General features: G+C 53.2%; 74 protein-coding genes, 2 tRNA genes and 1 other RNA gene. 32 read left to right on the top strand and 45 right to left on the bottom strand.

The genetic code is table 11. The features are described from left to right. Positions 1–320: 320 nt before the first annotated feature. From thpR to pgsA, 4 genes are read right to left on the bottom strand one after another with little or no spacing between them, the layout of a single operon-like run. A complete protein-coding gene (gene thpR, locus OEV49_12860; protein MDH3891964.1) occupies positions 321–896 on the bottom strand; it encodes an RNA 2',3'-cyclic phosphodiesterase in 576 nt (191 codons plus the stop codon). After that, the gene (locus tag OEV49_12855; GenBank protein MDH3891963.1) at positions 893–2,134 is read right to left on the bottom strand and encodes a competence/damage-inducible protein A; all 1,242 of its coding nucleotides are present in this window, start codon (positions 2,132–2,134) and stop codon (positions 893–895) included. The genes thpR and OEV49_12855 overlap by 4 nt, the downstream gene beginning before the upstream one ends. A 13-nt stretch (positions 2,135–2,147) precedes the next feature. Then, positions 2,148–2,612 (bottom strand): phosphatidylglycerophosphatase A, encoded by a 465-nt coding sequence (locus OEV49_12850; protein ID MDH3891962.1) that lies wholly within the window; start codon positions 2,610–2,612, stop codon positions 2,148–2,150. Between the two features lie 7 nt (positions 2,613–2,619). Next, the gene (pgsA, locus tag OEV49_12845) at positions 2,620–3,201 is read right to left on the bottom strand and encodes a CDP-diacylglycerol--glycerol-3-phosphate 3-phosphatidyltransferase (GenBank protein MDH3891961.1); all 582 of its coding nucleotides are present in this window, start codon (positions 3,199–3,201) and stop codon (positions 2,620–2,622) included. A 518-nt stretch (positions 3,202–3,719) separates the two neighbouring features. Here pgsA and mutM point away from each other — a divergent pair. Continuing rightward, positions 3,720–4,571, top strand: a complete 852-nt coding sequence (gene mutM / locus OEV49_12840) for a bifunctional DNA-formamidopyrimidine glycosylase/DNA-(apurinic or apyrimidinic site) lyase (GenBank protein MDH3891960.1) — start codon at positions 3,720–3,722, stop codon at positions 4,569–4,571. 32 nt (positions 4,572–4,603) lie between these two features. Here mutM and OEV49_12835 read toward each other — a convergent pair whose 3' ends face one another. From OEV49_12835 to manB, 7 genes are all read right to left on the bottom strand, one after another. After that, a complete protein-coding gene (locus OEV49_12835; protein MDH3891959.1) occupies positions 4,604–4,984 on the bottom strand; it encodes a CoA-binding protein in 381 nt (126 codons plus the stop codon). A gap of 109 nt (positions 4,985–5,093) precedes the next feature. Then, positions 5,094–5,846 carry an FAD-binding oxidoreductase gene (locus OEV49_12830; protein ID MDH3891958.1) on the bottom strand — a complete coding sequence of 251 codons (753 nt, stop codon included), beginning with the start codon at positions 5,844–5,846 and terminating at the stop codon, positions 5,094–5,096. A 432-nt stretch (positions 5,847–6,278) separates the two neighbouring features. Then, positions 6,279–10,235 (bottom strand): hypothetical protein, encoded by a 3,957-nt coding sequence (locus tag OEV49_12825; protein ID MDH3891957.1) that lies wholly within the window; start codon positions 10,233–10,235, stop codon positions 6,279–6,281. 2 nt (positions 10,236–10,237) lie between these two features. After that, positions 10,238–10,621, bottom strand: a complete 384-nt coding sequence (locus OEV49_12820; GenBank protein MDH3891956.1) for a BlaI/MecI/CopY family transcriptional regulator — start codon at positions 10,619–10,621, stop codon at positions 10,238–10,240. Between the two features lie 229 nt (positions 10,622–10,850). Next, positions 10,851–11,897 carry a glycosyltransferase family 4 protein gene (locus tag OEV49_12815; protein ID MDH3891955.1) on the bottom strand — a complete coding sequence of 349 codons (1,047 nt, stop codon included), beginning with the start codon at positions 11,895–11,897 and terminating at the stop codon, positions 10,851–10,853. A 33-nt stretch (positions 11,898–11,930) separates the two neighbouring features. Beyond that, on the bottom strand, positions 11,931–12,695 hold the full coding sequence (locus tag OEV49_12810; protein MDH3891954.1) for a response regulator: 765 nt from the start codon (positions 12,693–12,695) through the stop codon (positions 11,931–11,933). Between the two features lie 4 nt (positions 12,696–12,699). Further along, positions 12,700–14,046 carry a phosphomannomutase/phosphoglucomutase gene (manB, locus tag OEV49_12805; protein MDH3891953.1) on the bottom strand — a complete coding sequence of 449 codons (1,347 nt, stop codon included), beginning with the start codon at positions 14,044–14,046 and terminating at the stop codon, positions 12,700–12,702. 285 nt (positions 14,047–14,331) lie between these two features. Between manB and OEV49_12800 the strand changes: the two genes are divergently transcribed. From OEV49_12800 to OEV49_12770, 7 genes are all read left to right on the top strand, one after another. Then, complete coding sequence (locus OEV49_12800; GenBank protein ID MDH3891952.1) at positions 14,332–20,157, top strand: right-handed parallel beta-helix repeat-containing protein; 5,826 nt, start codon at positions 14,332–14,334, stop codon at positions 20,155–20,157. Positions 20,158–20,422: 265 nt separating this feature from the next. Then, entirely contained in the window at positions 20,423–21,475 is a 1,053-nt protein-coding gene (locus OEV49_12795; GenBank protein MDH3891951.1) for a YchF family ATPase, read from the top strand. Positions 21,476–21,769: 294 nt separating this feature from the next. Beyond that, positions 21,770–24,163, top strand: a complete 2,394-nt coding sequence (gene lon, locus OEV49_12790) for an endopeptidase La (GenBank protein MDH3891950.1) — start codon at positions 21,770–21,772, stop codon at positions 24,161–24,163. 17 nt (positions 24,164–24,180) lie between these two features. Beyond that, positions 24,181–25,728 carry an NAD(P)H-hydrate dehydratase gene (locus tag OEV49_12785; protein MDH3891949.1) on the top strand — a complete coding sequence of 516 codons (1,548 nt, stop codon included), beginning with the start codon at positions 24,181–24,183 and terminating at the stop codon, positions 25,726–25,728. A 1-nt stretch (position 25,729) separates the two neighbouring features. Next, a complete protein-coding gene (locus OEV49_12780; GenBank protein MDH3891948.1) occupies positions 25,730–26,173 on the top strand; it encodes a zf-TFIIB domain-containing protein in 444 nt (147 codons plus the stop codon). A 124-nt stretch (positions 26,174–26,297) separates the two neighbouring features. After that, entirely contained in the window at positions 26,298–26,684 is a 387-nt protein-coding gene (locus tag OEV49_12775; GenBank protein MDH3891947.1) for a response regulator, read from the top strand. Between the two features lie 58 nt (positions 26,685–26,742). Beyond that, a complete protein-coding gene (locus OEV49_12770; GenBank protein MDH3891946.1) occupies positions 26,743–27,615 on the top strand; it encodes a chemotaxis protein CheX in 873 nt (290 codons plus the stop codon). Positions 27,616–27,651: 36 nt separating this feature from the next. On the opposite strand, the gene meaB is transcribed toward OEV49_12770, so the two are convergent. From meaB to OEV49_12735, 7 genes are all read right to left on the bottom strand, one after another. After that, a complete protein-coding gene (gene meaB, locus OEV49_12765; GenBank protein MDH3891945.1) occupies positions 27,652–28,605 on the bottom strand; it encodes a methylmalonyl Co-A mutase-associated GTPase MeaB in 954 nt (317 codons plus the stop codon). Positions 28,606–28,607: 2 nt separating this feature from the next. Next, complete coding sequence (gene recJ / locus OEV49_12760) at positions 28,608–30,356, bottom strand: single-stranded-DNA-specific exonuclease RecJ (protein ID MDH3891944.1); 1,749 nt, start codon at positions 30,354–30,356, stop codon at positions 28,608–28,610. A 23-nt stretch (positions 30,357–30,379) separates the two neighbouring features. Next, positions 30,380–30,749: RNase P RNA component class A (gene rnpB / locus OEV49_12755), an RNA gene on the bottom strand. A gap of 58 nt (positions 30,750–30,807) precedes the next feature. Continuing rightward, positions 30,808–32,274 (bottom strand): IMP dehydrogenase, encoded by a 1,467-nt coding sequence (gene guaB, locus OEV49_12750; GenBank protein MDH3891943.1) that lies wholly within the window; start codon positions 32,272–32,274, stop codon positions 30,808–30,810. Between the two features lie 45 nt (positions 32,275–32,319). Beyond that, a complete protein-coding gene (locus OEV49_12745; GenBank protein ID MDH3891942.1) occupies positions 32,320–33,069 on the bottom strand; it encodes a C4-type zinc ribbon domain-containing protein in 750 nt (249 codons plus the stop codon). Positions 33,070–33,224: 155 nt separating this feature from the next. Continuing rightward, positions 33,225–33,298 (bottom strand) — tRNA-Val (locus OEV49_12740). 23 nt (positions 33,299–33,321) lie between these two features. Further along, positions 33,322–33,395 (bottom strand) — tRNA-Ile (locus OEV49_12735). Positions 33,396–33,845: 450 nt separating this feature from the next. On the opposite strand from OEV49_12735, the gene OEV49_12730 reads away from it, so the two are divergent. Then, entirely contained in the window at positions 33,846–35,039 is a 1,194-nt protein-coding gene (locus OEV49_12730) for a hypothetical protein (protein ID MDH3891941.1), read from the top strand. 676 nt (positions 35,040–35,715) lie between these two features. On the opposite strand, the gene rpsA is transcribed toward OEV49_12730, so the two are convergent. The 4 genes from rpsA to OEV49_12710 all read right to left on the bottom strand — a co-directional run bounded on the left by rpsA (position 35,716) and on the right by OEV49_12710 (position 41,669). After that, complete coding sequence (gene rpsA, locus OEV49_12725) at positions 35,716–37,905, bottom strand: 30S ribosomal protein S1 (GenBank protein MDH3891940.1); 2,190 nt, start codon at positions 37,903–37,905, stop codon at positions 35,716–35,718. 154 nt (positions 37,906–38,059) lie between these two features. After that, entirely contained in the window at positions 38,060–38,704 is a 645-nt protein-coding gene (locus OEV49_12720) for a 1-acyl-sn-glycerol-3-phosphate acyltransferase (GenBank protein MDH3891939.1), read from the bottom strand. A 2-nt stretch (positions 38,705–38,706) separates the two neighbouring features. Further along, positions 38,707–39,408: a (d)CMP kinase gene (gene cmk / locus OEV49_12715; protein MDH3891938.1), complete on the bottom strand. Its 702-nt coding sequence runs from the start codon at positions 39,406–39,408 to the stop codon at positions 38,707–38,709. A gap of 68 nt (positions 39,409–39,476) precedes the next feature. Next, positions 39,477–41,669: a DUF2723 domain-containing protein gene (locus OEV49_12710; protein MDH3891937.1), complete on the bottom strand. Its 2,193-nt coding sequence runs from the start codon at positions 41,667–41,669 to the stop codon at positions 39,477–39,479. A gap of 264 nt (positions 41,670–41,933) precedes the next feature. Here OEV49_12710 and OEV49_12705 point away from each other — a divergent pair, with 264 nt between their 5' ends. Together OEV49_12705 and OEV49_12700 are read left to right on the top strand one after the other, a co-directional pair. After that, a complete protein-coding gene (locus OEV49_12705) occupies positions 41,934–42,089 on the top strand; it encodes a hypothetical protein (protein ID MDH3891936.1) in 156 nt (51 codons plus the stop codon). 80 nt (positions 42,090–42,169) lie between these two features. Beyond that, on the top strand, positions 42,170–43,045 hold the full coding sequence (locus tag OEV49_12700; protein MDH3891935.1) for a DMT family transporter: 876 nt from the start codon (positions 42,170–42,172) through the stop codon (positions 43,043–43,045). Between the two features lie 141 nt (positions 43,046–43,186). Here the strand turns inward: OEV49_12700 and OEV49_12695 are convergent, their stop codons facing one another. Both OEV49_12695 and recA read right to left on the bottom strand, forming a co-directional pair. Continuing rightward, on the bottom strand, positions 43,187–44,119 hold the full coding sequence (locus tag OEV49_12695; protein MDH3891934.1) for a hypothetical protein: 933 nt from the start codon (positions 44,117–44,119) through the stop codon (positions 43,187–43,189). Between the two features lie 392 nt (positions 44,120–44,511). After that, complete coding sequence (gene recA, locus OEV49_12690; GenBank protein MDH3891933.1) at positions 44,512–45,579, bottom strand: recombinase RecA; 1,068 nt, start codon at positions 45,577–45,579, stop codon at positions 44,512–44,514. A gap of 801 nt (positions 45,580–46,380) precedes the next feature. Between recA and OEV49_12685 the strand changes: the two genes are divergently transcribed. The 18 genes from OEV49_12685 (at position 46,381) to OEV49_12600 (ending at position 64,507) form a co-directional block, all read left to right on the top strand. Next, on the top strand, positions 46,381–47,025 hold the full coding sequence (locus OEV49_12685) for a choice-of-anchor N protein (GenBank protein MDH3891932.1): 645 nt from the start codon (positions 46,381–46,383) through the stop codon (positions 47,023–47,025). 245 nt (positions 47,026–47,270) lie between these two features. Beyond that, positions 47,271–50,714, top strand: a complete 3,444-nt coding sequence (locus tag OEV49_12680) for a DNA polymerase III subunit alpha (protein MDH3891931.1) — start codon at positions 47,271–47,273, stop codon at positions 50,712–50,714. 34 nt (positions 50,715–50,748) lie between these two features. After that, positions 50,749–51,279, top strand: coding sequence for a DUF255 domain-containing protein (locus tag OEV49_12675; protein ID MDH3891930.1), 531 nt, complete (start codon positions 50,749–50,751; stop codon positions 51,277–51,279). Positions 51,280–51,307: 28 nt separating this feature from the next. Further along, entirely contained in the window at positions 51,308–51,925 is a 618-nt protein-coding gene (locus OEV49_12670) for a TlpA family protein disulfide reductase (GenBank protein ID MDH3891929.1), read from the top strand. Positions 51,926–52,476: 551 nt separating this feature from the next. Next, positions 52,477–53,097 (top strand): TetR/AcrR family transcriptional regulator, encoded by a 621-nt coding sequence (locus OEV49_12665; protein MDH3891928.1) that lies wholly within the window; start codon positions 52,477–52,479, stop codon positions 53,095–53,097. Between the two features lie 13 nt (positions 53,098–53,110). Further along, positions 53,111–54,349, top strand: a complete 1,239-nt coding sequence (locus OEV49_12660; GenBank protein MDH3891927.1) for a PDZ domain-containing protein — start codon at positions 53,111–53,113, stop codon at positions 54,347–54,349. 176 nt (positions 54,350–54,525) lie between these two features. Further along, entirely contained in the window at positions 54,526–54,852 is a 327-nt protein-coding gene (locus OEV49_12655; protein ID MDH3891926.1) for a metalloregulator ArsR/SmtB family transcription factor, read from the top strand. A gap of 179 nt (positions 54,853–55,031) precedes the next feature. After that, positions 55,032–55,214, top strand: a complete 183-nt coding sequence (locus OEV49_12650; protein MDH3891925.1) for a hypothetical protein — start codon at positions 55,032–55,034, stop codon at positions 55,212–55,214. Positions 55,215–55,437: 223 nt separating this feature from the next. Next, on the top strand, positions 55,438–56,277 hold the full coding sequence (locus tag OEV49_12645) for an arsenite methyltransferase (protein MDH3891924.1): 840 nt from the start codon (positions 55,438–55,440) through the stop codon (positions 56,275–56,277). Positions 56,278–56,310: 33 nt separating this feature from the next. Next, entirely contained in the window at positions 56,311–56,616 is a 306-nt protein-coding gene (locus tag OEV49_12640) for a metalloregulator ArsR/SmtB family transcription factor (GenBank protein MDH3891923.1), read from the top strand. A gap of 86 nt (positions 56,617–56,702) precedes the next feature. Beyond that, positions 56,703–56,897 (top strand): hypothetical protein, encoded by a 195-nt coding sequence (locus tag OEV49_12635; protein MDH3891922.1) that lies wholly within the window; start codon positions 56,703–56,705, stop codon positions 56,895–56,897. Between the two features lie 47 nt (positions 56,898–56,944). Beyond that, positions 56,945–59,332: an efflux RND transporter permease subunit gene (locus OEV49_12630; GenBank protein ID MDH3891921.1), complete on the top strand. Its 2,388-nt coding sequence runs from the start codon at positions 56,945–56,947 to the stop codon at positions 59,330–59,332. Beyond that, a complete protein-coding gene (locus OEV49_12625; protein ID MDH3891920.1) occupies positions 59,271–60,056 on the top strand; it encodes an outer membrane lipoprotein-sorting protein in 786 nt (261 codons plus the stop codon). Before OEV49_12630 ends, OEV49_12625 begins: the two co-directional genes overlap by 62 nt. Positions 60,057–60,058: 2 nt before the next feature. Continuing rightward, positions 60,059–61,294, top strand: a complete 1,236-nt coding sequence (locus OEV49_12620; protein ID MDH3891919.1) for a hypothetical protein — start codon at positions 60,059–60,061, stop codon at positions 61,292–61,294. 211 nt (positions 61,295–61,505) lie between these two features. Continuing rightward, positions 61,506–61,982, top strand: coding sequence for a hypothetical protein (locus OEV49_12615; GenBank protein MDH3891918.1), 477 nt, complete (start codon positions 61,506–61,508; stop codon positions 61,980–61,982). 86 nt (positions 61,983–62,068) lie between these two features. Further along, a complete protein-coding gene (locus OEV49_12610; protein MDH3891917.1) occupies positions 62,069–62,485 on the top strand; it encodes a hypothetical protein in 417 nt (138 codons plus the stop codon). 171 nt (positions 62,486–62,656) lie between these two features. After that, a complete protein-coding gene (locus OEV49_12605) occupies positions 62,657–63,622 on the top strand; it encodes a PEGA domain-containing protein (protein MDH3891916.1) in 966 nt (321 codons plus the stop codon). A 315-nt stretch (positions 63,623–63,937) separates the two neighbouring features. Continuing rightward, a complete protein-coding gene (locus OEV49_12600) occupies positions 63,938–64,507 on the top strand; it encodes a hypothetical protein (protein MDH3891915.1) in 570 nt (189 codons plus the stop codon). Here OEV49_12600 and OEV49_12595 read toward each other — a convergent pair whose 3' ends face one another. The 8 genes from OEV49_12595 to OEV49_12560 form a co-directional block, all read right to left on the bottom strand. After that, positions 64,508–65,965, bottom strand: coding sequence for a radical SAM protein (locus OEV49_12595; GenBank protein MDH3891914.1), 1,458 nt, complete (start codon positions 65,963–65,965; stop codon positions 64,508–64,510). After that, on the bottom strand, positions 65,946–66,317 hold the full coding sequence (locus OEV49_12590) for a hypothetical protein (GenBank protein ID MDH3891913.1): 372 nt from the start codon (positions 66,315–66,317) through the stop codon (positions 65,946–65,948). The genes OEV49_12595 and OEV49_12590 overlap by 20 nt, the downstream gene beginning before the upstream one ends. Then, positions 66,314–67,273 (bottom strand): hypothetical protein, encoded by a 960-nt coding sequence (locus tag OEV49_12585; GenBank protein ID MDH3891912.1) that lies wholly within the window; start codon positions 67,271–67,273, stop codon positions 66,314–66,316. Before OEV49_12585 ends, OEV49_12590 begins: the two co-directional genes overlap by 4 nt. Positions 67,274–67,303: 30 nt before the next feature. Continuing rightward, positions 67,304–68,050, bottom strand: a complete 747-nt coding sequence (ccsA, locus tag OEV49_12580) for a cytochrome c biogenesis protein CcsA (protein MDH3891911.1) — start codon at positions 68,048–68,050, stop codon at positions 67,304–67,306. Positions 68,051–68,123: 73 nt separating this feature from the next. Continuing rightward, complete coding sequence (locus tag OEV49_12575) at positions 68,124–69,185, bottom strand: cytochrome c biogenesis protein ResB (protein MDH3891910.1); 1,062 nt, start codon at positions 69,183–69,185, stop codon at positions 68,124–68,126. Positions 69,186–69,202: 17 nt separating this feature from the next. Beyond that, entirely contained in the window at positions 69,203–77,344 is an 8,142-nt protein-coding gene (locus OEV49_12570; protein MDH3891909.1) for a hypothetical protein, read from the bottom strand. Between the two features lie 18 nt (positions 77,345–77,362). Then, a complete protein-coding gene (locus tag OEV49_12565) occupies positions 77,363–78,070 on the bottom strand; it encodes a cytochrome c3 family protein (protein ID MDH3891908.1) in 708 nt (235 codons plus the stop codon). 10 nt (positions 78,071–78,080) lie between these two features. After that, the gene (locus OEV49_12560; GenBank protein MDH3891907.1) at positions 78,081–79,619 is read right to left on the bottom strand and encodes a T9SS type A sorting domain-containing protein; all 1,539 of its coding nucleotides are present in this window, start codon (positions 79,617–79,619) and stop codon (positions 78,081–78,083) included. Positions 79,620–80,444: 825 nt separating this feature from the next. Here OEV49_12560 and OEV49_12555 point away from each other — a divergent pair. Continuing rightward, the gene (locus tag OEV49_12555; protein MDH3891906.1) at positions 80,445–81,008 is read left to right on the top strand and encodes a hypothetical protein; all 564 of its coding nucleotides are present in this window, start codon (positions 80,445–80,447) and stop codon (positions 81,006–81,008) included. Positions 81,009–81,227: 219 nt separating this feature from the next. On the opposite strand, the gene OEV49_12550 is transcribed toward OEV49_12555, so the two are convergent. From OEV49_12550 to OEV49_12490, 13 genes are all read right to left on the bottom strand, one after another. After that, positions 81,228–82,292 (bottom strand): hypothetical protein, encoded by a 1,065-nt coding sequence (locus OEV49_12550; GenBank protein ID MDH3891905.1) that lies wholly within the window; start codon positions 82,290–82,292, stop codon positions 81,228–81,230. A 658-nt stretch (positions 82,293–82,950) separates the two neighbouring features. Further along, positions 82,951–83,946 carry a hypothetical protein gene (locus OEV49_12545; protein MDH3891904.1) on the bottom strand — a complete coding sequence of 332 codons (996 nt, stop codon included), beginning with the start codon at positions 83,944–83,946 and terminating at the stop codon, positions 82,951–82,953. A gap of 9 nt (positions 83,947–83,955) precedes the next feature. Next, positions 83,956–86,097, bottom strand: coding sequence for a hypothetical protein (locus OEV49_12540; protein ID MDH3891903.1), 2,142 nt, complete (start codon positions 86,095–86,097; stop codon positions 83,956–83,958). An 11-nt stretch (positions 86,098–86,108) separates the two neighbouring features. Further along, positions 86,109–86,783, bottom strand: a complete 675-nt coding sequence (locus OEV49_12535; protein MDH3891902.1) for a cytochrome c3 family protein — start codon at positions 86,781–86,783, stop codon at positions 86,109–86,111. Positions 86,784–86,793: 10 nt separating this feature from the next. Beyond that, positions 86,794–87,825 (bottom strand): 6-bladed beta-propeller, encoded by a 1,032-nt coding sequence (locus OEV49_12530; protein ID MDH3891901.1) that lies wholly within the window; start codon positions 87,823–87,825, stop codon positions 86,794–86,796. Further along, positions 87,822–88,916 (bottom strand): cytochrome c3 family protein, encoded by a 1,095-nt coding sequence (locus OEV49_12525; GenBank protein ID MDH3891900.1) that lies wholly within the window; start codon positions 88,914–88,916, stop codon positions 87,822–87,824. The genes OEV49_12530 and OEV49_12525 overlap by 4 nt, the downstream gene beginning before the upstream one ends. Before the next feature lie 109 nt (positions 88,917–89,025). Continuing rightward, the gene (locus tag OEV49_12520) at positions 89,026–90,228 is read right to left on the bottom strand and encodes a hypothetical protein (protein ID MDH3891899.1); all 1,203 of its coding nucleotides are present in this window, start codon (positions 90,226–90,228) and stop codon (positions 89,026–89,028) included. Between the two features lie 79 nt (positions 90,229–90,307). Then, complete coding sequence (locus OEV49_12515; GenBank protein MDH3891898.1) at positions 90,308–91,909, bottom strand: hypothetical protein; 1,602 nt, start codon at positions 91,907–91,909, stop codon at positions 90,308–90,310. Between the two features lie 832 nt (positions 91,910–92,741). Next, positions 92,742–94,025, bottom strand: a complete 1,284-nt coding sequence (locus tag OEV49_12510) for a hypothetical protein (GenBank protein ID MDH3891897.1) — start codon at positions 94,023–94,025, stop codon at positions 92,742–92,744. Positions 94,026–94,056: 31 nt separating this feature from the next. Then, positions 94,057–94,992, bottom strand: coding sequence for a hypothetical protein (locus OEV49_12505; protein ID MDH3891896.1), 936 nt, complete (start codon positions 94,990–94,992; stop codon positions 94,057–94,059). Between the two features lie 18 nt (positions 94,993–95,010). Continuing rightward, on the bottom strand, positions 95,011–96,084 hold the full coding sequence (locus OEV49_12500) for a redoxin domain-containing protein (GenBank protein ID MDH3891895.1): 1,074 nt from the start codon (positions 96,082–96,084) through the stop codon (positions 95,011–95,013). A gap of 44 nt (positions 96,085–96,128) precedes the next feature. After that, positions 96,129–96,668 carry a tetratricopeptide repeat protein gene (locus tag OEV49_12495; GenBank protein ID MDH3891894.1) on the bottom strand — a complete coding sequence of 180 codons (540 nt, stop codon included), beginning with the start codon at positions 96,666–96,668 and terminating at the stop codon, positions 96,129–96,131. Then, positions 96,668–97,927, bottom strand: a complete 1,260-nt coding sequence (locus OEV49_12490; protein ID MDH3891893.1) for a cytochrome c3 family protein — start codon at positions 97,925–97,927, stop codon at positions 96,668–96,670. Before OEV49_12490 ends, OEV49_12495 begins: the two co-directional genes overlap by 1 nt. Before the next feature lie 429 nt (positions 97,928–98,356). On the opposite strand from OEV49_12490, the gene OEV49_12485 reads away from it, so the two are divergent. Further along, complete coding sequence (locus OEV49_12485) at positions 98,357–99,136, top strand: hypothetical protein (GenBank protein ID MDH3891892.1); 780 nt, start codon at positions 98,357–98,359, stop codon at positions 99,134–99,136. 124 nt (positions 99,137–99,260) lie between these two features. Further along, positions 99,261–99,842, top strand: a complete 582-nt coding sequence (locus OEV49_12480) for a hypothetical protein (protein ID MDH3891891.1) — start codon at positions 99,261–99,263, stop codon at positions 99,840–99,842. Positions 99,843–100,018 lie beyond the last annotated feature (176 nt).

Raw genomic sequence — 100,018 nt, 5'->3', positions numbered from 1 at the left:
AAACTGATTGACTCATTTAGAGATGAAAAAAGCTGTGAAAGAATAATCTTTACTCAAGTCAAGGAACTTAACCGAAAACTCAAACCAAACCCTAATTCACAATTTACACAATAATCCTTGCACTACCATTCAACGATCTACACAACATAGCTTACATTGCCACGACCGATGACTCCCTAAGCGAGCGTGTCGTTTTTCTCTTGAGAAGAACTTAGCCGCAGGTTCCGCCAGCAAAGCCGAAGACATCCGTCGGGCACAAGGAACCTTCGTCTGAACTCAAGATGACATAAGCAACGCGCCTTGCGCAAAACAGTTGTTTATCACCCGCCGAACCGCTCCTGCCCCAACATTGCCTGGTGCAAACGTTCGTAGATCGGTCCTTTTGGTGTTAGCGTCGATTTGAACAATACAATGCGATCCAGCGTGAGCGGCAACGGCTCCAAAGTGTATGACTCCATCCGTTCGACCAGTTGATCCAACCCCTGCGGCTTGCGAATTCGTCCAAGCGTCAGATGCGGCTTGAAACCTTTTGACTCTTTTTCAAAGCGCAACTTGCGCACACCCAGTTCAACCTGACGAGCCAGCTTCTCAAGCATCTCGACGTTTCTGTCAAGCCCGACCCACAGCACCCGCGGCCGCCTCAGATTTGGAAAGGCGCCAAGGCGACCTGTAGAGGTCTCAAATATACCCTGTCCTGAAACAACCTTGTCGAGAAGTTCCTGAATCTTAGGCAGGCGTTGTTCCTCGGTGTCACCCAGGAATCTGAGCGTCAGATGAACATTCTCGGGCGCCACCCACTTGACGGCATCGGCATAAGGCTTAAGATCATCAATGATCGAGCCAAGATACCTCCGGGCATCCTCCCCCAGCGGCAAGGCTATAAACAATCGCATCATTTGATATCGAGAATCTCGCGCCTGAGCAATTCCAGCGCGGCATAGGTTGCCCGTGAGCGTCCGGTATCCCGCTTTGTTCCGAAGTTGAATTTGCGGGCAAACGAAGTATGAGCCGAGGCCAGCCCGATAAACGTGGTGCCGACCGGCTTTTCTTCGCTGCCACCGGCCGGTCCGGACACACCGGTAACGGAGAGAGCGTAATCGCTCCCAAGCAATTTGCGACACCCGACAGCCATGGCCACGGCACATGGCTCGGACACCGCGCCATGTTTCTCCAGGATGTCTTCATCCACGCCCAACTGTTCTTGCTTTACCTGGTTGGCGTAGGCGATGACACCTCCAAGAAAGTAACCGGATGATCCGCTGACAGATGTTATTAACTGACCCAACTGGCCACCGGTGCAAGACTCGGCGACAGACAACGTTTTATCGTTATCGATCAACAACTGCCCGATGACACCTTCAAGCGTGTCATCGTCGCGTCCATAGATGTATCGTCCGCACGACTCTTCGAGATGGCGCACGAGTCGATGGGCCTTGTCGGTGGCATCCTGCCGATCATCAGATGCGGCCAGAACTCGCAGGTCGACCCCGCCAAATGACGGCAGATAGGCCAGCCGCACGCCGCTATCCAGCTTGAGATCATGTCCGATTCGTTCCGCCAGTTTCGACTCAAAGATGCCGGTGGTGCGCAGTTTGATCGTCTTGGTGGCCCTGTTGACCTGGAGACCCTTCAGATAGGGCACCACTTCATCAATGAGGATCTGTTCGGCTTCCGAGGGTACGCCGGGCAGCGCGATAAAGATGCGTCCCTCCTCGGCGATACAGATGCCGACGGCCGAACCATATTTGTTGGCGAACAGCGATGCCCCCTGGGGCAGTAACGCCTGGTTTTGGTTAATAGCCGGCATTTCAAGTCCGCGCCGGGCAAAACGGGCGCGAATGTCGTCAAGGATTTCCTGATGGAAGATCAGGTTGCGTTTGAACAGTCTCACGATAGCTTTGCGCGTGATGTCATCTTGGGTGGGACCCAGCCCGCCGGTCGTGATCACCAGGCGAGCCCGGTTAAGAGCCAGCCGAAAGGCCTCCTCCATGGAGTCAAGCGAGTCTCCGATCGATGTACGGTATTTGACTGAGAAACCGATGTCGGTCAGATGCCGCGCGATCAAGGCAGCGTTGGTGTCGACCGTGTGCCCGGTGATCAGTTCGTCGCCGATTGTTATGATCTCAGTAATCATCGAAACACAATACTCACAAGATTTGGAACTTGTCAAGACCGTAGATAATCAGATGAGTGGCGGCGCATGCCTGTACGCCGGCCACGATGTCATCCATCGTCACACCCCAGCCACCGGGTAGTTTTTCTGCATTGCGAGCCGGTGGTATCTTTACCACATCAAAACCACGGAACATCACAAACGCAATCACATAGTTTTGAAACGAAACCGGTACAAACAGAAACGTCACGAACATCCCGGCCCATTCATCAATCACGATCTTGCGGGCATCGTGTCCGAACATCTTCTCGGCCTCACCGGCCGCCCAGACCGACAGCACGAACGAGACGACCACGGCGCCGATCAACAACCGCTGGTCGCCGCCGATTAAAAAATAACCGATAAGCCAGGCCGGTCCGGTGCCCCATGTTCCGGGGTAGGGTCGACCATATCCCGAGTACAATCCGGTAGCGACGAGTCTGACTATGTGATCTTTCATTATACTCCTATTTCAGCACCGACTTGATCATGGAGAAGTATTTTACAATGTAGTCGATACCGGTCCACACAGTAATCACGGCCGCCGCCCAGAGCAAGAGATTGAAATAAAAATAGTGATCGAATTCAAACATGGAAAGGGCGCTGCTTTCAAAATGTACGAGCGATGTTATCAGGCTGATGTAACCGATTAACAGTCCGACCACGGTCAGTTGCAAAAACGTCTTCACTTTCGCCCACCAGGTGGGTGGTATCACCACGCCCGAGTATGCAGCCAACAGTCGCAGGCCGGTTATGGCGAACTCGCGTCCAATAATCAACATCACCGGCAACGGTGAAACATATTTGAGGGCGATAAACGAAACCAGCGCGCACGAGACCAGTATCTTGTCGGCTAAGGGGTCCATGAATCGACCAAAGCCGGTAACAATACCGTATTTGCGGGCGTAGTGTCCGTCGGCCAAATCGGTCAGGGCGGCGATTACAAACAGCACCAGGCCGGTCATGCGCATCCAGAAGCTGTCGATCAGGAAAAAGTACATGAAGATCGGCGCAATTATGATCCGCAGCAGGGTGAGTTTGTTCGGCATATTCATGAGACCGCTAATTTAGGCCGGGCCTCTCCCACTGTCAACCGGAAAGGCCCCTTCTGTCATTCCGGCGAAGGCGAAAATCCAGTCTTCTCTTGTCGCGCCGGGCGCGGCTGTTCCATCATCGCTAGCGACCCCCGCCGCAGGCGGGGCGGAAAGGCGCGGCAAGCTCATTTCCATGTAATCAGAGCGCCGCCATAGGGTGCACTCATACGCGAAGGTCAAGAAACCCATTTATGGGTGTCATTCCGGCGAAGGCGAAAATCCAGTCTTCTCTTCCTCTGTCATGCCGGACCGTGATCCGGCATCCATCTGCTCTTTCAGACAAACCTGCCCTACAAGACTTGCCGTTTTTGCGTTACTGCCTTAGTTTGGCCGTAACTATGGAAGAGTAGGGCGGGTCAGTCTGCGCCTGCGCGCCGCGGCGTGAACCCGCCATTTGTGTCAGGAGCACAAGGCTCCTGACCTACCAGAGTTGATTTGACGGTAACGTTAAAATAGGCAATCATAGGAGTCCTATGCCGGAACTGCCGGAAGTAGAAACTGTCGTCCGAGGATTGCGCGAAACGATCCTGGACAAGACAATCACACGAGTGCATGTTCAGGCACCGCCCGCGTCAATCGTCGTGAGCCGCACGCTGGCCCCGAAGACTTTCGCATCGTTGCTCGCCGGACGAAAAATCCAGAGCATTACACGGCGCGGTAAGAACATTCTGATGCATCTTTCAGGCGAACTCACGCTGTGGGTGCATCTCAAAATGACCGGCCATTTTTTCTATCTGCCGCACACCCATCCGGTACACAAACATGACTTGGTGCTGATTGATTTCAAGTCGACCAAGGGCGGTGACAACGGATGTCATCTTCGTTTTAACGACTACCGACGGTTTGGTCGCTTGCGACTGTTCCCAAGTGACGAACTGGACCAACAACCCGGTCTGGCCAAGCTGGGACCGGAACCGTCAGAGATTACCTCGGATGATTTCGTTAAGCTCTGCAAGCGTCGTCCGCGCATGTTCAAACCGGCGTTGCTGGATCAGACATTCATCGCCGGTCTGGGCAACATCTATGCCGACGAATCTTTGTATCACGCTCGTATCCATCCCAGACGGATGACCAACTCACCGTCGCCGAAAAAACTGATCGAACTACATGGTCATATTCAACGCTTGCTGGCCAAAGCAATTCGGCTGATGGGCAGTTCGGTCGACAGTTATGTCGGTGTCAACGGCTCCAGCGGGTCGTTCCAGAAGTATCTGCGCGCCTACAATAACGAAGGCCGGCCGTGCGGACGTTGCGGTGGCAGGATCGTACGTGAAAAAATCGGTTCACGCTCGGCCCACTACTGCCCGCGCTGCCAGCGATTGTGATTGATCCGACGTAGGATCGACTGGGATCGGATTCAGAACTGCCCGCTTTGCAGCATCACCAGGGTGCATGCCTCGACCACTTCAAAACCGGCATCTCGCAACTTGTCGGCCAGTTCCGGATTCTCAGCCCCCGGATTGAACACGACACGGCGTGGCTTGAGATTCAGAATATTATCGAACTCGCCGCCTGATATCTTCGCGTTCACATAGATGGTCAGAGTGTCGATCCCATCGCCGGCCTCCGTGAGCACTTTGACCGCCGTGATGCCGTCGACTACATGGCCGGCCGGATGAACCGGGATAGGATTGTGGCCGTATTCCTTCAGCATCCTGACCGCTTTGAATGAAAACCGTTCCTCGTTGGTCGAGGCGCCGAGAACCGCTACGGTTGAGTTTGGATTAGCATTTGTCACGACTCACTCCTTGCCGTTATCGTGTGTACTGGCCTTGCGTCGGTGTCTGTCTTTATCAACAAGTTTGAGGCCGGCGAGTTTCCCGTCGCGAAAGGTGAGCGCGATAAAATCAAACCAACGGCAGGACGTTGTTGGGATCAAACTTGGTTTTGATCTTCCGTGAGTAGATCGCATCCGGATCAGTATTGCTCTCATCAAGGTCCTTGATCAGACCGGCCCGGTCCACCGAATTCTGTTGCATGGTGGCATAATCTTCACGGCCTGTATCCGGCATTACCCGAAGCGACGCACTGACAATAAACCCCAGCAGTCCCCATGAGCCAGAGTAGATTTTCACGATGTCATATCCCGAGACCGACTTGAAACAGACTGATCCGGGCGTAATGATCTCGCCTTCCGGAGTTACGATTTCGGCTTTCAGAAAATAACGACTCAGCGGCACCTCGTGTCCATGCATCTCAGCCGTTAACCCCACGGCCAGCGCACCACCGACCGAGCCGACATACGGCAGGTCCGAATGGGGCACGAAAAGATTGTGCTCCGTCAAATGGCGGTTGATTTCGCGCAACGGGTATCCGCTCCCGACCGTGACGAACAAATCCTTTCCGTTTATCTCGATCAGATTGTTCAGGCGGTCACTCTTGATGGCGACGAACTCATCAAAAGACGGTCCCTCCGGCGTGATGATGTTGCTGAAACCGACGATGAACAGTCGTTGCCGATGCTGATTGGCCAGGGCCATGAACCGAGCGGCTTCTTGAGCCGTCTCAGGATGAAAGGTAGGTATCTGTTTCTGCCAGGTCAGCCTGTCGTAATCAAACTCGGATTGTGCTATGGACACAAATTCGCGCAACTCTGTCATGGCGGCAAAATAGGAAAGTCTGCCCAGTTGTCAACTTCGGAGTTCGGTTTGTTCGCAGTATGAGATTGCCGCGTCGGTCACAGCGTTCCCTCCTGGCAATGACGAGAAGCGGCGGTTCAACGCGCGTGAAGCGCAAAAAACCCCGCGTGGCGCGGGGTGTCATTCCCGCGCCCCCCTGTCATTCCCGCGAAGGCGGGAATCCATCTGTATTTGTTTGCCGTAGTGTACGTCCTCGTGCCTCACGGTGTAAGATGGGTAGGTCCCGCTGAGTCTTCAGACTCGGCGGGATTATGTTCGCAAAAGAAAGTGGCCGAGTCTGAAGACTCGACCACCACAAGTAATGTGACGCAGCGCGAAGCGCAAATTACCCATTTATGGGCGGCTTGACCGTGTGACTCACGGCTTGACCGTGTCACTCACGGCTTGACCGTGCTAATTGCTCCGGTCGCTTCCCGAGCGTCCGTGGCGACGGTACAACCGGCTGTAAGCGCGGTCGATCTCAAAATCTGAATCCATGGTCTCGACGACATCGGTGTAAGCTTCTTCGAGAAAGTCGTTGCCGCGACAGTACGGCGCCAACTCGGTGAGCAGTTCAACTTTCTCAAAGTCGGATTCCATATCTTCAATAACGACCAGCACACCGACAATCATGGCCGAGTCCGGCTCATCAGATTCATCGATCAGCTCCGTCAACACTCTCTTGCGCTCGTAATCGCTGTCGAGATTGTCAGCCGCTCTCAGATACGAGTCGCGAAACTTCTCGTGGATGGCGGCACACTCGGCCAGGTCCAGGAGCACTTCAGCGGTTTCATAATCGGAGTCAAGCCCTTCGACAATTTCAAGCATCCCCTCAGTCAAATCCGGCTGCGATTCACAGTCCAGTCTCAGCGATGAGAGAACACGACGGGACTCGTAGTCGCTGTCCAGAGTAGCCGCCGACTGCATCATTGTGGCCAACAACTCGGCGTCATCCTCGCACAGTTCGGACAGCTCGATCAAAAGTTCAGCTTTTTCATAGTCCGAATCCATCTCCTCAGCCATGTGCAGCAGGTCCTCGACCGCTTCGCTGTCGAGATCCCGTTTGTTGCTCAAAGCTGAAATGATGCGGCGCGTTTCGTAGTCGGAGTCCGTGTTTCGGATAGCGCTTACATAGGCGTCACGAGCCAGTGCATATTGGCTGGAATATGGCGCCATTTCTATCAACAACTCCGCCTTCTCATAATCTGAGTCCATCATGCGGGCGATACGCAGCACTACCAGAACGACCTCTTCGTCGACATCATCGTCAAAAGCCAGTTCAGACAGCACCCGGCGTGTTTCGTAGTCGGAGTCGATAGACTCCACCGCGTCCACGTAAGACCTAAGGAGGACCGAATCCGATGTTACCACCGGCGCCAATTCGATCATCAGTTCCGCTTTTTCGTAATCGGAGTCGATCTCGTCGGCCACGGCCAGAACCGTCATAATCAGTTCGGGGTCGGCCTCTTCGCCGAAAGTCAGTTCAGAGAGTATCCGGCGCTTTTCATAGTCGGAGTCGATAGTTCCAACGGCATCGACAAACAGCATCTTCAGGGCCGGGTTCTCTTTGAGTTGGTCAACCAGGCTGATAAGGAACTCCGCTTTTTCATAATCGGAATCCATCTGATCGCCCGCCTCGGTTATAATCTGACCGTACTCTCGTTCGGTCAGACCGTCGATAGCAGCCAGTTCCTGAAAGTAGATGCCTCGTACATAGTCACTCTCAATGTCGAGCATCTCTTCAAAGACACCATCCACGCCACCTTCGGCATAATATCGTTGCACCCGCTCGGTGGCACCGACGGCCGAGTTTCTGATGATTTCCAAAATAATCTCAGCCAGCCATTCCTTGGCATCGGTATCGAAATCGTGGTCCCGCCCGTTCAGTTCGTAGATGTAGTCCAGGCTGCCGTCGGCGTTTGGCTCGATTTCAATCTCACGCCGTTTGGAACCACGCTTCTCCAGAATAGCGATGTAACCGCGACGAGAGATACTCTTGATACCGCGATCATCATCGGTGAATTCGATCTCGCCGTCCAACTCCACCAGTATCCGGGAGCGACCATCGTTCCACCGAATCTGATGATGATCCTCGTCGATTATGTGGCTGGTGCCGCGGCTTAATTCATCAAAAGCATCACCTGCCCAGTCCCATGCCTGGCCTACCAGACCACGATCACCGCGGCGCTTGCTGCCTGAGGCGGCATACACCTTGGGTTCGGAATCATCGGATACGCCATAAACATAAGCGCCGTAATCACTGAAGTTCAAAGGCGTCACTTCCACACCGCCGGTTTCGCCATCGCCGTCGGCGATCACGTATCCCGAAGCATCCCCCGAACCGAGACCTACCACCTGAGGCACGGACCCGTCGTCGCCCGGCGTGTAGACATAGCCGACGGATCGATCCGAGCGGCTGGACGAGCTTGAAGAACTGGAGGAGTGGGATGAACTGGAAGAACTGGATGAACTGGAAGAGCGGGATGAACTCGAAGAGCTCGGAGCAGGTGGTACCGGCGGGACGTGATCGTGCGAGCCTCCACCGGTCAGGCTGCGAAGAGTGGGGATAGCTTGTCTGAGGACCCAGCGCTTCCACTTGCGAATGCCATTGTCCTCCTCAATGGGGCGCCCGTTGTGATAATACTGTAGGCTCGGCTTGCCGCCTTTGCCCCGAGTGATGTCAAGCTCCCACCAGTCCGTTTCGGAGTCATCGTCCAACCACCTGATAGCAACGAAACCACCTTTGGGGATGCTCCTGATGGCCCGATTCTCAGAATCAAAACGCACTTTACCCTGCAAAGCTACACGGCTCTTCCGGTCATCGCTTGTCCACACCACGGTTGACGGCTTTCCCTTTTCGCCGTGAATGACACCGGATATCGGCATATCGAACATCTTGTTCGACCAGTTCACCACCCGTACATAGGTGTCTTTCTCCTCGGTGTCGGACCGATTCGTCTCTGCACGGTCTTTGCTTTCGCTCTCACCTGTGTCTTCGGATTGCTCATCAAGCGAAGCCAACATCAGCGGCTGGGCACCAAATTGAATGTAGGCGATTCCCAGTGACTGTTCAGCGGTCTCCGCCTGGGCCTCTTCGACCACGGGCTTTGCTTCTGCTTCTGCCTCAGCCTCGGGCATCAAAGCCCGAACTGTTTGGCTGAGTTCATCGAGCGTGACAGCTCTGCCCGGCACCGCGATGACCGGCGCCGCCTGCACCATTAGGAACAATGCGGCCAGGACAGAAACTATGAAGGCGGTGATGCGGATTCGACTATACTTGCGGTGGTGGCCCGATCTGTTGAGCAGGCTGCCGATCCGTTTGAAAATCTGTTTGCGGCCGTTGAGCGCGCCGGGGACCAACGACGTGGTCGATCCATTTGTCAACTGAGCCAATCTGGTGAGACATTGAGCATAGGCCGTGGGGTCGCCGGTCTGTTGCACCACCAGTTCATCACAGGCCATTTCGCGCTCCAGGTCCAACTGACGGCCGATCCAACGCACAGCAGGATGAAAAAACGCAATCGCTTCAAGAACCTTCTGGGCCAATTTGGTCCAGTCATCCCAGCGTCTTATGTGGGCCAGTTCATGCCGAACAATCGCTTCGAATTCCGGTTGAGTCAGCTCATCGATGAGGTGATCGGGCATCAGGATAACCGGATGGCCCAGCCCAGCAGCCACCGGCAGGTCGATTTCGGCTGAGCATCGGATGCTTACCGCGCGCTCACCGGTCTCGTTTTTCAGTAGTACGGCCAACTGAGGCCAGTAGCTGAGATCCAAAGGACGACTCGACCGTTTGATGCTCACCATGCGTCGGTGAGACGACAGCAAGCGCATCAGCAGCAAACCCGAGATACCAAACCAGGTCAAAAAGAGAGTCATCGGCAACAGACCCAACAGTACCGAACCTACCGATAGCTCGGATTCGGACTTGGTCTCGACCGAACCCATAACCTGGGCACGATTCGTGCGGTTGGGTTCAACTGTCGTCTTGGACCTCAGCGCAGTCTGTTCTTGCGGTCGGTCTGTCATTGTCCGGGAGCGGTCGGGTTTACTTGTCTGCCCAATCGAAGCTCCTGTCGCAGCCTGTGCCGGTCTTTGATGTGGCTCGATCGGCGCGCTGCTGATCTCTTCTACCGATGCCTCGCCGTTGAAGATTTGACCGGCCGTGCCGTTCACCAAAAAGGGCAGGGCAATCACGATAGTCAACACCGACCACCATGCGGCGTAACGGATGCCCGCTTCGTTCGGTCGAGCAAATCGCCACACCAGACCAACCACGACAGTGAGGGCCAGCCCCAGCCATACCATATTCAAGGCCAGGTGAGCTGAGTCCAGCGACAAGCTGCTGATATAGTCGAATAAGGTTTCCATAGTTATGCCTGCTTGTTTGATGCTATCATTTGCTGAAGCCTCGCGATTTCAGCGGGACTCAGTTTCTCATTCTCAAGAATACTCAACAGAAGCTGCTCCGGAGAATTATCGAAAAAACTCGCTACTATGTGCCGCACCGCCTTGCTGCGAGCCTGGTTTTGCGACACGATGGGACGATACACATGGGCGCGGCCTTCTTTGACATGGCGCAGGTAGCCCTTGGTTTCGAGGATTCGCATGATGGTCAACACGGTGTTGTAGGCCGGCCGTTTTTCTTTGGGCATTGCCTGGATCACGCCGGACACTGTTGCCTCTCCCTGTTCCCAGACCAGACTCATTATCTTGAGTTCTGCTTCGGTCAGGGTGGGCGCCTTTTTTCGAGCCATATTGGATTGACCTTTCGTTTACTCTTAAAGAATTAAGACATCTAAGAATAGTATACGGGAGTTTGGCGGAAAGTTCAACTAATTAATTAGTTTTTCGCCGGTTTTTTGGTGGGAGGTGCCCGTGTTGTCATACGTGGTGGTCGAGTCTTCAGACTCGGCCACCGGTGAAGCAGACAATGCCTGCCCGCGCGATCTGAAGGCAGACGTCCTCATCTGCCTCGGGTCCGCCCTACAAGATCGACTCATACACCTCAACCACCCGCTCGAAGTAAAGCACCCATGTGAACCCAGCAGCCCGTTCGCGCCCAGCGGCAATCAGCATCGAGCGGAACTCGGAGTCATCGAGCATGCGGATGATCGCATCACGGCTGGCCGCCGGGTCGGTCGGGTCGACCAATACCGCGGCTTGTCCGGCCACTTCCGCCGAGGCGGATCGGTCGCATGTTATCACCGGCGACCCATGACTCATCGCTTCCAAAATCGGCAGCCCGAACCCCTCCTCCCACGACGGTAACAGCGTCGCGACGGCGTTCGAATATAGATCGGCCATCTGCACATCAGATATTTGGTCGAACAGGTGTAACCGATCACTGTCCATTTGGGCAAGATGCATCTTTACTTCGTCGTAGCCAAAACCGGGTTCCCCGACCAGCACGAGATGCATCGACGGCATCTCGCGCACCGCCTCAATCACGTGCGGCAGGTTCTTGCGATATTCCAGCCGTCCAACAAAGAGTACATACCGGTCGCCTATCGCTTCTGTAATGTCTGTGTCCGGGTGGATACCTACCTCCGTTGCGGGCATAGTGACACCGAGATGCGAGACATGGACCTTCTCCGGTAGTACCAAATCGAGGTTGAGCAAATTGTCGCGTGTCGTTTCACTGTCGGTGATGATGCAATCGGCGGCGATCAATTCACGCCGCATGCGAGGACCTATCTTCTTCTGGAATCCTGCGCTTTGGTACTTGTTGGGATACAAACTCCAGACGTCGTGAAGAGTGTACACGGTGCGACCACCGCGCAGCCGCGGCAGACGATGACAGAGACCATGCACAATGTCAAACGGTTTCACTCGCCAGCCGGTGGTTAGCCCCAACTTACGCAGGGGCACTTCCTCCTTGAGGTTCTCGGCCGGTCGATTAGCTCGATAGAAACCATCGGCTGCTATGTCGGGATGTTGGTCGGCGGCCAGGAGTGTTTGATAGCACACCTGCGCGATCCCACCGTGCAGCGAGTCGCCCAGGGCGGTGACATCGTAAGCGGCGCGGATCATAACACGGTGAATGCAGCAGGCCGCATCTTTTGCCTACCCGGTGCTGCCGGTAGTTGCGGTGGAGAGTTCGTTGAGCAGTTTGATGATCTTCTCGACTTTGAACGGCTTCTGCAAAAAACCGTCGGGCGTGGACGACAGAGAGTCGGCGCCCGGCTCAAGGGTCGACATAAATCCCGTGATGAGAATCACCGGCATCTCCGGATTCTTCTGTTTGATCTTCTGCATCAGTGTGATACCGTCGGTGTCCGGCATTCTGATATCGGAAATCACGGCGTCGACATCCCCGTTGTCCAGTTCCTTAAGCGCATCGGCGGCGCTGGAGGCCGAGACGGGGATGTAGTCGTGCGCGCGCAGCATCGAGGTGAGGGTTTCTCTGAAAGTGTCGTCGTCATCGACCACCAGGATACGCTTGAGGGGGGTAGCTATCTTCTCCAGCTTGCCTGAGAGCGTGTCTTCGATCAGCTCTTCGATATGTGATATCCTGAACGGTTTGGCCAGGAAGCCGTCAGCCGAAGCGCGCCCGATCATCTCGGCGGTAGCGAAGCCGGTGATGAACAAGACCGGCAAGCGGGGGTAGTAGCGACGGACCTTTTTGAGCAGACCGAGCCCGTCCAGGCCGGGCATCTTGATATCCGAAATCATCAGGTCAAACGTCTCAGCTTTCAGTTTTTCCAACGCCTGGATACCCCCCGGAACGCCGGTGGCCTGATAGCCGATGCCGACCAGTGTGTCGACCAACAGATCGAGCAAATGCGTGTCATCATCGACGATAAGAATGTTGGCGCGGGCATCGTTCATTATATTACACCCTGATGATTTCGAGGAGCTTGGTGGTGGTCTCTTCGAGTAGTTTCCGGTTGTCGGCCTCTATGTTCAATCTCAACAGCGGCTCGGTGTTGGAGGGGCGAAGGTTGAACCAGAAATCATCGTACTGAACGGTCAGTCCGTCTTCGTGGTCCGCTTCACCCTCCGAAAAAGCCAGAGCCACCGCTTCGAGTTTGTCCGGGATCGACTGGACCCGGCTGTTGATTTCACCGGAACGAAAATAGGGATCGATCTCCTTGACCATTTCATGCAGGGGCCGGTCTTCTTTTGAAATCAACTCCAGACAAACCAAGAACGCAATCAGCCCGGAATCCGCAAACCAGTTATCGCGGAAATAAAAGTGACCTGAATGTTCACCACCAAAAATGGCGTTGTGTTGTTTCATCAGGGGTTTGATAAAAGCATGCCCTACCCTCGTGCGAACAGGTGCGCCGCCCAGCCGCGTGACCAGCTCAGGCACCGCCCGAGAACAGATCAGATTGTACAGAATGGTCTCATCGGGTGTCCTGGACAGAAGTGACTTGGCCACCAGAGCGGTAACAACATCACCACCGAGTGGCGTACCGAATTTGTCTATAAGAAACACACGGTCGGCGTCGCCGTCGAAGGCGACTCCGAAATCGGCATCAACCTGGGCGACTTTTTTCTGCAAATCGGCAAGGTTTTCAACCTCGATAGGCGAAGCGGGATGGTTTGGAAAACTGCCGTCGAGATCGAAGTACATTGGCACGACATCGATGACCGGCAGTTGATCCAACACCGGCGGCAGGGTTGCACCGGCCATGCCGTTGCCGGCGTCGATCACGATTCGATACGGTTTCAGTACCGATGGATCGATGAACGACAGACAGTGCTCGGCGTACTCCTCGCCGATCTCCCGGCGCACCATCATCCCCCGCGACGGTGACCGTTTGAATTCATCGGTCGTCTGGATGATTTTTAGAATCTGTTGCAGACCTTCCTGTCCGGAGAGTGGTTCCGCATTCTTGCGACATATCTTGAGGCCGTTATACTCTTTCGGATTGTGGCTGGCCGTGATCATCACGCCGGCGTCGTAGCCGAACTTACCGACGGCGAAATAGAGCCCATCGGTGGAGCAAAGACCCAGATCGACCACGTCCACTCCGGCATCGTTGATGCCTCGTGTGAAGTGTTCGAATATCTCATCGGACGAGAGGCGCATGTCACGCCCCACGGCGATACTCTTCGGTTTCAGAAAACCGGCCAGAGCGCTCCCGATGTGTCCGGCATCTTCAGGGTTCAACTGGTCCGGAACGGTGCCTCGAATGTCGTAGGCTTTGAATATAGATGGATCGATATGCACAACTCAACTCCTTCAGTACCAAACTACAGCCGTTTCGGAACGCCGTCAATTAAAACTGGCACGGTCAGGGCTTTGGGGAAATTCCCACCAACCGCCTCCAGTATCGGCAGCCAAACGTGGTGTCTGCTTGACATGTTTTGAATACAGCGTATATTGACCACAGGTACACGAAGATACTCCAATGGTGATCAAGGCCATAAACGAAAATACCAGGAGAAACGGGATTCTCTCCAGAGTTAAGTGCGGAAAGCTCTCCGCACTTCAGCAAGCAGGAGGATTGGACGGATGAGGTGTCACCGACTTGTTATAGGACTAATCGCAGTAACCTGCATGGGGGCCGGCGCTCTTGCCAACACCATCAATGTTCCGGGCGACTCAGCAACAATTCAGGCGGGTATCGACGGAACGGCCGACTTCGACACAGTCCTAGTCGCCCCCGGGACCTATGCCGGAGTGGGCAACCGCGATCTTGATTTCGACGGCAAACTGATTGTCCTGCGCTCCAGCGGGGGACCGGCGGTCACCACTATCGACTGCGGTGGATCGGTGTCGGAGCCGCATCAGGCTATCCGCTTTCACAACGGCGAGGATTCACTGGCCCGTGTACACGGGTTTACCATGACCAACGGCTGGTGGTACGACGATCCCTGGCCGGATGACGGCGGGATCGTGCAGTGTAGTTCTTCCGCCCCGGCTATCGTCAACTGTGTGATCACCGGCAACACCGGAAACGGGATTTATGCCTACCACAATATGGACGGACAGTACGGCTCCGGTGTGCAGATAGATAGCTGTGTTGTTTCCAACAACGACGGCAACGGCGTGGTATCTGCTCAGGGCCGCGCGAAACTCTCTCGGTGTGAGGTGTCCGACAACGACTCAAGCGGCATCGTGCTGATGTGGCAGGGAACCTTGAACGTTTCGCAATCGGTGGTATATCGCAACGGTGGCGGGGGATGCATAGCCAATGTGTACAGCCCCTCTGATTTCATCATTGACCGAACGACTGTGTTCGGCAACAACGGCCACGGCGTCCACTTCTTTCATGAAGCACCAAAAAACGGCGCCAGGGATAATACTTATTCGCTCAATCAGACATTGGTCGCGTTCAACAACGGTGCGGGTATTATCGCCGACGGCCTGCTCGACTTCAGTGACGTTGCGTGCTGCAATTCTTTCGGCAACTCAGGGGATGATTGGGGACAATTCTCGGCCTTCGGCCCGGAAGATGCTTTCGGAAACCTGTCGCTCGATCCGCTTTTCTGTGATACCGCCAACGACAACATCTCTATCGACCTTCTCTCGCCGTGCGCTTCAACGCACCCGCTCAACGATTGTGCCTTACAGATCGGCGCCGGCAGTCCGGTCTGTGAAAACTACACCGACAGTGACGGCGATGGTTGGGTGGATGAAATGGATAACTGCCCCGGTGACTTCAACCCCTTACAGGAAGATTACGATCAGGACGGACTTGGCGACTCCTGCGACCCGGCCGCCGTCTGGTATGTCAAAGCCGATGGTACAGGTGATGTGCCGACCATCCAGGTGGCCATTGATTCGGCTGCTGATTTCGACACAGTGTTGTGTGCAGCGGGCACCTATACCGGCAACGGCAACCGCGACCTGGATTTTCTCGGCAAGAAGATTGTGCTGACATCCGAGAGCGGACCATCGGTGACGATCATTGACTGTGAAGGGACCGGCATCGACCCACATCACGGATTTCATTTTCACAACGGCGAGGATTCACTATCACGGGTGCGTGGACTCACAATAACAAACAGCTTTTGGGATTACTCATGGTTCGGCGGCGGAGGCGCTGTTATCTGTTCTATGGCTACCCCGACCATCGTCGGTTGCGAAATAACCGGCAATACCGGCAACGGGATCAACTGCCGTTTTGGGGAATCCTCCGATCCTGATTCGTCGGTACACCTGGACAGTTGCAGTATCTATGGGAACCAGGGTCTTGGCATTGTCATGAGTGTGGCCTCGGTCAGTGTTCAGCGGTCGGTGGTTTCTCAGAACGATTCGGGCGGCATTCAGGCTTGGGGGCGCAGCTCTCTCTGGATGTCCGAGGTGCTGGTGGACAACAATGGGCAAGCGGGAATAGAACTGAACATCAGCCTGGGGGCGAATTTTCAGATCACCAACAGCACCATTGTGTCAAACGCTGGTGACGGTATCAACTTTTATGAGGATCCTCCCAAAGATGGAGAAAGCCGTGGATTGAAGATGCTCCACAACAACGTGGTAGCCTTCAACCAGGGCAGCGGTATAGAACAGGGTGGTGTGGGCATTTACTGGGGCGTCCATTGCAACAATTCGTATGGAAATACATTGGGTGATTGGCCGGCCTGGTCCACCGGACTGGGCAGTGACACGGTGGGGAATATCTCATTCGATCCTTTGTTCTGCGACACGACTTTTCTCACCTATCAACTTGATGACCTCTCTCCATGCGCCGCCGGCAGTCCGCTGAACTCATGCGGTACGCTGATCGGCGCCTACGATGTCGTGGCCGGGTGCAACTCCCCTGCCGACACTGACTCAGACGGTATCGCCGACATTATGGACAACTGTCCGGAAGTATACAATCCCGATCAAACCGATATCGACCTGGACGGCATCGGCGATCTGTGCGACACCACCCGGGTATGGTACCTCAAGCCGGATGGAAGCGGTGACTGGCCGACCATACAGGTTGCGTTGGACTCATCGCAACACTTCGACACCATTTGGTGCGCGGCGGGAACCTACACAGGGGACGGCAACCGCGACCTCGACTTCGGCGGTACAATGGTCACGCTTGTCTCCGAGGACGGTCCTGACGTAACCACAATCGACTGCGAAGGGACCGGCCCCGATCCACACCAGGCCTTCAACTTTCACAGCGGTGAGGATTCGCTGTCAATAGTAAACGGCTTCACCATCACCGGTGCATTCTCAAGCTTTAGTGTTTACGGCAGTACAGGAGCCGTCACCTGTACTCTCTCGGCCCCGGCGATAGTCAATTGCAAAATCACCGGCAACTACGGCAACGCGGTTTGGTGCAATAACAACATGTTCCCGGAACTGGGCGGCGGCCTGCGCCTGGACAGTTGTTTCATCTCAAACAACAATGGCCACGCTGTGGTCGCATACGTGGGAAATGTCAATATCACTCACTCGGAAATATCATACAACGACTCAGGTTCGGTATGGGTGATCTGGTCGGGATATCTCAGGATGTCCGAATGTAATGTCCACCACAACTGGAATTCGGGCGTGTACATCATGCTCGGTTCCCAGGGTGGTTGTGAGGTGAACAACAACACTTTTATCGCCAACAGCACCGGCATCTCATACGGCTGGGAAGCGCCCAAAGACGGCGATGAAGACAGGCTGGCATTGTTCTCCAATAACTTGTGCGCTTTCAACTACTATAGGGGGGTTGACTGTATCGGAATGCCCTTTGCCGATTTTGCCTGCAACAACTCTTTCGGAAACCCCGGCGGTGACTGGCCGGATGTCGGCTTCGGTCCCGGCGACGAGTTCGGAAACTTGTCCACCGATCCGCTGCTGTGCGACACGGCCAATCAAAACTATCTGCTCGATGCTCTGTCCCCGTGCGCGCCCGGTCATGTGCTGAACACGTGCGGCTCGCTCATCGGTGCCTTTTGGGTTCAGTGTTCCGGTGCTCTCGACAGCGACCTTGACCTGGTGGCCGATGTTAACGACAACTGTCCCGATGACTACAATCCTTTGCAGATAGATTCCGACCACGACGGCGTGGGGGATAGTTGTGATAACATTATGGCATGGTATGTCCTACCGGACGGTTCCGGCGCGGCGCCTACGATACAGGCGGCGGTCGATATTGCTTCCGAGCGGGATACTATTATCTGTGCGCCGGGCACCTTCACCGGCGACGGTAACCGTGACATTGATTTCGGCGGCAAGAACGTCGTTGTGATCTCCGAAAACGGCCCCTATGCAACCACTATTGACTGTGAGGGCAGCGTCTCGGAACCGCACCAGGCATTCTACTTCCACACCAATGAAGATTCGACTTCGGTGGTGGAGGGCTTCACGATTACGGGGGCATACACGGGTAGCTGGCCGGTGGTGGCGGCTGTTCTTTGTTATGGCGGCTCGCCGATTATTCGCGATTGTCGGATTCTCAACAACGACGGCCCCGGCTATCAGTGCGGCAACTACGGCATGGCCTACCTGACCGACTGCGAGATTTCGGGCAACGCGGGTGACGGTGTCATTGGAGGATCGATGGTCCACCCGCCGACCGAGCTGTTCATGTCGGGAACACTGGTCTACGACAATGAAGGACACGGCATCGTAGCCTACTCCGGACTCACCGGCTACATTGCCAATTGCACGGTTGTTGAAAACCTGAATGGCGGTTTCCACTTCGAGATAGACCCACCAAAAACCAATCCGAAACTCCAGGCCGACACTCTTGTCATCACCAATTGCATCACCGCTTTCAACGGTTCCTATGGTTTCTCATCGCAGTTTTGGGGTGGACTGGTGGCCTACCGATGTAACGATGCTTTCGGCAATCCTGTCCAGGATTTCAATTCGAGTGCATTCTCCGGCGACGAGAACGGCAACATCTCGTTCAACCCGCTATTCTGTGACACGACGCATATCACCTTCGAACTTGACGACCTCTCACCGTGCGCGGCATACAGCCCGCTCAATTCATGTGGGACACTGATCGGCGCATACGATGTCGTGCCTTTCTGCGACTCTCCCGCCGACACCGATTTCGACGGCATCGCCGACATCATGGACAACTGCTCGACTGTGGCCAACGCCAATCAGGCTGACTCCGACGGTGATGGTGTGGGTGATGCGTGCGACGCCAGTCGCGTGTGGTATGTCAAAGCGGACGGCAGCGGTGACGCTCCCACCATTCAGGCGGCGATTGACTCGGCCTCCATTACCGACACCGTACTGGTAGCGGCCGGAACTTACACGGGAGACGGCAACCGTGATCTGGACACTCAGGGAAAAGGGATCACAGTCATTTCAGAGGGCGGGCCGTCGGTGACGCTGATTTCCGTCGACGGTACGTTTGAAGAGCCGCACATCGGGTTCTGGCTTACCGGCGGCGAGGATTCAACCACCATTATTGACGGTTTCCGAATCGAAGGGGCTGTGGGCGATTCTGTTTCATGGTTCTTATACGGCGCCGTCTCTTGCGATTCAGCTTCCCCGACTATTCGCAACTGCGAAATCACCAACAATTACGGCCCCGGCCTGTTCACTTTTGACTGGTTCTCCAGACCTCGTCTGATAGACTGCAAGATAACCAACAACAGCGACGGAGTCTCCATCTATGGAGGCCGAGTGGAACTGATGCGTTGCGAGGTTTCAAACAACGACTCGTCCGGTATCTCGGTTCCGTACTCCGGTGAAATCCGGCTGGACAGTTGCCTGGTTCAGGGTAACGGTCGATATGGAGTGTACGCCTACACCATGTTCGATGATCTTGAGCTATATTCAAGCACCATAGTCGGCAATGAGACCGGCCTGTTTTGGATGTGGAACTTCCCAAAAGAAAGTAAACCGTCCCAGGACAAGGATCGTTACGGCAATCTCATTGTCTCCAATTGCATCTTTGCGTTCAATGAGGATAAGGGAGTCTGGGCCGACTGGAGTACGTATGACACAATTGTCTTTTGCAGCAACTCCTTCGGCAACCCCGGCGGAAACTGGGACGCCGGTCTGCCCTCGCCCGGCGACGAGTGGGGCAACATCTCAGCCGATCCATTGTTCTGCGATGCCGCCGGCGGAAACTTCAGCCTGGCCGGCGAGTCACCCTGCCTGCCGGCGGGCAATAGCTGCAACGCCCAGATGGGATTGTACGGACAGGGCTGTGGCGATTGTTGCATCACGCGCGGTGACATTAATCACGACGGCGCGCCGAATATTGACATATCGGATTTGGTCTATCTGGTCGACTACATGTTCACTGGCGGCCCGCCGCCACCTTGTATGGAAGAGGGTGATGTCAACGGCCTCGGCGCAATCGACATCAGCGACCTGGTTTACATTGTTGATTACGCCTTTACCGGTGGTCCCGCCCCCCCACCGTGCGGGAAGTAGTGGCAAGCCACTTTTTTGCTCTTCGCGGCCATAAATGGCTCTCATGCGCTACGCGGCCATAAATGGCTCTCATGCGCTACACGCTCAACAACCTCATGGTGAGCGGAGTCGAACCATGAACTCTTGTAGGTCGAAACCCCGCTTCGCGACCCCTTCGGGTCAGGGGTTTCGACCTACAGTTTTAGCTGAGACGGCCACCCATGGCTGACGGCTCCCCCCCAACATCTTCCTTGCTATCACCCACTGCTTGGTGTACTTTCCCGGCATGAAACTGGGTATCATAGGCAAACCGCAGTGCGGCAAGACAACCGTTTTCAACGCCGCCGCCGGACAGCATGAGGCGGTCGGCGATTACTCGCAAGCGTCGCACCGCGCGATCATCAAAGTACCCGATGAACGGGTCGACCGGCTGGCCGAACTGGCGCAACCGGACAAGATGACCTACGCCGAAATCGAGTTCCTTGACGCCCCGGGCTTTACCGGAGAGGGGAAAAAGGGTTCTGAGTTGAAAGTCACCAACGACCTGCGCGATGTCGATGCGCTGATTATGGTGATCGATGCTTTTTCGCCTGATGCCGACCCCGAAAAGTATATCCAAAACCTCTATGACGAGATGATGCTGGCTGATCAAGTGGTGGTGGAAAACAATCTCGCCAACAAAACCAAGAAGATGACCCTCACCGGTGACAAGACAATTCAGACGGAGCTGGACCTGTTGCAAAAGTGTCTTGATTTGTTGGAGGACGACAAAGCGCTCCTGCACCTTGAGTCAAACGACGTCGAGGCTCGGTTTCTCCGCAATTACCAATTCCTGTCGCACAAGCCGATTCTGATAATGCTCAATATCGCCGAAGAAGACCTGCCCAAACAGAATGAGATTTACAATCAGTACAAACATGTGATCGAGCCGGGCAAGCGCGAACTGGCCACGCTCTGCGGCAAACTTCAGATGGACCTGGCCACACTCCCGCCCGAAGAGCAGCAAGCCTTCTTTGAGGACATGGGCGTGACATCATCGGCCATGGATAAGGTGATACACAAATCGTATGCGCTTTTGGGTCTGATTTCGTTTCTCACCACCGGCAAACCGGATGTGCGCGCCTGGACTATCACCAAAGGTACGATTGCGCACCGGGCAGCCGGGGCTATTCATACCGACATTGAGCGTGGTTTCATTCGCGCCGAAGTAACGCCGTTCGACGACTATGTAGCGTACAAAACTCCGGCCGCACTTAAAGCGGCCGGCAAAACAAGACTGGAAGGCAAAGACTACATCGTCCAGGACGGCGATGTGATTCTGTTTCGATTCAATGTCTGAGGAGAATTCATGCTGTGATGGCATGCAAAGCGGATAAAGCCTATTCATGGGTCGGCTTGCCTGTGTCGGGCGGGGTCGCCCAACACCACGTGCGAGACCCTGCCCTGCGGGTGCTGTCAGGCGACTCGCCTGACGGCTATTCGATAGGGAGTTCGGTGTCGAACGGGGTGGCTCGACACCGCGTGCGAAAAACACAGGGAACCCGACCAACACCGCTGTGTTCAAAATCTGAGCAGACCTGCCGATATCGTACTAAAGGCACGGCAATGGCAACGAAACGAATGCGAGGCTGATTTGATAAGTGTAGTAGACAAGCCGGAGAAAGAAGCAACGGATACGCAGGTGTTATCGATCCTGCCGCTGAGAGGCACCGTCGTATATCCATACCTGGTGGTCCCGTTGATGATCCAGGATGCCGACCAGACGCGCATGCTGGACGAAACACTTATGCGCGGCGCACGCATTGGGTTGTTTTTGCAGAAAGACCTGGAACAGGAAAACCCAGGACCGGATGACCTTCATAACGTCGGAACGGCCGGTAATATTCTCAAAATGCTGCGTTTCCCCGACGGCAGCGTGCGCTTTTTGATTCAGGGTCTCTCGCGCATAAAAATCAAGAAGTTCGTTTCTTCTGAGCCTCACCTCATGGCCAAGGTGGAAGAGCTTGACGAAATCGTCGATCAGCCGGTCAAGACCGAAGCGCTTCAGCGCAACCTTCTTGAACATATCAAGAGCCTGACGGAACTGGCGCCTTATCTGACCGAAGAGTTTCATGTTTCCGCGATCAATCAAGACACGCCCTCGAAGTTGACCGACTTCGTGGCTTCCAGCTTGAACATCCCGCTGGCTGAGAAACAACGGTTGCTGTGTCAGCTGAACGTGTTCAGGCGGATGGAACGACTTTATCAGGCTCTGAACAAGGAGTTGGAAGTTCTCGCTCTGTCGCGTAAGATCCAAGCTCAAGCGGCCAACGAACTGGGCAAATCGCAGCGTGACTACATTTTGCGCGAACAACTCAAGGCGATAAAAAAGGAGCTTGGCGACGGCGATGACAAGTCGGATGTCGATGAATTCGAGATCAAAATCGCCTCGGCCGGAATGCCCGACCATGCCGAGCAGGTGGCACGCAAAGAACTTGATCGGCTCTCACACATGGCCCCGTCATCGGCTGAGTACACGGTCTCGCGCACTTACATCGACTGGCTGGTCACCTTGCCCTGGAGCAGTAGCACCGATGACAAACTCGATCTGAAAGAGGCCAAGAAAGTGCTCGATGAGGATCACCACGACCTCGAAAAAGTCAAGGATCGCATCCTGGAGCATCTGGCCGTCCGTAAACTCAAGAGTGATGTAAAAGGACCTATCCTTTGTTTCGTGGGACCGCCCGGCGTCGGCAAGACTTCCCTGGGCAAATCGATCGCTCGGTCTATGGGGCGCAAGTTCGGTCGCGTGTCGCTTGGCGGCATGCGTGATGAGGCGGAGATTCGCGGTCACCGGCGCACCTATATCGGCGCCATGCCGGGCCGTGTAATTCAGTTGATCAAACGTTGCGGCTCCAACAACCCGGTTATAATGCTCGACGAGGTCGACAAGCTGGGCTCGGATTTCCGCGGCGACCCTTCTTCGGCCTTGCTTGAGGTGTTGGACCCGGAGCAAAACGATTCGTTCTCCGATCACTATCTCGAACTGCCGTTCGATCTTTCTAAGATCATGTTCATCACCACGGCCAACTGGCTCGATCCAATCCCGGCCGTGCTTCGTGATCGCATGGAGATCATACGCCTGCCGGGCTACACCGACATTGAGAAACTGGCTATCTCGCGGATTCACCTAATTCCTAAACAACTGGACAACCACGGTCTCAGTCCCTTGCAACTGAGCATTTCCGACAAAGCGGTTCAGGCAATCATCGACGGTTACACGCGTGAGGCCGGACTTCGCAATCTGGAACGCGAAATCGCCGCTGTGTCTCGCAAGGTGGCCCGTCGGGTGGCATCCGGCTACAAGAAAAAAATCACCGTCGACGACAAAGCGATCGGCAAGCTCCTGGGACCAAAACGGTTTATCCGTGAGGCCCTGGCCCGCCAGGGAAAAATAGGGGTCGTGCCGGGGCTGGCCTATACGGCGGTCGGTGGCGAATTACTGTTCGTAGAAGCCACGTCAATGCCCGGCAAGCGAGAGATGACTCTGACCGGGCATCTCGGCGACGTCATGAAAGAGTCGGCCCACGCCGCACTGTCCTTCCTGAGGTCCAACGCGGCCATGTTTAACATTGCCGATGAACTGTTCAACACTCGGGAGATTCACATCCATGTGCCGTCGGGCGCAACCCCCAAGGACGGACCATCGGCAGGGATTGCCATGTTGGTTGCGGTGGCTTCGCTTTTCACCAATCGAGCGGTCAAGCCATGTCTGGCCATGACCGGTGAGATCACACTGCGCGGGCAACTGTTGCCGATCGGTGGACTCAAAGAAAAACTCCTGGCCGCCTATCGAGCAGGTGTCGAAACAGTACTGCTGCCGGAAGAAAACCGCAAAGATTCATCGGAGTTGCCGCCGGAAATAAAAAAGGCTGTAAAACTTAAATTCTTCGCCGAAGCATTACCGGCTGTCAAGTTTGCATTGGAAAGTGCGACTACGAAAGACTCAACTCCCGCCGCCCGGCGCAAGAAAAAGAGTCGACCATAAAGAATCAAGGATGATTCATGAAGCTCGTCACGGCCGAGCAAATGCGGTCGATTGACCGCGAAACTATCGACAATCAAGGTATCCCCGGCGATCAACTGATGGAGAACGCCGGGCGCGGTATCGCTGATAAGCTCAACAGCCTGGTGATCGATGCATCTTCCGGTGATACCGTTACCGTATTTTGCGGGAAAGGCAACAACGGCGGGGACGGCTTTGTCGTTGGTCGATGTCTCTATCAGGCGGGGGCCAAGGTTGTCGTCTATTTCCTTGGTCCGCTGGACAAGTTACCTGCAGATGCCCGCCTGAATTTTGACCGTGCGGCCGGCGTCGGAGTCGATATGCACGAGCTCAACTCAATCGATCAATTGCCTGCAGAGCTTGACACCAACTACATCATAGATGCTATCTTCGGTACCGGATTCACCGGCGCGCCGCGCGGTCAGGCGGCTGAGTTGATCGACTATATCAATATTCAACCCCAATGCACCATCGCCATCGACCTGCCTTCCGGACTCAACGCCGATAATGGACAGCACGACGGTGTCGCTGTTCGGGCCGACTATACCTGCACGCTGGCTCTTCCCAAATATGGTCTGTTTGTAACACCGGGGCGGGAGTTGGCCGGGGCGGTTATAACCGTGCCGATAGGTATCCCTGATGGAGTGGTGGATAGTCTCGATCTGAAGACGGACCTTATCACACCCGACCGGGTTGCGAGCCTGATCCCTGAACGCAAGCCGAACGGTCATAAAGGCGACTTCGGAAAACTTTTTCTGTTGGCAGGATCGGTCGGCATGACCGGTGCGGCGGCCATGGCGGCAAAGAGCGCCTTGCGCTCAGGTTGCGGTATGGCGAAGGTGGGTTGTCCCCACACCGCCCTGCCGTTGATCGCATCTTCGGTGCTGGAGGCCACCACCTGGCCGCTGCCCGATGTGGCCAGGAAAGGCGCTTTGGCTCTGCGCGGGCTGGGTGAAGTACGTAAGCTGGCCTCCCAGCATGATGCCGTTGCCGTCGGACCGGGTGTCGGCACGCATCATGAAACGTCCGAATTGATCAGGAGATTTGTTTCAAGCCTTGAACAACCACTGGTGGTCGATGCCGATGGACTCAACGCCCTCGTCGGCCATCTGGATGTTCTTGCTAAGAAAAACGTACCTCCGATACTCACGCCGCACCCGGGCGAGTTCTGTCGACTGGCCGGCCTTGACGTCTTACCCGAAGACATTCACGAAAGAATCCAAACGGGCCAACAGTTTGCAACCGAACACCGGGTGATTCTTGTCCTCAAAGGTAGCCCCACTATCGTCGCAGGTCCCAATGGCGAGAGTTTTCTCAATCCGACCGGTAACTCAGGTATGGCTACCGGCGGCTCCGGTGACGTTCTCACCGGTGTGATCGGATCGTTTCTGGCTCAGGGCGTGAGAGCTATCGAGGCTACTTTGATCGGTGTTTTTGTCCATGGTTTGGCCGGTGATCTGGCAGCCGATCAATTGACAGAGCGTTCTGTTATCGCCGGTGATCTGATTGAGTATCTAAGCGAGGCTTACGAGACCCTCGGCTGCTGAAATGTCTGAGATCGTTTGTCCAAAATGCTCCGGACCTATGAGCAATCTCGGGATAAGTGATCTTTCCGTCAAGCAATGCCACAGATGCAGCGGAACGTGGTTGGAGTTGGCCGAGATAAAGTCACAGCTTGACAAGTCAACACAGCTTTGGGCTGTTCTCGAAAAGGGTGGGGTAGCCACCGGGCTCCCGTGTCCCACCTGTCGTTACCAACATCTATCCCGAGCTAAGTATGGTAACAGCGAGATTGATTGGTGTTCGGCCTGCAAGGGGATGTTTTTTGACCCGGGCGAACTTGAGCAGATTAGATCATCTGTACAACGAAGTCACTCGGCCGACGCGTCGGGAGCCGTCGGGACCGGTGCTGATTTGGTGGTGGACGGTGTCGGACAGGTGATTATCGAGGGCGTTTGGTGGGTCGTTGAGATGATCGTGGATGCAACCTAATCGGCGGCTCCGAAGACGGACCCACCCTACTTGCTAACTCCCCGTTTCGAGCAAGCTGACCCTGCTCACTTATGCCTGAAATCTGCCGATAGTAGAGGCAAACAGAAGCTTCAAGGGAGCAACAATGAAAATACTGATTGCAGAAGACTCGGCCCTCATCCGTCGCGGCATTGCCAAAATCGTCACCGACCAGGGGTTCAAGCCTATCGAAGCAGAGAACGGCGCCGAGGCACTGGCCAAACTCAGAAAAAACGAACGTGACATAGCGCTGGTCATTCTCGACTGGAATATGCCGTTGATGGACGGCTACGAAGTACTGTGCAAAATCCGTTCGCAGAATGACTGCGCCCATATCCCCGTACTAATGGCCACCTCCGACGGTGCCGAAGAAGATGTCATTAAGGCGATCAAAGCCGGGGCGAACTCATATCTGGTCAAGCCGTTCAAGCCTGAGGACATGGCCAGACAAATCAACGAATTGACCAACTTCAAAGCTGTCCCGAAACAATAGCGCTGGTTCAAAGCTGCCATCGGATGACTCGGCGACAGCTCTGACAATCAGAGCCATCGTGAAGAAACTGGTATACATAGGCGAAAACTTAGAGCGGGCCGACCAATTGAGACGGATTCTCTCCGACGAGTACCGTTTCGAAGCAATCGAACGCAGCCAGGCGTTCGATCTTGATGACTGCGCTCTGGTGATAATCGAAAAACGGTCCGACCCCGGTTCGCACAAGAGAAACATGGTGCGGTTTAAGTCGCTGGTCGGGTATCGCGATATTCCGATTGTTATCAGCCTCGACCAGACTGATCTGGACCGTCAACATACGCCCATCGATCATAGCTGCACTATGTTGATATCGCCTTTTGATGACGATCAAGTCCGAAGGCAAATCCAACGTGCCCTGACTAAGGTGGGCGTGGAGAGTTCTCCGGATGAAGATATCCTTCAAGTCATAGCTCAGGCGACGCGATTGGTTGTGGGACAAATAGCCGGAGTCGAAATCGTTCAAACGGGAAACTATGCCAGGAAAGAGTATCATCTGTCGGGTGAGGTCTGCGCCCTCATGCCGCTATCCGGACACCTCCAAGGATGCCTCGCGGTTGGCCTGTCGACCTTGTTGGCTCGGCGGTTGTCGGCACAAATGGCTTGTTGTGACGAAGGTGCCGTCTCCGACAGAGATTTACCGGATGGTGTCGGCGAGATTATCAACCAGATATCAGGCAAGGTCAAGACAATCATGTCGGAGCAGGACAAGTCGGTTGAAATCTCTCTTCCCGAAGTATGCCGAGTAGCCACAGGTCGGATTGCCGAGAATGATACGCTGCCGGTTCAGGTACTGCTGTTTGAGTGTGGCCGTGAGGCTTTCGCTGTTTATGTCTGCCTTCGTCAATGCGCAGACAATCCCGCCATGACAGGTGCCGGTCTGTCAACTTACTAACTCTACCGACTAATCGTTAAGAAAAGAGGTCCCCGGTCACGAAGGATGTGACCGAGCGTACGTCTGATACAATTCGTCGGCCACCAGGTAGGGGTCCGAGCGCCCGCGATAGACATCATCGACGATCTGATCAAAATCTACTTGCTCAGCCAAACGGTCAATAAACTCCCGACGAAAGCGGTGACTCAGAATAGCCAGTATCTTCTTCTGAACCTGCAATCGTCGATGCCGATCAAAATGATCGTTGGCCTTTATGAACTCAAGGTGCTCTCTGATGCGTTGATGCAACTTCTCGATACCGATAGATTGATTCGCCTGAGTAGTCACCACTTTCGTCTCCCAAGCATCTTGAGTTGATGTTCTAAGATGTAGCGCGTGCTTCAGTTCGACGGCCAAACTTTCGGCACCCTGACGATCCGCCTTGTTGACCACCATTATGTCGGCCACTTCCATCAGTCCGGCTTTCATGGTCTGCACGGCATCGCCGGACTCCGGCACAACTACCACCACGACCGTGTCACAGGCATCGACAATATCAAGTTCGACCTGGCCCACGCCTACCGTCTCGATCAGGATAATGTCGAATCCAAATGCATCCAGCACCATCGACACGTTATCGGTAGCCGACGACAATCCGCCGGTGGCGCCACGTGAGGCCATCGACCGAAAATACACTCGGCCGTCTGAGGGTAGCTCGCCCATGCGGACGCGATCTCCCAACAGGGCTCCACCGGTGAAGGGCGACGATGGGTCGACGGCAACGATTCCTACTTTGGTGCCCGCACCTGAAAGCAGGGAGGTCAGACAGTAGACCAAAGTGGACTTACCTGCGCCGGGCGGTCCCGTAACGCCGATTTTTATGGCCCGGCCGGTTTTTTTCGACAGGTCGCCCAGCAGCTTGCGAAACCCCTCCCGGCGATTCTCAACCTGAGTGATCAGGCGCGACAGTGCCCGGATATCTCCGGAGAAAAATCGGTCGAGCAACTCCATAGTTAGGCAAATCCGGTGGACAGATTACCGGCCGTCAGTTTGATGTCTTTCAACCTGAGTTGTTTGCGCGTCACGTCGTTGTAAGTGTTGTATTCAATAACGTATGCTAAGTCGACCAGGCATCCTTTGTCCGAGATCAGGCTGGCCATGTGTCCGAAGCCGAAACCTATGACGTCAAAGACCGGGTCTCCCTTGCGAACTCGCATCTTGAGATGGTTCTTTCCGACAATATAGGGCTGACCCACGACCTCGCAGTTGCGCGTCAGAAAAACCGGTCGCATATTCTGAGGACCAAAGGGCGAGAACTCTTCAAAAGTCTGCATGAGATCGTCGTTGATCTCGGTGAGTTCGATCTCCAGGTCTATGTGCAGCTTGGGAGCAATGTCCTCGTTGGTGAGATGCTTGATCGAGACTTTTTTGAACGCTTCGCGGAATTCTGTAATCTGATCGTCGCGGATCGACAGTCCGGCAGCATACTTGTGACCGCCGTATTTGATCAACAGGTGTTCGCACTCTTTCAGAGCTTCGCACAAATGGAAACCGGGGATCGAGCGCGCCGAACCTTTGCCGACACCGTCGGTTACCGAGATCATGATAGTCGGCAGATGATAGCGCTCGACTATACGACTGGCGACAATTCCAATAACCCCCTGGTGCCAACCTTCACCGGACAGAATTATTGCCCGGTCGTTATCCAGATCAACTATTTCCTGGATCTGCGCCAGAGCTTCTTTGAGCGTGGTTTCATCGATAGCCTTACGCCGCTTGTTTTCTTCGTCTAATTTGCGAGCGATCTCTGCAGCCACTTGCTCATCGCGTGTCGACAGAAGACGTACCGCCTCACCAGCCGCCCCCAGACGCCCCAGCGCATTGATCCGCGGCGCCAGAATGAAAACCACCTGACCGGTGCTGATGTCTTTACCCATCAACCCTGAAACAAAAGTCAGTGACTTAAGACCAGGCTTGGTAGTACGGGCGATCTGCCGGATGCCGAACTTGGTCAGGACGCGATTCTCACCTACCAGCGGCACGATATCCGCGGCCGTGCCCATGGCAACCAGGTCGAGATGTTCTTCCAGATCGCGTTCGTCCTGACTGTGTGATTGATACAAAGCCTGGGCGAATTTGAACGCCACCCCAACCCCGGACAGTTCGTCCGGATACCTTTCACCGTCGGTCTTTGGATTGATAATGGCGACCGCATCAGGAATCTTCTCGCCCGGTTCATGGTGGTCGGTGACAATCACATCAACACCGACCGAACGTGCGTACTCCACTTCTTCGATGGCTGTGATCCCGGTGTCGACCGTGATTATCAGAGAGACACCGGCATCTTTAGCTTGATCGATACCGTCCTTTGACAAACCGTAGCCTTCCACCAATCGATTCGGCAAGTAGAAGATAACATCGCCACCCAGCTTGCTCAGTACCATGTACAGAAGAGTAGTTGCGGTAATGCCGTCAACATCGTAGTCCCCGTAGATGACCATCTTTTCATTATTGCAGAAAGCCTGGGTAACGCGGTCGATTCCCTCCCGCATACTGGTCATGTCGTATGGGTCCCGAAGGTCGACCATCTGCGGCCGCAGGAATCGTTGGATGGTCTCAGCGCTATCAATGCCTCGTTTGACCAGAACTTTGACCACCTGCCCCGGCAGGTCGCACTCCTCAATCAAACCTGCAATCAGCGCCGCATCCGGCTCATCATCCAGGACCCATTTCAAGGGTGCGATCCGTTTTGTGTAGCTCATCAGAGCCTCCATATTACTGGAGGCTTGTCAGCAGGAGGTAAGCCGAGTTCTGTAATCCCGCCATAGGCGAGACCAACAGTCATTTATCTTGATGATCGGTTGCCCGATCATTCTTTGCGGCCCACCCGGGAATCATAGCGGGGCGAATCGACCCCTGTTCCCCTATTTGGCCTTGCTCCGGGCGGGGTTTACCCACTGCCTGCATTACTGCCGACAGCCGTGGTCTCTTACACCACGTTTTCACCCTTACCCGCCAAAGACGGGCGGTATAGTTTCTGCGGCACTTTCCATCGGATCACTCCGCCCCGGTGTTACCGGGCGCCCTGATTCTGTGGAGCTCGGACTTTCCTCACTCTAAATTTTCATCTAAAGCGCGACTGTTTCTCCTACTTTAACAAGCCTTCATCTATAAACCAAAACACACTAACATCCATTTCAATCCTCCCCCCACTCAAAACATACGTCTGTAATTGGGCGCCTCTTTGGTGATAGGCACCGAATGCGGATGAGACTCCGTCACACCGGCTGATGTAATACGGACCATGGTCGACTCTTGTGCAAAACTCTCCAGGTTGGCGGCGCCGCAAATCCCCATACCGGCCCTGAGTCCACCCACCAGTTGATGCACCGACTCGGCCAACTCTCCTTTATACGGCACTCGGCCTTCGATTCCCTCCGGAACGAGCTTGCCGGCATCCTCCTCAAATTCCTGAAAATAGCGGTCCTTGCTGCCTTCTCTCATCGAGCCCAGGGAGCCCATTCCTCGGTACACCTTGAAGGAACGACCCTCAAAGAGCACGGTTTCGCCGGGAGATTCTTCGGTGCCTGCGAATAACGATCCAATCATAACCGCCTGGGCGCCACAGGCCAGCGCCTTGGCAACATCGCCGGAATATCGAACGCCACCGTCGGCCACAACCGGAGTTCCGGTTTTTTGGGCAGCTTCCACCGCATTTACAATCGCCGTGACCTGCGGCACACCGGCGCCGGTCACAATTCTCGTGGTGCATATAGAGCCGGGGCCGATACCTATTTTTATACAATCAGCACCGGCCTCGATCAGAGCTTTGGCGCCGTCACCGGTAGCAACATTACCGGCCATCACCGGTACCTCCGGATGCGCTTTTTTTAGGGCCGTGACTGACTTTATTACGCCCTCACTGTGGCCGTGTGAAGAGTCGATTACTAACAGATCCACCCCGGCTGCAACCAATACCGGCGCTCTGGCCACAAGGTCCTGACCCACTCCCACAGCCGCGCCCACACGAAGACGACCCTGCTCATCTTTGCAGGCCAAGGGGTATTGTATCTTCTTGACGATGTCCTTGACGGTGATCATCCCGGTGAGGTTCTGGTTTTCATCGACAATCAAAAGCTTCTCAATACGATGCTGGTGCAACAGGTCCTTGGCTTTATCGAGGTCGGTCCCCTGTTTGACCGTCACCAGATCCTTGCTGGTCATAACCTCGGAGATGGGGACCGAGGGATCGCGGTGGAAACGCAGGTCACGGTTGGTAAGGATACCGACCAACCGACCACTCTCGGTAATCGGGATTCCTGAAATAGAGAATCGCTTCATCACTTCCAGGGCATCGCCTATAGTCCTGTTGGGGGGGAGCGTGATCGGATCGACAATCATACCCGATTCAGATTTTTTAACTTTGTCAACCTCGCCGGCCTGCGCCTCGGGGTCGAGGTTTTTGTGGATGATGCCGATTCCACCCTGACGGGCCAGCGCAATAGCCAGCCTGGACTCGGTAACGGTATCCATAGCCGCCGACAAGAGAGGGATATTCATTTTGATGCCGGGAGCGATTGTGGTTGTAACATCGACATCACGCGGCAACACCACCGAGTGCGCCGGCACAAGAAGTACATCGTCAAAAGTGAGGGCGACTTGCTCTAGAACCTTGGCCATAAAAAGTCTTCCCTGACATGCCGTGGGTGGGATAGGTATCCCGACCTAATTGGACTCCTCACCATCCCAGAACAGGAGTCGACCACAGTTTTCACAGGTGTGAATGCGATCACCTTTCTTTATCTCCTGGACTTTTCTAGGCGTCAGCGCTTTGTGGCAGGAACCGCAGGCACGCTTTTTGACCATCACCACCGCCGTTCCACCCTTGCCCTTGCGGACCCGTTCATAGATGGAGCGGGTAGGCCGGGGAATCTCTTTAGATATCCGGTCGCGCTCGTTTTCTTTGGCGGCCATAGTGTCACCGATAGAGTCGATTTTGTTCTGGAGAATAGACAGCTGTTTGGAGTTTGTGTCCTGGGCCGACTCCGATTTTTCGTTATACTCGGCGATTTCTTTTTCCAGTTCGGCGATACGTTCTTCGGTGCCCAGAAACTCGGTTTCTTGTTTGGATATATCCTGCTTGATAGCATCAATCTGAGCCACAAGCGCGTCATACTCCTTGTTGGTCTTGATTGACATCATCTGCTGTTGATACTTTTGCAGCTCAGCTTCTTTGGATGCGATTTCCAATTCGAGGGTTTTGACTGAAACCTTCTTGGACTCGAATTCGGTGGTACAGGTTTCCAGTTTGCTTTTGGCTTCCTCGATCTCGTTGCGCAGATTATCCATCATATCGGGAAGATATTCTTTGGACCGTTCCAACTCACCAAGATCATAGTCGATAATCTGTAGTTTCAACAGCAGTTCGAGATCGTTCGGCATCACACCTCCTTCTGCCACCAGCGGCTTATTCATCGGCACCTCAAATGAAAAACGCATCCCCCTGATCTGGCAGGAGAATGCGTTCTCTTATCTTTATGTCGTCCTGTGTTGTCGCCCGTCATTCGACAGGCTCGACCACGGTCGACGCTGTGGTGTTTGTCAGGTTTGTTGATCGTCATCTTGCAAACTGGGCAATACTGGATTCGAACCAGTGACCTCTCGGATGTGAACCGAACGCTCTAACCAACTGAGCTAATTGCCCGACAACCTTCTTTCCTTCCTTCATGGGCCCTGCAGGACTCGAACCTGCGACCCGCTGATTATGAGTCAGCTGCTCTAACCAACTGAGCTAAGGGCCCAAATTTGGCCGAGTCTTATAGTTTAAGCAAAAACTATAAGACCGTCAAGCGATTTAATCAAAACCTCGTCGACCCGAAAAGGTTCCTGGCTTTCGCCTGGGTTGTCGGGTGGCCCGAAGAGTACCGGTAGGGCGGGTCCGTCTTCGCCTGCGCGCCGCGGCGTGAACCCGCCACTATCAGAAGCAAGTCGAAACCCCTGGCCCGCAGGGCTGCCGCAGGCAGGTTTCGACAACTTCATTCTAGTTCACCCTTCGGCATCGCTTAGGCTGAGGTTGCCCCTCGACTCCACTCGGGGGGACAGAAGAGACGCACAGAGTTGTTATTGCCTGGGTGGATTAGGCCTTGACAGAATAGACTAATCGGCCTATTCTACAGTGGAAGAATGCAGTCAAAGAGTAACTAGCGGGTGGATTAGTTCTCGTTTTCGGCTGCTGACCAGAGGTGATTTTAATGAAAAACACGCTATTGTCAAAAACTGCTATCCCCGTGCTGGTTCTTTATATGCTGGTTTCGTTGCCTGCATGTGGAGATAAATCGCTCGATACCGGGGATTCGGATCAGCCCAATGCCTTTCGTATCCCACGTCTTGATGAGCCTTCTCATTTCGATGCCACCGAAGAGTATATGGGTGTAGTTTCCGACAACAAGCATAGCTTCCAGTTGTTTGATCTCCAGGGGAATGTCGTGTTCTCCGAGCACTTGGATCCTGGCGGGTTTTTCATGGTGCAGATGCGTGACTACGACGGCTTTTTCATTCTCGGTCGCACCGATCGCAAGGGTTCTGAGATGTATGCGGCATACGATTATTCGGGGCAACAACTACTTGATATGTGGTGTCGGGCTTTGTTGCGGGCATTCCCGTCAGGGCAGTACTACTTCACTGAGAATGATAATACCCTAATGGAGTCGAGTCCTGGAAAGCCAACAATCTACGATTCGCAAGGCAACATGCTGGCAGAGTTCTCGATCACAACCGACTCGTGGGAGATGACGGCTGTGAACGACTCATTGTTGGTGCTGGAGCATTACGATAGAGTGCAATTGATTTCCGTACCCGACATGAGCATAATCAGCGATATCGCAGTCAACGGTGTGCGCCCCGCCGGCGCCAGTATGAAAAGGTCACTCAGTTCGGATGGGACGCACTACGCCTACCTCACGGCCAAGCACATCGTGGTTTGCGATCTCTACAATGAGTCGGTAGCTCTTGTTCCCCTGGACACGTTTGACGATATTCCTATTTCACCGGCCATCTTCCTCTCGCCGAACGGAGACTATCTGCTCATTCACCATAACCCCCTGCGAACGCAGACTATTGATGTGCTTGCAAAAGATGGGGAGAGGTACGTCAAAACAGTAGACGACTTCACGATTCCGATGGAAGCCGGTTATATTCCTCCTGTTGGAGGCACGTTTGTTTCTGAGCATATCTTCGCTGCATCTTTTGCCAGTTGGGGGTCCAACGGTCTTCAACCCAGGACGTTCCTTTACAGGTTCGACACAGCCGAAGCCGTTGCCAGTGGACTGGCTCTGGAGGGTTTCATCTGGATCAATCCCCAATCGCCGGAACGCATCAACAGGCTTACAATAGACAGCGAAGCGGGCACAGCATCGATCAGTGAGTTCAATTTGGGCGATATGTAGTAGTGGACAGCACGGCAGCCGCTCCAACGGTAACTCTACCCACTCCACACAAAACGCGGCTGCACATCCGTTAGAATAAGGACCTATCCCATGAACACAGATTGACGCAGACCAAGATCAAACAGGCTTCGCAATCACCATCGATTCTATTAGGTGTGAATAGAAAATACACCAAACGAACCCATTTGCTCAGAGGGGGGGGGTCGCCAAAGACTTTTTTTCGTAAAACAAACCCATTTCACCGGCGTGTGCAGGCCCCTCGACTCCGCTCGGGGTGACAGAAGATGGATGCCGGGTCAAAGCCCGGAATGACAGTCAGTGCTCAGCATGAGGTTGGCCCCTCGACTCCGCTCGGGGTGACAGAAGTGACGCGCGAAGCGCCAAGAGCCCATTTATGGGTGGTTTATCACCGCGAAGCGCAAAAGGCCATTTATGGCCGCGAAACGCGAGAAACAGGTTTGCCTGTCACCCCCAAAGCGGCTTTGAGGGTGCCACCCGACGTAGGGAGCGCAGCAAACTCATTTGCGAGTGGTGTTGGGCGACCCCGCCCGACACCTGCCGTGCGCCCCATCGGCGGTCAGGCGAGTCGCCTAACCGCACCAAACAAAAAAACCGGTGGCTGAATAAACAACCACCGGCGGCCATAAATGGCTTTTATGTTATAATCTAAGGGCTGCTACTCTTTTGGAGTATCCTCCTCCGATGTGTCATCAGTAGAGGCAGCAGCGGCGTCCGAGGGTGCGTCCGTTGTTTCGGCAGCAGCCTCTTCAGTCGCAGCTTCAACGGCAGGCGCTTCTTCGACAGCAGCCTCTGCTTCAGCCGGAGCTTTGGCAGCTTCAGTCTCAGGAGCGGTATCGGCCGTCGGGTCCACCGTTTCTGTTTCGGCCGGGGTTGTCTCGGCTGCCGGTTCGGGAACCGTCGCCTTCAACTCGTCCGGCATAGCATCACCCATGGCTGTTCCTTTGGGCTGGTGCTTGGCCAGAAACTCATCGTACTCCGACTGCTCACGCTTTTTGTAGTAAGCAACAACCGACAGCACCACTTTGCGCTGGTTCTTGTCGAGTTCAATCACTTGCAGGGGAATAGACTCCCCTTCGGTGAACCCGGTATCGGCCTGGTCGAGATCGCGATGACCCAGTTGTGCCATCGGGACGAATCCCTCAAGATCACCATCGAGATCAACCACGATACCGCGGTCGAGCACTTTGGCGATATTACCGAGACAATCGGTGCCAACGGCATACTTGCGGGAAATCTCCGGCCATGGGTCTTCGGTCAGTTGCTTGAAGCCAAGAGAAATCCGGCGGTTATCGTGATCGATCTTGAGGATCTTGATTTCCACCTGATCGCTCTTTTTCATGATCTCAGAAGGATGCTGAATCCGTTTGGTCCAGGACATGTCAGAGATATGCACCAGGCCGTCGATCCCTTCTTCGAGTTCGACGAAGGCACCAAAGGCCGTCAAGTTGCGCACCTTACCGGAGACAACCTTGTTGACCGGGAATTTCTCTTCGATCGTTCCCCAGGGGTCCGGCTCCATCTGCTTGATGCCGAGCGAGAGTTTCTCGTTCTCTTTATCCACCGAGAGAATCACCGCCTCGACCTGGTCGTTGACGTTGAGAATCTTGGAGGGATGCTTGATATGCTGTGTCCAGGACATCTCGGAGATATGAATCAACCCCTCGACACCTTTCTCCAGTTCGACAAAGGCGCCGAAATCTGTTATAGACACAACCCGTCCGGTGACCTTCTTGCCCAGCGGGTATTTTTGCTCGATATTTTCCCACGGATAAGGTGTCATCTGTTTCAGTCCGAGCGAGATGCGCGACGTCTTCTCGTCGAAGTCGAGAATCTTGACATCGATCTTGGCGCTCAGATTGACCATCTCGGAAGGATGACGAATCCGTCCCCACGACATATCGGTGATGTGCAACAATCCGTCGACACCACCGAGGTCGATGAAAACACCGAAGTCGGTAATATTTTTGACCACGCCCTGACGAATCTGGCCCACCGCAATCTCGCTTAAGAGCGACGAACGCATGGACTCGCGCTGCTCTTCCAGCACGACCCGGCGAGATATTACGATGTTGCGTCTGGTCTTGTTGATCTTGATGATCTTCACGCTCATCATCTGGTTGATCAGAGCGTCGAAATCAGGCACTTGTCTGAGCGCCACCTGCGAGCCGGGAAGGAATGCATCGACACCCATGATGTCAACAACGAGGCCACCCTTGATGCGGCGCATGACCCGGCCTTCGATCTGTTCACCGGCATCGTGGACTTCTCGAATCTTGTCCCAGATGCGCATGAAGTCGGCCTTCTGCTTGGACAGAATGAGTTGCCCGAAGGAGTCTTCGATCTGCTCCAGGAAGACTTCGATTTCATCGCCCACTTTGATGTTGAGCGGGGCCGGGAATTCATCGATAGGGATGATTCCCTCGCTTTTGAAACCGACATCGACGATGACATCATCGCGGGTTACACCCATGACGGTTCCGGATACGACTTCTCCTTCGCGGATGGACCGGATGGTCGAGTCGTACATGTCCACCATAGACTGGTAGTCGGCTATGTCGTAGACGACTCCGGATACGTCGGTGATTTTGACGGCCGCTACCTCGGGGATAGCTTCCGGCGCCGGCATCGACGAGCGGACTTTGGCTTTTTCCACCATACGCTGGTGGCGAGCGGTCATTACCCGTTCGGTCTTTTCCTTTTGCTTTACCTCGACCTTTTCCACTGTAGCAGTGGCGGCCTTGGTGAGCTTGGTCTTGACCTTTTTAGTCTTTTTGGCAGCGCCGAATTTGCGCTTGGAGACACTGGCGGGCGGTTTTGTGGTTGCGGAATTTTTGGCTTCGGCCATTTACGGTTAAGAACCTCCTTACATTGGCCCCAACGGTTTTGATTTTTTCCCTTGAGGGAAAACCGTCAGGACGCCGCGTTAATTTCGCGGCAGCCGCTTAAGCTAACCCGAAATCCGAAAATATCAAGGCATTTCTGAGATATTTGCGACCCCTTTAATAATCGGACGACCCGGCGGCATTGTTAACAGTATGAGCCTCGTTTCTAAGCGATCCGATCCGCTCCATTACCGCTTCCGCGATCTGGGTATAGCTCTCCTTAGTGGCGTCGAACGACTCCACCCAGTCGGCCTCAAGCGGTCGCCCGTAAGTAATGCTAAGTCTGCTTGTGCCCAGCAGACAGGCCTTCAGACGGTTGGAGCCCTGGATCAGAGCAGGCACTATCGGGCACTTGGCCCGCACTGCGACCATGCCGACACCCGGTTTGGGTGTCAGAAAGTGGCCCTCTTTGGCCCGTGTCCCTTCCGGGAAAACAGTCAATACGTTGCCGGCCTTGAGAGTCTCGACACACAAATCCAGCGCCACGCGGTCGATGGTTCCGCGCCTGAGCGGCAGGGCGTTGGTTCGTTTTATAATGCCGCCGAACAGCGGGTTCTTAAACAGCTCCTGCTTGGCCATGAAGTAGACCTGCCGGGGCACCCAACTGCCGACCAGCGGCGGGTCCCAATAGGACAGGTGATTGCTGGCCAAAATGAAGCCACCCTCAGGCGGCAGGTTCTCCTGGCCACGTACTTTGGCCCGGAGGAAAAGACCGAAGATAATCCGAGTCAGCGAACGCCCCGTATAGTACAGAATCTTCATACCTATTTGATAACCGAGCGGATGAGCGCAATAATCTGATCGACCTGGCCTTCGATTGTTAGATTCGAGGTGTCGACCGTGTAGGCATCTTTGGCTTTGGTCAAGGGCGAGTGAGCGCGCCCGGAGTCATACTTATCGCGCCGAATGATATCCGCTTCTTGTTCCTCGACCGTGGTACTGACACCCATGTGCGAGAGGTCCAGCAGCCGCCGTCGGGCACGGGTGCGGGTGTCGGCATCGAGATAGATTTTTATATCGGCCCGGGGGAACACCACGGTGGTGGTGTCGCGGCCCTCGGCTACGATGGAGCCATTCCTGGCCATCTGCCGTTGACGTGCAACCATCGCCTCACGCACTGTTTTGTGCGCGGATACTTCGGAGACATGTTTGGTGACTTCGACCGATCGAATCTCACTGGTCACATCGTGTTCACCCACGAGCACACGGTTGACTTCGTCCTCGGTCTTAAACTCAAGCGGCATCTTCTGAGCCACCTCACCGAGTTTGTCAGCGTCCGACAGTTCAATTTTTGCCTTGAGGGCAAACCAGGTGATGGCACGGTACATAGCGCCGGTATCAAGATAGGTGTACCCCAGCCGCGCGGCCAGCATCCGCGATGTTGTCGATTTGCCCGATCCGGCGGGGCCGTCGATCGCGATGATTTTCCCTTTCAGCCGGGCGAGATGCAGGACAGACTCACTCATGGTGGGCATGGTAGGGGATGGGCTGCCTGAGCGCAATGGAAAAGTCGCCGTTTAACGAAGCATTACCCTCACTCCCCCGGCCACAGGCTGTGCATCAGGGCGTCCAGCTTTTTGACTGAGGCGCTGTCACCCTGCTCTACCAGGTATCGGTTCAAGGTGAGAAGAGCCGGGCGATAGCTGTTGGTCATGTCCTGAGAGACTTGATCCAACAGAGCCTCGCCGCCAAGCCCGCGATATGAGAACTCTTCGAACACATTATGCTTTAGAGCGGTATAGTTGGTGCGCTTGGCAGAGTCCGGCACCAGCCGATAGGCGAAACCATCAAGCCTGAGAAACTGATCCAATCCCAGCGGAATGCGGCCGGTCATACCGACCGAAATATACACCGGACGACGCCAGCGATTGGTCTGGATGATGTCCAGAAAAACCTGATCGGCTACCAGCAAGAACTGATCGTTGAAGGTCGGCGCCACTATGAACTCCACCGGCAGACTGTCGCGCCCGGTCGTGTAGATTGTCACGGTGTGGCTGTCGACGGCTCGAACATTCAGGTCGAGCAGACTCTCTTCGGTAAGCGACCAGGGTATGTCCGGTTCAAACTTGAGACGGGTCCTGAGATGCCACTCGGTGTTCATGAGCGAATAGTTCAAGCAGGTAACATCGGTGCGATACCCTTCAACCAATTGCAAATACCACAATGGGAAGGTGTCTGAGTCGCCGCCGGTTATCAGGATAGCACCCGGCTCACATGTTTTCAGAAGGTTGCGGCCGAATTCAAGCGGCGTGTAGTTGCCGCTCTGGTCGTTGATCTTCCAGTTGGCAAAAAGGGCGTTCAGCGGCAGAGCGATTACGAGTAGCAATGAGACCAGCCAGACAACCAAAGCACGTTCGCCAAACAGACGAGGCAGGTATCTTATGACGGTGTAACAACCGTATCCGATCCAGACAGTGAAGATCATGTACGAAGCCATGAAGTGCCGGTCCATTTTGCGGAAGTAATTTTCGGGCACGTTCAGGTAAATGATCGCAACCACACTGACACTGAGAAACATGGCCAGGACTCTCAGCGCCTGTCGGTAATCTCTGAAAAAATGGCAGACCATACCAACCAGCCCGACAACCAGAGGTAGGCCATACATTCCATTCCATTTGACACCGAGCGTGGCGTGATCGAAGCCGACGAAGTTCCATCCGAGGTATCTCAGGTATTCATGTTTGATCTGCGTGGACCACACCGGACCATTGCGCTGCAACAGGTCAGTTCCGAACGCGGCCACCCCGGACTGCTTGAGGGCCAAATAGTCCCAAAGACCAGCCAGCGTGTCGGGGTCGGACATGTTTATCCAGGGGTCAAGCTGGGCGCGAAACATGTTGAACGATTGTAACGACAGCCCCAGCATGAAGAGCAAGACTCCACCCAGCCATAACCTTCCCGAAGTAAGCAGGCGCGGTCGACGGAGAAGCACGACGACCAGGAAGCCTGGGATGAACAGGATGTTACTGCGATGAACGCTAACATCCAGCCCCAAAACAAAAACCGCCAATAGCAGGAGATTACCGGCGCTCTCGGCATCGGGGTCTTCCCACCAACGCACCGCGAGATAGAACAAGACAGCGGCGCACAACAGACTCAGCCCATAAGGGTTGGTGAAAATCGCATGGGACCAGACACTGACAGCAAAAGCCAACGTCAAAGAGGCCAAGAGTGAGCCGGCAACAATCGCAGTTTGATCAGGTGCTTCCTTGACCGATACTGCGCGCAACATGCGCACGATCGTAAAGTAGACAACCGTCACCGCCGCGGCCGTGGCCAGCGCTATCATGACATTGAGTCGTACCGCCGGGGACGTTATAAACGTGAGGACAGAGAACAAGCGACCTATGAGTTGCAGCAGCAGCGATCCGGGCGCACTATCGACCCCCATCGTGATACTTGATGCAATGTACCCAGCACTATCCCACCAACGCGGACCCGGCCAAAGGGTCAGGCAGTAAGTAATGAGCGCTAAAGCAAACACGCCCAAACCGGCAAAACGGCTGGTCGAGACATCCTCGCCTGCGGTTGATTCGTGGTTCGGTTCCGAGCAGCGCGGCCACAAGCCGAGCGGCAGTAGCACCAGATATCCCAGCACCAGGAGCAGCGGCGCCAATGTCATGCTCCAGAACGAATCCACCGGCGGCATGCGCAAACTGATGAAGCCCAGTACCACTACGATCAAACCGAGATAGAAACTAAGCGATGGGTGCTTTATGGAATGCATCCGCTCTCCTTGCATTCTGTCAGATTCCGGACTGGGATGGTTTCTAAGTGTGATGATCGTGGACTTCGCGACTGTTGTCAAGTTGGGAGTTTCGACAGGCAAACCGCCACCCTTCGACTCCGCTCAGGGTGAGGTCATAAGGTGCGTAGCGCCAAGAAGCGACTTGTCGCCTTGGCCGGCCTGCACCTTTTGTCATTCCGGCGAAGGCCGGAATCCAGTCTTCTCTTGCGTTGTGCCCGCCGAGTCTTCAGACTCGGTGGGATTATGGCCGAGTCTGAAGACTCGACCATCACAACGCAAATGATGCTGGCCCAACCTCGTGCTGAGCGGAGTCGAAGCATAAACTTCGGGCGGGCCGGGGCGCCCAACGGCACTTTCACGTTGTGTCAGGTCTGGGCTGCGCCAAAGGCGAGGTTGTGACCTGACACAGGCAGGCCACAAAACCTCAACCTTGCCTTGGATCAAATGCTTCTGTTTATTGTCGGATGAGACTGTCGTCGTTGTTTCTGCTATTGCCGGTGTTCTTCTGGGGTATCTCGTATATCGCCATCAAAGTGGTGCTGCGTGAACTCGAACCGGTGGAGATGATCTCAGCGCGCTTCCTTCTGGCTGCCCCGACTTTGTTTATCATCATAAAGGCCAAGGGTCTCAGGATCTGGCCGGTGGAGAAAAAGTGGGGCCTTTTCGCAGCGTCGTTTTTGGTTTTTCTGCATTTCTGGGTGATGGCTACCGGCATGAAAGAGACAGCTGCCTCCAACACTGCCTGGATTCTGACAACGGCGCCGATATTCGTGGCTGCGCTGGCCTGGTTCTATCTGAAAGAACCGTTCAGCAAACACCATTGGACAGGGTTCATCTTAGCTACCCTTGGCGTTGTCGTGTTGACCGCCAACGGAAGCTGGGGAAACTTAGCCTGGATCAACTCGCGCGGTGATGTAATCGTGCTCGGTTCGTGCGTGACCTGGGGATTCTACACGGTGGCCACGCGCGACATTACCAAAAAGGTCCATCCTTTGGTGGCCACTTTTTGGATGACACTTGTGGCAGGGGCGGTGTTCATTCCATACACTCTGGCCACCAGCGGGTTCGACGTTTTCCTTGAGATGCAACCGATAACAAGCGTTAGCCTGGTTTTTCTTGGTGTGTTATGTTTAGCTGTTTCGTTTTGGTTGTGGGCGGAGGGGTTGGCGCGTTACACGGCGGCTGATGTTGGCGCGTACTTGTACATCGAACCATTGTTCACGATGGTTGCTGCATGGTTGTTGATCAATGAGTCTATTACTGTCTGGATTTTGCTTGGCGCTGCTTTGATCACCTTCGGCGTCTACGTCTCCGAACGCAAGGGTAAGGTGAAGTTAACCGAGCATGATGTGTGAGGGGGGGTAAGGGCTAGCGAGAGCGTCATTTCCGGGTGGCACCCACCAAGCCTCTATGGGGATGATTCTTGTTGCCCGCCCCAAACGAGTTTAAGGCGGGCATCCACGGTAAGTCGAGGAAATGAACATCTCTTGAACCTATCACTTCTGGCTTCTCCCGAATGCCCCGCCAGGCCAGGTTGCGATTTCATTGGCGACCGTTTGCAGGTGTTCACGTGTGGTCGCCTCACTCCGAAGGATTTCGGCAACGGCACTCTTTCGCTCGGACAGACTGTACCCATCACTTTCGAGCACCTCCAGAGGGTGGAGATCGATTTCGCTTGGCCAGGCCACGGAAACAATGACGCCAGCAGTGAAGCCTACCGCCTTGGCAACGCTCTGCTTGGAATAGTTTTCCAGGGCACTTATTATCGAAGCCTCCACGACCAAACTTGTCGCGGTGCTCTTTGAGAAGCTCTCTAGCCTGTCCATAAGTCCCGACTCGCCCTCTATGTCGTTTAGAATGTGCTTTCTAAAAAACGTATAACCTTTCATCCTGCAAAGCTCAGCCAAGTTCCTGAGGGTGACCTGCTGGACTCCCTTGTGACCGTAGGAACGCTCTTCTATGGCCTTCGAGATTGCTTCCCCAAACCAGTTTTGTGAGTACAAGTACTCCATTGGGTCTAGAGCTGTCGAGGGATCAACCAATGCCGCCATGGTGCGCATGTAATCATCGTTCTCCACAATCCATTTCAACTGTTTCTCGAAGTCGTCGCAGGAGATGCTCATACGCCCATTGCTGGCGTCATCGGTCAAGGCTTGGAAGTGAAAGCTCAGATCAATGTATCTATCGACCTCTTTTGACAATCGGTCCAGTTCCTTATCGTCAGCCCGACCGGAAGATACCAGACTAGAGATTTTCCCATTCAATTCTGTGTATTTTAGAAAGTACTCTGTTTCCAATCGTTGAAATGTGCCAGCCATTTCTATAAACCTGCCTTTGCAGCCAGTAACGTCACCGTCGGCCGCCTCAGCCCTATCGGTCCCTATGAGCAGGAACATCACAAGTACAATTACGTAACGCGCATGAAACATACTTCCTCCCTTTCGCCGGGTGGCACCCTCAAAGTCGCTTTGGGGGTGGCCCTTGTCACCCGCCCCAAACAAGGTTTGAGGCGGCCACCTGAATCGAAGACTGGATTCTGGCCTTCGCCAGAATGACTTTGTATCAACTGCCTCCAATATGTGCCGGGTCACAATCCCGCCAATGTCGGGACCAAGACACAGCACAACAGATTCTTTTCGTCGCAGCCGTCGGGCGAGTCGCCCGACAGCACCATATTCCCACAGCCCCGCCTTTGGCGGCGTGGGCCACCCAAACATCATCCACAAGGCCGGGTCCACGCCGCGGCGGACTGCCCTGCAAGATTACTGACGGCAACACGATATCCCACAGCAAGCTGTGGGGCACCCGACAGCACGTGTCGTTACTTCTCTTCTGCGGCCTTGGCGGCTTTGGCCGGCGACGCCGGTTCCGTGTCCGGTTCGATCAAGGTCCAGCCCAAAGCCTCTTTGACCTTGGCCAAAACTTCAGACGCAATCTCCTCGTGTTCAATCAGAAACTGCTTGGCGTTCTCGCGCCCCTGCCCCAAGCGATCCGCACCATAACTAAACCATGAGCCGGACTTGTCGACGATGCCATGGTTGACCGCAAAGTCCAAAAGCTCACCGTGGTAGGAGACACCCTTGCCGTATATAATGTCGAACTCCGCCTCTCTGAATGGCGGCGCAACTTTGTTTTTCACGACACGGACACGGGTGCGTGAACCGATCTGCTCCTGACCATCTTTGATCGTAGCGATCCGTCGGATGTCCAGCCGTACGGTCGAATAGAACTTCAGGGCGTTACCACCGGTGGTGGTTTCCGGATTACCGAACATGACACCGATTTTCATCCGAATCTGGTTGATAAATATCACCGCCGTCTTGCTCTTGGAGATTATCGCGGTCAGTTTGCGCAAGGCCTGTGACATCAGACGGGCCTGCAAACCCATGTGGTGGTCGCCCATCTCACCCTCGATCTCGGCGCGTGGCGTCAAGGCGGCGACCGAGTCGACTACGATAATGTCCACCGCGCCGGATCGCACCAGGGTGTCGGTGATATCCAATGCCTGCTCACCGGCGTCGGGTTGAGATACCAGCAGATCATCGGTGTTAACGCCCAGCGCCCGGGCATAGGTGGCATCAAGAGCATGCTCGGCATCGATAAAGGCGGCCACCCCGCCCAGTTTTTGAGCCTGCGCTATAATGTGCAGAGCCAGCGTGGTCTTGCCCGATGATTCCGGGCCATAGATTTCCGTTACCCGCCCCCGTGGAATCCCGCAAACACCAAGAGCATGATCCAGCCCCAGCGATCCCGAGGGAATAACCTCGATCTCAAGAACCGAATTGTCCCCCAACCGCATAATCGAGCCCTTGCCGAATGATCGTTCGATCTGAGTCAGCGCCGCTTCAAGTGCCTTGGAGCGATCACCCACAGTAGTGGTAGCAGCCATTTGTCCTTTGCCTTTCTTTATCATGATTTTCTAACTTGCCATTACATCCAAATTACAAAGTAGTAACGGCTGAATATATCACATTCTGGTCGCGATTAAAATAAAAGATAGCACTGACAGACGGCGTCAGTGAAAATGCGCTCTGGATAAGAAAACAGGGCGATTCATCAAGCCGATCCCCACCGTAGTCGATAGTGCGTCCCGCGCCGCGCGGGATTAGCGGTTCCGCCAAATGTCGATGGGTGTCACCCTCAAACCCGGTTTGGGGGTGGCTTTTGTATTATTCGTCCCAAACAAAGTTTGAGACGGCCACCCGAAACTGTGTTGCGGCAGAAACAGAAGCGGTTTTGCCCTACGTCAGTATTGACATTGGTCGAACGCACAAGGCGTCAGGGTGTGTTGAAAGTAGCCTGGTCTACGGGTGGCGTTGGGCGACCCGCCCGACGCCCGCCGTTCAACCCATTGGCTGTCAGGCGAGTCACCTGACAGCACCCAATCCCTTGAGATTGGTCGAAGATTGTCGAGGGGAAATGTCACCCGGGAAACATGTAGCATTACACTCCATATTAATGAGGTGATTCTCAACTCAGTAGATACCATGCCTTGCGAATAAGGTGAAACTGTTTGCATATTGAACAGCCTGTATTTGCACGGCCGAGACGAGGCCGTCACCCGTGAATGCCAAGCTATTGAAGGATAGATTGTTGTGATCTCGTTTATGGCCTTTTATCGAAGGGTCGCTCGGCACACCGATTGCTTGACATATAACTGACTAGTTTTAGCTCTTTGGAGAATGCAGATATGAAAAGTCTCGTTTTGACCGTTTTCGCTACCATTATTCTGGCCTCAACCAGTATGGCTGTACCAAGCTTGCAGTTGTACATTCCGGGTGGGGAGTATGATGCATCCAGCGAAACATGGTACACGACAGAGCAGGATTTTGAATTGTGGGTGGTGGCCTCCGGGTTGAATCATGGCTCTATTCAGGATATCCATCTGGTGGCATCGTTGTTGGGCCAAACCCCAACTGATGGCGCCCTGACCATTACTCCCGAAGGTGGTGTCGGCACTACTTACAGCGCCGCCGACTACGTCTACGGCACCCCGCCCACCTCCGATCCGATGCCGGGCCACGGTGTCTTCCCGACAGACTATGTGGAGCATTTTGTAGCTGCCCAGACAACTTCCGGTCCCTTTGTCAATGTTCAGGACTATGTGCCCGGTGGTGATGGTGGTGAGAACCAGTACGGTCAGGTTTTCAAGTTCGGTATCAGCACCACCTACGCCGGTGGTGTGCATTTTGACGCTTATGGATTCGATAAGAACAGAGTCTTTGCACCCTTTTCTCATGATGCCCAGACGACTATTCCCGAACCGGCGACGGTTCTTCTGTTAGGTTTAGGGCTGGCCGGTGTTGGAGTGGCGCGAAGATTTCGAAAAGCCTGACCTGACTCCCTATACGATTTCTCAAGCGGCTCTTCGGGGCCGCTTTTTTTGTGCCGACTGAGCCTGCAAAACCAGAAAGTGTTTGACCGTACCGCTCTTTTCTGCAATTATGTAAGGGGATGCCGGAGGATGCGAAACCTGCCACCTCATGGTTCCAACCTTATACGTCGGCCTGCATTTGGATCGCTGGTTCTGCCGAGGCTGCGTATCATCTGTCAAAGGCAGCAGAACCGGAGCGACTTTTTATGGCCGTGAAACATGCGAACTTCGTCCACCTGCACACGCACAGCCAGTACTCTCTTCTGGACGGCGCCTGTCGTCTTGATGCTCTGATTGCGTTAGCCAAAGAACACCGCATGCCCGCTTTGGCCGTGACCGATCACGGCAATATGTTCGGCGCGATCGAATTCTACAAAAAAGCCAACCGGGCCGGGATCAAACCGATCATAGGTATCGAAGCGTATGTGGCCGGTGGTAGTCGGCATGAAAAACAACCCTCCAAACAGTGGCCGGACGGTGGCTTTCATCTGGTGTTGCTGGCCCGCAACCTGACCGGTTACAAAAACCTGATCAAGCTGTCCACGGCCGGTTTCCTGGAAGGGTTCTACCATCGGCCACGTATCGACAAGCAACTCCTCCGCGAACACTCCGACGGTTTGATAGCCAGCAGCGCCTGCCTTAAAGGTGAGGTGAACTGGAATCTTCTGCGCGGCAACACCGAGGCGGCGGTGGCAGCAGCCCGCGAGTTACAGGATATTTTCGGACCTGAAGGGTTCTATCTCGAAGTGCAAAACCACGGGCTGGAACCGGAACAGATCCTGCTGGGCAAGATCGAGGCTATTGCCCGAGAGACCTCGATCCCGATGCTGGCCACCAACGACTGCCACTATCTCAAACAGCAGGATTACCTGGCCCACGATGCTCTGCTTTGTATCCAGACCGGCAAGTTGGTCGAGGATACCGAGCGGATGCGCTACAACACCGATCAGATCTATTTCAAAACCGAAGCTGAGATGGAACAAGCTCTGGGGGATTTCAAACCGGCTCTTGAGAACACTGTCCGCGTTGCCGAGGCCTGCAACCTGGAATTGGAACTGGGGCAGCTTAAGCTGCCTGTTTATCCCATTCCCAGTCAGTTTGTTGATCCGGATGCCTACCTCGAGCATCTCTGTCGCGAGGGTCTTAAGGAGCGTTACGAAGAACAGACCGACGAGATCGAAACACGACTGAACTACGAGCTCGGTGTTATCAAAAAGATGCACTACGCCGGGTACTTTTTGATCGTCAAGGACTTTTGCGATTACGCCCGTCGGCAGAAAATCCCGGTCGGGCCCGGTCGTGGCTCGGCAGCCGGGTCGCTGGTTTCGTATGCGCTCAGAATTACCAATGTGGACCCTATCCGGTTCGAGCTTTTGTTCGAACGATTCCTCAACCCGGAACGGATTTCGATGCCGGATATCGACATTGATTTCGCCGACCGCGGTCGCGATGAAATCATTCAATATGTCATCGAAAAATACGGTGAGAAGAATGTCTGCCAGATAATCACCTTCGGTACTATGGCCGCTCGCGCCGTGGTGCGCGATGTCGGTCGGGTGCTGGCTATTCCCTATGGCGAAGTGGATAAGATTGCCAAAATGATTCCGCTGGCTGTCGACATGACCTTAGACAAAGCACTCAAACAGTCATCGGAACTGGCCGAACTGGTCGAGAAGGATCAGCGGATCAATAAACTGATCGACTACTCACGCACTCTGGAGGGACTTGCTCGTCACTGTTCCACCCATGCGGCCGGCGTGGTGATTGCACCTTCGGCGCTGACCGACTATGTGCCGTTGTTCAAAGGTAGTAAGGACGAAATCACCACCCAGTTCGACATGAAAATGGTCGAGGAGATCGGTCTGTTGAAAATGGATTTCCTCGGCTTGCGCACGCTGACCGTCATAGATGACGCCGTCCGGATGGTGCATGAGAACTATCCTGATGTTAAGTTGGATATCGAGAACCTGCCGCTTGACGACCCCAAAGTGTTCAAACTGTTCGCGACCGGTATGACCATAGGTATCTTCCAGTTTGAGTCATCGGGGATGCGTGACTATCTGCGCAAATTGAAACCTGAGACATTCGCCGACATTACCGCCATGAACGCGCTGTACCGTCCCGGCCCCCTGGATTCCGGGATGATCGATCAATACATCGACTGCAAACGGGGCGCGGCCAATATCAAATATCTGCATCCGGACCTGGAGCGGATTCTGAAAGATACCTACGGCGTGATCGTTTTCCAGGAACAGGTGCTCAAAATCGCCAACGTGCTGGCTGGATACAGCATGGGTACGGCCGATCTGCTGCGCAAAGCAATGGGCAAGAAAGACGCCGCCTTGATGGCCGCACAAAAGAGGGAGTTCCTGAACGGCGCCGAGGCCCGCAAAGTGGATAAAAAGATAGCTACCGAGATGTTCGAGCAGATCGAAACCTTTGCCCGGTATGGCTTCAACAAAGCGCACGCCACTTGTTACGCCCTGGTGGCCTACCAGACGGCCTGGCTGAAACAATACTATCCACGGGAGTACATGGCCTCCCTGATGACTTCGGAAATCAACGACTCAGACCGCATCTACCAGCTTCTGGAGGAATGCCGTCGCATGCAGATCAAGGTTCTGCCACCCGATGTCAACGAATCGACTATCGACTTCACCGTAGTCGACTCAAATATCCGTTTCGGGCTCCAGGCGGTCAAAAATGTCGGGGTGGGTCCGGCTAAGGCGGTTGTCGATGAACGTCTGACCGAGGGACGGTTTGGCGATCTGGCCGATTTGGTCAGTCGGGTGCCGATTAAGTCGATCAACCGTCGAACCATGGAGTCTCTGATTGCCGCCGGCGCCTGCGACAGTCTCAACGGAAATCGACACCAGAAATTCGATGCCGTAGAAACTATGTTGGATTACGGCCACCGGGTGGCTGAGAATTCGGCCACTCATGATCTGTTCGCGGTCGACGGAGCCCTGGCCGATCGCGTGGCGCCGCCGCTGAAGGATTTGGCCGAATGGTCGACCAGCGACCGGCTGGCCAAAGAGAAGCAGATGCTGGGTTATTATGTCTCCGGCCATCCGTTGGACCGCTATCGTGACGAACTGGACTCCTTTGCATCGTTCAAGACAATCGATCTTCACAACGCAGCCGACGGACGCGAGGTTACGGTGGGGGGTATTATCGGTGTACTCAAGAGCATGACCGATAAGAAGGGTAACCTGATGGCTTTCGCGACGTTGGAAGATTTCTCAGGCTCGGTCGAGCTGATAATATTCTCGGATTGTTTTGAAAAACACCGCGAATCGGCCCAGGTGGACCAGATGGTTTTGGTAACCGGTCGGGTGTCCACCAGAGAGGGCGAGGCGCCAAAGATTATAGCCTCGGAGTTGATTGGTCTGTCCAAACTAACGGAACGTTTCAACTGCCAACTCGTTATAAAGATTGGTGTGGATTGCTCCGATAAGGCCATTGACGAGGCCCTTGCTATGCTCGAACAGAACAAGGGGAAAGCCCCGGTGCTACTTGCTGCTCGACAAAACGGCTCAGAAGTGTATATTAGGTCTAATAAGTATACTGTGACACCGGACGCGCAGTTAATGAACCGGCTCAAAGAACTGCTTGGTGAATCAGGCGCCTATTTGAGACCGTTGAAATAGGTGAACAACATTGCTGGATAGATTGGGTATTTCAATGAAACAGACGCAAATCACCGCTATCGTCGCTCTATTACTTCTTGCCCTGGCGCTTGGAGTTAGCGCCGGTGATGATAAGACTCCGGGATCGACCAAGCCGACCGAGATTGCATGGTTGTCCTACGATGCCGGTCTGGCCAAAGCCAAGGCTGAAGACAAACATGTTTTTGTCAATTTCACCACCAGTTGGTGTGGCTGGTGCAAGAAGATGAACAAGACTACTTTCAAAGAAGACGAGATCGTCAACATGCTCGGTAGTAACTTCGTATCGGTCAAGGTCGATGGAGATTCCAAGAACGAACTGGATATCGACGGCTACAAAATCACCGAGCAGAATCTGGCCAGGAGCGAGTTTCAGGTCAGGTCCTACCCCACCTACTATTTTCTGACCCCCGAAGGTGGCAAGCTGGGCGCTGCCCGTGGTTATCAGGCCAAAGAGCAACTCTCCAAGTATCTGACCTACGTGCACGAAAGGCAGTACGACACCACCAAGGCCCAGAATCCGGGTCAGAACAAAGGCGGCAAATAACCGGCATCAGAGACCAAGGCTTCCACCGATGATCAAAACCACACTTACTGTTTCTTTTGTGTTGATGGTTTTTCTGCTGGTTTCGTGCAGCGGAAGCAACGAGGCCAAACAGACCAATACGGCTAACAACCAAGCCAAGAAACAAACAGCCCGGTCCGGGCCGAAGGACCCTCCGCCGATTCTGGCAAAACATGCCGACCAGAAGACAACAACCACCCCCGTCGCAACCGAGTCAAAACCGCCGGTCGTTCAGTTTGCAGCTTATGACATCAAGGGCAAGCTGCACAATTCCGACGAGTGGATCGGTAAACAACCGACCGTGATCAATGTTTGGGGCACCTGGTGTCCGCCATGTCGACGTGAGATCCCTGATCTGGTGTTGCTCAACGCGGAATTTGAAAAAAAAGGTGTCGCCCTGCTGGGACTGGCCGTGCGCGACACCCCGCAGAAAGTTGAAAAGTACGCTGCACAGAATAAAATGTCGTGGCCTATGATGATGGGCGAAAACCAGCATCTGTACACGCTGGGCGTCACTACCGGTGTCCCCACCACTATTTTCTATAATCGCGAAGGGAAAGAAGTCCAAAGATTCGTGGGACCGCGCAACTACGCCACGTTCAAACAGGCCTTCGAGGCTATCTTGTAGGTTGCTATCGATATTGATAACGAGTTCACGCTCGTAAGAAAATTCCGCCGCCAGGTCAATCACCTGGCGGTTTTTTTCTACAAGTGGTGTCGGGCGACCTCGCCCGACGCTCGCCTCCCCATCCACTGACTGTCAGGCGAGTCGCCTGACAGCACCTAACCCGTCCCAAACGGGTTTGAGACGGCCACCCACACCCGCTCGACAGCACCTAACATGGTGCCCGCGTGATCTTCAGATCGCGTGGGGCCTGGTAGCCGAGTCTGAAGACTCGACCACCACAAAAACAAGTGGTGTCGGGCGACGCCGCCCGACGCTCGCCTCCCCATCCACTGACTGTCAGGCGAGTCACCTGACAGCACCTAACCCGTCCCAAACGGGTTTGAGACGGCCACCCACACCCGCTCGACAGCACCTAACCCGTCCCAAACAACGTTGGAGACGGCCACACGACCAATGGGTGCGAGAACAAACTTCTGCAACAAAGCCGTAAATTATACGTCACGTATAATATGTTATACTGGATGTATACATACCGGAAAACGAGGTAGCGCATGTCTCGCAGGCAGGTCGAAAGAGAAGCCCGCAAAAACTACATTTTGCAAAAGACCCGTAAGCTCTACGATGAGCAGGGAATCGAAAACAGTACGATGGAAGACATCGCCAGGGCCACCGAGTATACGCGAAAAACGCTGTATGCATATTTCAAAAGCCGAGAAGAAATCAGCCTGTGTTTGTTGACAGAAGACCTCAAAACACGCTGGGCTGAGCAAAAGGCGCGTCTTACCGAGGCCGGGACCGGTCTTGAGAAGATAATCATCTGGGCGGAAGCTCTGTACGACTATACCGTCCGTCACCCCAGCTCTATCCGGCTGCAACTGTACTGGGACCTGGCCGGAATCGACCGGACCCTGGTAAGCGATGAGACATTCGCATCTTTCGAGGCAATTAACAAGCAATTGGCCAAAGGGCTGCGCGAGGTTTTCGGACTGGGTGTCAAAGATGGTTCGCTACGTCCCGACCTCAAAATCGACATGACTATCAGCCATTTTCTCTACTCTATTAGGACCGTTATCAACAGGGCTCTTTCGCCGAACTACTCATTCGCACGCTTTAAGGCCGATGCCTACTTCGAAACCTACATGGACACTTTTGCCCGTGGAGTTAGACAGTGAGGATACAGATGTTATGAAAACTCAATTGATCACATTACTCTTGGCGACGTTTTTTTGTCTGCCTGCCCGGACGGCCTTTTGCGATGATACGGCCAACGCCGGCCAATTGCCCGGCAGCTACAAAATGACGGCAGCAGATAACAAAGTTGAGATTCCATTTGAGATATACCGAGGCGACATTCGATTCATCTGTGAGGTCAATGGACAACAGGTGCACATGCTGTTGGACGACGGGTTCATGTGGGACCAGTTGCTCTTTTGGGGCAGCCCGGCCGTCGATTCGCTCGGTTTGGTGTATGATGGTGAGATCGGTATCGGCGACGAAGGCGGCGACCAACTTGTGTCGAGAACAGCATCGGGTATAACAGTCGGCTTCCCCGCTGTTGAGTTTTTGGATCAGGCGGCCGTGGTTACACCATACAGCTCGGGTAACGCCGGTATGTGGTTTGGTAGTGTGGGGCAGATCAGTGCGACCTTTTTCAAACATTTCGTTGTCGATATCAATTTCGAGCGAATGATAATCACTCTCATAAAGCCCGATGAGTTTGCCTACCGGGGTCAAGGTGTAGCTGTACCATGGCAGCCTTTGGGGTTTGGTCCCTGGTCCATTCCGGCAACTCTGAGCCTGGAGGACGGGCGAAGTGTATCTATGAAACTGCTGATGGATCTCGGTTACAACGATCAGTTGCAGGTTGTTGTCGGCGGCGAGCATGCTGTTTCGATGCCTGAGGCAAAACTACCGGCCAGTCTGGGGATGAATATACAGCGGGTGGAGACTCGCGGATTCATCGGACGTCTCCCTCAAATCGATATCGGTGGGTACAAGCTGCCGGACCTCCTGGTCAGTTTCGTTTCCAGGGAGCATTCAGACCACGCCGTCTATGAGGGCATGATCGGGTTAGGGCTGTTGTCCCGTTTCAATCTGGTCTTTGATTATCATGGGCAGCAGCTGTTTATCGAGCCGACAGAGAGGTTCGCAAGTCCCTTCGAATACAACATGACCGGTTTTGAAATGAGTGCGCCTAATCTGGAATCTGCCACGGTCGAGCAGGTTTACGAAAGTTCTCCGGCCACCGAGGCCGGCTTGCAGGTCGGCGATAAGGTCCTTAGAATAAACAGCAAGCCGGTCTCTGAGTACGACCGTTTTGAGTTGCGTTCAATGCTCAGGCAAGCGGCTGCTGAGATAGAGTTGCTGATCGAGCGCAACGGCAACCGGCAGGAAGTTACAGTTGTTCTCCGTCGTGTAATTTAGTACGGTCATGCCATACAACCAGGGCCATAAAGAAGATATTCATTGATTCCGGTCAGGCAGATCGCTTTGACTAACCTGCTGCACCCGTCCAATGATACCTTGACAAGCTGGAAACAATAGGTATATACATATCGTTATATTTACATAAGCAGAACGCCTGATGAAAGACTGACCTCATGGCCCGCAAAATGGACGAAAAAACCTACAGCAAGTACTTCAAAGCCTTCGGCGACCCCACTCGTCTGCGGATTCTGGCCCTGCTGGTCGGCGGTGAAAGAACCGTCAACGATATCGTCAAACAGGTCGGCCTCTCTCAGCCTACCGTCAGCCGTCACTTATCCATCCTGCGTGAAGCCGACATCGTGGTCGACCGTCGCGACGGCCAACAAGTCTTCTACAGTCTGAACAAAATATCGGTCGAGAGCTGCTGTTCAGGCTTTTGCGACTGCCTCTCTATTCCTGTCAAACCGGTCAAATTCGTCGCCAAAGCCAAAAGAAAGTGAGATTCACCTCCGTGGACGCCGCTCGGGTTTCAGCGCTTGCCGGGTTAACTCTCTCAAACATATCACAATAGCCACGGACGTTAAAAAAAAGCAGTTTACTGCCTTTTTTTTGAAACATATATCGATATATTTACATATACAGATATGTAGATACCATTAACCGAAAGGAGAGAGACAGAATGGAAAAAGAAGTTGGAGCGATCAAATTCACCGAGACCGACGACGGTGTACGGATCGACATCAAGGGCAAGGGTCTCAAAGACCTCTGCAACTGCGGTTGCGTGCCCATGATGGCTTTTGGCTTCAAAGGCGGTTCCGCCGAGTGCTGTTCGCCTGAGGATGAAAAAGCCGAGGAAAAGTAAACCGAACATGGAAGCGTTTTTTGAGCTTCGTCACGTATCAACTGAAGAAAGGAACCTATCATGAAGCGTTTTGACATCCCCCGGATCGCTCATTGTAGCGAAGGCTGTATAGGCTGGTCCCGGGCATGACCCAAAACTGCCCCGTAACAGCGGAAGTCGCAGAGATTCCCGGAGGCCTTACGGCCTCCGGGGAGCAAACATACAAAGAACAAAGGAGCGTGAAATGAAAGACACCGATGTCAAAGAGAAAGTACGAGAGAGCTACGCCCAGGTGGCCACAAACGCAGACTGCTGCACGGGTCAACTCTCCGCCTGCTGCGCCGATCAGTCAGGTGTTGCCGAACAGGCTCTGAAACTGGGCTACTCCCCAGACCAGGTAGAAGCTGTTCCGGACGGTTCCAACCTCGGGCTCGGTTGCGGCAATCCTACGGCGGTAGCCTCGATCAAGCCGGGCGATACGGTGCTCGACCTCGGCTCCGGCGCCGGGTTCGATTGTTTTCTGGCGGCGCGGCAGACCGGCCTCGGCGGGCGGGTTATCGGCGTGGACATGACCCAGGAAATGATCGACAAAGCAACCGCTAACGCCAAAATCGGTAGCTACGACAATGTCGAATTCCGGCTGGGCGATATTGAGGCGCTGCCGGTGGATGACAACTCGGTCGACGTTATCATCTCCAACTGCGTTATAAACCTCGCCCCCGACAAGGACAAGGTTTTTGCAGAGGCCATTCGCGTGCTCAAGCCGGGCGGACGGGTCATGGTGTCTGATATCGTGCTCACCAAAGAGCTGCCACAGTCGGTCCAGGACTCGGTGGCTGCCTATGTCGGCTGTATCGCCGGCGCTATGTTGAAAGAGGACTATCTGGCCAAAGTGGAAGCGGCCGGTTTTGACAGGATCACTATCGAGCGAGAAATCAACGTACCGGTCAATTTCTCCGCCGATGATCCGATCGGGTCCGAGCTCATGGAAAAGTTGGAAATGACGGCTGAACAGGTGAGTGAAACAGCCGCTGATACGGTGGTCAGTATCAATCTGTCGGCCAGTAAACCAACAAGTGTCTGATAAACCCCAACGTCACTCGATTGGAGTGCCAGAATGGACGCACGCAATGTCAGCAGAAGTTTCAAGGCGTTTGCCGAACCGACCCGGCTGCGGATTCTGACCGTCTTGTCGTCGGGCAGACTATCCGTCAGCGAATTGGTCAAAGCGGTCGGGTTGGCCCAACCGACGGTCAGTCGGCACCTCTCGGTGCTCAGAGATTCCGGGTTTGTCCTGGATCGCCGCGAAGGCCAGCAGGTGGTTTACAGCCTTAATCTTGAGGCTATAGAAAGCTGCTGCAAGGGCTTTTGCGACTGTTTGACGGTCCCGGGACTGAGATCGAGAAAAACGAAAGAAAAATGAGATTTCTCTCTCTTTTTTTGAAACATATATAGCCATATCTCCATATGTAGATATATAGATAACTCGTAACATGAAAAGGTGAACAAATGACAACCGAATGTACATCACGCTTCGCAAGAGTCGATCAGGTCGACAAGACCACCGACACCGACCGACGCGTCCCAGGTTTGCGGGAGATTAGAGACTTGAATCCTTCGCATTCCACTCAAGCCAAGAACGATCTGCCGGCTCTGCCTTCATGGCTTGATCCGGTGAGCAACCTGAAATCTGCGTTGCGTTGACAACACCGGCGCCGCCGTGGAAGTGATCACAAAAAGAGGATAGAGTGATGAGACAGTTTGAACAGAGATTCGGCGAGTGGGTGGTTCGCAATCGCTGGTGGGTAATCGCAGCAACAGTATTGTTGTTCTTGGCCGCTTTTTACGGAACCGGCAGGCTGACTATCAGCTCCGACACCCGCGTGTTCTTCAGCGAGGATAACCCTCAGTTGCAGGCTCTGGATGCGCTGGAAAATACCTACACCCGATCCAACACGGTCTTCTTCACCGTGGCGCCGAAGGACGGCGATGTGTTCACCGCCCACACCTTGGCTGCTGTCGAAGCCTTGACCGAAGCATCGTGGCGGATACCATATTCCAGCCGGGTCAACTCGATAACCAATTTCCAGCATACCAAAGTTGACGGCGATGAGTTGGTGGTCCAAGACCTGGTGTCGAACAGCGCGACTGTGAGCGCGCTGGAACTAAAAGCCATTCGCAGGGTGGCCTTGGACGAGCCGGAGTTGGTCAACAACCTGGTGTCAGTGCGTGGGCATGTAACAGGTGTCAGTGTCAATCTAATACTGCCGGGCGAGTCGCCTACAGAGGTGATAGAGGTTGCCGCCTTTGTGCGGGCAATGGCCGATGAGATTCGCAGCCAACACTCTGGTATCGACTTCTATCTGACCGGCTCCGTCATGTCCGACAATGCATTCGGCGAGGCCAGCATGAAGGATATGTCGACCTTGCTGCCGCTCATGTTCCTGGTGTTGGCGCTGGTGGCCGGACTTGCGCTACGCTCGGTGACGGGTACGGTCAACACTTTGATAATCATTATGATGTCGATGGCGACCGGTATGGGGCTGGCCGGCTGGTTCGGTTTGGAGATAAACGCCGCCTCATCCAATGCCCCGACCATCATCATGGGGTTGGCCGTGGCCGATAGCATCCATATCCTGACCACGATTGTCCAACAGATGAGGCGCGGACGGAGCAAAAGCGAAGCTGTCGCCGAGTCGCTGCGGATCAATCTGCTGCCCGTTTTTCTGACCAGCGTTACAACTGCTATCGGATTTCTGACCATGAACTTCTCCGATGCACCGCCCTTCCGTGACCTCGGCAACATCGTGGCCATGGGCGTGATGGGCGCACTTGTTTATTCTGTGCTGTTCCTGCCGGCCTTGACCGCTGTGTTGCCCATGCGAGTGAAAACCAAATCGACAGAGTACGGACGCAGCATGCTGGACAAGGTCGCAGACCTGGTAATTGACAAACGCCGAGTGGTATTTTTCTCGATGATTACAGTAAGCATGGTGCTAGCCCTGGGAGTAACACGCATCGACTTACAGGATGATTGGATGAAGTATTTTGATAAGTCTTACGACATCCGCATAGCCACCGATTTCACCGAAGAGAACCTGACCGGTTTCAATTCCATCGAATACGATCTGGAGTCACACGAAACCGGCGGCATCTCCAATCCGGAATACCTGGCCAAAGCCGACGAGTTTTCCCAGTGGCTGATGCGACAGCCGAAAGTATCTCATGTTAGCAGCATCACCAACACTATGAAACGGCTCAACCGGACGATGCACGCCGACGATGACGCGTTCTATCGTCTACCCGATAACCGTGATCTGGCCGCGCAGTATCTTCTGCTGTATGAGATGTCGTTGCCCTTTGGATTTGACCTGAACGACCGGATAAACATCGACAAATCGGCCACCCGCCTGGTGGTCAGGCTGAGTGATATCACCACCACCGAGCTGCGAGCCATGGAAGAGAAGGCCAAGAAGTGGCTGGCCATCAACGAATCGCCGGGGTTCGCCGGAACCAGTTCCTCTCTTTCGCTGATGTGGGCGCATATCTCAGAGCGTAACATCAATAACATGTTAGGAGCCGCCTTCGGCGCCCTGGTACTGATATCGCTAATTTTGATATTTGCTTTGCGCGATGTCAGGCTGGGGCTGTTAAGCCTGGTGCCGAACCTGGCGCCCGCTGTCATTGGCTTTGGCATCTGGGGTCTGACGTTCGGCACAGCCGGTCTGGGTTTGTCGGTGGTGGCGGCTATGACCCTCGGGATCGTGGTGGACGACACCGTACATTTCATGAGCAAGTATCTTCGCGCCCGGCGCGAACACCAAATGGATCCGGCCGATGCCGTGCGGTATTCGTTCAGGACGGTGGGCGCGGCCATGTGTATCACAACGGTGGCCCTGACGGCCGGGTTTGCAGTACTTTCTTTTTCAGGGTACAAAATGAGTTCTGATATGGGGCTGCTGACAGCATTGACTATTTCGCTGGCCTTGGTCCTCGATTTCTTCTTCCTGCCCACGCTCTTGCTCAAAGTGGACCGGGAAAAACAACCTAGTCTTGTAATAACAAAGGAGAAGACAAATGAAACCGTCAATTTTGATTCTGCTGTTGTTGTCCCTGTCGACAGCAAACGTGTCGGCTGAGACAGCTGAGGAAAAAGGTCTGGCTATCGCGGTCGAGGCCGACCGTCGCGACCTTGGATACGGTGACTACACGGCCAATATGACCATGACCCTGCGCAATCGGCACGGTCAGGAAAGTGTGCGAGCTATCCGCTTTCAGGCCTTGGAGGTCGAAGGTGACGGCGATAAGAGCATAACCGTGTTCGACAATCCTCGCGACGTCAAAGGAACCTCCTTCCTGTCCTATTCGCACAAACAAGACGACGACGACCGCTGGTTATATTTGCCCGCCTTGAAGCGTGTAAAACGCATCAGCTCCGGTAACAAATCCGGGTCGTTCATGGGTAGTGAGTTCGCTTACGAAGATATCTCCAGTCAGGAGGTCGAGAAGTACACATACAAATGGTTGCGCAATGAAGTCTATGACGGACGCGACTGCTTCGTGGTCGAGTACTACCCGGTCGACCGGAAGAACTCCGGCTATTCTCGTCAGGTGAACTGGCTGGACAAGCAAGAGTACCGGGTGTGGAAAGTCGAATACTACGACCGCAAGAACTCGCACTTGAAAACATTGACTATCACCGGGTACGAGTTGTATATGGATTCATACTGGCGGGCCGCTGAGTACAACATGGTCAACCATCAGAACGGCAAGTCAACTCTGTTGCAGCTCGATGACTATCAATTTGCTACCGGCCTCACCGACGCCGATTTCAGCCGGAATGCTTTGAAGAGGATGCGCTGACCATGTATGTTCGACGCATCGGATTCATCGGGCCGGCTCAAGCGTTGTTGTCGGTGGCCCTGGTGCTATCTGCCATTGTGGCAAGCATAACGACTGGACCGGTTGCCGCCGGCGAGCTTTCCGGTCGGTTGAGTTTGGAATCAAGAGCCTTTCCACAAACCGGGCTGGCCGACAGCCAGCGGCGGTTCTATCCGTCACTGGCGCTGGAACCGGAATACTACCATACCTGGGGCGATGGACGCCAAACATTGGTGGTCTCCGGATTCTATCGGTACGATCAGCATGATGAACGTCGAACGCACGGCGTTATCGGTGAGTTGTTCTGGCTGTATGCGGCCGACAGATGGGAGGTGAAGGCCGGGTTGATAACCGTTTTCTGGGGTGTCACCGAGTCGATGCACCTGGTTGACATTATCAACCAAACGGATTTGATAGAGAATCCGGACTCAGAAGATAAGTTGGGTCAACCGGCGATTAACTTTACGCTCTTGAGACGCTGGGGCACGCTTGATCTGTTTCTCATGCCGGGTTTCAGAGAGCGAAGTTTCCCCGGTGTCGATGGCCGGTTGCGTTCTGCGACAACAATCGAGTTCGACGATGCTCGTTACGAATCACCTGCGGGACAGAATCATTTTGACTGGGCGGCCCGCTGGTTTCATAGTGTGGGCGATTACGAATTCGCGCTGGCGCATTTTCGAGGTACCGGTCGTGAACCATCGTTTGTTGTCGACAACAATTCCGGCTCAACGCCGTCGGTCCACCCATACTACCGGCAGATCGATCAAACCAGCCTGGAGTTTCAGGCCACCAATGGTAACTGGCTGTGGAAACTGGAGGCTATATCGCGCGCGGCCTCGGGTGAACGCTTCGCCTCGCTGGTCGGTGGTTTCGAGTATACGTTGTCGGGAGTCATGGGCAGCGCAGCCGATGTCGGCCTGTTGGCTGAGTATCTATATGATGATCGAGATGAATCGGCCACGACACCGTTCGCCGATGATGTTTTCGTCGGCGCCAGGTTGGGATTCAACGATGTATCCGGCAGTGAGCTTCTTGTCGGGGCGATTGTCGACCGCGAGTCGGGCGCCTCGGTTATGTCCGTTGAGGCAGCGCGCAGGCTGAATGATTCCTGGAAGTTCAACATCGAAGGTCGCGCGATGGTCAATACCGGCGATGACAACCGATTGAGCGATTGGCGACGCGACAGTTATCTACTGGCGGAGTTGGTCTATCACTATTAATCTCGACTCTGAAGGGCTTGTTGACAAGGTTCCGCTCGGCATGCCACCTGGACAACGAATTGAGATTGCCACGGCGCGCCAGGCGCACCTCGCAATGACGGTTCCTGGGGTCTTTCAACACGCCCTGAAGGCCGGACCAATCAGCCGAAAAGCCGTGGGAACTCAGGGATTGCCCGCACGTATACAAAATATAGCCGGGAGTAAGTTCGATATGCGGTATGTTGCAGCAGTGTTGTTTGTAGTTTTCTTCTGTATCACCACGGTGCGGGGCTCTCTGTGCTATCTTCGCTTCAGTTTGTTTACCGTTTCTCAGTGCGAGCCGGTAAGTCCCTGCTCCCAACCTGACCTGTCATCTTGCTATGGTTGTGGCTATGAATTCCCACCTGAAAAGATGAGCGGTTGCTGCCCGGTTGATCCCGCGGTTGAAGCTCAGGAGCCGGTGGTAATAATTTGCACCGTATGCATATTGTCCGAAGATGCCTACACCGACCGTTGCGACCTAAACCAACCATCACCCAGACTATTGTCAACTCTCTTCGAGCGCCGCCTGGCCACGCCGGAAGAGTCAAGCGATGCCGAACACTCGTGGCCAAGCCTCAAAAAGAAACCAAGCAGAGATATTCCTTCCCCCGATGGTCGCCCCTGGGGCGTCCACCTCACCATTGCAACTACTGTTGTGCGCTCCTGAAACTGAGCAACGGCCATGAACTCGCGTGGCCACAGTTCATTTACAACAGAACAATAGAGACTTCACTTAGACGAAGGAATTTCGTAATGAGAATGTATCATATTCCGCGTATTGTGGCGTTGGCTCTGGTGCTGGCGCTGTTTGCGGGTGGATACTCGTTGATGGCCGGTGAGACAGCCGGCTATTGTATCCCCGGGCCATGTCCCGACAACGTTAAATGCGTGCCGTGTCCGACACCGCCCGACGGTTGCTGTGCCACCATGGGCAAGATTGGTGGAACCTCCGCCGGTCTGAAAATGGTGAAGGGTAGCAAGCAGACGGTGACCTTTGAGCGGGCAGTGACCGTTAAAGCCAACTCGGCTAAGACAGTCAAGACATCGTCGAATGTCGACTGCGCGCCGTCAAGCGGATGCAATCCCTCTCCCGGCTGTTGTGGCGGGGCGACCAGGGGTGCGTCAAAGACGACCGGCACCGCAACCAAGGCTGTTCAGGGCGAAGCATAAACCCGGACATCCACACCATGTCTTTAATGAAGGCCGCCCCCACCGGGCGGCCTTCTTTGTATCACCGGAAACTGTTGAGTGGCGAATTCTTGACTAGATAATCCAAATTGTTATCTTATGACTGCGATGATTAATCTGACGTCTCAACGGGAACGAAGGTCTGGTCAGAACGTGGCTCTACGAATGGCCTTCAGCCTTCTTGTCCTGTTGTTCGCCCACGCAGCCGCTGCCCAGGATACAGCCAGTGTCAAAATAAAAGTCGATGTCGACAACGTGTTGCTGACAGTCAACTCAGACACCGTTGCCGAGGATTCGCACGGCAGCAGTCTGACCAAAGGGGCTTGGTTTATTCTCAATCTCCCGGTCGGCGATTATGAATTTGGTTTTAACCATGCGGGCTTTGAAACACAGCATCAGTCGGTATCTCTTACGCCCAATCAGATCGTCACGCTCGACATCGCATTTCTGCCGCCGGTTATTCCAGCCGAACCGGCAACGGGAGCGGTGACGGTGGAGTCGGAACCTGACAGCGCCACCATCATGGTCGATGGCCGAGCGGTTGAATCGGTCACGCCGGCACAGCTTGATCTGGCGGTGGGAGAACGGATGGTGGAAGTCGTCGGCCCCGGCTTTGAACTTCTTTCGAAAACGGTAACCGTCGACTCGATGCACCGCACCATAATGAAATACACCCTGAGGCCGGAGCCGCCACCTGAACTCACGGCCGAGTCGTTAGGACTGGTCTACGACGATCAATTGCCGAAGATTAATGAAGAAAAAGCGGATATGCTCAGGCGACAGTTCAATTCTATGGCTGAGACTTTTGCGATTATTCCCCTGGGTCAGGGCCTATTGGCGTCGGTCCTGCTGGACAGCGATGATCAAGGAACGGCACACGCCCTTATCATTTCCGGGGTTGTTCTCACTGCCGGCTCATACCTCCTCGGTAAAACTCTGTCAGCAAGGAAACTTCGAAATATCCAGTCGGAGAATGAAGAGATTGATTCGTACAATGCCCGCGCTGATGCCCACAATTTTGAAGTAGATCAGGCTGTCAACGCGGCCAACAAGGAAGCTATGAAGAAGTACCAGATCGACAACAGAGGTCGTGGTCGAGTCAAAGTAACAAAGGAATAAAAACTACTATCCGAATAGTCCCGGGGCACGTTTCGCGCAGCTGAACATCCACTACCTTTTTACCATCCACTCAGAACAACACAATATGGGGGCTTTCCCATACTCTCAAGTCGCTAATCATCGTGACGGCGACTCGCCCCTGTAACATACTGCTGTTTCCTACCTTACAAGACAACAAAAGGGCATGCCAGTTGCACTGTTACCAGGTGAAACAGTGAAATGCCGAACGATCCACTCACCGGTACAGTTTGGTGAATCAGTACAGGGGACATAACCGGCACCGAAGCCTGCCCTGAAGCCAAAAGGGAGTTTACCATGCGTGTAGCATCTGTTATTGTATTTGGATTGGCATCTATTCTGGTGATGATGTTTACACTTGTGCCCAACGCCAATTCGGGAGCCGACGCCGGTTCTTGTGCCGACTGTCACGATTCAATGCTGTCGGAGCGGACCAATCACTTTATTGATACTGAAGACGACTGTATGTTCTGTCACGAGACCGATATTGGGGGGGGCGATAATCATGTCATCACCTATACCGAAAAAGACATCTGTCTCGCGTGTCATGTTGAGCAGGACCGGACGGCTGCAACCGACGTCCACGGCAATCTGAATTGTATCGAGTGTCACGACCCGCATGGTTCAAACCACAATTACAGTCTCAGCACCGAGGGCATCAGCCTCTGCTCAGAAACGTGTCATACTTCAGACCAGCTCGGCAATTCCCATATAGTTGGAGAAGGTGCTCTTCACACAAAGACCGGCGAAGTAATGACCTGTTTCTCAGACTGCCACAGTATTCACAAGCCACAACAAGACGCAATGCTGCTGCAGATGGCGGAACAGGATCGTCTGTGCGGTCAATGTCACGATGATAAGATCTGATCAGTCGGAGAGCATCTTGCTCATCATGGCCAGTGGGTTGATACCGACCTTGGCGAATTTCTTGATCAGGAACGACGATTTCATGATCAGCTTGGTCGAGGCCATAAGGTAGTGCCGCCGGAACGGATCGGAGTCCCTGGCAAATTCAAGAATCTTCGGCATATAGAACCGTCGATAACAGTTGATGATGGCCAGATCAATGTCGCGCAGGGTCATTTTGTCCGGCTTGATTATAGGTTCGATCAAGTTATACTGGCTGAGATCCTCGACTGCTATGGCATGCTTCACCTCATCAAAGAAATCGGCATAGGGCCAGGGTGTAATGGCAAGAAAGTGCGCGAAGTCGGGGTTGAATTCAAGAGCCTGCTGAAAAGTACGTTCGATGGATTCTTCAGTTTCGTCGAGAAACCCCAACACAAACGAGGTTTCGGAAATCATTCCGTATTCGGCAATCAGCTCAATGGCCCGGCGGGAGTCGCCGATGGTGATTTCCTTTTTGACTTTGTCCAGAGTTTCCTGATCGGTCGCCTCGGCGCCGACATAGACATGCACCACGCCCGCCCGGCGATACTTGGACAATATGTCTTCATCGCGCACGATGTCTTCCACGCGGGTCTCGATAAGTATGTAGATATTCAGATCGGCGGCGATAATTCTGTCGAGCAACTCCTCCCAGCGGTCGCGTTCGTAGGTCGGGTATTCATCGGTAAATAAGAAGACATTGACGCCGTGTCTCTTCTTAAGGTATACGATGTCCTCGACAACACTCTTAGGCGCCCGTCCGCGCCAGCCTTGCTCCCAGAATTTCTGCTGTGAACAAAAGGTGCAACCGTGCGTGCATCCGCGTGAGGTGGACACGGCGCCAAGCACCGAATCCGGGATGACGTAGTACTTGTACTTGGTCCAGTCCAATAACTCCCAGGCGACCGGCAGCGCATCCAGGTCATCGTTGAAATCCAGGGCCGGATTGGCGACCAGTTCACCCGCCTGACTATAGGCAAGGTTGGGAGTCTTGTGACGCTGTTCGGTGTCGTCGAATCGAGAGAGGAACTCGTACAGAGGTATCTCCCCCTCACCGATGATGACATAATCAACCGGCGACTGAGGCTCCTTCAGAATATCGCGCCAACAGAACGTTGGATGAACCCCGCCGACTAACGTAGCACAACCGGGACGGACCTCTTTGCCCAACTCAAGCAAGCGTAAAGCGTCCGGCCATGTGGCAGTGATTGAGGTTGTTGCCAGAACGTCGTAGTCGGTTTGCTCCAGATGCTTCTTGATCTTCTTGTAATCATGGCGCAGGGTCATGGCGTCATAAACCTCCGCCGTCCATCCGGCCCGCTCTGCCTGAGCACCGAGATACAGCAATCCGAGCGGCGGCCAGCTGCCGGCCACTTCCACAACACCGCAGTGGTACGGGGGAGTTACAAACAGGATTTTACGATTTCGTTCGGCCATACTTCTTGTAGTACTTTACGTGTGCGGTGACGCCGATGATTGTCATAGTTATAAGTATAACGTGCTTTACCACCAGCGCAACCACTTGTCCCTTGCCCACAGCCGGATTCCACTCAAATTCCATGAAATAAGCCGCTCGCAACGCACCTCCGGCAATTATGTAGGCCAGGGCAATCCAGGAAACTCGCAGCAGTCCGGCAAAGAGATGTTTCGGCAGGCTGGCAGGGGTTGCCGATCTGTCCAGGTATCGTCCTAAGATATTTGTCGTGACGATACTTACCAGGAGCACCGCGACAGCCAGGTCGTGAAAGTAGTTTAGAACCATGAGTATGACGCCAAAAGCGGAACTCATCGACTGTACTCGTAGGTTAGGATGGCTCCGGCCTCAGGATCGGCAATGTAAATGCGATTTCGTCTGCGATCAATAGCAATATCCGAAGGTCGTCCCGCCGTGTCACTGACATTGTACGACGCAACATAGCGACCGAGCGAGTTGAACATGTGCACTTGTCGGTTGTTGACATCCAAAAGATGGAACCGACCCATCTGCCGCACGCCGGACGGATCGAATACCGCTGTATCTTGCAGAGCCGGATCAATCAGATTGTCCATATCGATCCCCTGAGGAGCCATCGGAGCTTCGGTTGTAACAGTGTCGAATCTGTAGATATAACGTCCGTCGCATGTAAACACCTTGATATCGCCTTCACCGGCGTCGCCCGCGATAAGACGGCCGTCATAAGTCACGAAAACCATCGACGGAAACTGTATGCGGTGCAGTGTATCGTTCGGTATGGTGAGAATCAGTTCACCCATCTCGGTAACGTCACCGGCGTTTGTGATGGATACCGCCATTACCTTCTGCAAGGTAGCATCCCCCACATAAGCAACTCCGCCGTAACAGTAAACACTAAACGGTGACAATGGAGTAACACCATCCGGAAGCGTTCCGAACGATGTGATCAGGTCGCCGGACCGATCATAAACCACCATGACGTGCTGGGCATGATCGACGACCACCAATAGTGAATCGGTGATTTGAAAGTTGGTCGGATAGACCGAGTCCGGCTGGGTGAGTTCGATCGATGCCAGTTTCACGAGATTCGAGTCATACATGTCAATCCGCGGCAGGCCCCGATACGACACAAACAGAGTGTCGCGATACATCCGCAGCCGCACCGGCCTGAGCGAGTCATCATCCTGCGTAAGCACGCGCCTCCCGACAGGGACCGGGAGCGCCTGAAATCCGGTGCCGGGTTCCACCTTCTTCTCGATGCACGAAACCGACATCAGCATGAGAAGAGTCATTGCACTAAATCTAAACCGCAACCTGATTGCCTACCCGTATTCGTGAATGGTTTCATAAATGTATCCTACTCCCCATAGCGCAAAGACAACGGTGAGTGCCGCAACGATCGTCATCCAGCAGAAAGTGCGTTGTGACAGTTTCCACGCCATGCGAGCGTGCAACACCAGTCCGTACAACAGCCAACTTATCAGCGACCAGAGTTCTATCGGGTCCCAGGCCCAGTATCTACCCCACGCAGCGTGCGCCCAGATGGAACCGGATACGATCATGACACCCCAAAGTATCAGACCGAATATCAAGAAATTGAGAGTGGAACGGCCAAGTGAAGAAAAAGACGGCAAGGTGTTCCCCAGCCTCCCCAGATTACCGTACCTGGTTTCACCCAGCAAGAAGACCGCCGAGAAAGATGCTGCCACCAGAAAGGACGCAGCCCCTGCCGTGGCGAACGAGGCATGAATAAACAACCAGACGTTGTCCAGAGCCTCGGACAAAGGCGACGCCGCGGTGGGCATCGACGACGCCCAACCCATCATCAGAAAAGAAACCAGCGAGAGCGGTAACAGGATTGGAAGTGGTGTGGTTCGAAGCCGCATCAAGTGGAAGATCAGAAGGGCGAACCAGACGGCCGTGATCATCGACTCAAACAAAGTTACAAACGGTGGATGCCCCGTTTGGACCCATCGCATGGCTCCGAAGACCGTCAGCAGAATCAGCGCCGCCAACGACAGGTGTACCCCCCAGCGGTACGCGGTTTCGTTCCTGAATATTGGCCGCAAAACAGTCGCAAAAAAACTCGCCGCAAGAGCGAGAGTGGTGGCCCAGAATAGGAACGCCTGCGTGGAACTCACTCTATGCCGCCTTCGCTCGCTTCAATCTGCTGACGAAACTGAGCGTCAATCCGGCCAACGCCGACCAGAATCCAAAAAACACCAGATTTAGATACGGACTTTTCACGACATCAATATAGCACCACTGCCGCAGCCGGGGAACAGTAAACTTATAGCCTGCAAAACCAACTGTATCGTTGGAACCGATACTACCGGCGTATAACTCAACACTGTCTTGTAAGGCCGTTATCCGGTATGCGATGTCTGGCCCAATAGAATCAGGGTTTACTTCGATCTCAAGATGCAGGTTGTCCTCCGGGACCACAATGAAGTCTCGATGCACGTACTTGCCCTCTTCCTTTCTATTGGCTACTCGAACAAATGAACGAAACAGGTCGTTCCCTGCCGAATCGGTCAGAAAAAACTCGGGTGAATAGCCACTTTTCAGTCCGTAGTGGAACTGAAGCTCTCCCAGTTCAAACGGGTGGTTGGTGGAAACCTCCGTCTCGTGTTTTGCCCTGGCGGACTGTACAGCTATAGCCGCCACATTCCCCAAACTCAAACTGGCGTCGTCGTTGCTCAGGACATCGGTGAGGCTGAGCGTGAAACGACCGTACTCATTGTCGTAGAGGGGACCGTGAAACTCATGGTGGTACGACTCCGGTCGGTCCTTCAACGTCTGGCCCTCAGTCATGGCCAGTACACTGTGATACTTGTAGAGGAAATTGAGAATCACGGCGACCATTATCAGTATCAGCGAAAAGTGAAATAGTATCGATCCGAGGTGGCGAGTTTTGAGAAGTGTTCTCTCGACCTGGTAAACGCTTCGGAATCGTTTGATGTTACCGAACAGCAGGTTGACCCCGAGTAGCCCGAGCACGATGAAAAACGTTGGTGTGAAGTAGATACGATCCAGCCCAAGCTTATCGATGACAACGTAATTATCACCCAGGTACTCCTGCCAGTCCAGAAGCTGATCTTCTGAAATATCGCGCTGTGGTATGATGGCCGACAGTACCAAAAACAGTACCAGGACGGCAATGAGAACAAAGGCCAGCCGGGTGGAGGATAAGTTGATCGTCATACTAACTCCAATTGGTGTTAGTAATCCTTATTCGCGTGGTTCTTGCAGGTTTCGGTCCAGCACCTAGTATTGACGTGATCCAGATTAGAAAGATATCCGGCTACAAAGGCGTCAGTCGAGTCACCAGTGCCAGCCGTACCGTCGTAAGTATTGGTGACCCACTTCTTGTTCATGCCGTGCACCCAGATTTTGATCGGTGGCGCCGTTGGGGTGGGATTGTCCATACCCCCCGGCCAGTCGTCGGTTGGTTCACCGTAACCGCCCAACGCGGCGTGATCCCACATATGACAGGCGAAACATCCGGGCGCCCTGATATGCTGTCCCTGCGTAGCCGGGTGATCGGTGTATCTACTGGCCGATGCACTGCCGTTCCAATAGACAGATGATTTATGGCAGACGTGGCACAATGGTGTGCCGTTGGTTGCATCTGATACGATGGTCTCCACCAGCAGATGCTCCTGGTTGGAGCCGTGCGGGCCTGCCGGATCATTGGTGTTGTCGGAGCGATGACAATCGGAGCACCAAGTGCGACCGGACGAACCCCAGGGTTCATTCATAGTTGTAGTATTACAATACGAGTTGGTTCCAGCCGATGTGATGCCGTGTGTTGACGCGTAATTCGGATTGATCTCCTCTGCCAGATTGCGATTACCGCTGGGAAGGGTGGTGTAATTGGAGTGGCACTTCAGACAAATCATCCACTCCTCCAGCGTAGCGTCGTTCACTACCGTAAAGCCTGAGGGAGCCGCAAAGACGTTGGCGTTATCGGTTGGCACCGGCGCGTCCGGCCAGGCTCCGGAAGGTTTGACGCCCCAGGTGCCTTTCAGCGCGTTGGAAACCAGGCTCGTAGAACCATCGTGCGTACCCTGCAAAGCCTCGTGCACACTGTGGCAGTCACCACACTCAGCGTGACGGGTGCCGTCGCCAAGTGCTGCGGCATTCTCACCGTCGGAGTGAAGACCTGAGGAGTCGCCGGTGGGGTGCCCATAAGGCAGACTCATAGCATCCTCGATCCGCAACGCCGTCGAACTCATGGCCTGCACACCGAAGTAATCCAGGTTGCTTCCAGCATTCGGATTCGAGGTCGACGAATGACAACCGAAGCAGACCACTTCCTCCAGCGGATCCTCGGGGGATGCCGCTCCGAATGGATTCAGCAGGCGACCATAGGGGTTGTCGTGGGCACTGAATTTATATGTACCCGTCTGATAGGTTTTGGTCATCGTGTCGTTGTGACACTTGACGCAGTTGGCGTTGAACGTCGAGGGACCTGAGAAAGTCGACGGTACGCTATAGTTGTGCGTACCGGTGGCGGCGTCGAAACCAGTCTTCGATATTGCAGCAGTCTGAGTGCTGCCGTCCGGCGGGTTGTTGGTCTTAGTCAACGCCGAAGTATGGCAAGACAAACAGATACCGCCCGCACCGGATGACTGGTAGTCGCTGTTCAACAGGACGGTAGCATCACCTTGCACCGGGCTGTTGTCAAACGCCGAGCGCAGGTTCTTGGCGCGCGTACCAAACCCGGTGTTGAGATCGTCTCTGAAAATATCGTGATCGACATGGCACATCAAACACGTTCTTGAGGCGGATGCATAGTCGGGGGCGTTACTGCTCAACTGGTGGTGATACGACGTGGTGGAGGTGTTCATGGGAGTGAAAATCGAATTGTGGCAGGAACAGTTCGATCCACCGCTCGATTCCCCACCGCCGGACACCGCGAAAGAAGAAGAGTGAGGATGACAACCTGATGTACAATCCAACGCATCATTGTGAACAGCCGAATCCGAAGAGCCATAAGTCATATCGTTACGATGATGAGTCGTCGTAGTATGACATACCTCGCAGACACCTGTGACAACTCCGTCGGTGGAGTCGGCCATCACTCCGGAGTTCGGGTCGCCTTTTACCGGATCGGGATCGTTGTAAGGGTCACCGATACCGAGCGTTTTGAAGATGACTTCCATGTCGCCCGAATTCGGAGTGGCGATCGTATCCCGCACCAGGTAGATGTTCTTGGTTCCGTGCGGCGTATGGCACACCCGGCAATCCTGGTCCTGGTGCCCCGGCAGGTTATGACAGGCGTTATTGGGGCCGCCGCAAGTCGTGCTGTCATTGTTGCGCCGAAGCAGATGTCCATCGCCGAGTATGGCCGACGATGTTACGTTTAGTTCATTGTCGTTGGATGCATAGTCGTCAATCGCCGTGGCGTTGTTGTTATCGGTTACCGAAAAATACAGATCGTGCCCACCGGTCGGCTCGGCCACATCGGGATCCCACAGTACGGCCGCTTCGTAGTTGCCGCCACCCAGACCAACAACCCGCAGACCCTGCTCTCCATGCTTGGCTGCGTTGACCACCGTCACCTCACCGGAGGCCAGATCACGCACCTTAAATGTAATTGTAAAGGCGCCCTGACCCGGTTCATCAACATCAGAAAAGGCCGTTTTGAGCATCACATAACCGGTTCCGATACGGTTCACTGAAAGAGGCAATGGGAACGTGGCGCCGGCCGTGAGAGTCGGAGGATTATTGGAAATAGCGTCGTAGAGTTGCAGTTCATCGAGGTTGTTTTGAAAAGCGTCGTATGATGTGTCCACACCGTCGGTGACGTGAAAGTACAAATCGTAGTAACCCAAATCCTGGGCATCGCCCGGGTCCCAGCTTATCGAAGCCGTGTAAATGCCTCCACCTATATCGCTAATAGTAACACCGCCGACGCCGTTGCCGACATTATCAGCCAGCACAATCTCGGTGACGTTATTGGTGTCGCGCAACTTGAATGTTACGGTGAAAGCGCCGACTCCCGGAGCGTCGCCATCGGCAAAAGTCGCCGCTATGCTGGTGGAGTTTGCGCCGATACGTTCGATCGCGGCTGGGGTCGCGGTGGTCTCGTCTCCCGAAACAACAGGAGCAATGTTTTCACCTCCGTTGGTGACAAGAAGCTCATCGGCGTTGTTTGCGAAGGCGTCGAAACCTTCATCATAGGCGTCGGCCACCTCGCACTGGAGGTCATAGTAGCCAAGCAATTGGTTATCGGCCGGGTCCCAGTCGAAAGTTGCGGTATACGAGCCGCCTCCGTTATCGGCAATTGACATGCCACCAACGCCGTGCTTGAGGCTGTCGGCAACCGTTTCCTGAAACTCAGAATAGGGCGACTGGACCTTAAATGTCACCCAAAACTCGGCCACTCCGGGATCGTCGGTATCGTCGAACGTGGCGCTGAACTGCGTGGTACCGGCACCGACTCGATCGAGCGAAGACGGGCTCACGGAGGTATTCCCGGCGACTATGTTGGGAGTGGCACTTAATGGAGCCTCAATGATCTCAAGTTCATCTTCGTTCGATGAATGAGGATCGGTGACATTGTCGGAGCCATCGCTGACCCAAAAGTACAGATCATACAGGCCGGTATCCTGAACGTTACTAGGATCATAGGTATAGCTAGCTGTATAGTTGCCGCTGCCCTGATCGGTAATAGTCAATCCGCCCCCACCGTTGGGTTGGTTGTTCACCAAGGTAAGTTCGACTACGTCGTTTTTCTCCCGGATTTTGAAGGTAACGTTGAACGCGCCGACACCGGGGGCGTCGGCATCGGAGAAACTGGTGGAGATAATAGTCGTAGCTGTACCCAGGCGGTTCACCGGTGAGACATTAACCACCGTCGCACCCGGCGTCACGGTCGGCGGATTGTTGACAACAACTTCGTTGATCTCAAGTTCGTCCACGTTGGAAGTGTAAGGGTCTATAACATTGTCGGTGCCGTCGGTTACTTCAAAGTAGAGATCATATAGACCGGTATCTTGTACGTCAGTGGGGTCATAGGTATAGCTGGCCGTATAGTTACCGCTGCCCTGATCCGTGATCGTTAACCCGCCACCGCCGTTGGGTTGATTGTTCACCAAAGTCAGTTCCGTGATGTCGTCCTTTTCGCGGATTTTGAAAGTAACATTGAAGGCGCCCACACCCGGCACATCGGAATCGGAAAAACTGGTTGAAATAATGGTTGTGGATGTACCGAGTCGGTTCACCGGCGTCAAGCTGACAACCGTCGCACCCGGCGTAACCGTCGGCGGATTGTTGGGCGGCTCAACGATCTCAAGTTCATCCACGTTCGAAGTGTAGGGGTCAATCACATTGTCGGTGCCGTCGGTTACCTCGAAATAGAGATCGTAATAGCCGGTGTCCTGCACATCACTGGGATCGTAAGTGTAGCTGGCCGTGTAGTTACCGCTACCCTGATCGGTAATTGTCAAACCGCCGCCGCCGTTCGGCTGAGCGTTTACCAGCGTCAGCTCCGTGATGTCGTTCTTTTCGCGGATTTTGAAAGTGACGTTGAACGCGCCCACACCCGGAACGTCGGAATCGGAAAAGGCCGTGGATATTGTGGTCGTGTTCGAACCAAGCCTGTTCACCGTGCCGGGACTGACAGCTGTCGCACCCGGTGTGACGGTCGGTGCCTGGTTGCCGGCCGGCTCGATGATTTCGAGTTCATCGATGTTTGAAGTGTAGGGATCAATCACATTATCGGTACCGTCGGTCACCTCGAAATAGAGATCGTAATAGCCGGTGTCCTGCACATCACTGGGATCGTAAGTGTAGCTGGCCGTATAGTTGCCGCTACCCTGATCGGTAATTGTCAAACCGCCGCCGCCGTTCGGCTGAGCGTTTACCAACGTCAACTCCGTGATGTCGTTCTTTTCGCGGATTTTGAAAGTGACATTGAACGCGCCCACGCCGGGCTCATCGGCGTCGGAAAAGGCGGTGGAAATTGTGGTAGTGTTCGCACCGATCCTGTTCACCGTGCCGGGACTGACTGCTGTCGCACCCGGTGTCACGGTCGGCGCCTGGTTGCCGGGCGTGGTGATCTCAAGTTCATCAGGGTTGGAAACGTATGTATCGATCACATTGTCGGTGCCGTCGGTGACCTCGAAGTACAAATCATACCAGCCGATTGCCTGAGCATCGGCCGGGTCCCAGGTATAGGATGCTGTGTATGATCCACCGCCGCCATCCGAGATGGTAAGCCCGCCATTGCCGTTGGTTAACGCATTGACAAGAATTGTCTCGGCTTCAACGTTGTCTTTAACTTTGAAAGTAACCGTAAACGCTCCGACCCCGGGTTGGTCCAGATCAGAAAAAACCGTTGAAATTGTGGTGGTGTTGGCACCAATCCGGTCTACCGAAGTAGGCGTTACGCCGGTCGCACCAGCGGTAACCGTCGGTGCATTGTTGGGCGGCGTGTTGACAACCTGCAACTCATCCGGGTTGGCCGCGAAACCGTCGGTTGCGTTGTCGGTACCGTCGTCGACCTGACAGTAAAGATCGTAATAACCAAGTGTCTGGTTGTTCGGTGGGTCCCAGGTATACTCAGCCGTGTAAGAGCCACCGCCGTTATCGGTGATTGTCAAACCACCGCTTCCGTTCGGTTCGTTGTTAACCAGAGTCTCCACGGTGCTGTTATCCGGCCTTTGGACCTGGAAAGTGACTGTAAAAGCACCTACGCCCGGATCGTCGGCATCAGTGAAATCGGCGCTTATCACCGTTGTGTTCGTACCCGACCTGAGCACCCAGTCAGGCGTGACCGTGGTTGCACTGGCGGCCAGTGTCGGCACCTGGTTCCCGGCCGGCTCAAATACCTCAAGCTCATCCACGTTTGAGGTGTAAGGATCAATGACATTATCGGTACCGTCGGTTACCTCGAAATAAAGATCATACAGACCGGTATCTGCCGCATCGCTGGGATTATAGGTATAGCTGGCCGTATAGTCGCCGCCGCCGTCGTCCGTAATCGTCAGTCCGCCGCCACCATTGGGTTGGTTATTTACCAGGGTCAACTCCGTAATGTCGTTCTTTTCGCGGATTTTGAAAGTGACATTAAAGGCACTCACGCCCGGCGCGTCGGCATCGGAAAAACTCGTTGAAATAACGGTAGTCAATCCACCCAGGCGATTCACCGTTGCCGGACTCACACCGGTCGCACCGAGCGTTACGATCGGCGGGTTGTTGGGCGGGTCTATGATTTCAAGTTCATCGGTGTTGTCACCGGCGGAATAGCCGTCAATGGCGTTATCGGTGCCATCGGTAACATCAAAGTACGTATCGTAAAACCCCAACTCAGCCGCGTCGTTTGGATTGTACACGAAACTTGCGGTATAACTGCCGCCACCGTTGTCGATTATCGTAACGCCGCCAGAACCGTTCGGTTGGTTGATCGCCAGCAGGATTTCACTGGAGTTGTTCGGCTCCCGAACTTTGAACGATACGTTGAACGCGCCCACGCCCGGCTCATCGGCGTCATTGAATGTGGCAGACAGAGTTGTTGTGTTGGCGCCGATTCGGACAACTGGCGTGACACTCGGTTCCACAGCGCCGGGTGTCAGCGTGGGGGCGTTGTTCGGCAGCGTCTCGTCAATCTCAAGTTGGTTTTCATTGTCACCGGAGGTGTAACCATCAATAGCGTTGTCGGTACCGTCGGTAACTTCCATATACAAGTCGTAGAGACCCAGGGCCTGAGCATCGTCGGGATTGTAGACATAGCTGGCGGTGTAGTTGCCACTGCCCTGATCGGTGATCGTCAACCCGCCGCCGCCGTTGGGCTGATTGTTCACCAGCGTCAGTTCTGCGCCGCCCGGCTCACGAATCTTGAAAGTGACGTTGAAAGCACCCCCACCCGGGACGTCGGAATCTGAGAAGGCTGTCGAGATAGTGGTGGTATTGCTGCCATATCGATTGACCGGCGTGACGCTGATCGTTGTTGCACCGGCCGTAATAGTCGGAGCGTTGTTTGGCAGCGTTTCGTCAATCTCAAGTTGGTTTTCATTGTCACCGGAGGTGTAACCATCAATAGCGTTGTCGGTGCCGTCGGTTACTTCCATATACAAGTCGTAGAGACCCAGGGCCTGAGCATCGTCGGGATTGTAGACATAGCTGGCGGTGTAGTTGCCACTGCCCTGATCGGTGATCGTCAACCCGCCGCCGCCGTTGGGCTGATTGTTCACCAGCGTCAGTTCTGCGCCGCCCGGCTCACGAATCTTGAAAGTGACGTTGAAAGCACCCCCACCCGGGACGTCGGAATCTGAGAAGGCTGTCGAGATAGTGGTGGTATTGCTGCCATATCGATTGACCGGCGTGACGCTGATCGTTGTTGCACCGGCCGTAATAGTCGGAGCGTTGTTTGGCAGCGTTTCGTCAATCTCAAGTTGGTTCTCATTGTCACCGGAGGTGTAACCATCAATAGCGTTGTCGGTGCCGTCGGTAACTTCCATATACAAGTCGTAGAGACCCAGAGCCTGAGCATCGTCGGGATTGTAGACATAGCTGGCGGTGTAGTTGCCACTGCCCTGATCGGTGATCGTTAACCCGCCGCCGCCGTTGGGCTGGTTGTTCACCAGCGTCAGTTCTGTGCCGCCCGGCTCACGAATCTTGAAAGTGACATTAAAGGCGCCCACACCGGGGACGTCGGCATCGCTGAACGCGGTCGAGATCGTTGTCGTATTACTGCCGTACCGGTTAACCGGCGTGACACTGACCGTTGTAGCACCAGCCGTAATAGTCGGAGCGTTGTTGGCCGCGGAAGGGACATCGACTACGATATCATCAAAGTTGGCCTGAGTGTTTCCACCATTCCGGCCTGTCTTGAGCCAGACATCGAGAACCAGTTTGTATGTACCATTCTCGTCGCAGTCAGCCGAAATGTCCTGATCGACCACGTTTCCATCGATTACCTGCCCGGCCGTGGGGTCGACAACGTTGCTCCAAAGGGCTACAGCAGAGCCGCTTGGCTTGATAAGAAAGACCGTGATTTCGTTTCGATCCGGAGTCGCACTCACCGAAGTCTTGTAAAAATAGAAGCTGAGATTAATCGGCGCATCCGTGGAACTAATAGGTGCGTTGAATGTGGTAGTGTCGGTCAACCGGAATTCCTGACGGTTACCTGTGGTGGTAATGTACTGGATCGATCCCTGGCTGACGCCAAAAACAGAACTTGACCACGACCGAGTCCCGGCGGTTTTTGTTATCTCAGCGTTCCAGAAGTTGATATTGGAGTCAAATGTACCGTTATCCACAACGTTCACTGCTCCGGCCGGAACCGCCAGCATCAGTCCGAACGCCAGAGCCAAGACCAGCCGAGGAATCCGAAGTCCGGAAAAACTTGTCATGCTTATCCAATCCATACTCTATGGTCCGTCGGTCGTACCCGAGTTAGAATCTGAGTAATGCACGCCGTGGCAAGTCGTGCAACTCACCACGTCGCCGGCTAAGAGCGCAAAGTCATTGGTAAGATTGCCGTCGTTTGGCTGCGCCACCCCATCAACGTCCAACGGCGGGTTGTGGAAATCAGCATCTGAAGGCAGGGCTATGCCGACCGGGTGCGATAGCTCATTACCGGTGTACGTTTTTACATCGCTGTTGTCGCGACCGGCGTGGCAATCCAAACAAAGCGCATCGGCCGAATTGTCCAGCCTGAGAAATGGTGAATTACTGTTGCTGTGCGGATCGTGACAGGTGCCGCAAGTGATTCGGTCGTCCAGGGTCAGATGGTCCAACAGCGCCTGAGTGGTCGGCAGCGACGCACCCAGATCGGCATTGTCCGCCGGGGCATCCCAGGCGTGGGAAGTGCCAATCGTGCCGGGATCGGCCTGCTGCTTGGTCGACAGGGTCTTGGACATCGGTACCCAGCCACCCGGTGTATGACACGATAGACAAAGAGTCGCAACCAGTGAGTCGGTGGCGTTAGTCAGAATGTCGCCCATCGAGTTGTGATTGATGTGACACTGTTCACAGTAAATGGAATTCGTCGTGCCGTGGGGGTCGTCTACGGCGAACACCATCGATGCTGACACCAACACAACTGTCGCAATTATTATCAACAGGTTCTTTTGCATCTCGTCGGACCTATTTCAACAATACCATTTTTTTCGTTTGCACAAGGTTTGCCGCACGCAGCCTGTAGAAATATACGCCGGTCGCAACCGATGCACCGTTGTCGTCTGCACCATTCCAAGTAACCTCGTGGTATCCCTCCGGCAGTGAGCCCTCGTGTACCACAGCGACCCGTTGCCCCAGCAGGCTGAACACTTCGAGGGTCACGTTGCTTCGATTCGGAAGCGAGAAGCCGATCCTGGTACCCGAGTTGAACGGGTTGGGGTAGTTTTGATCCAGCCGGAACTCAGTCGGAAGAGAACTCAACCGGAAAGACTGCAAAGCCGACCACTCGCCGACCGTATCCCGCCCCTGGGTGCGAGCGCGCCAGCAGTAATCGACATCACTGCCAAGCCGGGTGTCTGGTGTCCAGTTGGCGATCAGTCGTTGGCTCTGGAGTGAATCGAGGTCGTGCAACACGCCTTCCACACCGTGCAATTCAAGCAACGGCTGCCCTGAATCGGGATGATCGAACAGTTGGAAATCAAACCCGGACACCTCCAGACCGTCCGACACAATATCGGCAAAGGCGATAATAGTTATCTCGTCAGCGCTCAACTGGGCCCCATCCAACGGAAATTGCGGTTGCGCCACCGCCAGTCTGTGCATGTCCGGACTGAGCGCGACATGATAGATATTGATCGAAGGAGTCATCGTAGAAGCAACAAACAGCAAACCGTTTTCATCGACATCGATACCGGTCGGCACCGCCAGGCCGGGCTCGCCTGCAGAGACCGGACCTATTGCTCCGGCAAATTCACCATCGGAATCATATACCAGAACCCGTCCCTGAAAACGGTCGGTCACAAAAATGTGACCGCCTTCGGAAAGAGCCAATTCGCCACCACGTGTAAACTGACCCGCGCCTCGACCGAACGACCCAAAGCTGGTAACCAATGCACCCGTTTCGTCAAAGGCAGAAATGCGTGAGTTGATTTGGTCCAGAACATAGAACCGCTTCAAGTGTGCATCGAAACAGAAACTCGAAGCGTACGCCAGCCGTTGGCCCTCGTCATCGACCAACGGAATCGTTCGTGTCAGTTTAAGCGCCGCGCCGATCTCAAGAATCGCGGCCAGTCCGGCGTCCAGTATGTACAGCGTCTGACCGTTCTGCACCAGGTCAACGGGATCGTTAAGTGACACCGATTGCCCGAGGAGTACTTGTTCGGAATAGTTGTCGAGATCAACCTCAATTACCGCCTGCTGTTTACGATCACAAAACATGAAGCGGTTATTGACAATGTGGGTCAGACCATGTGGTTCGCCCTTTAGATGCAGCTTTTGAGTTATCACACCGTCGACGGTGAACAGCTTGATTTCGTCCGAGAACGGCTCCAGTACGGCCAGACCGTTATCAAACACTTCAAGCGATGTTGGCGCATAGAGGCTTTCCTCGATAGAACCAACATAGTCTACGTTTAAGGCGCCGACACCGACTGCAAACACTCCGACCAGCAGAACGACCTGCAAGAGTCCATGTAAACAGCGTCTTGTAATCTCTCTATTTGCCATTACCTATATTGTCTGTTGCGTTCCTATAATCCATCCACAGCAGAAACCTTGTGAAAAAGATAACAAAGTAGGTGCGGGAAGTCAAGTACGTTCTTTGACTGGTTTCGTCACCATATAAGTGTAATATCGGTAATCTTCCGGCCTCGCGCACCCTTAAAAATCCAGCAAAAGGACTGCAAGAAAGTATGCCACTTCCGAAATGGGGTTGTGTGTAATCACGCCGGCAAGAGTGTGAAAAGAATCTTGACCACAACCGGCGCCGAGCCGCCAGGATTTGTGAAGTTGTTGTAATAGAACAAGTTGCGACAGAGCGGGCGGTTGCTACTTCTGCGTCTCTGTTTTTGCTGATGTACGGTTGTGGAAATCACGTCAAAGCTCAAATGACTATGGGATGAATGAGCATTAGTATAGTCTTGATTTCAGTCTATGCGGCTCTTGCTGCTGTCTCCTGTATTGGCTCAGGCAAGGTCTGCTGGGGTCACAACCAGCACCGATCCTGGAGCCGCCGGCGTTCGCTTGAACAGGCAGGTGAAGCCATTGGTGAATAAAGCAAATACTGCCCGTATCCAGGCCTGGGTCAGAAGCAACTGGAACCGGGGTGACGTGGTTACCCTGAGCATCGAAGTGGTTTAATACTGCGCAGTGTACGATAGAATCCTCGCTGGATTGGTCCTTTTTCTGTTGCATTCTTATACATAAACCCCCTCTGTCATTGCTTATCCAACGAAAAATCTCAATTGAACCTCCCAGTCTACCGAATTGAAAGATTAGTTGACGCAAATGACTGAAATTGACTGATGGTATCAAACAAGCAAAGGAGTTTGTATGCGAAAACTACTGCCCTTAACCCTCTTGATAACAATCATGCTTCTAATGACTGCCGGTACTCTCTGGTCAGCTGAAAATGTCGACAACGAATACCTGAGGAAGGTCGGCGATTATTTCGATGTCAGTTATGAAGATGTCGATCGGATCGCCGCCGGCAATGTCACCATCGAAGAAGTACCGACAGTGTTCTTTATGGCCCAACTTGCCAAAATGTCACCAAAAGAAGTCCTCGCCGTTAAAGCGGAAGTTCCGAAATGGTCCGACTTCATGAATATATACGATATACATCCGTCGGCAGTGCTGATTGATATTTATCGTTATGACACACCAGAGTGCAAGGCCATCGGTCTTAAGGTCAACAACAGACCTCTTAGCGAGGTGGTGTTTGAGAATGAAGACGTCATTATCATGGTCAATTACAGGGTAATTGCCGCGACGAGTAACATCGAGTATTCTCAGATCGTCAACAGGAGAAATGGTAATCCGGGCGAGAGACCGACATTTGTTGATATCAGCCATCAATCTGCCAAGGGACCTATTCTCGTTGATTCGGAAGAGTAAGAGACCGCAAGCACAGTGAAACTAATGAAGCCATCTCATGATTTGAGATGGCTTCTTCTTTTCAGGCAAGCACCCCGCAGCCAAAGATAACAGTCCGATCATGCTCTCTTATAGTGAGACCTAACCGGTATCCGTTGCTCAAGAAGGGAGATGGGGCAGATAGTCTGGGGACACTAGCCAGTCTCTATGATAGATGAAGACAGGGCGCCGTGTAGGATGCTATTTCTCGTATCTCCCCGGACTGTGGGAATGATCGTGGCATTTCAGATAACAAGCACCTGAATTCGTATCAAAAGAATCAAACTCAACCTTGCGAGAAACATCGTCTGCAGTGACGGCTTCCGGATTAAAGGCTATCAGATACTCACTGTCCTTGGAGCTGTGGGAAGCATGACAAGTATAGCAGGAAGTCCCTTTTCGATTCCGGGCGAGATCACCAACAATGTGTTCTCTGTGTAGCGGGAAACTTTCATTGGACAGGATACTTGTTCTGCTGTGACAAGAGTAGCAGAACTCATAAGCATGATTGTTTTCGATGTTGTACACATCGGTGTCGTAGTTGCCACTGAGCAAGTATTTGTGTCTTGAGCCATGAGGCCCTTTGGGACCATCTTTGTTGTCGTTGCTGTGGCAGTCGGAACACTTTAGACTACTCTCGAAATCCAATGATATCAGCAGGCTGACCGACCTGTTGTTTTGTATGTCCTTTGTTACCGGATGTTGTGACCGGTTGTTGAGAGCAAACACCTGCGTGAAATTCTTGGATGTACTTCTAATACCAAAGTCAGTTCCATGGCATTTCAAGCATATCTCGTATTCTTCACTGGCCTTGTCGACATATTGACTGGAGAGACTCAAGCCGCGAACATCGTAATTCTTCTCTCCACCGACAATCTCCTGGTGTGGGTTGTGACAGTCAACACATTCTGCATGATTGACCGACGATGAGGATAAACCGGGTAACCTCTCGTTCGACGAATGGCCCGTACCCTGCTTGACAGGATGACGATAGAGCTTGTTGAATTCCTTCTCCAGATCAGCAAGTTCGGCCTGCTGAGCCAGTCTTCCGGTTGCTTTCATCATGGCTCGGTTACTCTCCGAACCATGACACTGGTAGCACATTTCTTCTTCGGCGTGGTTCAGCATCGGTTCGCCCTTGAGGCCATGTCCAGCATGACAGGAACCGCATTCTTCGGGAAGCAGAGAATTGTCGATGTGAGCAAATGAACTACCTATTGAAAGAAAGGCAACTGTGAAAGCTATTATGTAGATTGTGTTCTTCAACTCTTCTCCTAAAACTCGTGACAAGCCTTACAGACCTCGCTGAAAGTGGATGCTCTCCAAAATGGATACTTAACCGATTTAGAGTCATCATGTGGATCGTGGCAGGATGTACATTGCACAAAGCCATTATAGTCAACCATGGCTGACTCACTCAGATTCGATATTGGCCATTTTAGGTGACTGCTCGACAGGGCGACCTGCTGATCAAATTTGACCGACACCGGATGGGTACCACTTAGGTCCGTTCCAATGTGACTCTCTCTGGTAGCGGGTATCTCGCCCGAAGAGCCTACATTGTTCATAGGTATGACAGAAGCTCTATTGTGAACGGCCCCCACGGCAATCGTACCGTCATGACAGGAGAGACACAATTTGGTTGAGCCATTCGGCTGTTCGGGTCTGCTGTACATTGTTGAACGCTGGTATGTTTGGAATGTTTTTTGAGAAGCCGTCTTGTGATTCCAAAGGGGGCCCTCTGTGGAAGCGTTGTGACTGCTGTGACAGAAAATACAAACACGAGTCTCTGTGGGTGATTTTATATCACCTGTGCCCGACACCGACAGGTTGTGCCGCGTATCATTGATGGTACCGGCGCCAAAGGCACCATATACTGAAAACAGGGAGACCAGACAAAAGAACGATATGACTAACTTAATCCTCATTTTGGACATCCTAAGAAATGAAGGATTTGAATTCGGTCATTATATGTATCTGCAATATATACGGTGTCATTGGTTATTGCAACTCCTGAGGGGGAGTAGAACTGCCCGGTTTGACTGCCCACAGATCCTATCACCAGTAAGAAACGGCCGGTAGAATCAAATATCTGCAAATTGTCAAACAGATTGTCGATCACATAGACATTGCCTTCGCTATCAGACGCCACACCTTTGGGACGCGAGAACGTCCCGGGTCCATCACCTTCCTCCCCAAAAGATGAAATCAGATGTCCATCGGAATCAAACCTCTTGATCTTGTAGTTTAGAGCATCGGTCACGAGAATATTATTGCCGATCGTAGTTGAAACATGAGTAGGGAAATGAAACTTATCTTCCGTAGTCAGATGCTCCGAAACAGTCCTAATCAACTCTCCATCAAAATCAAATATCTTCAAATCATGATCACCGGTATCAACTATATATAGCCTCTCTTTTTCAACGTTGGCCGATATGCCAGTTGGTCTGGATAGCCCATCGGTGATGAAAGGACGGACTTCTCCATCCGCAAACTCGTAAACGGACCTGGTTTCGCCGTCAGTAATGAATATAGTTCCATCATTTCCAAGACATAAGCAAAGTGGGAAACCAAAAGGGTTCTTCTTGTTGTGATGCTTACTAAAGCTGTTATCGGACAGATCCACTTCAATTAGGGCTGGAATTCCCTGACAGGTAAGGTACATCTTATCCTTTACGACGATGACATCATACGGCAATCTGATAAGATCATCTTGGTTTTTGCCGCTGAGAAAGTTCGTTATCTTGGAGAAGAAGCCGCTTCCAGCGCGAAGGTCTTTGCAGAGAATCTCCCCGACATACTCGATTCTTGGCTCATCGGGATGAGGTGGCCAAACCAGTTTACCGGCAATCGCATTGATTGGTATCGTTAGCGCAACAAGTAAGATACCAACAAACAGCATGGAAGAATATCTAATCATAGCTACTTACTATATGCCAAAGGTCCGCGTTAGGCTTATAGACAACTCCCACGACCTATAGGTGTCAAGCACAAGTTTTTCCGACGTATAGAGATGTGTGATTTTCAGGTTCATCTGATTGTACTTAAACGCAACCAGAGATTCCATCTTGAAAGATGTCTGTAGAGGCATTCCATCCAAACTCCTGTATTGTTTGGAGACTTCTGTGGAAAAAGGGAATCTGATATACGGGATGTAGGCTTCAACTGATGCTGACCCCAGATATGTTTTGGAACCAGGGGCATTTGACACCGTTATGATGGTGGAAAAAGCAACATCCTCATACTTGGTTGAACTATATCCGATTGAACTTGAGTTCTGATACTGTGTTGGCGTTGGGACTTTCACCATGGTCGGAGTTTGTGTAACCGAGTCAACCATTTCAACGGTAACATCACTTGCAAACTTCCAGGAATGAGCTGTGCGAAAAGAGATCGATTGGTCCTCAGAGATTTTTTTCTGGAGCATCATCTCCCATCCAATGGTTGAATTGCTCTTCGGGTCCGAATCTGTTACGGTCCGAAGGTACGAATGGATGAGCTTGGATGAAACATCTCCCAGCAGTTGAGTGGCCAGTCGACTGCCTTCGAGGCTTGAGCTAATGTTCAGTTCATTAGTTTTGGTGTCAAGGGTGTCCTCAACCTTGTGTCTTGAGTCGATTTTCACTGTAGAGGTCGGTACCCACTTGATCTTCTTGCGGAATATCTCCATTGTATTCAGAAGCGTGATATTCTTGTTTGTAGTGTTGCTGACTGTACCACCGGCCTGGTCTCGAAAACTCAGCTCACCACTGAGAGCCATATTGTGCTTGAATCTTCTTGATGGCAGAGAGATTCTTGGGATGTATTTTGCATCGGTGGTAATGTCTACCACTCCGTCTGGATTGACATTAGTAACTTTTCCATACTGATGGGCAAAACTCCCGAGAAGGCCCCTTTTCTGTGTAAAAGAAAGTGTTGAGGTATTCTTGAACTCATCCGCGGTCTGATCGTTCTTATTGATCTTCGAGCTTACTCTGTCACTCTTTTCAGTGTTTACAGCCAGACTGATTTTCCTGGTAAGGTCATATCTCAGAGCGTTCTTAATAATGTTGTCCAACTGTCTGGCGCCGGTGTTCTTCCTGAGACCATCCTGGCGAACATAACTTGCATTTAGCGTCAGGTCCTTGCCCAGATAATCGAAGAAGAGATTGGATTCAGTATCTTCACTAAAGTTTTCGCTTTGGATCGGGAATTTCTCGACTTCAATATTGACCAGATAACGTTTTTCTCGATTTACATTGAGAGTCAGTGACGTCTGATTGTAAATATGCATAGGGATGATATCAATAAAATGAAAACCCGAATCAAAAACGAAGGTAGTGGTGATGCCGGGAGGGATGATTTCATTGATTGTTCCACTGACGATTCTCACAGAGTCGTCATCAATGCTGTTCGAAAACGTAACTTGCGCCGTATTGGTGAAAATATCACCTTCAAGCTCGAGGGTAGTAACGGCAATATTCTTGTCTTCACTAAAATCGTAGTCATAAGAATTCTGAGTCGATTTCTCACTATGGCTTGCTCTTACCGTCGCTCCCTTAAATAGAATGCTTGAAAGAAATGCTCCGTACTCGGTGCCATCCTGCCGGTATTTCTGTAAAGCTGCAAGGCCGGGAACCAGGAGTTCCGTCTTTGAGCGGTTGGTTTTACTATACCTTAGGGCTACATCTTTCATCTTGAGATAGAACAAATTCAGACTGTATGAGCGTCTGGGGAAAAAGGAAATGTTGCCATTGAGAGTATTTATGTCCGGAGATACATAGGAACTCTGATCTACATCCCTCCCGTTCATGGCGGTAAATGAACCTCTCAGCTTTGTATAAAGGGAGTAATTGGCGAAGTGCTCGCTTATGACATTCCCGCGATTGGCAAAGCTCACAAAGTGGTTTGACATCAAACGGGTTGCATCGACCGCCGGGTAACTGCTTTGGTGTGATTCACTGGAGGAGTTAATGGCGAAAAAGTCAACTCCAATCAAACCATCAATTAGGTCTTGTGCCTTAATGTCCGCACATAACAGCAGCAGGAGAAACGAAATCGCCCGGAAATATGTGTGGTCGATTACTTTCAAGAGAACTCTTACTACTTGTTATGACACCGATCACACAGGGCAGAGTTGGCATTGGACTCTACCAGGAAAGAACCGTTGCTATTATCATGAGGGTCATGACAAGAACTGCACTCCACATAGATCCCATCATACAGGAGCTTATCGGGGTATAGGAGAGAGTTTCCTGTCTTTGGCTCGAAGCCCTGTTCTGCATCTTGAGTGTCATCATAGATGATGCCAACGGGATGGTCGTCCTGCAAATCTGTGCCGATGTATGAATCGGAAGCTGCCGTCAATTTGCCGGCGCCGTCAAGCGCCGACCCGCCAGGCGATCCATAGTTGCCGGCGCCCTGCGGTCCAGGTACGTTGGCAAGAGAGTTAATGGCAATTGTCCCGTCGTGGCACGAAAGGCAAACCAGCGATCCGTTGTTTGGTTGGGGAGTTCGTGACATGTTCATGGAATTGGAGTTGTACATGTCATAGGTTTGGCCTGAGTTTTCATGATTCCAAAGTGGCGCCGGATCGGTAGGATCGGCGTTGTGAGCGGTATGACAGAACGAGCACGGCCGGGTAGTACTGTAGAAAAATGCGCCGGGGCTATAGGTCTGTGATGTGAAATTGTGCTTGGTCTCTCGAACGCCGGCAAGAGAAAGACTGCTCAATATTGCTATGCTCGCGATTGTCAGTAAGATTATGAGATTTTTCATGGCACAGTCCTCAGTTGTCAGAGGTTTCCTGTCCCAGGTATCTAAGAACCTGGACTCTCTTGTTTATTGAATCGCCTATATATATGTAATCGTCATCATCAATTGAAATACCGGCTGGAAGTCTGAATTCACCGGCATTGACACCACCTTGTCCAAATCTCAACAATACCCTGCCGGTATTATCATAAATGTGCACGGCGTTTCTGATTGCATCGGTAATATAAATATTGTTGTCAGAATCGATAGCAATATCTCTCGGACGAGCCATTGGCCCGGGATGACTCTCTGACGATCCAAAACTGAACAAGAACGTCCCGTCAATATCAAACACTTGGACGGAGGAATGAAAAGAGTCCACAATGTAGACCGAATCGCCGTTATTTGTTGCAACAGTCAAGGGATAGTGAAACTCGCCCAGTTTATCCCCTCGGTGGCCAAATTCATCCACCAAGCTGCCGTCCTTAGTGAATATCTTTACCTTATGCCCCTGAGAATCCACAATGAATATCCTATCTTCATTTCTCGAAAAAGCAATACCCACCGGTCCTTGGAAATCATCGTGTGAGCCAATGTAATGCGAAAACTCATAAACCGGCGTGAAGACCACGACTCTCTTCAGTTTTGTGTCGCTCACATAGATCAGCCCGTCTCTATCGAGTTTGATATAGACCGGTTCGGCCAGATAGCCCTGGCTCCCCAATGAATTGAAAAACTTCGAGGTACCCCGATCAAGGTCGAGAACCAGTATTCCCTTCTTGGCAGTATCGGCAATGAAGAGTTTTGATCGGCCGTCGTAGGTAACGCCGTATGGCTTTCCCATGGAATGCCGGTCACCTTTGCCGAAGAAGAAATCTCTGATACCACCCCAAAACGATCTTTTCAGGCTCTCATTGCCGTAGATTGTCTTTACATACTTGATCTTTGGAGTCTGAGGAGCCTTGGGCCAGTATATTTCCTCCACCGGCGTCGGCGGCTTACCACAGCTGCCCAGCAATAAAGCTGATAGAGCGAACACCAAACATATTGATTTGACATGTCTCATAACAAATCCATGTGACAACCTAAGCAGATGAGGTTGCTATCTGACTTGACCATGTGTGTTTGGTCGGAAGAGTGCGCGTTGTGACAGGTAAGGCATTCCAGTCGGCCGTCTGATGTCAATTCCAGGTGGTTCTGCAGTTTCCTCTTTGGTTTCACGGCAAATGGATGTTCATGTTCTTTTAGATCACCCTCGGGATCATGGCAGGATAGGCAAACCGCTTCAGATTTCACTTTCAATATCCACTCATTATTGGTTGAATGAGGATCATGACATTCGCCGCACTTACCTTCAATAAACGGCTGGTGGACAACCAAAGCCTTCACCTGTTTTTCAACATCACTGTGACACTCAAAGCACAACATATCCTCCGGTAGATTGAGCAGATGCTCATTATCGGACCCATGACTCGCATGGCAGATAAGACAACTTCCTCCGGCTACCGGACCATGGACATATTCCTGGTCAAAGGACTTTATCTTGTCCTGGTGACACTTGAAGCAAGGGTTCTTTGATTCGGTTTGTTCGTCAATTACGGCTACCAGGTCCGCACCAAGGTCATGGCACAAAAAGCATGTCTCGTCCTCACCTTTGGTATGCTTGATGAAATTGTCTCTCAAAGATACATGGCAGCTCAAACAGGATTCTGTACCTTCAACCTTATCCAAATCAGCATAGTTTACATCGTGGCAGTCCAGGCACACGGGGTCGAGCTCCCGGATGTGGAACCAATAATCAGGATATAATGTCTTGAACTCGAAATTTACTTTCGGGGCATATATAACTTCGATCGTTGCAGTATCTGTTATTGATGTGGATATGCCTGAGTAGACAGGGATAATTTTTATTTCGTGCAGACCATAACCAAACTCAACCTGCTTATGGAAGAAACTGTCGATTACCGGGATGCTGGCATAGCTTGCTGCGTCCAGGATGATATCAACAATCGTTGCTTCCGTCTTGCCGACTATCATGACATGGCCATGATTTACACACACTCGACTATCCGGAACAAGAATCTCCAGGTCCGGCGAAGCCGCAGACATGCTGCCCAGGCTAAGACAAACGATTGTTGTTAGTACCAAGTAGTTCAAAGCAACTCAAATCAATTCTCTTTGTCTCAGTTCTCAAAGAAAAAAAGGGCAGGGCCAGGGTCATAACCCGGACTCTGCCCAAAAACAATTCTAAGCTAATCGCTATAGCTTAGTTAGCAGTATGACATGCTGAACAAACAGCATCATTGTCATTGTTCGCTCTCAGGAACTGCGTTGTCGCTACACCATCTCTGTGAACCGAGTGACAGCTCTCACAAACGATCTGTGAAACGGCCGAGCCATAATCGTTGGCATCGCCGTGATTGGCATCGTCGATCTCATCACTAAGCGGGAATGCCGCTGGGAAAGTGAAAGAAGGATCTGCATCGACAGGGTGACTGTTTGCGCCAAAGATAGGAGCATTGGCTACGTTAGAGTGACAATCCACACAGCCATCTGAGTCGGTATTGTCAACCTTCTGCAGCATCTCGATTCCACCACCACCAGGCATACTGTGGACAAAGTGGCAGTCATCGCAACCACCCAGAGTCTGAGTATGATTGGGGCCGGAACCGTCAGTTACGTGCCTTCCAAGCAGGGAGGCCGGGCTTGAGTTCTTGAAAGTGGCAAGAGTGTAGCCTTCGGTAGTCACTGTACCGGTGTAAGGAGCGGTATTGGTTTCATGGCAAGCGACACAGACGCCACCCCAGGCGTTGGCAGTGTTGTTGTCGATCGGAAGCAACCATTGACCGGCAACGGGCTCAACACTACCACTCTGAGTCACAACAGTACCAGTACCGTGGACTACAGAGATCGAGTGACAGTCACCACAGCCGAAGGATCCATCCTGGGGATGGTTTTCGGTCTGCAGGAACTTGTCAGCCAGGGTGAAGTTGGTATGGGCAACACCATTATGACAATCGGCACATTGACCGGTAGAAGCAGCGGCAGTGGTCAGGAATTTGCCAGTACCGTCAGCATTCTGGGTGTGAACGTCATGGCAGGAAGTTCCGGCACCGGAGCAGGAAGCATAGTCTGCAACCAACGTTCCATAATGCAAATGGTTGTCAAAAGGCTGCGAACCGGTTGTGATTTGTTCCGCAGCAACCGTACCATCGTGGCAGGATTGACACAGACCCGCAACACCAGCAGCACTACCGACGGCCTGCGCCCATAACCGGGCTGCGCCGGCTTCCGCATTATGCGGCAAGTGACATGATGTACACAAGTCAAGATTGGTTAGTGCTGAAACGTCGTTGGTAGTACCAGTACCGTCGACCAGATCGTGGTCGCCGCCATCGACTCCAGCAATTGCCGCCATTGGTAACGCCAACAGAGCGGCACCGATAACGAGGGTTAATACAGTCTTCATCCTTTCATACCTCCAGGAGTAGAAAAGTTATTATGGTGTGGGTTTTGAGAAAAATCTATGTTTCTCACTTGTTAATCTCTCAATCTTCCGTAACTGTTATCTGATAGGTGAAGGCCAACAACTTATGGCTTCTTTCACTTACTATATATAGCATGCCGTCCTGAACGAGAATTCCGCGCGGTCCGGCAATCTGTAGTTTCTCTTCTGAGAAAAAGTTGGTCGGTATAACGATCTTCACTTCACCTTCTTTGTTGAAGGCTTGAACATTGCTACCCATAGCGTCTGAGATCCAGTACATGCCGTCTTCTGAGACAGCCACAGCAACCGCACGGCCAAACACGCCGATGTTTGTACCCATTCCGCCAAAACGCATTTGTTCTTCACCGTTAAGATTTGAGACAATGATCTCGCCAATAACCGGATTGGTGTGAACAAAGCTGTTACCATCGACTATCTTAACGCCGTTGGGGTAATGAGCGAGAAATGTTTCACCGGAATTAAACTCTTTGAGGATATTGCCGTTGTCGTCGATAATCAAAACCCGCCCGTTGCCGACATCAGAGCAGATAATCCTTCCATCATCAAAAATGTCAAGGCCATTTGCTCTGAGTCCGGACTGCTCGCCTTGAACGGGTACGATGATTCTCTTGATGAATTTACCATCGGCCGTGAACACTTGTATGTTGTTTGTAACGACGTCCGCCACGTAGACTTGGTCCTTCGTGTCTATAGCAAGCTGGAAGGGGGACAAAAACGCTCCCTCAGGCGGATCGTCCCGCTCATCGGACTCCATGCCCGTTCCAAAGGTAAACTTCACATTTCCCCTGTTGTCGGTGCAGACAACTCTTTGGTTATTCTTGTCTGTGATATAAATATCACCTTTGGAATTGATATCAAGGTTGGTAGGATTCTTCAGCGGTGTGCCTTCCGCCTCTGTCACTTCAAAAACAAATTCAAGTTTGATGGAGTCCAGATCAATAGTTGATTCGGCGGCGGCCAGTTCCGCCAGTTCCTCTTCGGACAGTCCGAACTTCATCGTGACTTCTTCCGAGGGACCACTCTCCTCAAACTCCTCATTCATCGCAATTACAGTATAGTAGTAGACAGTGCCACCGACGAGATTCTCTTTGTCGTTGTATGAGTTCTCTGAAACATTACCAACCAACTCATGTCCTGAGCCGGCCGTTGAAGAGCGAAGGACGTTGTAAGCGATAGCCCCTTTTACTTTATCCCATCTAAGGGATATTCCGTTTCCGCGATCATTTACCCGCAACATCACGCCTCTTGGCGCAGAAAAAGCATCGATCGAAGCCGGCAACTTGACATCTTTGGTAGAACCTTCGATCTCGGCGCCGTCAACAACAGCGGCTATCTTATATGTGTAAACAGCCCCAGCCTGTAGTTGAGTGTCAAAGTAATTTGTTTTGTCGGTGGCTCCCAGTTTTGCAAAGTCGCTACTGGCATCCTTGCGATATATGATGTACTCGGAGGCGTTTGCGACAGCCGTCCATTTCAACCCAACTTTTCCTTTGACAAAGAAAGCACCAACCAGTTTTGGTCCGGCTGCATAAGTCGACGACACCATCATGAGTGTCACCAGCAGTGCAACCGTCAGTAAACGACAAGTCCTCGTTGTCATGTTGCGTTCCAATCCTTTTAATGAACCTTTTGTTAGCTTCATGCTGTTCCCTCCAAAGAAGGTCCAGCGCCTACAGCGCTGGAAGATAACTCGGACTTCTTGTGAGGACAATCACAATCGTGGTCCGCTAACCCTGGTAGGTTCATTATCGGCATGTTCATCGTTATTCGTTGCAATGGAACATTTTGCAGGCAAAATTGACCCTCTCTGTACGAGTTCTTGTGAGAGAAATCACAAACTCCACTATGTCCGTATTGGAAACTCATTCCCTTTCTTCCTATTAGCTCAAGGATAAGGACCGAGCGGCCGCCCGGTCGTAGCGTGACTCGACTGCCCACTGGAGTCGACTTAGTTGACCTTGACAAGTTCCATATCTGCAAACGATGATGTTCATGACTATCCGATCAATCGATAACTTTCCAGATTACAAAATGACGTACTTGAGATACCGAACATATTGTGAGAAAAATCACAATGCCTGCTGGAAAAAAAAGCTCCATCAGTTCCATGTTCAACACTTTCTCGGTAACTCGACCTTTCCATTTCCGCCGTGTCCTTTCTTTTTTCATGACACGCTTGTGACAAAAATAACGATATCATTTGTCTCGTCAAGTCGAATCTTAACAAAAAGTACCTTTTCTCGAAAAAAAGGAGGGTTATTTGACAATTTAGGTGAAGTTGACATAAGTTGGTGCACAATCACCACATAGGGAAGCGTTACAGCCCTCCGTGGTTCTGCTGTATCAGATTATCTTGTGATTTTTTTCCCTAACTCGATCCGGGAAAGAGGCAAAAACGTCGATTTATATTCTCTCGATTCATAATTCAATGATTACGAACGGGATGGGAGTAAAGAGGCGAAACGTAGATAACCTTATCGTAATTGTGCTGTATGAGGCGAATGACAATCGACACACGCTTTGTTATTCATTTCCAACGAGTTATGAGGGCTTTCCGATGGCTCAACATCGTGACAGTTGAGACAAATGTCCTCCGATCGCAAATCGGAAGGTGTCATTCCGTCCTCATGACAGCTTTCGCACTCACCATCCTCAAACGGAACATGCAGGTCATCGTTTATGAGCACGGCCCGAGATGAGCCGTGAGGATTATGACAATCGCGACAGTTTTTGGGGTCAAGTTTGATATGCTTGTCCACAAAAACAGTATCCTCATTATCATGGCAGGCGATGCATAGATCCACCTGATTATCGCTAAGTTTCGCCGAGTGGGGATCGTGACAAAGCGTGCAGTCCTCGTCTTCCAGAACAGCATGGCTGTTCTCGGCGCTGATAGCTTCTTCAATCTCACCGTGGCAGCCCGAACAAAGATCCTTCTGTGGGTCTGTGAGTGACGAGCCATGCCTGGAGAAATGAACCGTGTGGCAAATCAGGCAGTCGTCATCTTCGAGAGCTTCATGTATTTCATCGCCGACCAGCAGCTCTTTTATACTCTCGTGACAGCTAAGGCAAAGGTCATAAGGTTCTTTCTTGAGGAGTGCGGTATGGGGTGACTCATGGCCGTCGTGGCATCGTTCACAGGAGCTCAGGTCGTCGCCGGAGTGCATCTCGTTGGGCCCGAAGCCATCAAGGACGCCATCGTGGCAGCCCAGACAAATATACCCGGGCGGTAGCTGCAGAAGTCCGGCAAACATCGAGCCGTGGGCATTGTGGCAGTCAAAGCAGGATGAATCGGCATACGGTTGGTGAACACCTTTGCCCGCCGGAGGAGGCTCGTCGTGACACTCAAAACAACCCCCGATCCCCGGCACTTTGAGCAGTTTTTCGTTATCGGCGCTGTGGGGTTCATGGCATTCGACGCAACTGTTCTCTTGAAGAATAGGGTAGTGCAAGCCGACTTGAGGCAGGTCTTCGATAGTCTCGTGGCAGGAAGTACAGACTTCCATGACAGAACCGTTAAGAACCAGATTATTACGAAAACCGTGGCCGGCGTGGCAGGCTTCGCAGTTTCGCTTGTCAAAAGGCTTGTGATTGAATTCCCCCTTCATTTCCTTGTGGATCTTGGGGTGGCAATCCGGGCAGGTTTTCTCTTTGTCATCTTTCTTGCCTGCTCGCGTGATTTCGACCGGAATTGTCGCAAGCAGGCAAATCAGAACGGCAAACCACCATTTGCGGTGGGTGTTTGTGGAAACAGACATGGTCAGCGACTATCACGTCATCGAGTTTTGCCTAGTGCGGATGAGCTGCCTCTATTTTCTTGTTCGGCCGGAACAGGTTCTCCGGCAAAGTGGGATTGATCTGGACATCTTTCAAGATGAGCGCTCCCATATCCAAACCCATTGAGAAATTGTGTATCCGGTGGGGGAAAGTATAGCCCTGGACTTCTCTGAAATCTGAAAACAGATTCTTGAAGATCGTTCTGCTGCCTTCGCCGTAAACGACTCCTTCGGCCGACTTGATTAGGTGCTCGTCAGTATCAACTCCGAGGACAATCATGAGGCTGTCCGTTTTAAGCAGATAGAGATATTCAAGAGAATCGTCATCTCGTAGGCCGTGCCTGGTCCCGTTAAAGGACTCCTGCTCGATTGCCAGCGGCAATGCGAGAACCAGGTAGCTGTACAACTCCGCAACGTAGCGTTGCGTCGAAGCGGGCTGGACCTGCCCCTTGACGATCAGCCAACATTCCTGGCCGTTCAGGAACCGTGAAACAGGCTGGACTGCGAGCTTGGAGTACTTCAGACGACGATCGGAACTCCACACCTTGGTAACCTTTACACCTGTGCCTGCACCATCTTCAGGTGCGTACTCAAGGGCGAGGGAAGTCAGTTTCGAAAGCTCTGAGCGGCCTCCATACCTGAGCATGACATTGTCGATGAGAGCCTGAGCTTTGGGTGCTACTCGGAACGAGGTTGCATTGCGAAAGAGGGAATCGTAGTTGAGTTTTTGTCCTGTGGGCGTAGGGTGTCCGTGGTAAGCGCCGATTTGGGGAGGATTGGCTTTAGTTGTATCGTGGGGGGCCAGTCCGCGATCAGTTGGATCGGCGACAACCCCAGCCGCAGCCAGCAACAAAAGACCAAACATCAAGGCCTGAAAAGTCCAGGCTACCCTGCCTTTTGATCGGGTGTCACTTAGGTCATTCATTGCAGCATTTCTTCTGAGTACCATATCAGTACATCTCCTTGATTACTCGCCCGGATAATGAATTGATAACGCTTTCACGTATGATTGAATCGTCTTGGCTGAGTCCCCGGCTTTTTGGTAGAGCCGACCCAGGTAATAGTGAATCTGCGGGTCCATCTGATTCAGCTCGGCCGCTCTTTCGAGATTCTCGATAGCATGATCCAGGCTGTCAGTCTCAGCCCAGCACAGACCCAGATCCATCAGAGCCGGTGTGTACGTATCCTCAATAGATAGCGACATGTTTAGTTTTTCCTTGGCCGCCTCGATCTGGCCTGATTTCAACAGGGCCTGTCCCCAACCGGCCCAGGTGGGGACCGAAGCGCTATCGAGTTGGATTGAGGCTTCGAAGGCTTCTGCAGCCTCGGGCAGTTTGTCCAGGTGAAGATAAATCTGACCGCGCAGAGAATGCACGGCAGCAAAATTGGCGTCGGACACTTGAGCCGAGTCCAGGCTGGACAGAGCCCGTTCGAACATCCCGCGCTGTTTGAGATTAACAGCCATATTATAGTAGCGGGTGGCTCGCCGGGTGGGGCGGTAGCGACGGAAGAAAGTAATGACCGTGTCAGGTTGGCTGAGTCCCAGAAACATCTCAATAGAATCGACTATAATGTCCCTGGTGGCCAGCGAGTAGCCGCTGGGACCATAGCGTATAGCGCCGGATGTATCGACCACGGCGGTTGAGGGTACCGCGATCACACCATAACTGTAGAATATCTTGAGGCCGTCATCAATGATAACGTCAAAGGGCAGGTTCAGATCGACGACAGTTTTTTCGATTAAGGCGCGGGAGGCGGGAGTTAGTTTGGGAGCGTTGACGTTGACGGCCACAACTTTGACAGGATGGCCCTCATACTTGGCCAGGACAGCCTTCAGGTCGGTAAGTTGCTGCAGCGAACGGGGCGACCAGGTCGACCAGAAAACCACGATTACCAGGTTGCTTTTGATCAGTCGGCTGAATTCTATTTTCTGGCCGCTGGTGATATCCTTGCCGGTGAAGTCGGGTGCATCCATGCCCTCGGTAAGATGGCGAAAGGCGGCGGCAGCCGGGGCCGTAAACAGACAGATAAGGGCCAGCATAATTAATAGAGACCATCGGCCTGTCCTGGAACACCAAAACGTCATTATTTCTTGCCCCTGGCTTCGGTGATCTCCAGGGCCTGCCCCAGTATCTGGACCGCCTGTGCGGAATCTCCGGCCATAAGCAGGGCGCAACCTTTCAGATAGAGAGCCTCGCCGTCTCGCTGACGGATCATCAACACCTCTTCGGCCAGTTTCTGCGCCTCGGCCGGCTCGTTCAGGGCCAGGTGCATTCGGGCGAGAAACCGCTTGAGTCGAAACGAGCGCGGCGCTTTAACCACGGCCTCTTTCAGATCGGCCAGGGTGGCCGCGCTGTCACCATGGGTGAGAGTTACGCGGGCGAGGTAGTAAAAGGCATCAGGATTGACCGAATCCAGCGCAAGGACGCCCTGGAACTGAGCTGTGGCGGAGTCGACCAGTCCTTCGTCGAAAAAGTCCGTACCACTCTTCAGCATTTTGCGCACCTGTTTCTTGATTTCACGGGCGTCCGAGGCAGAGGCATCCTGGGCGTTCGTATTCTTGGGCAAAGCGGCCGCAAGCAGAAGCGCCAAAAACATGATACAGATACCGACTGAACGGTTCATCAACGGTGATACTCCTTAACAGCATGACAGCCAACCTCGCATCGGCCGCCATCCTCAAGTTTGGTGTATTTTACCGGCAGGTCCCAAGCCATAGAACCGAACGGCACGGACCGCCTGATATGTTTGTGTTGGTCAGTGGCGTGGACCTGATGGCATGACCGGCAACTGCGACCCTTGGGATCTTTGTTGACATGGACGAAGTGCAGGTTACGTTCGCCGTCACGGAAATCCGTCAACTTTTTGGTCTTGGGGTCCAGGGCTACGGTTTTGTTGTGACACTCGAAACAGAGGGCATAGTTCTCAGTCTGGTACGGCATGTAAAACTCTTTGGGGAAAAACTTCTTGAGGATACGACTGTGATCACTGCCGTGCGGGTCGTGGCAGGCGTTGCAGTCTCCCTGTTTGACCGGTCCGTGCAGATAGCTCTGGTCGGCCACATATTGTCCCAGGTCGGTGTGGCACGAAAAACAGAGTTCGGTTCCGGGCTTCAGGAACAGACGAGGGTTATCCGAGGAGTGCGGGTCGTGGCATGATTCGCACTGACCCTGGGCCACCGGCGGGTGCGGCACGTCCTCGATACCGACTTCACCGTGACAGCCAAAGCACAAGTCCGGCATGAGTTGGCCCAACATACTCTTCTCGGGGCCGGCATGCGGATCGTGGCAGTTGATACATTTTTCGGCGGCCGGAGGATGGACATGTCGTTTTTGCATCTCCTCGATTTTTTCAGCGTGACATCGGTAACAAATCTGATCCGGCGGATCGACCAACTGTTGTTCATAGGGTGAGGCGTGGGGGTTGTGGCAGATATTGCAATCTCCCTCGGCTACCGGTCCGTGCACATGTTCATCGGTAAACTTGGCGCGGTCATGACATTGAAAGCAGAGGTCGGCGGCGCGACCTTTCAGCGTGTAACGGTGGTCACTCTGGTGTGGGTCGTGACAACCGACGCAGTTACCCTCAACCAGTGGCGTGTGAAGGTGCTCTTCCAGCATCATGTCTCGCTTGGCCTCATGGCAGGCCAGGCAGAGTTCTTCTTTCTCCAGGTAGAGTTTGAACTTGTGGTCTTTACCCCCCTGCTTAACATGGCAAACGGTACAGATTGTGGCTCCTACCGGTCCATGCACGAATTCCTTGGTTCCGATCTCGGCGTGGCACTCGGAGGTTACACAGCCGGCGTCGGTTTGTGCCTTAAGCGTCCCCACAAAAGCGAGGAGCGTCAGGGTTGTCAGAGCAACTGTCTTTATCTTATTCATCATCTCATGCCTCGATCATCGACGATCTCTATAACAGTATTACATTATCCTTATACACCTGTCAAGTACGACCGGCATCTTTTGGCCGGATGATAACTCCTTGATGTCTTTTGTCAAGACCATCGGGGGTCGATTAAATCCCGTTACAGCTACGGATTGCAGTCCTAACGATCACACATCAACGGGTAAACTTCATTCATTATGCAACAACATATCCACTCTTCTACTTTCGGCAGACAGGCGCCAAAGCTTCGTATTGGACAGGAAACTATGAAGCCATTCACCCGGACGGGATGGCGATATAATCTTGCTACCTATTGGCTGGATAGGCCGAATCGAAGATGGCCCGCTCCGATTCTATTGCGAACTCTGTTCTGGTTTAGTCGTAGAGAGAACTGAAGCATGAAAATAGAATAAACTGAGGTCTACCAAATGAAACGACGCTTATGGAAACCGATGAAATGGACCCTTTGGGGCCTGGTCTCGATGATGACTATCATTCTGATGTGGCTGGCGCCGCTGGCCTTCCCCCACCCACTGTTCGACCACGAATTCAGAGCCGGGAATCTCAACTTCTACTCCGATGCCGACTTCGACACTGAAATGCAGACAATAGCGCAGGAAGTTGACAGACGACTGCAGGCTATCGAGATCTACGACCGGCACGAAGACCTCGATGTTTTCCTCTGTCGAGATCACGGCCTGTATCGTTTTTTCGCAAGGCTGACTTTGGTTCCGGCTGAGGTGCCGGGTTTCAACCTCAGCCTGGCTGACAACTCGTTTCTGTCACTCAGCCTGCTGGAAAAGCGTCGCCTGCATACCGGAGCATGGCCGGAGTACTCAGCCATAGGTGGTGAGATCGTCCACACCACCACCCATGAGTTGGTTCATGATTGTATGGTGGCCCGACTGGGCTTTCTCACCAATTTGAATCTGCCAACGTGGAAATCGGAAGGTTATGCCGAGTATGCAGCTAGTCTGGCGGCACGCCGAAATGATCCGGAGGCAACCTTGTCCAAACGGATCGAAATCATGCAATCCGGTCCGATGGCAGAACGCGCCCGTGAGTACTTTTCATGGACCCTCGCCGTGGAGTATCTCAGCGAGATTCAAGGGCTGACTTTCGACGAAGTTATGTCTACCGATCTGACTTTTGAGCAGGCGCATGCTCAGATGATGAGTTGGTATGCACTGGCCGACAGTGATACCTAACTGCGCCCGCAGACAAAACATTGGCATCCATCGCATCGGCAGAACAGATCGAACGAATTCCCTGCCCAAATGTCTAATCATTAGAACAGACAAAGACTAACCTCTATGACTGGGGAGATCGGTTGTGCGCAAATATGGAATCATGCTGGCTATCCTGATGAACTTGACGCTTGTTGTTACGGCACAATCCTCAACCGATGAACAAGTCGTGGATGCACCCAAGTCAAAAGTCAAAGGCTGGATGCTGTCACTGGGAAGTACAATCCTGCCGGTAGCGCTGGGCGCAACCTTGACAAGATCAGAATCCGAAGCGTACTCCGATCTGGGCATTTTTCTGATCGGCGGCGGATTAGTTCTCGGTCCGGGCGCCGGCCATGCCTACGCCGACCGACCGGTGCGGTTCGCCGCAGGTGCCGTGGTGCGTACACTCTGTCTTGGTTTCGCTGCATTTGCATTAGCAATGAAAGGGCAGACAATCGAAGCGAGGTCTTTCTCGGAGTCAATCAATGTACAGTCGGACGAATCCAATCTCGGTTTCATCATTGGTATGGGCGGCTACACTCTCACTGCCGTCCTGGACATTGCCACTGTCGGCCGTTCGGTCGATGCCTGTAACCGCAAACATGCGGCGCCCGAGTTTTCAGTTGGGCATGTCTACTTACCAGAAAACAAGACGCACGGTTTGGCCTTGACCCTGCGATTCTGAAAGTGTGCGCGGCAGACCTCCCGGTCTGCCCGTTGCGGGAATGTATCCATCGTAATCACGGAGCAGACGAGGACGTCTGCCGCCCAGAGCATCAGGTGGCAGGTTCAAAGACCGACCTGCCCTACTAGACTGCGGGAGTGACGATCTACAAGACTCCTTCGTTCCTTCATTCCGGG

The organism is Candidatus Zixiibacteriota bacterium (genome assembly GCA_029860345.1).
Taxonomy (GTDB): Bacteria; Zixibacteria; MSB-5A5; order GN15; family FEB-12; genus JAJRTA01.
Note: the sequence above shows the minus strand (reverse complement) of the source record. Positions and strands in the feature narration are given on the sequence as shown.

What these genes read in the sequence shown, in the direction of transcription:
- thpR (MDH3891964.1), bottom strand. Translation starts at nt 896, where the DNA reads ATGATGCGATTGTTTATAGCCTTGCCGCTGGGGGAGGATGCCCGGAGG.
- OEV49_12855 (MDH3891963.1), bottom strand. Translation starts at nt 2,134, where the DNA reads ATGATTACTGAGATCATAACAATCGGCGACGAACTGATCACCGGGCAC.
- OEV49_12850 (MDH3891962.1), bottom strand. Translation starts at nt 2,612, where the DNA reads ATGAAAGATCACATAGTCAGACTCGTCGCTACCGGATTGTACTCGGGA.
- pgsA (MDH3891961.1), bottom strand. Translation starts at nt 3,201, where the DNA reads ATGCCGAACAAACTCACCCTGCTGCGGATCATAATTGCGCCGATCTTC.
- mutM (MDH3891960.1), top strand. Translation starts at nt 3,720, where the DNA reads ATGCCGGAACTGCCGGAAGTAGAAACTGTCGTCCGAGGATTGCGCGAA.
- OEV49_12830 (MDH3891958.1), bottom strand. Translation starts at nt 5,846, where the DNA reads ATGACAGAGTTGCGCGAATTTGTGTCCATAGCACAATCCGAGTTTGAT.
- OEV49_12825 (MDH3891957.1), bottom strand. Translation starts at nt 10,235, where the DNA reads ATGGAAACCTTATTCGACTATATCAGCAGCTTGTCGCTGGACTCAGCT.
- OEV49_12820 (MDH3891956.1), bottom strand. Translation starts at nt 10,621, where the DNA reads ATGGCTCGAAAAAAGGCGCCCACCCTGACCGAAGCAGAACTCAAGATA.
- OEV49_12815 (MDH3891955.1), bottom strand. Translation starts at nt 11,897, where the DNA reads ATGATCCGCGCCGCTTACGATGTCACCGCCCTGGGCGACTCGCTGCAC.
- OEV49_12810 (MDH3891954.1), bottom strand. Translation starts at nt 12,695, where the DNA reads ATGAACGATGCCCGCGCCAACATTCTTATCGTCGATGATGACACGCAT.
- OEV49_12800 (MDH3891952.1), top strand. Translation starts at nt 14,332, where the DNA reads ATGAGGTGTCACCGACTTGTTATAGGACTAATCGCAGTAACCTGCATG.
- OEV49_12795 (MDH3891951.1), top strand. Translation starts at nt 20,423, where the DNA reads ATGAAACTGGGTATCATAGGCAAACCGCAGTGCGGCAAGACAACCGTT.
- OEV49_12785 (MDH3891949.1), top strand. Translation starts at nt 24,181, where the DNA reads ATGAAGCTCGTCACGGCCGAGCAAATGCGGTCGATTGACCGCGAAACT.
- OEV49_12780 (MDH3891948.1), top strand. Translation starts at nt 25,730, where the DNA reads ATGTCTGAGATCGTTTGTCCAAAATGCTCCGGACCTATGAGCAATCTC.
- OEV49_12775 (MDH3891947.1), top strand. Translation starts at nt 26,298, where the DNA reads ATGAAAATACTGATTGCAGAAGACTCGGCCCTCATCCGTCGCGGCATT.
- meaB (MDH3891945.1), bottom strand. Translation starts at nt 28,605, where the DNA reads ATGGAGTTGCTCGACCGATTTTTCTCCGGAGATATCCGGGCACTGTCG.
- recJ (MDH3891944.1), bottom strand. Translation starts at nt 30,356, where the DNA reads ATGAGCTACACAAAACGGATCGCACCCTTGAAATGGGTCCTGGATGAT.
- guaB (MDH3891943.1), bottom strand. Translation starts at nt 32,274, where the DNA reads ATGGCCAAGGTTCTAGAGCAAGTCGCCCTCACTTTTGACGATGTACTT.
- OEV49_12745 (MDH3891942.1), bottom strand. Translation starts at nt 33,069, where the DNA reads ATGAATAAGCCGCTGGTGGCAGAAGGAGGTGTGATGCCGAACGATCTC.
- OEV49_12730 (MDH3891941.1), top strand. Translation starts at nt 33,846, where the DNA reads ATGAAAAACACGCTATTGTCAAAAACTGCTATCCCCGTGCTGGTTCTT.
- rpsA (MDH3891940.1), bottom strand. Translation starts at nt 37,905, where the DNA reads ATGGCCGAAGCCAAAAATTCCGCAACCACAAAACCGCCCGCCAGTGTC.
- OEV49_12720 (MDH3891939.1), bottom strand. Translation starts at nt 38,704, where the DNA reads ATGAAGATTCTGTACTATACGGGGCGTTCGCTGACTCGGATTATCTTC.
- cmk (MDH3891938.1), bottom strand. Translation starts at nt 39,408, where the DNA reads ATGAGTGAGTCTGTCCTGCATCTCGCCCGGCTGAAAGGGAAAATCATC.
- OEV49_12710 (MDH3891937.1), bottom strand. Translation starts at nt 41,669, where the DNA reads ATGCATTCCATAAAGCACCCATCGCTTAGTTTCTATCTCGGTTTGATC.
- OEV49_12705 (MDH3891936.1), top strand. Translation starts at nt 41,934, where the DNA reads ATGGCCGAGTCTGAAGACTCGACCATCACAACGCAAATGATGCTGGCC.
- OEV49_12695 (MDH3891934.1), bottom strand. Translation starts at nt 44,119, where the DNA reads ATGTTTCATGCGCGTTACGTAATTGTACTTGTGATGTTCCTGCTCATA.
- recA (MDH3891933.1), bottom strand. Translation starts at nt 45,579, where the DNA reads ATGGCTGCTACCACTACTGTGGGTGATCGCTCCAAGGCACTTGAAGCG.
- OEV49_12685 (MDH3891932.1), top strand. Translation starts at nt 46,381, where the DNA reads ATGAAAAGTCTCGTTTTGACCGTTTTCGCTACCATTATTCTGGCCTCA.
- OEV49_12680 (MDH3891931.1), top strand. Translation starts at nt 47,271, where the DNA reads ATGGCCGTGAAACATGCGAACTTCGTCCACCTGCACACGCACAGCCAG.
- OEV49_12675 (MDH3891930.1), top strand. Translation starts at nt 50,749, where the DNA reads ATGAAACAGACGCAAATCACCGCTATCGTCGCTCTATTACTTCTTGCC.
- OEV49_12670 (MDH3891929.1), top strand. Translation starts at nt 51,308, where the DNA reads ATGATCAAAACCACACTTACTGTTTCTTTTGTGTTGATGGTTTTTCTG.
- OEV49_12665 (MDH3891928.1), top strand. Translation starts at nt 52,477, where the DNA reads ATGTCTCGCAGGCAGGTCGAAAGAGAAGCCCGCAAAAACTACATTTTG.
- OEV49_12660 (MDH3891927.1), top strand. Translation starts at nt 53,111, where the DNA reads ATGAAAACTCAATTGATCACATTACTCTTGGCGACGTTTTTTTGTCTG.
- OEV49_12655 (MDH3891926.1), top strand. Translation starts at nt 54,526, where the DNA reads ATGGCCCGCAAAATGGACGAAAAAACCTACAGCAAGTACTTCAAAGCC.
- OEV49_12650 (MDH3891925.1), top strand. Translation starts at nt 55,032, where the DNA reads ATGGAAAAAGAAGTTGGAGCGATCAAATTCACCGAGACCGACGACGGT.
- OEV49_12645 (MDH3891924.1), top strand. Translation starts at nt 55,438, where the DNA reads ATGAAAGACACCGATGTCAAAGAGAAAGTACGAGAGAGCTACGCCCAG.
- OEV49_12640 (MDH3891923.1), top strand. Translation starts at nt 56,311, where the DNA reads ATGGACGCACGCAATGTCAGCAGAAGTTTCAAGGCGTTTGCCGAACCG.
- OEV49_12635 (MDH3891922.1), top strand. Translation starts at nt 56,703, where the DNA reads ATGACAACCGAATGTACATCACGCTTCGCAAGAGTCGATCAGGTCGAC.
- OEV49_12630 (MDH3891921.1), top strand. Translation starts at nt 56,945, where the DNA reads ATGAGACAGTTTGAACAGAGATTCGGCGAGTGGGTGGTTCGCAATCGC.
- OEV49_12625 (MDH3891920.1), top strand. Translation starts at nt 59,271, where the DNA reads ATGAAACCGTCAATTTTGATTCTGCTGTTGTTGTCCCTGTCGACAGCA.
- OEV49_12620 (MDH3891919.1), top strand. Translation starts at nt 60,059, where the DNA reads ATGTATGTTCGACGCATCGGATTCATCGGGCCGGCTCAAGCGTTGTTG.
- OEV49_12615 (MDH3891918.1), top strand. Translation starts at nt 61,506, where the DNA reads ATGCGGTATGTTGCAGCAGTGTTGTTTGTAGTTTTCTTCTGTATCACC.
- OEV49_12610 (MDH3891917.1), top strand. Translation starts at nt 62,069, where the DNA reads ATGAGAATGTATCATATTCCGCGTATTGTGGCGTTGGCTCTGGTGCTG.
- OEV49_12600 (MDH3891915.1), top strand. Translation starts at nt 63,938, where the DNA reads ATGCGTGTAGCATCTGTTATTGTATTTGGATTGGCATCTATTCTGGTG.
- OEV49_12595 (MDH3891914.1), bottom strand. Translation starts at nt 65,965, where the DNA reads ATGGCCGAACGAAATCGTAAAATCCTGTTTGTAACTCCCCCGTACCAC.
- OEV49_12590 (MDH3891913.1), bottom strand. Translation starts at nt 66,317, where the DNA reads ATGAGTTCCGCTTTTGGCGTCATACTCATGGTTCTAAACTACTTTCAC.
- OEV49_12585 (MDH3891912.1), bottom strand. Translation starts at nt 67,273, where the DNA reads ATGACTCTTCTCATGCTGATGTCGGTTTCGTGCATCGAGAAGAAGGTG.
- OEV49_12575 (MDH3891910.1), bottom strand. Translation starts at nt 69,185, where the DNA reads ATGACGATCAACTTATCCTCCACCCGGCTGGCCTTTGTTCTCATTGCC.
- OEV49_12570 (MDH3891909.1), bottom strand. Translation starts at nt 77,344, where the DNA reads ATGACAAGTTTTTCCGGACTTCGGATTCCTCGGCTGGTCTTGGCTCTG.
- OEV49_12565 (MDH3891908.1), bottom strand. Translation starts at nt 78,070, where the DNA reads ATGCAAAAGAACCTGTTGATAATAATTGCGACAGTTGTGTTGGTGTCA.
- OEV49_12560 (MDH3891907.1), bottom strand. Translation starts at nt 79,619, where the DNA reads ATGGCAAATAGAGAGATTACAAGACGCTGTTTACATGGACTCTTGCAG.
- OEV49_12555 (MDH3891906.1), top strand. Translation starts at nt 80,445, where the DNA reads ATGCGAAAACTACTGCCCTTAACCCTCTTGATAACAATCATGCTTCTA.
- OEV49_12545 (MDH3891904.1), bottom strand. Translation starts at nt 83,946, where the DNA reads ATGATTAGATATTCTTCCATGCTGTTTGTTGGTATCTTACTTGTTGCG.
- OEV49_12535 (MDH3891902.1), bottom strand. Translation starts at nt 86,783, where the DNA reads ATGAAAAATCTCATAATCTTACTGACAATCGCGAGCATAGCAATATTG.
- OEV49_12530 (MDH3891901.1), bottom strand. Translation starts at nt 87,825, where the DNA reads ATGAGACATGTCAAATCAATATGTTTGGTGTTCGCTCTATCAGCTTTA.
- OEV49_12520 (MDH3891899.1), bottom strand. Translation starts at nt 90,228, where the DNA reads ATGAAGACTGTATTAACCCTCGTTATCGGTGCCGCTCTGTTGGCGTTA.
- OEV49_12515 (MDH3891898.1), bottom strand. Translation starts at nt 91,909, where the DNA reads ATGAAGCTAACAAAAGGTTCATTAAAAGGATTGGAACGCAACATGACA.
- OEV49_12510 (MDH3891897.1), bottom strand. Translation starts at nt 94,025, where the DNA reads ATGTCTGTTTCCACAAACACCCACCGCAAATGGTGGTTTGCCGTTCTG.
- OEV49_12505 (MDH3891896.1), bottom strand. Translation starts at nt 94,992, where the DNA reads ATGGTACTCAGAAGAAATGCTGCAATGAATGACCTAAGTGACACCCGA.
- OEV49_12500 (MDH3891895.1), bottom strand. Translation starts at nt 96,084, where the DNA reads ATGCTGGCCCTTATCTGTCTGTTTACGGCCCCGGCTGCCGCCGCCTTT.
- OEV49_12495 (MDH3891894.1), bottom strand. Translation starts at nt 96,668, where the DNA reads ATGAACCGTTCAGTCGGTATCTGTATCATGTTTTTGGCGCTTCTGCTT.
- OEV49_12490 (MDH3891893.1), bottom strand. Translation starts at nt 97,927, where the DNA reads ATGATGAATAAGATAAAGACAGTTGCTCTGACAACCCTGACGCTCCTC.
- OEV49_12485 (MDH3891892.1), top strand. Translation starts at nt 98,357, where the DNA reads ATGAAACGACGCTTATGGAAACCGATGAAATGGACCCTTTGGGGCCTG.